The sequence below is a fragment of the Streptomyces sp. NPDC048507 genome (assembly GCF_043199995.1).
Lineage (GTDB): Bacteria > Actinomycetota > Actinomycetes > Streptomycetales > Streptomycetaceae > Streptomyces.
On the sequence record NZ_JBICWZ010000012.1, the window covers coordinates 114,696 to 230,038 of the forward strand.

Consider the following 115,343-nt stretch of genomic DNA (forward strand, 5'->3'; position numbering starts at 1 on the left):
CGCTGACCGCCGCCCGCCGGGTGGTCGCCGCGCTGCCGGAGCACGCCGGGCCCATCGACATGCTGCGGGTGGCCACCGCCGCCGCGGCCGTCGCCGACCCGCTGCGCTTCGACCTGTCGCCGGAGGCCGTACTGGGCTCCGCGCGCTGCCTGGTCCCGACACTGGTCGGCGCCCTGCCGACCGTGCGGACCGGCCCGCGCGGGAACGGCCCGCTCGCCCGGGATCTGTGGCACCGGCTGACCGCGCGGGAGCCCGACGGGGCCTCCCTGCACACCCTCGATCTGGCGCTTGCCCTGCTGGTGGACCACGACCTGGCCGCCTCGACGCTGGCCGTGCGCGTGGCGGCCTCCGCGCGCGCCCATCCGTACGCGGCCGTCTCCGCCGGGCTCGGCGCGCTGGAAGGCCCCCTGCACGGGGTCGCGGGGCGGCTCGCGCACCGGATGCTCACCGAGGCCCTGGAGCGGGGCGGAGCGGCCCCCGTGGTCGCCGACCACCTGCGCGCGGGACGGCGCGTCCCGGGGCTCGGGCACCGGCTCTACCGGGGCGAGGACCCCCGCGCCACGGCCCTGTTCGCCCGGCTGGAGGCCCTGCCCCACGCGGCGCCCGCGCTGGCGGCGGCCCGCGAGGTGGTGGCCACCGCGGCGGGCCGGCGGCCGGGCCTGCACGCCAACGTGGACCTGGCCCTGGCGGTGCTCACGGTCTCCTGCGGGATGCCGGCGGAGGCCGGGGAGACGGTGTTCGCGGTGGCCCGGACCGCGGGGTGGATCGCGCACGCGCTGGAGGAGTACGGCGAACGGCCCCTGCGCATGCGGCCGAGCGGCCACTACGACGGTCCCCGGCCGCCCCGGCCCCTGCCGTGACGGCCGGGGACCGCCCGCGGGCGGTCCGGCGGCGGGGTCAGGTCCGCAGCCAGACCGCCGTGTCCGGCCCGAGCAGCCCGGCGCCGTCCGGCGGGGCGCTGCTCAGCAGGACGTCCGTGTGCCGCGGCAGCGCGACCGGCGCGCCGGAGAGGTTGACCACGCACAGCAGCCCGTCCGGCCGGGTGAAGGCCAGCACCCCGGGCGGCGCGTTCAGCCACTCCAGCGAACCGCCGCCGAACCCGCCCGCCGCCCGGCGCAGCCCGAGGGCGCTGCGGTAGAGGGTCAGCATCGAGTCCGGCCGCCCCTCCTGGCGGTCGGCCGCGTACGTGGCCCAGTCCGCGGGCTGGGGCAGCCAGGGGTCGTTCCAGGGCTCGGCGGACCACGGCAGCGGCACCCGGCAGCCGTCGCGCCCCGGGTCGGTGCCGCCGGAGCGGAAGTGCATCGGGTCCTGGATGCGGCCGATCGGTATCTCGGCTTCCGGCAGCCCCAGTTCCTCCCCCTGGTAGACGTACACGGAGCCGGGCAGGGCGAGCGTCAGCAGCGCGGCGGCACGCGCCCGCCGGGTGCCGAGCGCCAGGTCGGTCGGGGTGCCGAAGGCCTTGGCGGCGAAGTCGAAGCCGGTCTCGGCGCGCCCGTAGCGGGTCACGGTCCGGGTCACGTCGTGGTTGCTCAGCACCCAGGTGGCGGGGGCCCCGACGGGTGCGTGCTCGGCGAGGGTCTCCTCGATCGAGGCGCGCAGCCGCCCGGCGTCCCAGGGGCAGCTGAGGAAACCGAAGTTGAAGGCGGTGTGCAGCTCGTCGGGGCGCAGGTAGCGGGCGAAGCGCTCGGAGTCCGGCAGCCAGACCTCGCCGACGAACACGGCGCCGTACTCGTCGGCGACGGCCCGCCAGGAGCGGTAGATGCCGTGGAGTTCGTCCCGGTCGATGTACGGGTGCGCCGTGGCGGCGCCCGCGGAGGCGCCCGCCCCCGGGCCGGGCCACGGTCCGGGCGGGCGGCCCGCCAGGTCGGGCAGGGCCGGGTCCTTGACGAGCAGTGCGGCCGAGTCGATCCGTACGCCCGCGACGCCCCGCTCGAACCAGAAGCGCAGGACCTCCTCGTGCTCCCTGCGGACCTCGGGGTGGTCCCAGTTGAGGTCGGGCTGCTGCGGGGTGAAGAGGTGCAGGTACCACTCGCCGTCCGGGGTCCGCGTCCAGGTGTCGGCGCCGTTGAACTGCGAGGGCCAGTCCCCCGGCGGCAGTTCGCCGTGCTCGCCCCGGCCGGGGCGGAAGTGGAAGAGCCTGCGCTCGGGGCTGCCGGGACCGGCGGCGAGGGCGGCCCGGAACCAGGGGTGCCGGTCGGACACGTGGTTCGGGACGATGTCGACGATGGTGCGCATGCCCAGGTCACGGGCTTCGGCGATGACCTTCTCCGCCTCGGCGAGGGTGCCGAAAGCGGGGTCGATGGTGCGGTAGTCGGCGACGTCGTAGCCGCCGTCGGCGAGCGGGGAGAGGTACCAGGGGGTGAACCAGAGGGCGTCCACGCCGAGCGCGGCGAGGTACGGCAGACGGGCCCGGACGCCCGCGAGGTCACCGGTGCCGTCCCCGTCCCCGTCGGCGAAGCTGCGTACGTACACCTGGTAGATGGCGGCCGAGCGCCACCAGTCGGAAGCCGGCACGTCGATCCTTTCAGCCCTTGAGGGAGCCGGCCGTCAGGCCGCCCATGATGTTGCGCTGGAAGATCAGGAAGAGGATGAGCGTGGGTGCGGAGGCGATCACGAGGGCGGCGGTGAGGTGGTTCTCCGGGACGCCCCGGGACAGCGAGTAGATGCCGACGTTGAGGGTCTGCAGCGCCGGGTCCGGGAGGGTGAGCATCGGCCAGAGGAAGTCCTTCCAGACGCCGACGACCGCGAAGATCGACACGACGCCGAGGACGGGCCGGGACATCGGCAGGACCACCGAGCGCAGGGTGCGCAGCGCGCTCGCCCCGTCGATGGCGGCGGCGTCGAGGACCTCCCGCGGGATGGAGTCGAAGAAGCGCTTCAGCAGGAAGATGCTGAAGGCGTTGGTGACGGACGGCAGCCAGATCACCCAGGGCGAGTTCAGGAGGTTGCGCTCGAAGAGCGGCACGTCCAGGACGGTCAGGTACTGCGGTACGACGAGCACGGCGGCCGGGACCATCAGGGTCGCCAGCATCATCCCGAGGACGGCCTTGCCGAGGACCGGCCGCAGCTTCGACAGCGAGTAGGCCGCCGCGACGTCGAGGACGAGCTGGAAGACGAGGGCGCCCAGCGCGTAGTAGAGGGTGTTCGCCAGCAGCCGGGCGAGGTCCATGACCCGCCAGGCCGCCGTGTAGTTGGCGGTGTGCACGGAGTGCGGCACCAGGGTCGGCGGGACGCGCGCGAACTCCTCGGTGCCCTTGAGGCCGCCCGCGGCCATCCAGTAGAGCGGGCCGAGGAAGACGAGGGTGAACCCGGCGACGACCAGGGCGAGGACGCTCCAGTAGAGGATCCGGCCCCGGGGGCGGCTCCACCGGACCGGGGAGATCAGGGTGCGCTCGGCCATGCGTGGGGCTCCTTGTCAGCTCTGGTCGTCGCGGCTGAGGCGGACGTACGCGGCGGAGAAGCCGCCGAGGAGGACGAGCAGGCACAGCCCCAGGGCCGCCGCGGCGCCGTACTGGTTGAAGCTGAAGGCGTACTGGTAGATGAGGACGACCACGGTGGTGGTGGCGCCTTCGGGTCCGGCGCCGCCGGTCAGCAGGAACGGTTCGGCAAACACCTGCATCGTCGCGATCACCTGCATCAGCAGCATCAGCGAGAGGATCAGCCGGGTCTGCGGGATGGTGACGTGCCAGATCTTGCGCAGCAGCCCGGCTCCGTCCAGCTCCGCGGCCTCGTACAGCTCGCCGGGAATGCCCTGGAGCGCCGCCAGGTAGATGAGGGTCGCGCCGCCCATGTTCATCCACGTCGAGGCGAGGACGACCGACAGCATGGCGGTGTCCGTGGACTGCAGCCAGTCCTGGGCGGGCAGGTGCAGGAACTCCAGGATCCGGTTGAACAGGCCGTACCCGGGGTCGTACAGGTACTTGAACAGCAGGACCGACGCCACCGGCGGCATCATCACCGGCAGGTAGACCAGCAGCCGCAGGTAGCCGCGGGCGTGGCGCAGTTCGCCGAGGACGAGGGCCAGCACGAACGGCACCGCGAAGCCGAGGACCAGCGCGAGCCCGGTGAAGAGCAGGGTGTTGCGCCAGGCCTGCCAGAAGCCCGGGTCGTTGAAGACGTAGGTGAAGTTGTCCCAGCCGGCCCAGTGGGTGCTGCCGCCCTCGGTCTTCTGGAAGGCCAGCAGGAACTCCCGGACCATCGGGTACCAGGAGAAGAAGCAGAAGCAGAGCACGGCGCCGATGAGGAAGCCGTGGGCGGTGAGGTTCCGCTTCAGCTCCCGTACGAACGCCGCGCGGCGGGCGGGTCCGGCCGCGGGGCGCGGGGGCGCGGGGGGATCGGTGGGAAGGGGGGTCGGGCGCAGGGGGGTGGTGGCCGGCATCGCCGCTCTCTCCTCACGGGGTTCGTCGGTGGCGCGGGCGTCGGGAGGAGCCGGCGTCGGCGGGCCCGCCGGGCCCCTCCCCCGCCCGGTGGTCGGCGGTTCGCGGTCGGCGGCCTGTTGGTCGGCGGTCGGCGGCCTAGCGGTCGGCCAGCACCTGGTTGACCGCCTTCTCCGCCTCGGCGAGCAGCTGCGCGGCGTCGGCGTCCTTGTTGGTGAGGACCCCCGACATCACCTTGTCGAGCACCTTGTAGACCTCCTGGGCCTTCGGCGGCTCCGCCTTGCCGGGTACCGGGTTGTCCAGGAAGGCCTTGAAGTTGGCGACCGGCATCGTGGCGCTCGCGGCCTTCAGCCCGTCGTCCTCGGTCTTGCTCGCCCCGGTGAAGAAGGCCGGCTGCGGCAGGCCGACGGGCAGGCCGTCCGCCTTGCTGCGGTCGTACCGGAACTGTCCCTTGCCGACGGCCAGGGTCGTGAAGTTCAGCCAGGCCACGGCCGCCTTGATCTTGTCCGGCGAGCTGCCCTTCTTGATCAGGTAGCCGTTGCCGCCGGCCAGGGTGGACGCGCCGCCGGGGATCGGTCCCATGCCGAAGTTCTCGTACTTCGCGCCCAGCTGCTGGACCATGTACGTGATGTCGTCGGGCGCGGCCAGGAACATGCCGAGCTTGTCCGAGGCCATCTGCTTCTGCAGGTCGCCCCACTTCAGCAGTTGGGTCTTGCCCATGCTGTCGTCCTCCCAGCGCATGGCGCGGAGGTTGTCGACGATCTTGCGGCCGGTGGCGTTGTTGAAGGCGGCCTTGCCGTCGGCGCCCACGACGTCCCCGCCGAGGCCGTACAGGGTGGCGGTGTAGTGCCAGCCGCCGGTGTTCTCCACGCTGTACTCGCCGAAGCCCGCGGTGCCGTTGCCCAGTGCGGCGATCTTCTTCGCGGCGGCCCGGACCTCCTCCCAGCTGCGCGGCGGGGCGTCGGGGTCGAGGCCGGCGTCCTTGAACAGCTTCCGGTTGACCAGCAGACCCATCGTGTAGTTGCTGGTGGGGAGGCCGTAGAGCTTGCCGTCCTGCTTGAGGACGCCCAGGACGCCCCGGTCGATGTCGTCGAGGGCGGGGACCGAGCGGGGCGTGACGTACGCCGAGATGTCCTGCGCGCCGTCGTTGTCCAGCACCTGCTTGAGGTCGGTGAAGTAGGCGTAGAAGACGTCCGGCTGGGACTTGGCCTTGAGCATCGCCGTGAACCGCGGCGGCTCCAGGCACTGGCCGGGGGTGGAGCGGCCCTCGATGGTGACGTTGGGGTACGTCTTGTTGAACTCCGCCACGTCCTCCTTCCACTCCTTGAGCTCCGCCGCCTTGGCCGCGGGCGGCATGCAGTCGATGGAGAGGGTGACCTTGGTCTTCGGGTCGAGCGGCACGGCGGCGTCGGCGCCACCGCCGCCCGTCTGCTGCGCCTTCGGGTCGCCGCCGCTGCTGCTGGTCCCGCACGCCGCGAGGGCGGTGACGGCGAGCGCGGAGGCGAGGGCGGCCGCGAGGTTGCGGCGGACGTGGGTTCTCATCGGTGGTCCCCTTCGAGCTTCGGGCAGGAGGCGTGGGGGCGAGCGCGGCACACTCAACCACCACCGACAGATGAACGCAATATCTCGCGCAGATTTCGCAAGCCATCGACAATGATCGGACGCTCTTACGGATGCGGGACGCAAAAAGGCCCCGGACGCATGGGGCGTCCGGGGCCTGGGCCCGGTACGGGCCGGGGAAGCCGGTCTAGGAGGCGCGCGGCGCCTGTGCGGTGGAGCCGCGCACCACCAGCTCCGGCTCGAAGAGGAGCTCGCCGGGCTGCACGGCACCGCCCTGGATCTGCGCCGTGAGCAGCTCGACGGCGGCCCGGCCCATGGCCTCGATGGGCTGACGGACGGTGGTCAGCGGGGGTTCGGTGCAGTTCATGAACGCGGAGTCGTCGTAGCCGACCACGGAGACCTCCGCCGGTACGCCGAGCCCGCGCCGGCGGGCCGCGCGTACCGCCCCCAGTGCCAGCGGATCGCTCGCGCAGATGATGCCGGTGACTCCGCGGTCCAGCAGCCGGGAGGCCGCGGCGTGGCCGCCCTCCAGGGAGAACAGGGTCCGCTCCACGTGCGCGGCGGGCAGTTCGGCCCCGGCCGCGGCGGCGACGGACTGGGCGGCCACCAGCTTGCGCAGCGAGGGGATGTGGTCGGCGGGGCCGAGCACGAGGCCGATCCGCTCGTGCCCCAGCGAGACCAGGTGGCGCCAGGCCTGCTCGACGGCGACGGCGTCGTCGCAGGCCACGCAGGGGAATCCGAGGTCCTCGATGGAGGCGTTGATGAGGACCACCGGGACCTTGCGCTCCGAGAGCAGCCGGTAGTGCTCGTGCGGGGCGTCGGCCTGCGCGAAGAGCCCTCCCGCGAAGACCACCCCGGAGACCTGCTGCTGGAGGAGGAGTTCGACGTAGTCGGCCTCGGAGACGCCGCCGGTGGTCTGCGTGCACAGCACCGGGGTCAGCCCCTGCTGGGCCAGCGCCCCGCCGATGACTTCGGCGAAGGCCGGGAAGATGGGGTTCTGGAGCTCGGGCAGGACCAGGCCGACCAGCCGGGCCCGCTCTCCGCGCAGCTGGGTGGGGCGCTCGTACCCGAGGACGTCGAGCGCGGTGAGCACGGACTGCCGGGTCGCCTCCGAGACGCCCGGCTTGCCGTTGAGCACCCGGCTGACCGTCGCCTCGCTGACTCCCACCTTCTTGGCCACTTGAGCAAGTCGTCGCGTCATGCGCGCAAGACTAGCGCAAACCGTGCAAGTCGCTTGCGGTCCGTCGGAGGCGGGCGCGGGGGCGCCCCGGGACCGGTAGTCCCGGGGCGCCCCGCACCGTCAGGGCTGCTGGTTGATCCTGAAGGTGGACGTCGTGTTGCGCACGTCCACGGCGTTGTCGGACATCCTGAGGTTCTGGATCGTCACCTCCCCGACCGCCGGACCCTGCCCCGCCTCGGGCATCTCGTTCGCCCACAGGCCGAAGCCGGACTTGGCGTCGAAGGCGTCACCGCTCTTCTTCGCCCCCGTGATGGTGATGTCCTTCAGGACCGTGTCCTTGATGGGATTGACGGGCTGGCCGCCGATGTACTGCGTCTGGAACATGATCCCGCTGTACGTCGGATCGACGATGTCGACGTTGTTGATCCTGATGCCCTGGAACACCTTCGAGGCGGAGAAGAGCCAGATCCCCGGGAAGGTCTGCGCGCCCCAGAAATGGCCGCCCGAGCGTACGACGGAGATGTTCTCCAAGGTCGTCGGATCCGTCCCGAAGCCGTTCATCGGATACCCGAAGTCCAGCGAGCTGACGGTGATGCCCGAGTAGACGAGGGTGTCGGCGATGTGGATGTTGCGGAAGGTGTTGTTGTAGCCGCCGTAGACGGCGACACCGGCCGCGCGCCAGGTCAGGATCGTGGTGAGGTTCTCGTAGACGTTGTTCTTCATGTCCGCGCCGCCCGCGTCGATCGCGGAGAACAGCGCGAAGCTGTCATCGCCCGTGGCCCGTGCCTCGTTGTTGGTCACGAGGTTGTCCGTGCTGCCGTTGGTCATGTTGATGCCGTCGGCGAACAGGTCGCGGATGCGGGAGTTCTTGATGGTGATCCGGTCCGTGTTGGCGCCCCAGTAGAGGCAGACCATGTGCTCGTTCCAGACGTTGTCGATGGTGATGTCGGTGACGTTGGCGAAGTCGAAGACCTTGCCGGGGCCGTCGATCCGCGAGGTGTAGTTGCCGAAGTAGGAGAAGCCGGAGAAGGAGGAGCCCTTCGCCGTGCCCTCGGCGCGCCAGCCGATGTCGGTGTTGTCCTGGGAGGCGGGCGCGTGGAAGCGGGTGAACCACGGTCCGGCACCGGTCACCTGCACGGCCTTCCCGTACACCTGGAACTTGCTCGCGGTCTCGTAGGAGCCGGTCGGCAGGTAGACGCCGACGAGCTTGCCCGTGGTGTCCATCCGGACCTTGTCCAGGGCGTTCTGCACGTCCTGGTGGGTGAAGCCGGCCGGCACCGTGTAGGCCGCGGGGTCGGGGTTGGGGATCTCGGTGGCCAGCTCCAGGCTCACGAAGTCGATCGCGTAGGTGCTGGTGTTGGCGGTGTCCTTCTGCAGCCGGATCCTGCTGCCCGCCGGGACGGTCTCGCCGAGCAGCAGGTTCGCCTCGTCGTAGATGTGCCGGGGCGCTCCCGCGCTCGGCGCGTTGCCCGGCGAGGCCTCCGCGCCGTACAGCCAGGCGTACTTGGAGGTCAGCGGCATGGCCTTCTTCAGCGTGCCGTTGACGTAGACGTCGAGGGTCGCGTCGATGCCCCCACCGCCCGGGGCATCCGGGATGGAGAAGCGGGTGACCAGGGTGTTCGTGGCCGCCCTGGTGGTGAACTCCACGTACTCGCCCGTCGCGTCGAGGTTGACGGCCTTGCGGCCGGAGGCCTCGCCCGCGATGTCGCCGATGGTGCGGTTCGGGCCGGCGACCTGCGCTCCGCCGCCGACCGACGCGTCCTCCGCCTCGTACATGTCGAAGGGCATGTTCGCCCCCCGGCCCACGAAGAAGGGGCGGGTGGAGCTGTTGTTGGCGCGTTTGACGGGCAGCTCGTTGGCGTCGTCCGCCAGCACCACCTTGACGGTGTACCGGCCGTTGGCCGCGGGCCAGCTGCCCAGCGGAACCGGGGCGGAGGAGGCTCCGGCCGCCAGGGCGCCCGTGAAGGAGCCGGTCAGCGTACGGACGGTGGCACCGCCCGCGTCCTGGAGGGTCAGGGTGACCGCGTGCGGACCGGAGGCGGCGGCCACCGTGCCCTTGTTCTGCACGGTGACGGTGAAGTTCACGGCCTGGCCCGCCGCCGGGGCGCTCGGTGACCAGCTCACCGCCGAGGCCACCAGGTCGGAGCTGTCGACGGGCCGGACGACCAGGGGCGCGCCGGTGAGGGAGTTGTTGCTGTCGTTCTGCTCGATGACCGCGTTCGCCTCGTCGACGACCGCGGCGAGCGGATAGGTACCGGCGTCCCGCGCACCGATCACGGCGGTGACCGTGGCGCTCGCGCCCGCCGCGAGCGCCGGTACGGCTGCGGTGGCCGCCTTCGTGCCGCCCAGCTGGAAGGTGACCGCCGAGGCCCCGGCCGCGGCGGTGCCGCTGTTCTTGACGGTCGCCGACAGGGTGACGGGATCCGACTCGACCGGGGCCGACGGGGCCGCGCTCAGCGCGGTGACCACCAGGTCCGGGTTGGGCGCCTGGACTCCGATGACCTGGAATTCGGCGATCTGCCCGTTGGAGGAGCCGGTGTTGGCGGTGAAGCGGAGCTGGACGTCCGCGACGCGCGCGGTCAGCGGGACGGTGACGGTGTTGCCGGACGCCGGGTCGAAGGCGTAGTCCCGGGCGGCGACCAGGCTGGTGACGCCCTGGGCCCCCTGCTCCCGGCCGAGGACCTCGATGGTCTGGGTGCGCCGGCCCCAGCCGGCGTCCGGATTCAGCTTGAGGACGAGGCGGCTGACGTCGGCGTTGGCCCCGAGCCGGACCGTCAGCGTGCTCGGATAGGCTCCGGCCGCACCCTCCCAGTAGGTTGCGGTGTCGTTGTCGGTGGCGTTCTCGGCGACGAAGGTGTGGATCACCGAGCTGCCGGTGACGGGCTTGCCGACGGCCAGGTTGGAACCGCTCCCGCCGCTGCCGTTGCGGGTGACCGGGTTGCTGTCGCCCGAGCGGTTGCCCGCCGCGTCCCTGGCCCGGACGACGTAGGTCACGGTCGCGTCGGCGGGCTGGGCGTCGGTGTACGTGGTGGCGCCGCCCCCGACCGTCGTGCGCAGCACGTTGTTCGCGTAGACCTCGTATCCGGTGACCCCCACGTTGTCGGTGGAAGCCTGCCAGGCCAGCCGGATCTGCCCGGCCGCCGGTTCGGTGAGGGCGAGGGAGCCGGGGGCGGTCGGCGCCTGGGTGTCGCCGGAGGCGCCGGCGCGCGTGACGGAGTTGCTGTTCGGCGACTGGTTGCCGGCCGCGTCCTTGGCCCGTACGTAGTAGGTCACCGTCGCGTCGGCGGGCTGGGTGTCGGTATAGCCCGTGGCGTCGGCGCCGACGCTGGTGCGCAGCACGTCGTTGGCGTACACGTCGTAGCCGGTGACCGCCGTGTCGTCGGTGGCGGGCCGCCAGCTGAGCGCGATCTTCCCGGTGGCGGGCTCGGTGTAGGCGAGGCCGGCGGGGGCGGTGGGGGGCTGGGTGTCGCCGCTGCGCGGTCCGTAGATCTCCAGCTCGGAGAGCTGGCCGGCGCCCTGCACGGTGTTGGCGGAGATCAGGACGCGGACGTAGCGGGTCGTGGCCGCGTCGAAGGCGATCGTCACGGCGTTCGCGCCCGCGGCGTTGAACTCGTAGCCCTTGGCGGCCGTGAGGTCGGTGAAGTCGCTGCCGTTGGCGCTGCCCTGGATCTTCAGGGTCTGGGTGCGCGGGCCCCAGCCGTCGGGCAGCCGCAGCACGACGCGGTCGATGCGGACGGCGGCGCCGAGGTCGGCCCGGATCCACTGGGGCAGCGCGCCGCCCGCGCTCTCCCAGTAGCTGGCGGTGTTGCCGTCGTTGGCGTTGGCCGGGGCATAGACCTGCGTCTGGCTGCTCGCGGTCAGGGTCTTGCCGAGGGCCAGGTTGACGGAGGAGTCACCGGCCGTGCGGACCTCCAGCTCGGAGAGCTGCGCCGCCCGCCAGCCGGTGTTCGCGGTGATCTCGATCCGGACGTACCGGGCCAGGGTGGCCGGGAAGGTGATGGTCACGGTGTTGGCGCCGCCCTGCGCGAAGGTCCGCGCGGCGGAGGCGGCCAGGGTGCTGAAGCCGGTCCCGTCGGCGCTGCCCTGGACGGACAGGGTCTGCGTGCGGCTCTCCCAGGCGGCGGGGAGCTTCAGCACCACCTGGTCGACGCGGGTGGCGGCGCCGAGATCGGTCTGCACCCACTGGGGGAAGGCGGTGCCCGCGCTCTCCCAGTAGGTGGACGGGTCGCCGTCGGTGGCGTTGGCGGCGGTGTACGCGCCGTTGCTGCTGCTGGCCGCCGCGGGTCGGCCCGCGGCGGCGCTCGGTCCGCCCGCGGCGGCGCTCAGGGCCGGCCAGCCCAGCAGGAGCAGGGCGGTACTGACGACGGCGGCCAGGGTCCGCCACCTCCAGGTGTGCCTTCTCATATGTCCTCGTCCCTCGACATGAGTTTTCCGAACCAGATGAGACAGGAATTTGCGTGGTGCGGTGCGAGAATTGCAGAGCCCTGCTCAGTCGTCCACACTTCCGACGGCACCAATCCACCCTCATCACTTGCGCAAGCTGGACGCAAATCACGCAAGCGGTTTGCGTGGGCAGGAACGATTCCGCTTAGGCCGCCGCCGACCTACGGTGCTAGTCATGCGGTTCCTCCCCACGCGCGCCCGGCGCCTCGGGCTGCCCCGACGGGCCGTCTCGCAGATCCTGCTCACCCAGCTGGCCATCGCCGCCGGGGTCCTCGTGCTGGCCACCGGGCTCTTCCTGGCACCCCTCGGCGCCCAGCTGGACGACCAGGCCATGCGGCGCGCCCTGGCCATCGCCCAGAGCGCGGCGGCGGACCCGTCCCTGGCCGCCGCCCTCCTGCGGACGGGCCCGGCGGCGGACACCCCCGTACAGGCTGCCGCCGAGCGGATCCGCAGCGCGACCGGCGCCGAGTACGTGGTCGTCATCGACCTGCGCGGCATCCGCCGCTCCCACCCCAGCCCCGCCCTGATCGGACGGCCGGTCTCCACCGACCCCGCCGACGCCCTGGCCGGCCGTGACGTCATGGAGATCGACGAGGGCACCCTGGGCCGCTCCGCCCGCGGAAAGGTCCCCCTGCGCGCCGCCGACGGGGAGATCGTCGGCGCCGTCTCGGTCGGCATCGCCTACGACAGCGTCCGCGAACGGCTGCTCGGCGCCATCCCCGGACTGCTCGCCTACGCGGGCGGCGCCCTCGCGGCGGGCGCGCTCGCCGCCTACCTGCTGTCGCGCCGGATCCGACGGCAGACCCGGGACCTGGCCTTCTCCGACATCGCCGGACTCCTCGCCGAACGCGAGGCGATGCTGCACTCCGTCCGCGAGGGAGTGATCGCCCTGGACGCGGACGACCACGTCCGGCTCGTCAACGACGAGGCGGCCCGCCTCCTCGGCCTGACCCCCGACGCCGCCCGCACCCTCGCCGGGCACCCGCTGGACGAAGTGCTCGGCCCCGGCCGCACCAGCGACATCCTGGCCGGCCGGGTCACGGGCCGCGACCTGCTCACCGTCCAGGGCCCCCGCGTCCTGGTCGCCAACCGGATGCCCACGGCGGACGGCGGAGCCGTGGCCACCCTGCGCGACCGCACCGAAGTGGAGCATCTGAGCCGCGAGCTGGACTCCACCAAGGGCCTGATCGATGCCTTGCGCGCGCAGGACCACGAGCACGCCAACCGCCTGCACACCCTCCTCGGCCTGCTCGAACTCGGACTGCACGACGAGGCCGTCGAGTTCGTGAACGAGGTCGTGGGGGTGCACCGCACCACCGCCGAGCAGGTCACCGAGAAGGTCCGGGACCCCTTGCTCGCCGCCCTGCTGGTGGGCAAGACCACCGTCGCCGCGGAGCGCGGCATCGCGCTGCGTCTGGCTCCGGCCGCCTTCCTTCCCGACCGCCTGGTCGACCCGGGCGGCCTGGTCACCATCCTCGGCAACCTGGTCGACAACGCCCTGGACGCGGCGGCCGGCTCGGCCGCGCCCCTCGTCGAGGTCGACCTCCGCGCCGAGGGCCGCTCCGCCGTCCTGCGGGTGCGCGACAGCGGCCCGGGCGTCCCCGCCGCCCGCCGCGAGGACGTCTTCACCGAGGGCTGGTCGACCAAGCGCCCCGAGGCCCACCGCGAGCGCGGGCTCGGCCTCGCCCTCGTACGCCGCCTCGCGGAGCGGCAGGGCGGCAGCGCCCGGGCCGGAGGAGCAGCGGACGGAGGGGCGGAATTCTCCGTCGTACTCCCGGAGGCCCTGCGATGAACGAGACCCCGATCCACGTATTGGTCGTCGACGACGACATGCGTGTTGCCAGGATCAACGCGGCGTACGTGGCCAAGGTTCCCGGCTTCCGGGTGTCCGGCCAGGCCCATTCGGCCGCCGAGGCCCTGGAGTTCGTCACCGCCCACCCCGTGGACCTGGTCCTCCTCGACCACTACCTGCCCGACGAGAACGGCCTCGACCTGGTGCGCCGCCTGCGCGAGCGGGGCCACCACGCCGACGTGATCATGGTCACCGCCGCCCGCGACCTGGCCACCGTGCAGGCCGCCATGCGCCTCGGCGCGCTCCAGTACCTGGTCAAACCGTTCGCCTTCACCGGACTGCGCGCCAGACTGGAGGCCTACGCCGCTCTCCGCCGCTCCCTCGCCGGCGGCGGCGAGGCCGAACAGGCCGAGGTCGACCGGATCTTCGGTGCCCTCGCCGCGGCCGGCGGCGCGAACGAGCTGCCCAAGGGGCACTCCCCCACCACCGCGGAACTGGTCCGCCAGGTCCTGCGCGGCGCCGAAGGCCCGCTCTCCACCCAGCAGATCGCCGACCGCGCGGGGATCAGCCGCCAGACCGCCCAGCGCTACCTCAAGCTCCTGGACCGCGCCGGCCGCGTCACCCTCGCCCTGCGCTACGGAGAGACCGGCCGCCCGGAACACCGCTACGCCTGGGTCCCCTCGGCGGGACCCTGAGCCCCGGCCCCCCTCCGGCCCCGCTCAGACCGCTCCGGCCCCCGTCAGGGAACGCACCTCCGTCTCGGCGTGCTTGCGCTCGTCGGGCTCCTCCGCAGAGGTGACCGTCCCCAGCCAGCCCGCCAGGAAGCCGAGCGGGATCGACACGATCCCCGGGTTCTGGAGCGGGAAGTACTGGAAGTCCACCCCGGGGAACATCGACTCGGGACTGCCCGAGACCACCGGGGACAGCACGACCAGCAGCACGGCCGGGACCAGTCCCCCGTACACCGACCAGACGGCCCCCCGGGTGGTGAACCCCCGCCAGAACAGCGAGTACAGCAGCACCGGCAGGTTCGCCGAGGCGGCCACCGCGAAGGCCAGCCCCACCAGGAAGGCGACGTTCAGGCTCTGGGCGAGCAGCCCGAGGGCGATCGCCACCGCCCCGATCCCGACGGCGGCAGCCCGCGCCACGGCCACCTCGCTGCGCTGACGGGCGTGCCGGCGCTTGAGCGAGGCGTAGAGGTCGTGTGCGACGGAGGCCGAGGAGGCGAGGGTGATCCCGGCGACCACCGCGAGGATGGTCGCGAAGGCGATGGCGGCCACGAAGGCGAACAGCACCGCGCCCCCGGTGGAATCCGCGCCTCCGCCGAGGAAGGCCGCCAGCAGCGGAACGGCCGTGTTGCCCGAGGCGTTGGAGGCACGCACCTCCTGCGGCCCCAGCAGCGCGGCGGCTCCGAAGCCGAGCACGATGGTCATCAGGTAGAAACCGCCGATCAGCGCGATCGCCCACACCACCGACCGGCGGGCCGCCCGCGCCGTGGGCACCGTGTAGAAGCGGGACAGGATGTGCGGCAGCCCCGCCGTCCCCAGGACCAGGGCCAGACCGAGGCTCATGAAGTCGAACCGGGCCGTCCAGTCACCCCCGTACTTGAGCCCGGGCGCGAGGAAGCGGGTCCCGTGCCCGCTGCGTTCGGCGGCCGTGCTGAGCAGCTGGTCGAAGTTCCCGTGGAAGCGCAGCAGGACCAGCACCGTCAGGGTGACGGCCCCGCCCATCAGCAGCACGGCCTTGACGATCTGGATCCAGGTGGTGGCCCGCATGCCTCCGAAGGACACGTAGACCACCATCAGGGCGCCCACGCCGATCACGGTGAGGGTCCGGGCCGCGGCGCCCGAACTCCCCAGCAGCAGGCCCACCAGGCTGCCCGCGCCGACCATCTGCGCGACGAGGTAGAGCACCGAGACCACGACGGAGGAGGTCCCGGCCGCGATCCGTACGGGCCGCTCGCTCATCCGGGCGGCGACCACGTCGGCGAGGGTGAAACGGCCGCAGTTGCGGACCAGTTCGGCCACCAGGAACAGCACCACGAGCCAGGCGACAAGGAAGCCGACCGAATAGAGCAAGCCGTCGTAGCCGAACAGGGCGATCAGCCCAGAGATCCCGAGGAAGGAGGCGGCGGACATGTAGTCGCCCGCGATGGCGAATCCGTTCTCCATCGGTGAGAAGAGCCGGCCGCCCGCGTAGAACTCCTCGGCCGAGCCGTGCCGGTTGCGGCTGACCCATGTGGTGATGCCGAGGGTGACGGCGATGAAGAGGCTGAAGAGGATCAGCGCGAGGGTCTGGTGCTCCGTGGTCACCGGTCCTCCCCCCGTGCCCGCTCGCGCTCCTGGTCGCGCTCCTGCTCGAAGACGGTCCAGCGCAGGTCGAGCGCGGCCCGGTCCCGGCGCAGCCGGGCGTGCCGGGCGTACGCCCAGGTCAGGAGGAAGGTGCTGAGGAACTGCCCCAGCCCCGCGAGCAGGGCCACGTTGACCGAGCCGACGACCGGCCGGGCCATCAGCCCGGGCGCCGCGGTGGCCGCGAGCACGTAGGCGACGTACCAGAGGAAGAAGCCGGCGGTCGCGGGTACGACGAACCTCCGGTAGCGGCCGCGCACTTCCTGGAAGGCGGCGCTGCGCTGCACCTCCAGGTAGATGTCGGACGCCGCGGGGGCGGCCCGGCCCGCCGTCACCGGGCGTGGCGGGACCGTTTCCGCACCCTCGCCCCAGCCCACGGCCAGCGCGTCGTACCAGGGGTCGTCGAGCCGGATCGTTCCGGCATCACGGCCTTCGTCCTTGTCCACCGAACTCTCCTTGTCCGCTGCCGCAATGGCCGCGTGTCCACAAGGATGTGGTCGAAGGTCGTTTTCTGGACTGTTGTCCCGGCGCTCTTCACTCCTTCAGGTGATGGAGGCGAGCGCTCCGGTGTGCCGGGGCCGTGCCCGCGCCCCGCCGTGCCCTGTCGGCACGGCGGGACGGGACGGGGTCAGGCGTCGATGCGCGAGCGGTCGAGGGTCGCGGCCGAGCTGGTGATGAACTCCTTGCGCGGGGCGACCTCGTTGCCCATGAGGAGGTCGAAGACCTGCTCGGCGGAGTCCAGGTCACCGATGTTGATCCGCCGCAGGGTGCGGAAGCGGGGATCCATGGTGGTCTCCGCGAGCTGGTCCGCGTCCATCTCGCCGAGACCCTTGTAGCGCTGGATGCCCTCCTTGAAGCGGATGTTCTTGCGCTGGTACTCCAGGAGGGTCTGGCGCAGCTCGTTGTCCGAGTACGTGTACACGTACTTGTCCTGGCCCTTCTTGGGCTGGACCAGCTCGATCCGGTGCAGCGGCGGGACGGCGGCGAAGACCCGGCCGGCCTCGACCATCGGCCGCATGTACCGCTGGAAGAGCGTCAGCAGCAGGCAGCGGATGTGCGCGCCGTCGACATCGGCGTCGACGAGCAGGACGATCTTCCCGTAGCGCGCTGCGTCGAGGTCGAAGGTACGGCCGGATCCGGCTCCTATGACCTGGATGATCGCCCCGCACTCGGTGTTCTTGAGCATGTCCGAGACCGAGGACTTCTGCACGTTGAGGATCTTGCCCCGGATCGGCAGCAGCGCCTGGAATTCGGAGTTCCGCGCGAGCTTGGCCGTACCCAGGGCGGAGTCGCCCTCGACGATGAAGAGTTCGCTGCGGTCCACGTCGTCGCTGCGGCAGTCGGCCAGCTTGGCCGGCAGCGAGGAGGACTCCAGCGCGGTCTTGCGGCGCTGCGCCTCCTTGTGCTGGCGGGCCGCGATCCGGGTCCGGGCCGCCGCGACGATCTTCTCCATGACGGCGCGCGCCTGCTGCTTGTCGTCGCGCTTGGTGGAGGTCAGGAAGGCCTTGAGCTCCTTGGCCACGACGGCCGCGACGATGCGCGTCGCGGCGGAGGTGCCGAGCACCTCCTTGGTCTGGCCCTCGAACTGCGGCTCGGCGAGGCGGACGGTGACGACGGCCGTCATGCCCTCCATCGCGTCGTCCTTGACCACGTCGTCCTCGGCGACGCGCAGCAGCTTCGCCGACCGCAGGACCTCGTTCACGGTCTTGGCGACCGAGCGCTCGAAGCCGGAGACGTGGGTGCCGCCCTTGGGGGTGGCGATGATGTTCACGAAGGACTTGACGTTGGTCTCGTACCCCGTGCCCCAGCGCAGGGCGATGTCCACGCCCAGCTCGCGGGTGACCTCGGTGGGGGTCATGTGGCCGCGGTCGTCCAGGACCGGGACGGTCTCCTTGAAGGTGCCCGTGCCGGTCAGGCGCAGCACGTCACAGACGCCCTTGTCCTGGGTGAGGTACTCGCAGAACTCGCTGATGCCCCCGTCGAAGCGGAAGGTCTCCTCGGTCTTGCCGGCGCCGTCGAGGCCCCGCTCGTCGCGGACCACCAGGGTCAGGCCGGGCACGAGGAAGGCGGTCTGGCGGGCGCGCTGGTAGAGCGTCTCCAGATTGAGCCGGGCGTCCTTGAGGAAGATCTGGCGGTCGGCCCAGTAGCGGATGCGGGTGCCGGTCTTGCCCTTGGCGATGCGCTTGACCTTGCGCAGTCCGTTCGCGGGGTCGAAGGGGCTGTCGGCCCCGGGCTCGGTGAACATCCCGGGGACGCCGCGGCGGAAGCTGATGCCGTGCGTGGAGCTGCCGCGGTCGACCTCGACGTCGAGACGGGCCGACAGGGCGTTGACCACGGAGGCGCCGACGCCGTGCAGACCGCCCGAGGCGGCGTAGGAGCCGCCGCCGAACTTTCCGCCGGCGTGCAGCTTGGTCATGACGACCTCGACGCCGGACAGGCCCGTCTTGGGCTCGACGTCGACGGGGATGCCGCGGCCGTTGTCACGGACCTCGACGGAGGCGTCCTCGTGGAGGATGACCTCGATGTGGTCGCAGTAGCCGCCCAGGGCCTCGTCGACGGAATTGTCGATGATCTCCCAGAGGCAGTGCATCAGGCCTCGGCTGTCGGTGGAGCCGATATACATCCCGGGGCGCTTGCGCACGGCCTCGAGGCCTTCGAGGACGAGCAGGTGCCGCGCGGTGTAGTTGGAACCGTCCCGGTCTGCTCCGGACAGCAGCGCGCTGGAAGGCACGGACGTGTCGGCGGTCACGCAGTTCGCTCCTCGCTGAATTTCTTTTCTGGCCCGGTCGGGCTCAGGGGTGGCTCGGGTGCCGGTCAGAGGGTACCGAGGCCTGGTAGAGCCGATGCAACGCCACCCTCGTCGCCTCCGCAGCCTAGTCCAGATGCGTACGGGTGTTCGATCCCCCGTCAGGGTGAAGCAAACATCACGTTCCCTTCGACGCATGAACCATTTAGTGTTCGGGCACGTCCTCATGCACACCGGCACTCACGCCGGGGAGGACGCGAACTGCTACAAGCGAACGACTGACAACGCGAAACCGTAAAGCACTGCAATACGGCTCCTTCGCCGCCAACCGGCAGCAGCCGGCCAGCTTCGGAAGGAAGTTTCGAGGAAAAGCCGCGAGCGGGAACGTTTTCGGCCTGGTTGGATGTTGACCCTGGTACGACAGCTCGTCGAGCTAGAGAAGAGGCGACGTGACTACTGTTCTGACACCCGCGACCCCGCTGACGGCCGCTGACCGATGCGACCGTTGCGGCGCCCAGGCATATCTGCGCGTCGTCCTCCTGAGCGGTGGTGAACTGCTCTTCTGCGCCCACCACGGGCGTAAGTTCGAGCCGGAACTCAAGAAGATCGCCGCGGAAATACAGGATGAGACCGAGCGGCTCACGTCCGCTCCGGCCGCGCAGGCTGCCGACACCGAGGACCGCTGACACAAGGCCTACACCTCGCATCCGACGAGCCAGGACCGGCCAGGCCGGTCGACGGGCGGCTTCCCTGAGACCCAGGGAAGCCGCCCGTCCTCATGTCCGGGACTCTTCACCGCTTCCGTGGACGCGTCACCGCGGCGGCGCCTCCACCCCCGACACCCCCGTGCCGGGCCGTACGGGGCGCCTGGAGCCCCTCCGGGCACCCCGCGCGGCCCCGCTACCGCCCGACCGGCTGCGCGGCCCTCTCGACGCCGCTCACGAAGTCGATCAGCGGGGCGATCCGGGTGTACACCCCCGGGCTGTCGGCGCGCCCGCAGCCGCGCCCCCAGGAGACCAGCCCGATCAGCCGCCCCCGCGCCACCAGCGGCCCGCCGCTGTCCCCCTGGCAGGCGTCCTTGCCACCGTCCCGGTCGCCCGCGCACACCATGGAGTCGGCCCGGTACTGGCCGTCGGAGTCGCCCGGGTAGGCCCGCCGGCAGACGTCGTCCGCCAGTACGGTGACCCGCGCGGCCCGCAGCCCGTACGCGTAGTCGCCGAACCCGCTCGTGTCGCCCCAGCCGTAGACGGCCGCCTCCGTGCCCGCCCCGTACGCCGGGTCCCCGGCGGCGGCCATCGGCAGCACGTACCGCGCCTCCACCGGCTCGGCCAGCTCCAGTACGGCCAGGTCCCCGGCGTTGCTCCCGGGGTCGTAGGCCGGATTCACCCGGGCCGCGCGCACCGCGATCTCCCGGCCGTCCTCGGCGCGGAGCTCGGTGCGCCCGGTGATCACCCGGAAGTCGGCGACGGATTCGACCGTGCCGCCCAGCACCTGGCGGCCCAGGCAGTGGGCCGCCGTCACCACCTTGGTGGGGGCGACGACCACTCCGCCGCAGAACTGCCCGTCCCGGGTACCCCCGAACCGGTCACGGCTGGCCAGGGCCACGACCCACGGGCTGTCGGCGACGGACACCGGGCTCCCGCCTATGACGATGCTGTCCGCTGCCACCCCGGGGGCCTGGGCCAGCGGCAGTGCCGCCGCTCCCGCCACCAGGGTCAGCGCGCCCGCCAGAGCACGGGCGAAGGAACGACGCATGAGGCCTCCTGACTCTGAGTGTGCATGGCTCCACCCAGAGTGGGTCGCGAGGAGGCCGTGCGCACCCGCGCGGCCGCCGTCGCGCGCCCCCGCGCTCCCCGCCGGTCGAGGTTCGGCGGGGATCCGCTCGCGGTCCCGTCCAGCCGCGCTCCGCTCAGTCCAGGTAGTCGCGCAGGACCTGGGACCGGGACGGGTGGCGCAGCTTCGACATCGTCTTCGACTCGATCTGGCGGATGCGCTCACGGGTGACCCCGTAGACCTTGCCGATCTCGTCGAGGGTCTTCGGCTGGCCGTCGGTGAGACCGAAGCGCATCGAGACCACGCCCGCCTCGCGCTCGGAGAGGGTGTCGAGGACCGAGTGCAGCTGTTCCTGCAGCAGTGTGAAGCTCACGGCGTCCGCCGGGACGACCGCCTCGGAGTCCTCGATGAGGTCGCCGAACTCGCTGTCGCCGTCCTCACCCAGCGGGGTGTGCAGGGAGATCGGCTCGCGGCCGTACTTCTGGACCTCGATGACCTTCTCGGGGGTCATGTCGAGTTCCTTCGCCAGCTCCTCCGGAGTGGGCTCGCGGCCCAGGTCCTGGAGCATCTGGCGCTGCACGCGGGCGAGCTTGTTGATCACTTCGACCATGTGCACCGGGATGCGGATGGTGCGGGCCTGGTCGGCCATGGCGCGCGTGATCGCCTGCCGGATCCACCACGTCGCGTACGTGGAGAACTTGTAGCCCTTGGTGTAGTCGAACTTCTCCACCGCGCGGATCAGACCCAGGTTGCCCTCCTGGATCAGGTCCAGGAAGAGCATGCCGCGGCCGGTGTAGCGCTTGGCCAGGGAGACCACGAGGCGGAGGTTGGCCTCCAGGAGGTGGTTCTTGGCGCGCCGGCCGTCCTCGGCGATGATCTCCAGCTCGCGCTTGAGCTTGGGCGCCAGCTTGTCGGAGTTCGCCAGTTTGTCCTCGGCGAACAGGCCCGCCTCGATGCGCTTGGCGAGCTCGACCTCCTGCTCGGCGTTGAGCAGCGGGACCTTGCCGATCTGCTTGAGGTAGTCCTTGACGGGGTCGGCGGTGGCGCCGGCCACGACGACCTGCTGGGCGGGGGCGTCGTCCTCGTCGTCCGAGATGACGAAGCCCTTGTTCTCCCCGCCCTCCTCTTCCTCGTCGGCCTCGGCCTTCGCGGCGTCGGGGCCCTCGTCCGCCGTTTCCTCGTCGCCGTCGTCCTTCTTGGCGGCGGTCTTCTTCGCGGCCGTCTTCTTCGCGGCGGTCTTCTTGGCCGGCGCGGCCTTCTTCGCCGCCGTCTTGCGCGCGGCCGTCTTCTTCGCGGCGGGCTCGGCGGCCTGCTCCTCGCCCGGGGCGTCCACGACGTCCGGATCCGTCGCCGCGGCGTCGGTGACGGTGTCGGCCACGGACGGGGCCACGGCCGTGCTCGCCGCGACGGTCTTGGTCGCCGTCCGCTTGGCGGGGCTCTTCGCGGCGACGCTCTTGCGGGGGGTGCGCTTGGGCGACTCCGCGGCACTGACCATCAGCGTCACACCCTCTTCCTCGAGGATCTGGTTGAGGCTGCGCAGAACATTCTTCCACTGGGTCGCAGGAATCTGGTCAGCCTCGAAGGCCCGACGCACGTCATCGCCGGCGATCTGCCCCTCGGCCTTGCCCCGCTCGATGAGCGCCATCACAGACTCGGAATCGGCGATCTCCGGCGGGAGCGTACGGGATGTGCTGGCCGACACAAACAACCTCTCGGAACGATGGGAACGGCTTCCGACCCCGGCCTGGTGCTGGACCGGAGCCGACGACCACCGACGGGGGATGGGCCGGGGGGCGCGGGCAGGGGCCGGGGAGCTGCACAGCATCCCCAAGGGCTGCTGTCTTCCCTCCGTCGGCCATCACCTCCTACGTCATCGCGTGACGTCGCGGAGCGTTACGCCCAATCTTCGTGGCCCGAATCACACCCGGGCCCCGGCCGGGCCCGTTCCGTGGTCGTACGTACGCGTACGGGAGCCACGGAAGGCCCCCGCACGCCGGAGTCGCCGAGCCCGAAAACGGGCCCGGCGACCGGTCGTGCACCCCCGCGCCCCCGCGCGTCCGGGCGTCAGTGCTCGCGCGGGGCGGGGACCACGCGCTCGACCTCCGGATGCACCGTCAGCAGCTGGCGCATGGCGTTCTCCGCACCCGTGGCGTCACCGGCTGCGAGCGCCTCGACCATTCGGGCGTGGTGCGCGACCCCGGCCTCGCTGGGGCGGTCGCAGGCGGTGACGGGGCTGCCGGACACCTGGAGGGCGGAGGAGACGATGCCCGACAGGTGCTCCAGCATGCGGTTGCCCGCGACCTGGATGAGCAGCGAGTGGAACTCGTTGTCGGCGCGCGCGAAGGTCAGCGCGTCACCCTGCCCGAGGGCGTGGCCCATGATCTCGACCATGTCGGCGAGGCGCTGCTGGACGTCCGGGCGGCCGTGGCCGGCGGCGAGGCGGGCGGCCAGCGGCTCGATGGTCCAGCGGAGCTCGTTGAGTTCGCGGCGCTGGTCGTCGCGCTGGGGCCCGAAGGCGCGCCATTCGATGATGTCGGGGTCGAGCAGGTTCCAGTCGGCGACCGGCCGGACCCGGGTGCCCACGTTGGGGCGGGCGCTGACGAGGCCCTTGGCCTCCAGGACCCTCAGGGATTCGCGGACGACCGTGCGGGAGACCTCGAAGCGCTGGCCGATCTCCTCGGGGACCAGGGGCCGGTCCGCTCCGAGGTCGCCGGAGACGATCATCTGGCCGAGCTGCTGGACGAGTTGGCCGTGCAGGCCGCGCCCGCGGCTGCCCGCCGCCCGGCGGCCGACGCGGCTCAACTCGACGTCGCCGCCGTCCCAGTGGGGCGGTCCGACGCGATCGGACCCGGAGGCCTCCGGGTAGGGGTAGCGGTCGAGTTCGCCCGGGCCGGCGAGGCCGGAGTCGGCATGGCGGGCGGCGGTCATCATGGTGTGCGCAAGGGTACTCACGAATCCTTTGTCGGCCGTGCCTCCTTCACCCTTGAGGTCTTTGGTGAAAAGCACACGAAAGGGTGATCGGTGCCACCTACGCAATTGACGACTTATCGTAAAGAACCGGGCCTTTTGTAGGGAGTTGCGGTCCGCTTCGGGTGATGCAGCGCGATGTGGACTTCTACGGTCCCGCCGAAGTCGCCTCCGGCATCGGAACGATCACCAACGGACTCGGCCGCGCAGTCCTGTGAACGCATAGGCGCACAACAGGACCATCAGCGACAACACCAGTGCCGTCCCCACGGGTTGGGCCATCACCCGAAGGGCCCCCAGTACGATCCGGTCCGCCTCGGGCGGCCACGGCGACCGGCTCAGTCCGCGCAGCCGCGAGGCGATGCCGGCGACGGGGTACGCGGACGGCCCCTCCAGCGCCTTGCGCACCAGCGGTACGACCACCACCGGTACGGCGAGCACCGCGGCCACCCCCGCGGAGGCGGCCCGGAAGACGCCGGAGGCCAGGACCCCGGCCCAGGCGCAGCCGACGAGCAGCCCGGCCCAACTCGCGGCGGGGGAGATCCACTCCGTCGGCGCGCTCAGCGGCCCGGCGCCGAAGACGAGCCGCAGGACGGCGACGTCGGCGGCGACCGCGAGGGCGCCGAGCACCAGGGCGAGGGCGGCGCAGACCCCGAGCTTGGCGGCGAGCAGCCCCATCCTGCGCGGCACCGTGCCCCGGTCGGCGGCGAGCGCGGGGTAGCGGTACTCCTCGCCGAAAGCCAGGGATCCGAGCAGTCCCGCGCCGAGTGCGGCGGGCGGCAGCGGGAACAGCTCGGGCCAGGCGGCGAGCAGCCGGTTCTGGGGGGTGTGGCCGGCCCGCGCGAGCACCAGGGAGATGAGAGCGGAGGCGGCGGCGACGACGGCGCAGGTCAGCAGCGCAGTGGCGGTGCCGAACATGCGGCGCGCCTCGTAGCGCAGCGGCCACAGCGGACCGCCGACGCGGCGCACTCCCGACCCCGGTCGCCCGGTGCGGTCGTGTGCGTGGGCGTCGGCGCGGTCGTGTGCGTGGGCGTGGGCGGCGGCGCGAGCCGGGCCCGCAGCGGGTTCCGCCGGGAAGTCGCCCGCGGGTGCGGCGGGCGTGGCAGAACCGGCGGGGTCGCTGGGCGCCCCGGCGGGGGACGTCGTGCGGAGGTCGGGGCGCGGCTCCCCGTGCGCCGGGGCCTCCGCCCCGGCCGGGAGACCCGCGCCATGGACCACCACGGACCCCGTCGCGGGGCGGGCCTGGACCGAAGCCTCCACGCGCGCTTCCGGCAGGGCCGTGGCGCCGCCCCGGGTCCGGGCCTGCGGTACGGGCGGTACGAGCGCGGCCGGGGCGGGTGCGGCCGGCGCTCCCGCGTCACCGGTCTCGTCGGCGAGCTGGTGGACCAGCACGCCGTGCCGGAACGCCGCCTCGCCGATCTCGGCGCAGTTGCTGCCGTACACCGACAGCCTGCTGCCGCTCTCCTCGACGATCTCCACCACGCGCTGCGCGGACCGCGCCTCGCGGCCCAGTACGTCGGCGAGCCGGGCGGCGTGCGGGGTGCGCACGGCGACCCGCGGCCGCAGCCGGGTCCGGGCGAAGTCCGCGGCGTCCTGATCGGCGGCGAGCCGGCCGGCGGCGACGGAGACGACCCGGTCGGCGTGGCGGGCGGCCTCCTTGGCGTCGTCGGTGGTGAACAGGACGGCCCCGCCGAGGGAGGCGTGTCCGCGCAGCAGGCCGTGGAGCCAGGTCCGCTCGCGGGTGGGCAGGCCTGCGCCGGGCTCGTCGAGGAGCAGCGTGCAGGGGTCGGCGAGCAGGGCCGCGGCGAGGGCGACGCGGCGCTCCATGCCGGCCGAGAGCGAACCGAGCCGCTGGTCGCGCAGTCCGCCGATGCCGACGACTTCCATCAGCAGGTCCGCCCGGGAGGCCGGTACGCCCACGGCCGCGGTGAGCATGCGCAGCTGGCTCCGGACCGTCCTCGCCGGATGTCCGGGGACGTCGCCGAGGAGGACTCCGACCTCGCGCCCGGGATGCGGGATCCGGTGCAGCGGGCGGCCGCGGAAGTAGGTGACGCCCCGGCCCGGTTCGAGTTCGAGCATGAGGCGCAGGGTGGTGGTCTTGCCCGCGCCCGGCTCGCCGAGCAGGGCGGTCACGCACCCCGGCCGGACCTCGAAGGTGAGGTCGTCGACGAGGGGCGGGAGGTTTCGACGGGGGGAGCTGGTGAGTCCGATCGCCTGGAGCATCGCTTCTCTCGCGGGGGGTGAGACCGCTGTGCGGCAGCGTGAATACCACCAGCAAGATAACGCGATATGTCCGATTTAGTACGCAACCGGTCCGTGCCGGTGACGGCATTCCCCCCGGGCCGGCCCCGACTCCCGACGCCCGGTCAGACTTCCGGACGCAGCATCGGCGGGTTGAGCAGGGTCGCTCCGCCGGCCCGGAACAGCTGGGCGGGCCTGCCGCCCTGACGGGTCGTCGTCCCTCCGGCCGGCACCAGGAATCCGGGGGTGCCGGTGACCTTGCGGTGGAAGTTGCGCGGGTCCAGGGCCACGCCCCACACCGCCTCGTAGACCCGGCGCAGCTCTCCGACCGTGAACTCCGGCGGGCAGAAGGCCGTGGCCAGGGAGGAGTACTCGATCTTCGAGCGCGCCCGCTCCACCCCGTCCGCGAGGATCCGCGCGTGGTCGAAGGCCAGCCCGGCGGAGGGCTGGTCGGGGCCTTCCAGGAGCTCGTCGACGGGGGCCCAGCGGGCGCTGTTGGCGTCTCCGCCGGCCCGGGGTGCGGGCAGGTCGGGGGCGAGGACCAGGTGCGCCACGCTGACGACCCGCATCCGGGGATCGCGCTGCGGGTCCCCGTAGGTGGCGAGTTGCTCGAGGTGCGCCCCGTTGTCCACGCCGGGCACGGCGGCGTCCTGAGCGCACAGCCCGGTCTCCTCGGCGAGTTCCCGGGCCGCGGCCGCCCCCAGGTCCTCGTCTGCGCGGACGAAGCCGCCGGGCAGTGCCCAGCGCCCTTGGAACGGCTGTTCTCCCCGTCGTACGGCCAGCGCGCACAGCGCGTGGCGCCGCACGGTGAGCACGACCAGGTCGACGGTGACGGCGAAGGGCGGGAAGGCCGACGGGTCGTAGGGCGACATGCCGCGATCATAGTCGTCTGCCTGACGATAAACAGGGCTTTGGTGAGCCCCGGGACCGTGATCTGGAACGCGTACCGGATCCTCCCGGGCGGCACCGGACGCCGCGGGTCCGCCCGGCAAGGCCGGAAGGAGTGGGCTCAGGCCCGAAGCTGGAGCGCATCGGCGGCCTCCTCCACCATGCCGACGCCGAGGCGGCTGATCCGGACGGCGAACGGCTCCCCCGCCACCCTCAGCCCGGAGAGCCGCAGGGCGCCGAGGGGGGCGCCCGCCCTCGGGTTCACGGCGACCGTACCGGCCGGGGCGTCCGGACGGATTCCGGCGAGTGCGGTGAGGGCGTGGATCCCTGCGGCGGCCGCGACGGCGGCGGGCCTGCACGCCGCCGGGTGCGGGAGCGGCGCGCTGCCGGCGGTGCGCTGCTCGGCGGCGTACATCTCCGGCAGCCGGTATCCGAAGGTCTCCGCCGCGTCGAGCAGGCCCCGCAGCAGCCCGGAGGCCTCCTTCTCGAAGCCCGCCTGGGCCAGGCCCGACACGGCGAGGGCGCTCTCGTGCGCCCGGACCGCGCCCGACCGGTGGCCGAAGGGGTTGTGGCCCGGTTCGCGGGCCGCCATGCTCCGCAGCCCCCAGCCGGAATCCATGGCCGGGGCTCCGAGGAGCCGGGCGAGGTGTTCGGTGCGGACCGGGTCCAGCAGCCCGGGGGCGAGCCGGCCCCCGCCCAGCAGGCCGGTGTCGAGCAGGTGGGCCGCGGCCCCCGTCAGCCGGGGCAGCGGTCTGCCGTCGGGATGCAGAGCGGCGGCCGGCCGGCCCCCGTCCGGACCGTCGATCCAGAACCGGGCCCGGAACCTCTCCCGCAGCGCCTCGGCCCAGTCGCGCCACTCGGCGGCTCCGGGCCGCCCGCAGTCGGCGAGCAGGTCGGCACCGAGCAGCGCGGCCCGGTGTGCGTGGGCCTGGGTCTCGCAGCGGCGCGGCCCGGGATCGGGGTCGGCCACGAAGCCGTCCTCCCCCAGGGCCCCGCGCAGCCAGTCCAGGCAGCGCTCCGCGACAGGCAGCAGCCGGGCCACCTCCTCCTCGGGCAGCCCCCATCTGCGGGCCTCGGCGAGCACCGCCGGAAAGCCGAGGGTGGCCTCCGTCCCGGTGCACCCCGGTGGCAGCTGCGGCCCGGCGGCGCGCAACGGTCCCGGGATCTTGCCGGCCCCGGGGCCGCGTCCCCCGGCCTGGCCGCGGGCCAGGGTCCGCAGCGTGGCGGCGGCCAGCCCGGTGCCGAGCGGGAGCGCCATCCGGGCGGCCCACAGCGATTCGGCCGGGGCCAGTCCGAGCCGCCACGGCACTCCCGCCGCCGCGAAGGCGTCCGCGGGTGCCTCGGGGTCCCGCAGGAGCAGCGCGCGCAGATCATCGAGGCTGGTCCGGAACCAGGCGTCGGCCCTCGGGTCGTCCCCCTCGGCGCGGGCGGCCGCGAAGGGGTTCGCGACCTGCCCGGCGGGGGCCCGTGCGGAGCGGTCCCGCGTGGTCCGCAGTTCGATGCTGCGGGTCTCCCCCGGGCCGAGTTCGAGTTGCCAGCGCAGCAGTCCCGCCGATGCGAGGGCGTCGTCGGGGGCCGGTTCGGCGGTGGTGACGGCGAAGGCGTCCCCGGCGGTCCACCGCAGCCCGGCCGCGTGGACCCCGGCGGGGAGCTCGGGTCCGGCCCGGCCCGCCGCCACGGCCCCGAGTTCCGCCAGGTCGGTGCCGAGGGAGATCTCCACGGGGAGGCGCAACGGCCGGGCGGCGAAGCTGCGCAGGGTGATCCGCTCGGTGCCGTCGGCGTGCCGGACGCGCTCGACGCCGATGTCGGGGTCGGGGCCGGCCTCGATGCCGGTGCGGACCGTGGCGCTGAAGGAGGCCCGGTCGGCTCCGAGGCTGCGGGTCCGGACGGCGACCGGATCCCGGCCGGCCACGCGCAGCACGCAGCGGGAGAGCAGGCGCCGCCCGGCCCGGTAGATCCCGTCGATGCCCCGCCCGGTGAGCTGGCCGTGCTCGGGCGAGATGACCAGGCAGGGGGCAGCGACGCAGATGACGGCTCCGTGCACGGGAGGCAGCTCGGCCTTCGGCGCGGGTCCCGCCCCGGTCGCCGCTCCGGGCACCGCGCCCGGGGGCCGGCCGGGCACCTGGGCGCCACCGGTACGGCCTTGCGCGCGGCCCGGAGCGGCGCCCGCGGGCTGGCCCGGCACCGCTCCGATGGGCCGGGCGACCGGGCCTGCCGCCCGGGGGCCGGGGGCCGGTCCGCGCGGGGGCCCGGCCGGGCGGTCCGCCGAACCGCCGGGCACCCACTCCGCGTCACCCGCGGCCGGCCGGGCGTGGCTCGCGCCTGCGGGACCGCCGGCGGGGTCCACGGCCGAGGGGGGCGGCACGGCGGCCGTGGCGGCGGGGCCCGAACTGTCCAGGTGCTCTGGGCAGGTGGGCGGGAGGGCCCCGGAGGGGTCGGTTTCGGGTGCGGGGGGAGCCATGTGCCGCCTTGTCTGCGCTCCGGCCGGTTCTGCTGGGCGGCAGCGCGGCCGGGCGCGCACCACCCCCCAGCTGAACGCCACCACCCCCGCCCGGGTCACGGGCTCCGGTGGCGGCTGCCCGCACCGGAGGCCGGCCCTGCGGCGCACGGCCGCTCCCACCGCGCTCCGGAGCCGCCGCGCGACACCGTGCCCGGGGAGCCGGGGCGGGCCGCCGGGGAGGGCGCGTACCGGGCGGGGGCCGCCGGGTGCCCGGCGCGTCATCACTGCCCGCTCCCTTCCGCGCGGCGGCCCGTGCGGCGGCTGCGCGGTGCGGGGCGCCCGGGCGGCCGGGTCACGCCGGCGGGCCGCTTGCGCCGGGGTTCGCGGCGCGCACGCTCCTCCCGCAGGCACTGCCGCAGCCCCTCCGGGTCGATGCCCTCGTTGCAGGCGTGGTGCAGGAGCTGGGCGAAGCGGTATTCGGCGTCGGCCCGCAGGGCGAGCCCGAAGGCGATCCGGGCCGTCGGTTCGTCCCCGCTGGACCAGGAGACCCAGCCCGCGAGGGTGAGCGGGGCCGCCGCGTGCTCCCCGTAGGCGCCGACGCAGCGCCGGGCCAGGGCCCGCCACAGGCGCAGGGCGGGCGCCGCCTCGTCCTGCTCCATCCACTCGGCGGCGACGTCGCGGATCTCCCGGTCCTGGAGCCCGAGGATCACGGCGGCCGCCTCGTCGTGTGCGAGCAGGGCGTCGTCCCGGTCGTCGGCGCGGCGACCGCCCTCGGCGGGCGGCGCGAGGGTCAGCCGGCGCATGAGGGTCCGGGCGAGCGCGATGGTCTGCTCGCCGACCTCCTCCCGGGTGGCGCCGTCGAGGATCTTCGGGACCAGTGCGGCGGCGGCCCGTCCGAGGGCGTCCTCCTGTTCGACCGCCCAGGCGCCGCCCCGCGGCGGCGTCAGGCGTCCCTCGATCTCCTTGAGCGAACCCCTGACCTGGAGCCCCGCGAAGGTGGCCGCCGCGGCCATCACCGAGGTGCCCGGTGCGGCGAGCGGATTGCCTTCGGCCGGGCAGCAGCCGGACCCTGCGCAGGTGTAGGACCAGTAGCGGCCGCCGGAGAGGCACAGGGCTTCCAGGACGGGCACGTCCAGTGCTCCGCAGGCGGTCCGCAGCCGCTGGGCGAGCGGCCGCAGCCGGGTCATGACCCGCTGGCCGCTCTCCGCGCCCCGCGGGTCCTGGCACAGGAACACCACGATGCCGTCGGGCTTGTCGCCGCGCCGCTCGCTGCCCCGTACCAGGCATTCGGCGACCTGCCGCGCCGTGTCCTCCCACTCGGTGGGCGCGGTGGGGATCCCGACGCGGAGCCGGCCGCCGAAGCGTCCGGCTTCGCCGTGCACGGCGACCATGACCAGGGAGTCGGTGGGATGGAAGCCGAGCATGTAGGGCAGCGCGTCCGCCAGTTCGGCGGGGCTGCGCAGGGTGATCCGGGACGGGTCGGGGGCTCCGGAGGGGCCGGTGGACGGCAGTCCGGACGGACTGCGGGATTCGTTGTTCGTCGTCATGCCCCGACGGTCCCGTGCTCGGTCCGATCCGGAAACCCCTGTGGATAACTCGTTGAACCTTCAATATCCACAGGCGGGGAGCCGCATTGGCGCGATGTCCGAGCCATCGGGTTGCATGGGGGCATGAACGCAGACCTGAGGTCCTCGGCCGATTCCGTACTCGCCCGCCTCGTGGGCGACCCCACGGGCACCGCACGGCTGCGCGAGGACCAGTGGCGGGCGATCGAGGCCCTGGTCGCCCACAAGCGGCGCGCCCTGGTCGTCCAGCGCACGGGGTGGGGCAAGTCCGCGGTCTATTTCGTGGCCACCTCACTGCTGCGGGCGAGCGGCGCCGGCCCGACCGTCATCGTCTCCCCGCTGCTCGCCCTGATGCGCAACCAGGTCGAGGCCGCCGCCCGGGCGGGCATCCGCGCCCGCACCATCAACTCCGCCAACCCCGAGGAGTGGGAGGGCATCCAGGCCGAGGTCGCGGCGGGCGAGGTCGACGTCCTGCTGGTCAGTCCCGAGCGGCTCAACAACCCCGACTTCCGCGACCAGGTGCTCCCCAAGCTCTCGGCCGCGACCGGCCTGCTCGTGGTCGACGAGGCGCACTGCATCTCCGACTGGGGGCACGATTTCCGCCCCGACTACCGCCGGCTGCGCACCATGCTGGCCGACCTCCCCCCGGGCGTCCCCGTCCTGGCGACGACCGCCACGGCCAACGCCCGCGTGACGGGCGACGTCGCCGAACAGCTCGGCACCGGAGCGGGCACCGACGCCCTGGTGCTGCGCGGCCCGCTGGACCGCGAGAGCCTGAGCCTGGCCGTGCTGACGCTGCCCGACGCGGCGCACCGGCTGGCCTGGCTCGCCGACCACCTCACCGACCTGCCGGGCTCCGGCATCATCTACACCCTGACGGTGGCCGCCGCCGAGGAGGTCACCGCCTACCTGCGCCACCGCGGGCACACGGTGTCCTCCTACACCGGCAAGACCGAGAACGCCGACCGCGAGCAGGCGGAGAACGACCTCCAGGCGAACCGGGTCAAGGCCCTGGTGGCCACCTCCGCCCTCGGCATGGGCTTCGACAAGCCCGACCTGGGCTTCGTGGTGCACCTGGGCTCGCCCTCCTCCCCCATCGCCTACTACCAGCAGGTCGGCCGCGCGGGCCGCGGTGTCGAACACGCCGAGGTCCTCCTGCTCCCCGGCCGCGAGGACGAGGCGATCTGGCAGTACTTCGCCTCGGTGGCCTTCCCCCCGGAGGCGCAGGTGCGCCGCACCCTGGACGTGCTGGCCCAGGCGGGGCGGCCCCTTTCGCTGCCCGCCCTGGAACCGCTGGTCGACCTGCGCCGCACCCGGCTGGAGACGATGCTGAAGGTGCTCGACGTGGACGGAGCCGTCCACCGCGTCAAGGGCGGCTGGACCTCCACGGGCGAACCCTGGGTGTACGACGCCGAGCGGTACGCGTGGGTCGCCCGGCAGCGTTCCGCCGAACAGCAGGCGATGCGGGACTACGCGGCGTCCACCGCCTGCCGGATGGAGTTCCTGCGCCGCCAGCTCGACGACGAGGAGGCCGCGCCCTGCGGCCGCTGCGACAACTGCGCGGGGGCCCGCTTCACCGCGGACGTCTCCAGCACCGCCCTGGACACCGCCCGGGGCGAACTGGGCCGCCCCGGCGTGGAGCTGGAGCCCCGCAAGATGTGGCCGACCGGGCTCGCGGCGGTCGGCGTGGACCTCAAGGGCCGCATCCCGGCGGGGGAACAGGCCTTCACCGGCCGGGGTCTGGGCAGGCTGTCCGACATCGGCTGGGGCAACCGGCTGCGCCCCATGCTGGCACCGCAGACCGCCGACCAGCCCGTCCCGGACGATGTCGCCCAGGCGGTGGTGGCCGTCCTCGCCGACTGGGCGCGGGGCCCGGGCGGCTGGGCATCGGGAGCCGACGGCGCCCCCGCCCGGCCCGTGGGCGTGGTCGCGCTGCCCTCCCGATCCCGACCCCAGCTGGTCGCGTCCCTCGCCGCGCGGATCGCGGAGGTGGGGCGCATCCCGCTGCTCGGCACCCTGGAGTACACCGACCAGGCACCGGAGTTCGGGCTCCCGTCCTCGAACAGCGCCCAGCGGGTGCGGGGGCTCCACCAGGCGTTGACCGTCCCGCCAGCCCTCGCGGCCAGCCTGTCCGAGGCGCCGGGTCCGGTGTTCCTCGTCGACGACCGCGCGGAGAGCGGCTGGACCCTCGCGGTGGCCGCCCGGCTGCTGCGCCGGGCGGGCGCGAAGGGGGTGTTCCCGCTGGTGCTCGCCCTCCAGCCGTAGGCGATTGAGTCATCTCCGGCGTGAGGGGGCTCCAAGGGGGCAAGGATATGAACGGCATACCGGCGAATTCCGGTCCGCGGCTTCAAATGCTCATTGCCCCACCCTCGCGCGCCACGCGAGAATCGGAGTGCTCCCGCTCGGCGCACCGGCACTCCAGGGCCGTGTCGCAGCGCGCCCACATCCCAGCCGTGCCCGCTCGCGGGCGCGTACCCGAAGGGAGGACCGTGACCTTCGGATTCACCCCGCCCTCGACCACGTCCCTGACCACGGCCACCGGCGGCGCCAGCCGTCACGGCCGGCTGCTCGAACCCGCCGAGTGGACCGCGGCCGGCATCCCCCTGCTGCGCGATCCGCGCGAGGTGGTCAGCGGCCTGCACGCGCGGCACAGACCCACCCCTTCCACCGCCGTGATCGCCGTGCTCGGCCCCGAGGAACAGCTGGTGGCGAGCGCGTCCTTCGTCCACGGGCCGAGTGCGGCGGACGGCTGGGAGTACCGCAACGCCCTGCTCTCCCGGCTGCGCAGGGTGATTCCGCACGACCTGCGGCGGCGGACCCCGGTGCGCACCGCGGTGCTGCTGTACTGCCGCGAGGGGGACGAACGGTGGACGGAGGAGGACGGGGCCTGGATGTGGGGGCTGCGTGACGCCTGCACCCTGCACGGGCTGCGCTGCGGCGCGTACATCACGCTGACCCGGGGGGGCTGGCAGGTTCTGGGTGAGGGCCGCGGCGGCCGCAGCCCCGGCTCGGAGTCCCGGCCCGGGCGCCTCGGCTCCGTGCAGCCCGAGTTCGCTCCGCTGACCATGAGCACCGCGGGGGGCGCCGCCGAGCCGCTGCGCCGTACCGCCGCCCGCTGAGCGGCGAAGCGCCCCGACGCGGCAGCCGGCCCGGCCCTACCCGGCAACCGGCGCACGGACGGCACGCGCCACGCAACCGTCACGCGCGGCACGACCCGCGCGACGAACGCGCAACCGGCGCCGAGACGATGCGAAGCCGCCACGACCGGTCTGATCCCGCGGCCTTGTGACGCCGCGTCACCCAGCCCGGCGTACGGGACGGGTTCCCGCGGCCCGGAGGGGTGCGCGCGTACGTACGCGATCGGGCGTACGGACACGGCACCACCCGGTGCCACGGGGCGGGCCCGCGGCGCGCACCCGGACCCGGCGGGGCCGCGACGCCACGGGAGCGGCTCTCACGGCCGCACTCCCCGGGAGGGGGCACGGCTGGTCGAGCCCCGGACGTGGGCTGGGGGCGACCGCCGGGGGGCGGCGCCCCCGCCCCACGTCCGCGACGGACACGGGGCGTCAGACGCCCGCACCCAGCACGGAGTTGATCCGGGCCGTGTCTCCGCACACGATCAGCAGGGCACCGGCGCGCGCGAGCGCGACGGGCAGGGCGGTGGCGGTGATGTCGGCCGGTCCGCCGTTGTCCGCGAAGACCACGACGGGCCGGCCGGCGGCGCGCTGCACCTGCGCCGCGTCCGCATAGAAGACATCGTCCCCGGCATCGTGCTGCGCCCAGTAGGGCGCCTCGCCGAAGGACAGCTCGTGCGCGGCCCACGGGTGCGGGTCGCCCGTGGTGAGCACCAGGATGTCGCCGGGCGCGCGCCCGGTGTCGAGCAGCAGGTCCACGGCCTCCTCGGCCGCGTCCAGCGCGCCCTCGGCGGACGCCGGGATCAGCTGGACCTGGGGCACGGCGACCGAGACAGACGGCGTGGTGGGGGCTGCGGGAACGGGTCCGGGGGCGGCCTGCGCCGTGCGCTGGGCGGGCGGGGCGGGCCTGACGGGACCGGGGCGTCCGGGCCGGGGTACGGCGGCGGGACGCGGACCAGGTACGGGGCGGGGGGTCTGCGCGGTGCGGCTCGCGGCCGGCGTGACGCGGGGACCCTGGGCACTCTCGTGAATCTGAGGCTCCTCGATGGCGGGGGTGAGAGGCATGAATTGATGTCTATCAAACACCGGTACGAAACGTACCGGTGGGTGGCACGTGGGTGCGATCAGAAATCGAAGCCGAGTTGGCCTCCGTTTTCCAGTTCCACCGATTCCTCGCTGCGGCGCACCTTCTTCAAGTGGCGCCACCGGGGCAGCCCGTCGAGGTACGACCACGAAAGCCGGTGGTACGCGGTGGGCCCGCGCTCTTCGAGTGCCGCCTTGTGCACGGGCGAGGGATAACCGGCGTTGGCCGCGAAAGCGAAATCCGTGATTCCGTCATCGCCCGCGCCCAGCTCGGCCATCATCCGGTCGCGCCGGACCTTGGCGATCACCGACGCCGCGGCGACGGCGACGCAGGACTGGTCCCCCTTGATCACCGTACGGACGCGCCACGGCGAGCCGAGGTAGTCGTGCTTGCCGTCGAGGATCACCGCGTCGGGGCGCACCGGAAGGGCGTCCAGCGCGCGGACCGCCGCGAGCCGCAGGGCCGCGGTCATTCCGAGCGCGTCGATCTCTTCCGGGGACGCGTGCCCCAGGGCGTGCGCCGTGACCCAGTCCTCCAGCACGTCGAGCAGCGCGTCGCGCCGCTTGGGGGTGAGCAGCTTGGAGTCGGTGAGTCCCGCCGGCGGGCGGCGCAGACCGGTGATCGCCGCGCACACGGTGACGGGACCGGCCCAGGCTCCTCGTCCGACCTCGTCGACCCCGGCAACGATCTTGGCGCCGGTGGTGGCGCGGAGCGAGCGCTCGACGGTGTGGGTGGGTGCTTCGTACGGCATGGCGCCAGCAAGGGTACGCCGCCCCGGGCCGCCTGCACACCCCGGCCCATGACCAGCCTTCCCGGAGGGCGCCCGCACCGCCGCGCACGCCCCCGCGACGAGCCCGCGCGCACCCCCCGCGAGCCCCTCAGGCCCGCAGCATGGGAACCATCACCGCGTCGATCATCTCCGCGATTTCCGCGTCGGGCCATTCGCTCGCGCACATCTTGGACCGGTACATGAACAGAGCGGGAATCACATCGGCGACCATCGGTGCTGCGGCATCCCGACGGACTTCCCCCCGCTCGATTCCGCGGTCGACGAGCTCACGGGTCAGTTGGTGCGCCGGCTCGTGCAGCCCCTTGCGGATCACCTCGCGGAACCGGTCCGCATGAGTGTGATCGCATTCGTGAAGGACCGCCCGCAGCGCTTCACCGGCCGGCGAACGCATGACGTCCCGCATCCGCAGGCACAGCAGGTAGAGGTCCTCGCGCACCGAACCACGGTCCGGAAGCGGGCCCAGCTCGGGCAGCCCCTCCCGCAGCGCCTCGGCCACCAGGTCCGCTTTCGAGGACCACCGCCGGTAGAGCGCCGCCTTGCCCGTACGCGCCCCGGCCGCGACGCCCTCCATGGTGACGCCGCCCCAGCCGACCGTGCCCAGCTGCTCCAGGGCGGCGTCCAGAATCGCCCGTTCGAGCTCCGGCCCGCGTCTGCGCGCCGGAGCCGACCCCGCCGGCCAGCCCGAACCCGTCATGCTCCCTACCTCCGGCCGCCCCGCGCACGCCTCGCACGGATTTTCAGGCCTAGTGAACGCTTGCGTTCCCAACTGAGGGCCTCCTACCTTGGACCCGCAGTGAACGATTGCGTTCACTATTTCACTTCGGGGGACCCACAGTGACAAGCACACGTCTCGACACTCCTCGGATACCGGGGGCCGCCCGACGGCCCGGGCGCCCGGGAGTGGCGCTCGCCGTCATCGCGGCCTGCCAGCTCATGGTCGTGCTCGACGCGACGATCGTGAACATCGCGCTCCCGCACATCCAGACCGCGCTCTCCTTCTCCACCACCGACCTCTCCTGGGTGATCAGCGCGTACACCCTGGCCTTCGGCGGCCTGCTGCTGCTCGGTGGCCGCGCGGGAGACATCCTGGGCCGGCGCCGCGTGTTCATGACCGGCATCCTGCTCTTCACCCTCGCCTCCCTGCTCGGCGGATTCGCCCAGGAGCCCTGGCAGCTGCTCGCCGCCCGGACGCTCCAGGGCGTCGGCGGCGCCATCGCCTCGCCGACGGCGCTGGCCCTGATCACCACCACCTTCGCCGAGGGCCCCGCGCGCAACCGCGCCTTCGGGGTGTTCGCCGCCGTCTCCGCGGGCGGCGGCGCGATCGGCCTGCTGGCCGGCGGGATGCTCACGGAATGGCTCGACTGGCGCTGGGTGCTCTTCGTCAACGTGCCGATCGGCGTGCTCATCGCGGTCCTCGCGCCGCTGTTCATCAACGAGTCCGAACGTCACCCCGGCCGCTTCGACGCCGCCGGAGCCCTCACCTCCACCGGTGGCATGACCGCCCTCGTCTACGGGTTCATCCGCGCGTCCGAGGACGGCTGGCGGGACTCCTTGACCATCGGCTCGTTCGCCGCCGCCGTCGTCCTGCTCGGCGCCTTCGTCCTCGTCGAGTCACGGGCCGCCGATCCGATCATCCCGCTGCGGATGTTCGCGGACCGCAACCGGGCCGGCACCTACGTGATCATGCTCGGGCTGGCCGCCGCCATGTTCGGCATGTTCTTCTTCATCGTCCAGTTCGTACAGAACGTGCTGGGCTTCACCCCGATCCAGTCCGGGCTCGGCTTCCTGCCGGTGACCGCCGCGATCGGCACCGCCGCGGGGCTCTCCCAGCGCCTCCTGCCCCGCTTCGGGCCCAAGCCGTTCATGATCACCGGATCCGCGCTGACCGGGACCGGGCTGGCCTGGCTCAGCTTCATCGACACCGACAGCTCGTACGTCTCCGGTGTGCTCGGGCCGATGCTGCTCTTCGGCTTCGGCATGGGCCTCAACTTCGTGACCCTGACCCTCACCGCGGTCTCCGGGGTGTCGCCCAGGGAGGCGGGAGCGGCTTCCGGGCTGCTCAACGCCAGTCAGCAGGTCGGCGGTTCGCTCGGCCTGTCGATCCTGGTCACCGTCTTCGGCACGGCCAGCCGCGAGGAGGCCGAGAAGCAGGTCCCGGCCTTCATGGCGCAGGCCGATCCGGCGCAGCTCGCCGCGTTCAAGCAGACCGGCAGGCTGCCGGATCCCTGGGGGGACCTCGTCCTCGCCCAGGGCATCTCCAGCGCCTTCACCGCCGCCGTCGCCATGGCGGGCCTCGCCCTGATCACCGCGCTGTTCGTGATCCGGGTGCGCAAGAGCGACCTGGAGGCCCTCAACGGGGCCGCCGCCAAGGCCGGTCCGGCCGCCTGACCACGAGGTCCCGTACGGGGCCGTACGGGGGGCCGGCCTCGGAATCACCTCCGAGGCCGGGCTCCCGTACGGCCGTACGCCCCCCCCGGGCCGTCCGCGGCGTCGGCGCCGCCTGCGCCGGTCGGGCCGCCCGCGGCGTCCTCCGGGGCGGCCGCGGATCGCTCAGGAAGCCGCTTCCGGCAGCCACGCCGGGAGGGCCTCGATCCGCGCCAGCCAGGCTCCGGGCAGCACCGCGTCCCCGCGCGCGCCCAGCACCCCGCCGACGATCGCGCAGGTGGTGTCCACGTCGCCGCCCACCTGTGCGGTGGTCCAGAACGCCCGCTCGTAGTCGTCCAGCGACCGGGCCGCCGACCACAGCGCGAACGGCACCGTGTCGTGGGCGCTGGTGCGCCGCCCGCAGCCCAGTACGGCCGCGACGGTATTCGCGTCGCCGTAGTCCAGCATGTCGCGCGCCCGGCGCACGCCCGCGCCCACGGCGCTGCGCGGCACCAGCGCGATGACCCCGTCCAGCAGGTCCGCGGCCGACGGCGGGCCGTCCGGGGACGCCGCGAGCGCGGCCGCGGCGGCCACGGCCATCGCCCCGCACACCGCCTCGCGGTGCTGGTGGGTGGTGTAGGCGGAGATCTCCGCCTGGTGGGTGGCCTGCTCGGGATCGTCCGCGTACCAGGCGCCCAGGGGGGCGATCCGCATGGCGGCGCCGTTGCCCCAGGAGCCCTGGCCGTTGAACAGCTCGGCGGCGAGCGTGCGCCAGTCCGCGCCCTCCCGGACGAGGCGCAGCATCCGGTTGACCGCGGGACCGTAGCCGCGGTCGAAGTCGTGGTGCTCGGCGAAGGAGGAGGCCAGCGCGTCCTGGTCGATGCGCCCGTGCGTGGCGAGCACGGCCACCACCGAGCAGGCCATTTCGGTGTCGTCGGTCCACTGCCACGGCTCGCCGGCGGCCGGCAGCTCGCGCCGCTTGAGCAGCGGGTAGTTCACGGGAACGAAGTACTGGGAGCCCAGGGCGTCCCCCATGGCCAGCCCCATGAGGCTGGACGTGGCGCGTGCGTAGCGCCCTTCGGGAGTGGAGTCAGCTGTCATCGCGCGTCACTTTAGCCGTCCAGGTCATAAGGCTCGGGTGTGGTCCACCGCTCAAACGGGCGGTCCATCCGGTAGCGGCCGTCCGGTCCTAGCAGCAGGACCCGGAATTCACCGTTCCCCGGATTGGAGAGGGCTTCGAACTCGGCCACCGACCAGTGGAACCAGCGCATGCAGAAGAGCCGCATCGTCAGGCCGTGCGTGACCAGCAGCACGTTCTCGGGGTGGTCGGCGGCCTCGAAGCTGCGGTAGAGGCTTTCGAGGAAGGACCCGACCCGGTCGTAGACGTCCGCGCCCGACTCGCCCTGGGCGAAGCGGTAGAAGAAGTGCCCGTAGGCGTCGCGATAGGCCTTCTGGAGGCGCACGTCCTCCCGCTCCTGCCAGTTGCCCCAGTCCTGCTCGCGCAGCCGCGGCTCCTCCCGCATCCGTACCCGGGCGGGGTCGAGCCGCAGCTCGCGGAAGGTCTGCAGGGTGCGGCGGTAGGGGGAGACGTACGCGCTGATGTGCTCCTCGCCGAAGAGCGCGCGCAGCCGGTGCCCGACCTCGGCGGCCTGCTCACGGCCCGTACGGGTCAGCCGCAGGGCGTGGTCGGGCTCCCGCTCGTAGACGGTGTCGTCGACGTTGCCTTCCGATTCCCCGTGCCGGACAAGGACGATGCGCCGTGGTCGTACCATTCCACGACCCTATTCGGCCATGGGGGCGCGCACCTCACGGGGCACGCCGGTCGGGCCGCCGGTCGTCGTACGGTCATACCGTCCAGGCGGGTTCGAGGTCGACGACGTCGCCGGTGAGCGCCTCGACATCGGCCTCCGTCTGGGCGCGCAGCGAGAGGCGCTCGACGCGTTCTTGCCGGTACTTGCCGTGTTCGCCCGCGGCGAGCCACATCGACAGTACGAGGAACTCGCGGCCGGGCGCCTCGCCGAAGAGGCCCCGGATCATTCCGGGGGACCCTGCCATGGCCGGATTCCACACCTTCTCCTGCATGAGGGCGAAGTGTTCGTCACGCCCCTCCCGCACCCGGGTGTGCGCGACGCGGACCACGTCGGCGTCGCTGAAGCGCGGCTCGAAGCCGGTCTTCACATCGAAGCGGTGGTCGAAGAGGGTGACCCGGGCATCGGTGAAGGTGCCGTTCTGCGAGGCCGCGAGCCGGTCGTGGGACCGGGCCATGAAGGAGTCGTAGAAGGAACGGCTCTCCCAGAACGCGAAGACGTGCGCGACCCCCTGCCGGCCCCGGCTCCAGCCGCCGCCCTGCCCCCGGAATCCCGGTTCGCCGGGCAGCCCCGCCCATTTTCGCTGCCCGCGCTCGAACCCGCGTCGGTCCGTCACCGTGCAGCGAATCCACTTGACCAGCACCGCGCCATCGTACGGGCCCGGCGCGGCCCGGGTCAGTCCCCGGAGCGGTGGATCCGTACCAGTTCCGCCCCATCCCGCCCGGACAGCCGAATGCCGAACTCCCGGTCGAGGAGCGCGAGCAGCTCGTCGGGGTGGACCTCCTCGCGCTCGGTCCGCCCGTCCGGGTACAGACGGGTGAGTTCCCGTCCCACCAGGCGCACGCGGACGTCCTCGCCCGGGTGCTGCACGATCATCTGCCCCACGAAGGAGGAGAGGGGGTGCGAGGAGCTGTAGTGGTTGAGCAGGACGTAGTCGACGGGGTGGTAGCGCTGCGGGGAGAAGGCGTACAGGTCACGCCAGACGCCCCCGTTGCGGGTACGGAGCGCGAGGACGCCGTCCTCCTCCTCGCGGACGGCGTACGTCCACGCCCCCTGCCGCACCTCGGCGCCCGGGCGCGCCAGCGGGATGGGCTCGCGCGGGCCGACGTAGCCGAATCCGGCGTCGCAGAGCCACGGTTGCCCGTCGACGGTGACGACGAGGACCGCGTGCGTCACCGGCAGCAGGGTGTCCCCCCGGGTGCGGTTGCGGGCACCGCGTCCGGAGACCTCGAAGCCGATCCGCTCCAGGGCGGCGGCCAGCAGCGAGTTCTGCTCGTAGCAGTAGCCGCCCCGGCGGGCGTGGACGAGCTTGTCCTCGACGGCCTTGACGTCCAGCGCGACGGGGCGGCCGAGCAGGACGTCCAGGCTCTCGAAGGGGATGGCGGCGGTGTGGGCCCGGTGCACTTCGTACAACGTGTCCAGGTCCGGGCGGAGTTCCCCGGCGCCTCCCCCGGCGCCTCCCCCCGCTGCCGTGCCGCCGCGCAGCCCGATCCTCGTCAGGTACGCGTCCAGGTCCAGCTCGTCACCGTGCCACATGGTTCGCCGACTCCCCGTTCTCGCGGGCCCACGCCCGCACCCGCACAATGATCGGCATGACGGCCCTCCACACCAACCCCCTCTTCGACCGCCTCGCCGCTGCCGAACGCGTCCTCGTCGCCGGCGCGGGCGGCGGGTTCGACGTCCCCCGACCCTCGCCGTCGTCACACCCGACTCGGCGCCCCACCAGACCTACTTCCCGGAGCGGACGCTCGCCCGGTGGCTGCGGCTGCACCGGTACCCGGCGCGCGTGTACGCCTTCCCGCAGGTCGGCGTGCAGCCGCTGCGCGCCGCGTACCGGGCCCTGATCGACCTGCACCGGATCGACGCGGTGGTCCTGGTCGACGGCGGCACGGACATCCTGATGCGGGGCGACGAGGCGGGTCTGGGCACTCCGGAGGAGGACCTGACCAGCGTCGCCGCACTGGCGGCGCTGGACGACGTCGCGGAGCGCCTCGTCGTGTCGGTGGGCTTCGGCGTGGACGCGTACCACGGGGTCAGTCACGCCCTGGTGCTGGAGAACATCGCTGCGCTGGAGCGGGCCGGGGCCTATCTCGGGGCCTTCTCCCTGTCCCGCGCGACCCGCGAGGGCGCCCTCTACCTCGACGCGGTGGCCCACGCCCAGGCGCACACCCCGGACCATCCGAGCATCGTGCACGGCTCGATCGCGGCGGCGGTCCGGGGCTCCTTCGGGGACGTCCGGTTCACCAGCCGCACCCGGGGCGGCGAGCTCTTCGTGAACCCGCTGATGTCCCTGTGCTTCGCCTTCGACCTGCCCGGCCTGGCCGCGCGCTGCCTCTACCTCGACCGCATCGAGGACACCCACCTGATGCGGCAGGTCCACTCCCGGATCGCGGAGTTCCGCGAGGACCTCGTCACCCGCCCGGCCCGCGCCATCCCGCACTGACGGCACCGACGGCACCGACGGCACGGAGCGCGAACGCCGGAGCGGGGACCGGCATGGTGCCGGTCCCCGCTCCGTCAGTCACTCGGTGTCGCGTCAGCTGCAGCCGCTGGTGGAGCCGCAGCCCTCGCAGATGTAGCAGGAGCCCGCGCGCTGCATCTTCGTACCGCAGGAGAAGCAGAGCGGAGCGTCGGCGGAGACGCCGAGCTGCATCTCGACCAGTTCAGCGTTGGAGTGCGCCGTCTTCGGGGCCGGGACCGGGACGATCTCGACCGGCTTCGGGGCGGAAGCGGCCGGGACCGACGCGAGCGGCGCCGACTGGGCGAGGGTCTCGGTGTCGAGCTCCTCACCCTCCAGCGGCTCGTAGGAGCCGGTGTCGAGGTGGCGCTGACGCTCCTCGGCGGAGTGGATGCCGAGCGCCGAACGCGTCTCGAAGGGCAGGAAGTCCAGCGCCACGCGGCGGAAGATGTAGTCGACGATCGACTGCGCCATCCGCACGTCCGGGTCGTCCGTCATACCGGCCGGCTCGAAGCGCATGTTCGTGAACTTCGCGACGTACGTCTCCAGCGGGACGCCGTACTGCAGACCGACCGAGACGGCGATGGAGAAGGCGTCCATCATGCCCGCGAGGGTCGAACCCTGCTTGGACATCTTCAGGAAGACCTCGCCCAGACCGTCGTCCGGGTAGGAGTTGGCGGTCATGTAGCCCTCGGCGCCACCGACCGTGAAGGAGGTGGTGATCCCCGGGCGGCCCTTGGGAAGGCGCTTGCGGACCGGACGGTACTCGATGACCTTCTCGACCGCCGTGCGGATGGTTTCCTCGGCCTTCTCGGTGAGCTCGGCCTTCTCCTCCTCCTTCTTCTTGGCGGAGAGGGGCTGGCCGACCTTGCAGTTGTCGCGGTAGATCGCGAGCGCCTTGACGCCCAGCTTCCACGCCTCGAAGTAGATCTCCTCGATCTCTTCGACGGTCGCCGTCTCCGGCATGTTGACCGTCTTCGAGATCGCGCCGGAGATCCAGGGCTGGATCGCGGCCATCATGCGGACGTGGCCCATGGCGGAGATGGAACGCTCGCCCATGGCGCAGTCGAAGACCGAGTAGTGGTCGGTCTTCAGGCCCGGGGCGTCGACGACCACACCGTGCTCGGCGATGTGCGTGACGATCGCCTCGATCTGCTCCTCCTGGTAGCCCAGGCGGCGCAGGGCCTGCGGAACGGTGCCGTTGACGATCTGCATCGAGCCGCCGCCGACGAGCTTCTTGAACTTGACCAGAGCCAGGTCCGGCTCGACACCGGTGGTGTCGCAGGACATCGCGAGCCCGATGGTGCCGGTCGGCGCGAGGACCGAGGCCTGCGCGTTGCGGAAGCCGTTCGCGTCGCCCAGCCGGATCACGTCCTGCCAGGCCTCGGTGGCCGCGGCCCAGATCGTCTTGTCCAGGTCCTCGGTGCGCGGCGCGACGGCGTTGGCGTCGGCGTGCTGCTTCATGACGCGCTTGTGCGAGTCGGCGTTGCGGGCATAGCCGTCGTACGCACCGACGATGGCGGCCAGCTCGGCGGAGCGCTTGTACGCGGTGCCGGTCATCAGCGAGGTGATCGAGGCGGCCAGGGTCCGGCCGCCGTCCGAGTCGTACGCGTGGCCGGTCGCCATCAGCAGGGCGCCGAGGTTGGCGTAGCCGATGCCGAGCTGGCGGAAGGCGCGGGTGTTCTCGCCGATCTTCTGCGTCGGGAAGTCCGCGAAGCAGATCGAGATGTCCATCGCGGTGATGACCAGCTCGACGACCTTGGCGAAGCGCTCGGCGTCGAAGGACTGGTTGCCCTTGCCGTCGTCGTCGAGGAACTTCATCAGGTTGAGCGAGGCGAGGTTGCAGGACGTGTTGTCCAGGTGCATGTACTCGCTGCACGGGTTGGACGCGGTGATGCGGCCGGACTCGGGGCAGGTGTGCCAGTTGTTGATCACACCGTCGTACTGGATGCCCGGGTCGGCGCAGGCCCACGCGGCCTCGGCCAGCTTGCGGAAGAGCGCCTTGGCGTCGACCTTCTCGATGACCTCGCCGGTCATGCGGGCGCGCAGGCCGAACTCGGTGCCGTTCTCGACGGCCGTCATGAACTCGTCGTTCACGCGGACGGAGTTGTTGGCGTTCTGGTACTGGACGGACGTGATGTCGTCGCCGCCCAGGTCCATGTCGAAGCCCGCGTCGCGCAGGGCGCGGATCTTCTCCTCTTCCTTCACCTTGGTGGCGATGAAGTCCTCGACGTCCGGGTGGTCCACGTCCAGGACGACCATCTTGGCCGCGCGGCGGGTGGCGCCGCCCGACTTGATCGTTCCTGCGGACGCGTCGGCGCCGCGCATGAAGGAGACCGGGCCGGAAGCGTTGCCGCCGGAGGAGAGCAGCTCCTTGGAGGAGCGGATGCGGGAGAGGTTCAGGCCGGCGCCGGAGCCGCCCTTGAAGATCATGCCCTCTTCCTTGTACCAGTCGAGGATCGACTCCATGGAGTCGTCGACGGCCAGGATGAAGCAGGCGGAGACCTGCTGCGGCTGGGGCGTGCCGACGTTGAACCAGACCGGCGAGTTGAAGCTGAAGATCTGGTGCAGCAGCGCGTAGGTGAGCTCGTGCTCGAAGATCTCGGAGTCGGCCGGGGAGGCGAAGTAACCGAAGTCGTCGCCGGCCTTCGTGTACGTCTTCACGATCCGGTCGATGAGCTGCTTCAGGCCGGTCTCGCGCTGCGGCGTGCCGACCGCGCCGCGGAAGTACTTGCTGGTGACGATGTTGACCGCGTTCACCGACCAGAAGTCGGGGAACTCGACGCCACGCTGCTCGAAGTTGACCGAGCCGTCGCGCCAGTTGGTCATGACGACGTCACGGAGCTCCCAGCTCACCTCGTCGTACGGGTGCACGCCCGGGGTGGTGTGGATGCGCTCGATCCGCAGGCCGCCCTTGGCAGCCTTGGTTCCCTTGGTGCGGGAACCTCGCGCCGAGCCGCTCGCCGTCTCTGTCATGCCGCCTCCCATACCTGGGCAAAAACGCCCTAAAGTGCCAGCGATATTCCGCGCGGCACGGTGCTGTGTGTCTTGTATCTACGAATCTCGCCCTGCCGGGGCCGGCCGGGCCGCGCCGGGGCGCGGCCTGTCCGGTCAGCCGGTGGCGGAGGCGGGCACGGGGACGACCGAAGGGGTCCCTCCGGGCTCGCGCTCATGGGGGTGAGGCTGCGAATCGCGCAGTTCCGCGATGGCGGCCTCGAAGTCTTCAAGGGTGTCGAACGCTCGGTAAACGGATGCGAACCGCAGGTACGCGACGAGGTCGAGCTCCTGCAACGGGCCGAGTATGGCCAGACCCACGTCGTGGGTGGTCAGCTCGGCGCTCCCGGTGGCGCGCACCGCCTCCTCGACCCGCTGGCCGAGCTTGGCGAGGGCGTCCTCGGTGACCGGCCGCCCCTGGCACGCCTTGCGGACGCCAGAGATGACCTTGGTGCGGCTGAAGGGTTCGGTCACCCCGCTGCGCTTGATCACCATCAGCGAGGCCGTCTCCACCGTCGTGAAGCGACGGGAGCAGTCGGGGCACTGACGGCGCCGACGGATCGACGTGCCGTCGTCCGTGGTGCGGCTGTCGACGACGCGGCTGTCGGGGTGCCTGCAGAAGGGGCAGTGCATGGTTCCCTCACCCTTCTTTCGGCACGACTGAATCACCTCACGGAGCCCCTGAACGACAGGGCCGGGGCTCTGTCGGGGGCTCGTGAAGCAGCCACAAGCATATGCGATGTCGGGGGCCCCGGCAGACCGAGGACCACAACTTCTGGGTGGCCGCGCCCATCCAACCACTAGATCTTGGGTTGGCACGGATTTGGACCGCCCCGCGTGTCGAAGCGCCCGATGGCCGGATACGGGGCCTTCCGCTGCCACACTGGGTGCCGGCCCGGGAGGTGGCGGTCCGAGCGGGAAGGGTACCGTAAGCACCGGACCCGGAGCCGAACCCGCGTTCGGGAAAACGGGGCGCGCGGGGCCGGCGGACGGACACCCGACGGCGGCTCCGGACCGGCAGTGGCGGCCTCGTCGCCACCCGTCACGACGCGCCGGTCACCGGCGGGCCGCACCACCCCGGACAGCCCGGCAAGCCACCCGCGATGCCGTCCATACACCCGCCGATATAGCCCAGGTGGGCGATCCGCGATTTTTCACTCGAACGTGTGTTTGGCGCAACCTTTCGAAAGCTACTACCGTTGTCCAGCTAGGGAGAACATTTCGAGAGGGGCCGACGTGACCACCACCGCAGACAGTGCCACCATCACTGCCCAAAACCGCTCCCAGAGCCGACTCGAGCCGGTGCATGCCATGAACGACGCACATGTGAACCCGGAGGCGGAGCCCGTACGCCCCGCACGCTCGCTGCCAGGGCGACCTCCAGGCATCCGCGCCGACAGCTCCGGACTCACGGACCGACAGCGGAGGGTCATCGAGGTCATCCGTGACTCGGTGCAGCGCCGGGGGTACCCGCCGTCGATGCGGGAGATCGGCCAGGCGGTCGGCCTCTCCAGCACCTCGTCCGTCGCGCACCAGCTGATGGCCCTGGAGCGCAAGGGCTTCCTGCGCCGCGACCCCCACCGGCCCCGCGCCTACGAGGTGCGCGGCTCGGACCAGCCGAGCTCGCAGCCCACCGACACCACCGGCAAGCCCGCCGCCTCCTACGTCCCGCTCGTCGGCCGGATCGCGGCCGGCGGCCCGATCCTGGCGGAGGAGTCGGTCGAGGACGTCTTCCCGCTCCCCCGGCAGCTGGTCGGTGACGGCGAGCTGTTCGTGCTCAAGGTCGTCGGCGACTCGATGATCGAGGCTGCGATCTGTGACGGGGACTGGGTCACCGTGCGCCGCCAGCCGGTCGCGGAGAACGGCGACATCGTCGCCGCGATGCTGGACGGCGAGGCCACCGTCAAGCGCTTCCGTCGGGAGGACGGTCACGTCTGGCTGCTCCCGCACAACGCCGCGTACCAGCCGATCCCCGGCGACGAGGCGACCATCCTGGGCAAGGTCGTCGCGGTCCTGCGCCGGATCTGAAGCGCCGCCCCTCAGCCAGCTCCGGGACCCACTGCGCCGGTCCCGGAGCTGTTCCATGCCCGGCGCCGACTCGGAGCCGGCCCGCAGCTGGGCGGGGCTACTTGCCGTCGGCCTGAGCGCTCGCGTCGATCGCGGCCAGCGAGCGGCGGACCTGGTTGCGGTCCGTGGTGTACCAGAAGTCCGGCAGCGTGGCCCGCAGGAAGCTCCCGTAGCGGGCGGTGGCCAGGCGCGGGTCCAGGACGGCGACGACGCCCTTGTCGCCGGAGGCCCTGACGAGCCGGCCCGCGCCCTGCGCCATGAGCAGCGCGGCGTGGGTGGCCGCGACCGCCATGAAGCCGTTGCCGCCGTTCTCCTCGACGGACTTCTGGCGCGCGCTCATGAGCGGGTCGTCGGGCCGCGGGAAGGGGATGCGGTCCATGATCACGAGCTGGCAGCTGGGGCCGGGAACGTCCACACCCTGCCAGAGCGACAGCGTCCCGAACAGACAGGTCTTCGGATCGGCCGCAAAGGTCTTGATCAGCTCGCCCAGCGTCTCCTCCCCCTGGAGGAGGATGGGGTTCGCCAGTCGGCCGCGCAGCTCCTCGGCGGCCGCCTTGGCGCCGCGCATGGAGGAGAAGAGGCCGAGCGTACGGCCACCGGCCGCCTCGATCAGCTCCGCCAGCTCGTCCATCATGTCGCCGCGGGTGCCCTCGCGCCCCGGGGTGGCGAGGTGCTTCGCGACGTAGAGGATGCCCTGCTTGGGGTAGTCGAACGGGGAGCCGACATCCAGCCCCCGCCACACCGGCACTCCCTCGCCCTCGACGCCCTCCGGGGAGAGACCCATCGAGGCCGCGACGCCGTTGAAGTCGCCGCCCAGCTTCAGGGTGGCGGAGGTGAGGACGACCGAGCGGTCCTCGAAGAGCTTCTCGCGCAGCAGACCGGACACCGAGAGCGGTGCGACGCGCAGGGTGGCGCCGAAGCGGTCGTGGCGCTCGTACCAGACGACGTCGTACTCGGAGCCGTTCACGATCCGCTCCGCCACGCCGTGGACGCTCTCGACCGCGGCCAGGGCCTGCTTGCGCACGGCGTCCTCGTCCTGGACGGACTTGTCGCGGGTGGCGCCGATCGCGGAGATCACGTTCCGGGCCGCGTCCCGCAGCGCCATCAGCGCGTAGCCGAGGTCCTCGGGAACCTGCTCCAGGCGGCCGGGCAGCGCCAGCTCCATCACCCGCTCGAAGGTCTCGGAGGCGGTCTGCAGGGAGTCGGCCGTCTTCTCGTCGACCAGCTTGGCAGCGCGCTTGACGGCCCGGTTGACCTGGCCGGGAGTGAGTTCCCCGGTGGCCACTCCGGTGACGCGGGAGACCAGCTCGTGGGCTTCGTCCACGATCAGCACCTCGTGCTGCGGCAGGACCGGGGCTCCCTCGATGGCGTCGATGGCGAGCAGCGCGTGGTTGGTGACGACCACGTCGGCCAGCTTCGCCCGCTCCCGGGCCGCCTCCGCGAAGCACTCGGCGCCGTACGCGCACTTCGTCGCGCCCAGGCACTCACGGGAGGAGACGGAGATCTGGGCCCAGGCCTTGTCGGAGACGCCGGGGGTGAGGTCGTCGCGGTCGCCCGTCTCGGTCTCGTCCGCCCAGTCCCGCAGGCGCAGCAGGTCCTTGCCGAGTTTGCTGGTGGGGGCGGCCGCCTCGAACTGGTCGAAGAGGCCCTCCTCCTCGTCCTGCGGTGCCCCCTCGTGGAGCCGGTGCAGGCACAGGTAGTTGGAGCGGCCCTTGAGCATGGCGAACTGCGGCCGGCGGCGCAGCTGCGGGTGCAGTGCCTCGACCGTGCGCGGCAGGTCGCGCTCGACGAGCTGGCGCTGGAGCGCCAGCGTCGCCGTGGCCACGACCACGCGCTCGCCGTGCGCGAGGGCCGGCACCAGGTAGCCGAGGGACTTGCCGGTGCCGGTGCCGGCCTGGATCAGCCGGTGCGAGTTGTCGTCGATCGCTTCGGCGACGGCTTCGGCCATGGCCACCTGGCCGGGCCGCTCCGTGCCGCCGACGGCGGAGACGGCGGCATGCAGCAGGTCGGGGAGGGAGGGCTTCGTCATAGCAGTGCCAACCCTACGGGGCGCCGCTGACAGTGGCCGCATCCGTACGGACTCACGGCTCGTACAGCGGGTTGTGCACGGAGCCGAGGACGACGGCCCTCGGACGGTCCGGGCGGTCGCGGTATCCGTCCTGGTGGAGCCGGTTGCGGTTCAGACAGAGCCGGTCGATGCGCTCGGTGAGCAGGTCGAAGAGCTGGTACCGCTCCTTGAGCTCGGGGAAGCGCGTCTGGTACCGGATGATCTCCGCCCGTACGAGGGACCAGAACTCGCCCTCCGGAACGCCGAGCCTGTCCTCGCAGAGCGCGGACAGGTAGCGGAAGACGCCGACGAAGAGCCCGGAATGGATGAACTGGGTGAGGAAGGCGGGCGGCTCGGTGGGCAGGGCCGCGCGGACGTCGCCGGGGAGGGAGTCGTGTTCGGGAAGCCCGTCCCGGCTGAGGTGGACCTCGCTCACCAGGTCCTTGATCGCGACTCCGACGGGGACGTCGCTTTCGTCGAAGATCACGATCACGTTCTCTCCGTGCGGGGAGAAGACGGTGCCGTAGCGGTAGAGGAAGTGGAGCAGCGGCGGCAGCAGTGCCGTGAAGAGCCGCTGGAGCCAGGCGGAGGGAGTCAGGCCGGAGCGGGCGACCAGTTCGGCGGTGAAGGAGCGGCCGCGCGGATCGGTGTGGAGGAGCGAGGCGAGGGTGCGCGCGCGTTCCCCGGGGGCCAGCCGCCCGGCCAGGGGCTCCCGCCAGATCGCGCCGAGGAGCTCCCTGTACTGGTAGGGGGCTTCGGGCAGCTGTTCGTAGACGGGGTGGCGGACGGTGACGGAGGCGACCTCGCCGAGCAGGACGACCCGGCATTCGTCGCGCAGGAAGGGGTCGGTGTCGCGCAGGGAGTGGATCCAGGCGGTGACGGCGGGGGCGGCCAGGGTGCGGTCGCCGGCCAGGCCGCGCCAGACGGAGGTGTTGAAGACGAAGAGCGGCAGTTTGACGGTGTGCCGGGTGGGGTGGGTGAGGTTGAGGAAGGTGCGGATCGACTGTTGGGGCAGGCGGACGTCGGGATCCGCGGGCAGCGGGACCAGGGCGCCGGAGGCGAGGGCCGGGGCGAAGAGCGGCAGCACCACCTCGTCCCACTGCCACGGGTGGACGGGGAGGTAGAGGTAGCCCCGGGGGTCGAGCCCGCGGTCGCGCAGTGCCCGGTCGAAGACGGCGCGGGTGACGGAGTCCAGCTCGGCGGAGTAGAGGCGGCCCGGATCTTCCAGACCGGCGGTGCCGCGGTACTCGGCGATCGAGGTGTGGGCGGCGAGCCAGGGCAGCCGCTGGCGGAGCCGGCCCTCGGGGGCCCAGGCGGCGGTGTCGGCGGCGGAGAACCCGATGCGGCCCTTGTTGAGCACGAGCCAGGGGTGGCCGGTCTGGTGTCCTTCGAGCTCGGCGTAGTCCAGATCGGCCAGCACGTCGGCGGTGAGCGCGTGGTGGTCGATGCGCGCGTCGGCACAGAGGGTGGTGCTGAGCTCGTGGACGAGGTGGCCGAGGGTCGACCCGTCGAGGCCGAGCAGGGTTCTGGCGGCGACGAGGAAGGCGAAGGGGTCCGCGAAGGCGGTCGGCGGCGCGGTCGAGGGAGGCGGCGGGGTGAGGGTGACGGTGTCGGGGGCGACCTGCCAGCTGCCGTACGAGCGGCGGCGGGCGCGGAAGCCGAGACTGCTGCCGTCGTCGAGGGTCAGGGTCCAGGCGTCACCGGTGGCGGCCGGGGCGGGGACGGGGCTGACGATCTCCTCGTACGCGAATTCGCCGATCATCTTGGCCAGGAGCCGTCGGGCCGCGAAGTCCCAGGTCGGGAGGTTGAGCTCGGGCGGGGTGCACGGGTGCTGGGGCGAGGGAGGCACAGCGGGCTCGGCGGAGTCGGGGGTGGCGGGGAAATTCGGCACGGGACTCCTCGAGGATCGGGAACTTTGCTGCGTGACGCAGAGTTTTCGAAGGGAGAGGCGTTGGCGGCCGGCGACGACCGGGGCGCGGTGCGGCGATCAGAGGAGATTGCGCAGTGACCGCTCCCGGATCATCAGGGCCGCACGCTTCTCGGGGAGGTCGATTTCCGCCGAGTAGCGGAAACCGGCGGTCAAAAGGGCTGATACGGAGGGGGTGTTGCGGATGTCCGGTTCCGCGATGACGCGTGTGCAGCGGGGGCGGTGGTCGAAGACGAGGTCGGCGACGGCGCGCAGCAGTGTGGCGCCCAGTCCTCGGCCGCGGTCGGTGCGGTCGCCGATGAGCAGATGGATACCGGTGTCGTGGGGGCGCGCCGGGTAGTGCCGGGCGAGCGGGTCGAGATCGGCCCGGTAGATCTCCCAGTAGCTCATCGGGGTGCCGTCGAGGAGACCGAGGCAGGGGATGCTCTGGCCGTCGGTGTCGAGCTGGGCGCGCAGGTGGGTTCCGGTGACGGCCGTGGGCCCGGCGAGTTCCCAATAGGCATCCACCTCCGGGTCGTTCATCCAGCCGGCGAGGAGCTCCAGGTCCCGGCCCGGCCGTACGGGTTCGAGGCGGAAGGCTCCGGCCGGGGTGGTGGCGGCGTCCCAGTCGGCGGGTGAGTCGAGGAGGTCCGCCTCGGCCAGCAGGGGTAGCAGGGCTGCGGTGAGGCGGAGTTCGGTGGGCCGGTAGAGGCCGGGGCCGGTGGTGGAGGCGGTGAGGCGGACGGGGTCGACGGTCGTCTCGGTGGAGGGCATCGGGGCTCTTCTCCGTGTCGGTGGGGTGTCGTCGTGGGGGTGTCGTCGTGGGGGGCGTCAGTCGTGGAGGGGGTTGGTGATGGTGACGTAGACGGATTGGGTGTCGACGGGTCCCACGAGCTCGTCCAGGCCGCCGAGGCGGGTGAGGAGGTTGGCCTTGCAGCGGAGGGTGGGTGAGTCGAGCAGCTGCGCCGGGACGGGGCCGAGGCCCGTTGCCTTGCCGAGGAAGCGGCGGAAGGCGGCGAGGAGGACGCGTTCGTCGACGAGGTGCTGGGAGCCGAAGGCTCCGATGAGACCGAGCACGTTGTTGATGCCGAGGTAGTAGGCGAAGCGTTCGTCGGTGACGGCGTCGGAGACGAAGGTGTCGCTGGCACCGCCGATTCCGGGGAGGCGGTGTTCGAGTTCCGTGCGCCGGGATTCGCGGAAGTAGTAGCCCTGGTTGTCGCGGAAGCGACCGCCGACGGGCCAGCCCGCCTGGTCGAGGAGGACCAGGGTGTTCTGCTGGTGCGCTTCGAGGGCGATGCCGGCGAGGGAGTCGAAGGCGAGGACCGGCAGGACGACGTGGTCGAGGTAGCGCATGAACCACTCCGCGGCCACGGCGGGGGTGGGGCGTCCGGTGGTGCCCGCGAGCTGGGCGACGGTCTCGGCGAGGCGGGAGCTCATCGTGGTCCGGCCGGGCCGGGGGCGCAGTGCGGTGAGTGCGGCGACGCAGAGGGCGTCGTCTTCGGAACGGAAGGGGTTGTGGCGCAGGAGGGCGTCGAGTCCGGGGACGGGAGCGCCGTCCTGGGCGTCGACGGCGACCCAGGCCGGGTCGCGCACGATGTCGAAGCCGGGGTGGGCCGCCTGCCACTGCTCGGCGAGTCCGGTGCGCAGCAGTCGGTGCACTTCCACGCCGCGGTGCAGTTCCTTGCGGAGGTTCTCGCGGCGGGAGTTGGTGATGCGCACGCCGAGGGAGAGCTTGAGCATCGCCGGGGCGCCGGGCCGGTGGACGGTGCGGACGGAGGAGGTGGGGTACCAGGGGTCTCCGTGGGGGCCCAGGTCGGTCAGGAGGCCGGCGTCGCGCAGGGCGATGACGGCGGGGCGCTGGAGGAGGTCGCGGGCCTGCCAGGGGTGAAGGGGGAGGGCAGTGGTGCCGACGGGCCGTGGGAGGTCGGGGTCGAGGCGGGAGAGGAGCTGGGCGGCGCTCACGGGGCGGCCGCGCTCGGTCCAGGCGGAGTCGGTGGCGAGGGCGGCGGGCGCCACGGCGATCCAGTGGAGGGGGAAGGAGCCGTGGAGTTCGGGTGAGTAGTGGCGCACTTCGGCTTCGGAGAGCCCTTCGCGGCTCTTCGGGTCCGGCTGGAGGGGGTGACCGAGGAGGAGGGACTGTTCGGCGGTGAGGAAGCGGTCCCCGGAGACGGGGGCGGGGGCGTGCGGGCGTTGGCGCCGGTCGGCGATGAACTCGGTGGTGCGGCGCACCGAGTCGGCGACCCGGCCGACGAGGTCGGCGCCGCCGCGGCCGGTGCCCTCGCGGGCGATGAGGCCGGCGAGGGTGACGGCGTCCAGGGCGGGGGCGTGGACGGGGGCGCCTTCGAGGCGGGCGGGGGCGAAGCGGTGCCAGCCCGCCGGGGACCAGTGGCGTACGGGGACGAGCAGGGCGGCGCCGGATGCGGGGAGGGGGATGCGGAGCTGGGTTCCGTCGGGCCCGTCGGGGCGGCCGATGCCGGCCTCGCGGACCCAGCACCGCAACAGGTTCTCGACGGTCGCGGCTTCGGCGGCGATGGCCGGGTCGGAGTGGTCCAGCAGGTCGGGCACGGCCGCCGGGCCGACGCCGAGCGGTCCTGTTCCGCCGGCGCGGGAGCGGAGGGCCCCGTCCTTCTGCCGGGGCACGGCGCGGGGCGGTGTCTGGCCCGGCGCGGCACTTGTGGCCGGGTACGGGGCCGGTGCGGCGGCGGTGCCTCCCGCCGGGTCCTGCGGGGCGGTGCGGTCCGGATCCGGGCTGCCTCCTGCCGGTTCCCGGGACGGCCGGGTCGGTGCGGGGGTGGTGTCCGGGCACGCGGCGGGGCTGGACGGTGCCCCGACGGCGGTGGGCCCGGAGGCCGGACCACCAGCCTGCGGGGGTGCGGGGAGGGGCGGCCCCTGGCTGTCCCCCTCGGGCCTTGCGCCCCCGGCCGTGGGGGCGGCGCAGTCCCGAGGACTCCCCCAGCCGGACGCGGCGCCCTCCCCCGGCTCCGGCTCCGGCGCCGGAGACCGGGTCGGGAGGTGGGCCGCGCCGGGTGTCGGGGCTCCCGCCACCGGGACCGGGGAACTGCCCGCCGTCGGCAGCCCGGCAACCGGATCCGCCGGGGTGGCCGACACGGGCGGCGGCGTGTGCAGCGGTGGCACGGCCGGCTGTCCGAAGGCCGGCTCGGGCGGGGTGACGGCGCCGAGCGGGGCCTCGGCCGCCCGGTCCGGTACGGGGTACGGGGGCGAGACCCACCGTCGGCCGACTGGGGCCGGGGCGTCCGGGTTGGGAGCCGGCCGGTCGGCAGGCATCGGGCCCGGCCCGTGCGGAGGGAGTGCCGCGTGCTGTCCCGGGGTCGGCTCGGGCAGGGCCGTGGCGCCGAGCGGGGGTGCGGCCGTCGGGGCCGGGGCGGGGTGCGGTGGCGCGGGCCACCGCTGGAGGGGCGGCTCCGGCGGAGTCGGGGAGGAGGCGCGCAGGAGGGGGGCACCGAGACGGACAGGGGGGACCGGCGACGGGCTCTGGTCGGGGGTGGGGCCCGAGCGAGCATCGGGGCTCGAGCCCAGGCTGGCGCCCGAGCGGAGGCCGGGGACGGGGCGGGGCCCGGGGCCCGGCTCGGGGCTCGGGTCGGGGCTGGGGCCCCAGCGGAGGCCGGGGGTGAAGCCGGGGCCGGAGCCCGGGGTGGGGCTCGGGCCGAGGGTGGCGCCCGAGCGGAGGTCGGGGCCCGGGCTCGGGGTGGGGCTCGGGCCGAGGGAAGGGCCCGAGCGGAGATCGGGGCCCGGGGCGGGGGCGGGGCCCGGGGCGGGGGCGGGGGTGGGGGTGGGGGTGGGGTGGTGGGGCATCGGAGTCCTTCGCGCGGTCAGAGGGGGCGGCGGACCGCGGCGGGGAGGGCGTCGGCCAGGCGGTCCAGGACGGCGGCGGCCTGCTCGTCGGTCAGGGTCAGGGGTGGCAGCAGGCGGACGACGCTGGAGTGGCGGCCGCCGAGTTCGACGATCAGCCCGCGGTCCAGGCACTCCTGCCGCACCGCGGCCGCGAGGGCGGGGGCCGCTGCCCCCGTGTCGGGGTCGACGAGTTCGAGGCCGATCATCAGGCCGCGGCCGCGGACGTCCCCGATGCAGGGCAGGCCGGCGGCCAGGTCGCGCAGGGCCGCGAGCATCCGCGCGCCGAGGACGGCGGCGCGTTCGGCGAGGCCGTTGAGGCGGACGTAGGCGAGGGTGGCGGTGCCCGCGGCCATGGCGAGCTGGTTGCCGCGGAACGTTCCGGCATGCGCTCCGGGAGCCCAGACGTCCAGTTCGGCCCGGTAGACGATGACGGCGAGCGGCAGACTGCCCCCGATCGCCTTGGACATGACCATCACGTCCGGCACCACGCCCGCGTGGTCGACCCCCCAGAAGGCGCCGGTGCGCCCGACACCGGTCTGCACCTCGTCGGCGATCAGCGGGATGCCCCGGGCGGCGGTGATCTCCCGCATCCGGCGCAGCCAGTCGTCGGGGGCGGGGTGGACGCCGCCTTCGCCCTGGACGGGTTCGACGATCATGCCGGCGGGGGCGGGGACCCCGCCCTTGGGGTCGTCGAGCAGGCTCTCGGTCCAGTGGGCGGCGAGCCGCGCGCCTTCGGGGCCGCCGACGCCGAACGGACAGCGGTAGTCCTGCGGGTAGGGCAGCCGGGTCACGCGCACGTCGGTGGCGCCGCCGGAAGCGTCCAGGGCTCCGGCGGTCATGCCGTGGTAGGCCCCGGTGAAGGCCAGCAGGCCGGAGCGGCCGGTGGCGGCGCGGACCAGTTTCAGCGCCGCCTCGACGGCGTCCGTCCCGGCGGGGCCGCAGAACTGCACGCGGGCGTCGGCGGCCAGCCCGGGGGGCAGGTTCGCGAACAGCTCGGTGGTGAAGGCGTCCTTGACGGGCGTCGCCAGGTCGAGGACGTGCAGCGGAGCCCCGGAGTCGAGGACCCCGCGGATGGCTTCGAGGACGACCGGGTGGTTGTGCCCGAGGGCGAGGGTGCCCGCGCCGGAGAGGCAGTCGAGGTAGCGCCTGCCGTCGGCGCCCTCGATCGTCAGCCCCCGGGCGCGCACGGGGACGACGGGCAGGGAGCGGGCGTAGGTCCGCGCGGCGGACTCGCGCAGTGCCTGCCTGCGCAGGATGCCCTCGGCCGCGACGGGTCCCCGTCCGCCCTGCGGTGGGATCTGTGCCGCTGCTGCGGCCGGCTCGCTCAGGGCCACGACTGTCGGTCCTCCCGCACGGATGCATCTTCCGGATTGCGTCTCGAACATGAACGCTGCTGTCCCGTCCCCCGTACGTACCAACGACGGTGGCGGCGGCGGATCACGGGTCGGCGGAAGATCCTTGGCCGTCGGCCCCCGTTAGCCCCCGGCCGGCGGCCGCGCGGGCGGGCGGCGGCCGGAACCACCGACCCGGGGAAGGCCGTCCTCCAACACGGCGGCATAGTGGGGTGCTGCGCTCCACCCGGACGACACCGCCACAACACCTCGAAACACCAGGGGGACTTACGACATGCGACCGAACCGACCGGTCACCGCGATCCTGTGCGTGGCCGCGCTCGCGCTGACCGCCACGGCGTGCGGGCCCGGCGACGGTGAGGCCGGCGGCGACGCCAAGCCGACCGTGGCCGCGCCCGTGCCCTCCGGCGCCGTCGACGGGATCAAGATCCCGCAGGAGCTGAAGGACAAGCTCAAGGAGCACGGGTTCGACATGGAGAAGTGGAAGGGGGGCGCCTGGAAGAACTGGAAGAAGGAGGACTGGCTCCGGGAGGCCGGTGACTACGTCAACCCCATCATCGACGGTCTGTGGGACCCGGACCGGATGCGTGACGCGGAGCAGCCGCAGCGCCCGGCGGTCGACCCGGACGCGGGCAAGGAGCAGGGCGTCACGGACCCGACCCCGGTCGCGGTGCCGGCCAAGCCGGCGACCGCGCCGTACCACTCCAGCGTGCCGGCGTCGGGCAAGGTCTTCTTCGACGGTCCCGAGGGCTCGATGGTCTGCTCGGCGACGGTGGTGAAGGACCCGGCGCACCCGGGCAAGTCCAACCTGGTCTGGACGGCGGGCCATTGCGTGCACGCGGGCAAGGCCGGCGGCTGGTACCGCAACATCGCGTTCGTCCCCTCGTACAACAACGCGGGCAGGCCGTCCGCGGAGCTCAAGGGCGCGCCGCGCGAGCAGGTGGCTCCCTACGGCGTGTGGTGGAGCGACTGGGCGCAGACCTCGGACCAGTGGATCGCGAGCGGCGGTCCTACGGGTGGTGCGGGCGCCCCGTACGACTTCGCGGTGCTGCACGTGACCCCCGAGAAGGGCAGCGGCAAGTCGCTGGAGGAGACGGTCGGTTCGGCGCTCCCGGTGGAGTTCAACGCTCCGGCGGTCTCGAAGCTCGCGAGCATGACGGCGACGGGCTACCCGGCGGCGGCGCCGTTCGACGGGCAGAAGGCGTACCAGTGCGCGGACAAGCCGGGCCGGCTGGCGCTGACGCAGGCGGACCCGGTGATGTACCGCATCGGCTGCACGATGACCGGCGGTTCCTCCGGCGGCGGCTGGGTCGCGGCGGGCTCCGACGGCAAGCCGGCGCTGGTGTCGAACACGTCGATCGGTCCCGCCAAGGCGGGCTGGCTGGCCGGACCCAAGCTGGGCCCGGAGGCGAAGGGCATCTACAGCGCGGTGAGCGGCAAGTTCAAGTAGCCGGTGCGCGGCGCGCGGGCCGACCCGTCTCCCGCGCCCCGCGTCCACCTCATGGCCGAGGGCCCCTCGCGGTGGCGAGGGGCCCTCGGTCGTGTCGTACGGCGTCCGGCGCCCGCCCGTCCTACCGCTTGGCGGGTACGTACGGAGCCAGGTCGGCGGCCAGTTCCGCGTGGACCCGGGCCTTGAGGACGGTGCCTTCCGGGGTGTGCTCCTCGGAGAGGACCTCGCCCTCGGCGTGCGCCCGGGCGATCAGCGAGCCGAGGGTGTACGGCACCAGGGCCTCCACCTCGACCTCGGGCCGCGGCAGCTCGGCGTCGATGAGCGCGAGGAGTTCCTCGATGCCCAGGCCGGTGCGCGCCGAGACGGCGATGGAGCGCCGTTCGATCCGCAGCAGGCGCTGGAGCACCAGCGGGTCGGCCGCGTCGGCCTTGTTGATCACCACGATCTCGGGCACCTTGACGGCGCCGACCTCGCGGATGACCTCCCGTACGGCCGCCAGCTGCTCCTCCGGCGCCGGGTGGGAGCCGTCCACGATGTGCAGGATGAGGTCGGAGTCGCCGACCTCCTCCATCGTGGAGCGGAACGCCTCGACGAGGTGGTGGGGCAGGTGCCGGACGAATCCCACCGTGTCGGCCAGGGTGTAGACCCGGCCGGAGGGGGTTTCGGCGCGGCGCACGGTCGGGTCGAGGGTGGCGAACAGTGCGTTCTCCACCAGGACGCCCGCGCCGGTGAGGCGGTTGAGCAGGGAGGACTTGCCGGCGTTGGTGTAGCCGGCGATGGCGACCGAGGGCACCTTGTTGCGGCGCCGTTCCTGCCGCTTGATGTCACGGCCGGTCTTCATGTCCGCGATCTCCCGGCGCATCTTCGCCATCTTCTCGCGGATGCGGCGCCGGTCGGTCTCGATCTTGGTCTCACCGGGACCGCGCGTGGCCATGCCGCCACCGCCGCCGCCACCCATCTGCCGGGACAGCGAGGCGCCCCAGCCGCGCAGGCGCGGCAGCATGTACTGCATCTGTGCGAGGGCGACCTGCGCCTTGCCCTCTCGGGACTTGGCGTGCTGGGCGAAGATGTCGAGGATCAGGGCGGTCCGGTCGACGACCTTGACCTTGACGACGTCTTCGAGGGCGATGAGCTGGCCGGGGCTGAGCTCTCCGTCGCAGACGACGGTGTCGGCGCCGCTCTCCAGCACGATGTCCCGCAGTTCGCGGGCCTTGCCGGAGCCGATGAAGGTGGCCGGGTCGGGCTTGTCGCGACGCTGCATGACACCGTCGAGGACGAGGGCGCCCGCCGTCTCCGCGAGGGCGGCGAGCTCCGCGAGGGAGTTCTCGGCGTCCTGCACGGTCCCGGAGGTCCACACGCCGACGAGTACGACGCGCTCCAGGCGGAGCTGTCGGTACTCGACCTCGGTGACGTCCTCGAGTTCGGTCGAGAGGCCGGCCACGCGGCGCAGGGCCGCGCGCTCGGAGCGGTCGAGCTGGTCGCCGTCCCGGTCTCCGTCGATCTCGTGGCTCCAGGCGACGTCCTCTTCCATCAGGGCATCGGCCCGAAGGCTCTCGGTGAAGCTCTGCGGGTCACGCGTGTCCTGCGTGTCCTGCGGTTCCTGGGAAGGGGAAGAAGAGGAGGTCATTGGATCCTTACGTCGATTCGATAGCGTCCGCGCCGGCCATGGCCAAAGGTACCGCTGCGCGTGACATCACACTGTCACGTCCAACGCGTCACCCCGTCCGGTGATTCCCGGGGCGGCCGGCCCTGTCGATGGTGACATGCCCGTTCCCGGCCCGTCATACCGTTTTCCCGGCCGGTCCCTTCCCGGCGGGGGCCTTCGGTGCCGGGGCGGGAACCTTCGGGGCGGGGGCCTTGGGGGCGGGAACCTTCGGGGCGGGGGCCTTCGGGGCCGCCTGGGCGTTCCACTCCGGGTGGCCCGGCATCGGCGGGGTCGTCTTCCCGTACAGCCACGGCTCCAGGAAGGCGCCGAGGTCTCGGCCGGCCTCCCGGGAGGCCAGGCGTACGAAGTCCCGGGTGCCGGCGACGCCGTCCCGGTGCTCCGCGACCCAGCTCCGCTCGATGCGGTCGAAGGCCTCCGCGCCGACCTCCTGGCGCAGGGCGTAGAGGATCAGCGCGGAGCCGTCGTAGACGACCGGGCGGAAGAGGCCGATCTTCTCGCCGGGGGCCGCCGCCTTGGGGGCCGCGGGGGGGCCGCCGGCGGCCCGCCACTGGTCGGAGCGCTGGTACGCCTCGCGCATGCGCCGCTCCAGGGAGTAGGTGCCGAGGCCGTCCGCGTAGAGGGCCTCGTACCAGGTCGCGTGGCCTTCGTTGAGCCACAGGTCGGACCAGGTGCGCGGGGCGACGCTGTCGCCGAACCACTGGTGGGCGAGCTCGTGGACCATGACGGACTCCACGTACCACTCGGGGTAGCCCTCCCCCGCGAACAGGCCGTGCTCGAAGAGGGAGAGGGTCTGCGTCTCCAGCTCGAAGCCGGTCTTCGCCCGGGCGATGAGCACGCCGTAGTTCTCGAAGGGGTAGCGGCCGACCCGCTGCTCCATCCACTCGATCTGCCCGGCGGTCTTGGCGAGCCAGGGCTCCAGCCGCTCCCGGTCCGCGGCGGGCACGACGTCGCGCAGCGGGAGGCCGTGCGGGCCGGTGCGGTGCAGCACGGCGGAGCGGCCGACCGAGACCTGGGCCAGCTCGGTGGCCATCGGGTGCAGGGTCCTGTACGTCCACTCCGTCGCGCCGCCCGCGCGGGCGGCGGGCAGCGCGCCGGGCACGCCGTTGGCCACGGCCGTCATCCCGGCGGGGGCGGTGATGCGGAAGGTGAAGTACGCCTTGTCGGCGGGGTGGTCGTTGCAGGGGAAGACCCGGTGGGCGGCGTCGGCCTGGTTGGCCATGGCCAGGCCGTCCTCGGTGGGCACCCAGCCGCCGTCGGCGCGGCCGCGCGGGTCGCTGGTGTGCTTGATGGTGATGAGCAGCGTCGTGCCGGCGGCCACGGCGTGCGCGGGGGTCAGCACGAGGTCCTCCCCGGCGCTCTCGAAGCGCGCGGGCTCCCCGTTGACCTCGGCGGCAGCCACCGTTCCGTGGGTGAAGTCCAGGTTGATCCGCTCCATCGGCTCCAGGGTGCGGGCTTCGATCCTGGTGACCGCGTCGAGGGGGCTGCTGTTGTCCTTGTACGTGAGGGACAGGTCGTACGCGAGGACGTCGTACCCCGGGTTGCCGAGCTCGGGGAACAGCCGGTCGCCGATGCCCAGGGGCTTCGGCGGGGGCAGCACGGCGGCGACGAGGGTGAGGGAGGCGGCCGCGAGCAGGGCGGCGCGCAGGCGCGGGGAGGAGAGCTGCATCCACCACCGCTTACCAGCGCTCGCCGGGCGCCCGCGAGCGACGCGCGACGGGGCCACCCGAACGTGTCGCCCCGGCCCCGTGGCGGCCTACGCACGCCCCCGACGCACGCCCCCGCGCGCCGTCGGGGCACCGCATCCCCCGCGTGCCGTCCCGGAGGGGCTACACCCTGCTCACGTCGTACACGCCGGGTACGTCCCGCATCGCGCGCATCAGGGCGGGCAGTCCCGTCGCGTCGGGCAGTTGCAGCGTGTAGGAGTGCCGGACCCGCTGTTCGACCGGCGGCTCCACCGTCGCGGACACCACCTCGACCCCTTCGCGGGCGATGGCCTCCGTCAGATCGGCCAGCAGGTGCGGGCGGCCGAACGATTCGGCGAGCAGGGTGACGCGGCAGTCCGCGGTGGCCCGCCAGTGCACGGCGACGGAGGTCCGCCCGACGGAACGCATCTGCGCGACCCCCGGACAGTGGACGCGGTGCACGGTGACGGCCCCGCCCCGTACGACGAACCCCTCGACCGCGTCCGGCGGTACGGGGGTGCAGCAGCCGGCCAGGCGTACGTGGGCGTCGGGCAGGTCCACGACGGCATTGCCCCCGCCGCCGCGCAGCCCGGGCACGGACAGGGCGGCCCGGGGAGCCGCGTCGGCGGGTCCGGCGCCGTCGGGATGGGTGGCGAGCCAGCTGCTGATGGCGATCCGCGCGGCGGGGGTCCTGGCGTGCTCCAGCCAGTCGGCGCCGGGCCCGGAGGAGGCGTCGTGGGCGAGGAGCAGCTGGACGGTGTCCCCGTCGGAGAGCGGGGCGGACAGGGAGGTGAGGCGCCCGTTGACGCGGGCGCCGATACAGCCGTGGGCCGCCTCGCCGTACTGCGCGTAGGCGGCGTCGATACAGCTGGCGCCGGCGGGCAGGCTGATCGTGCCGCTGCTGCCCGCGTCCTCGCGGAACACGGTGATCTCGCGGTCCTGGGCCAGCTCCGCGCGCAGCACGCTCCAGAAGGTGTCGGGGTCCGGCGCGGACTGCTGCCAGTCGAGGAGCCGGGAGAGCCAGCCGGGGCGGGTGGGGTCGACGCGCTCCTCGTCGCTGTCGGCGCTCTCGCCCGTGGTGTACGGGTTGCCGAGGGCGACGACGCCCGCCTCCGCGACCCGGTGCATCTGGCGGGTGCGCACGATGACCTCGGCGACGTAGCCCTCCGGGACGGCGACGGCGGTGTGCAGGGACTGGTAGAGGTTGAACTTCGGGGCGGCGACGAAGTCCTTGAACTCGGAGACGACCGGGGTGAAACAGGTGTGGAGCTCGCCGAGGACCCCGTAGCAGTCGGCGTTCTCGGTGACGAGGACGAGGATGCGGCCGAGGTCGGAGCCGCGCAGTTCGCCGCGCGTGCGGGAGATCCGGTGGACGGAGACGAAGTGCCGCGGCCGTACGAGCACCTCGGCGGCGATGCCGGCGTCGCGCAGGACGGCGCGCACGGAGTCCGCGATGGCGGGGAGCGGGTCGTGTTCCCCGGCGTGGGCGGCGATGAGCGCCCGGGTGTGCTCGTACTCCTCGGGGTGGAGGATCGCGAAGACGAGGTCTTCCAGCTCGGTCTTGAGGGCCTGGACGCCGAGGCGCTCGGCGAGCGGGATCAGGACGTCGCGGGTGACCTTGGCGATGCGGGCCTGTTTCTCGGGACGCATCACGCCGAGGGTGCGCATGTTGTGCAGCCGGTCGGCGAGTTTGATGGACATCACGCGGACGTCGTTGCCGGTGGCGACGAGCATCTTGCGGAAGGTCTCGGGTTCGGCGGCGGCGCCGTAGTCGATCTTCTCGACCTTGGTGACGCCGTCGACGATGAAGCAGACCTCTTCGCCGAACTCCTCGCGGACCTGATCGAGGGTCACGTCGGTGTCCTCGACGGTGTCGTGCAGCAGGGAGGCCGTCAGGGTCGTCGTCTCGGCGCCTAGTTCGGCGAGGATGAGCGTGACGGCGAGCGGATGTGTGATGTACGGCTCACCGCTTTTGCGCATCTGACCGCGGTGGGAGGTCTCCGCGAGGAGGTAGGCCCGGCGCAGGATCGACAGATCGGCGTCCGGATGGTGGGCGCGGTGCGCTTCTGCTACGTGTCCGATCGCGTCCGGCAGCCGGTCCCGGGACGCGGGCCCGAGCAGCGCAGCCCGCCCCAAGCGGCGCAGATCGAGCCGCGTTCGGCCCCGTCTGCGCAGCTCAGGGCGCACTTCGGCATGTGCTTCGGGGTTCGTGGCCTCTGCACTCATGGGCACCTCCGACGGCTTCGACCGGCGGTGGCGGGCATGGGGTGAGCCCTCAGGGCCGGTGCCTGATGTTACCGACCCCACCACGTGGCGCAGTCCACCTCTCGCTCAGCGTGAAACGGATCACCCATGAGAGGGAATCTTCAGGCGAAAGCCGTTTCGGTCAGCCAGGCCGCCTCGAACTCCCCGGAGGCGACGATCACGGCCGGTCCGGTCATGTCGATCCGCCCGTCGGGGTGCTCGGTGATGACGAGGGTGCCGCCGGGCAGGTCCACCGTGTACGTGGCCGGTTCGCCGGTGACGGCGGGGTCGGCGCCGTCGCGGCGGATGGCGGCCACGGCGACGGCGCAGGCGCCGGTGCCGCAGGACCGGGTCTCGCCGGAGCCGCGTTCGTGGACGCGCATGGCGACGTGCCGGGGGCCGCGGTCGACGACGAACTCGACATTGACCCCGGTGGGGTAGGCGGCGGCCGGGCTGAACGGCGGCGGGCTGTACAGGTTGCCGGCGTGGTCGAGGCTTTCGACGAACGCGACCGCGTGCGGGTTCCCCATGTTCACGTTGCGCGCGGGCCAGGTGCGTTCGCCGACGGAGACGGTGACCTCACCTTCGGGGAGCTCGGCGCGGCCCATGGAGACGGTGACGTCGCCGGTCTTGTCGAGGTGGACCCGCTTGACGCCGCCCCGGGTGGCCACCTCGAGGTCGCCGGGCTCGACGTGGCCGGCGTGGTGGAGGTAGCGGGCGAAGACGCGGACGCCGTTGCCGCACATCTCGGCGACGGAACCGTCGCTGTTGCGGTAGTCCATGAACCACTCGGCCCGGTCCGCCAGGTGCGCGGCGTCGGGGTGGGCGGCGGATCGCACCACGTGCAGCACACCGTCGGCCCCGATGCCGGCGCGGCGGTCACACAGGGCGGCGACGGCGCTCGCGGGCAGCTCGATGGCGTTGTCGGGGTCGGGGACGATCACGAAGTCGTTCTCGGTCCCGTGGCCCTTGAGGAAGGAGAGGGTGGTGTGCGTCACCCGCCCATGGTACCGAGCGGTCGCGCGCCCGGTCGGAGCAGGTCAGCGCCGTGTCAGCGGCCCCGGCCCGGACGGCGCGGCGGGCGGGTGGGGGCGGGGGACCGCAGCAGGACGCAACGGGGCGGACGGCCCGGACGGGATCCGGCCGACGGCCCTAGCGGAGCCGGGCCACCCGGTAGACGGCGAGCGCCACGACGGCCAGCGCGACCAGCGCGTACAGCCCGGCCATCCGCCAGTCGGGGCGGCGGCCGCTGCCGCGCGGCGGCAGCCCGGGCCAGGTGTAGCCGACGCGGCGCGCGGCCATCATGCCCCAGCCGCCCGCGCAGGAGCTGATGAGGAAGCCGAGCATGGCGACCACGGCGCCGCCGTCCCCGAACTCGAAGGCGAGGGGGAAGGCGAACATCAGCGATCCGGCTGCGGCCAGCATCACGATGGGGGCGATCTGCCAGAGCCTCAGGCGGCGCTGCGGGCGCAGCTCGACCTCGACGGCGGGGCCGGAGGCTTCCGCGCCGGGCTCGGGGGCGTCGGGCCCGTCGGTGGTCAGGCGCGCGGGGTCGGCGGGCAGGCCCAGTCCGTCGGCCCCGTCCGGGGTGCCCGGCGCGCCGGTCCCGGGGGACCTGGCGGATCCGCCCGGCCCGACGGGGTCTGCGGGGCCGCTGAGAAGCATCGGGTCCGCTTCCTGCCGGGTGTCGTCCCGCCCGGTGTCACGAGGGCCGGCCTCCATAGCCACGCGCCCTCCCCACTCGGACTTCGTACGCCGCTGTTCAGAAGTTTGATGATGGCACGGTCCCGGGCCCCGGACGGGCGCGCGGGGCGTCCCGATGCCATCACGTGATCAGGCTGTAACCGCTCGTTCGACCAACGACTGCGCGAGTCCGGGGAGTTCCCCGCGGTCCGCCGCGGCCCCGCTGAGCCAGTGGACGCGGGGGTCGCGGCGGAACCACGAGTCCTGGCGGCGGGCGAAGCGCTTGGTGGCCCGTACTGTCTCGGCCCTGGCCTCCTCCTCGGTGCGCTCCCCCGCGAGGGCGGTCAGGACCTGCTGGTAGCCGAGGGCGCGGGAGGCGGTGACGCCGTCGCGCAGGCCCCGGGCCTCCAGGGCGCGGACCTCGTCCACGAGTCCCGCCTCCCACATGCGGTCCACGCGCGTCGCGATGCGCTCGTCGAGCTCGGGGCGAGCCACGTCGACGCCGATCTGGACCGTGTCGTAGACGGACTCGTGGCCGGGCAGGTTGGCGGTGAACGGACGTCCGGTGATCTCGATGACCTCCAGGGCCCGCACGATGCGGCGGCCGTTGCTGGGCAGGATCGCGGCGGCGGCGGCCGGATCGGCGACGGCGAGGCGGGCGTGCAGGGCGCCGGGGCCGCGCAGCGTCGCCTCCTCCTCCAGCCGGGCCCGGACCTCGGGGTCGGTCCCGGGGAACTCCATGGCGTCGAGGGCGCCGCGGACGTAGAGGCCGGATCCGCCGACGAGGACCGGGGTGCGGCCCGCGGCGAGCAGTTTGTCGATCTCGGCGCGGGCGAGGCGCTGGTACTCGGCGACGCTGGCGGTCTCGGTCACGTCCCAGACGTCGAGGAGGTGGTGCGGGACGCCGCCGCGCTCCTCGGTCGTCAGCTTGGCGGTGCCGATGTCCATCCCCCGGTAGAGCTGCATGGAGTCGGCGTTGACGACCTCGCCGTCGAAGTGGCGGGCCAGGGCTACGCCCAGGTCGGACTTTCCGGCCGCGGTGGGACCGACGACGGCGATGACCCGCGGGGCGGGGGCTGCGTTGCTCACCGGACCAGTCTCGCAAACCGAACGGCATGTACCCGATCGGGTTACGTGACGGGGTACGGCGGGGGTCGTTGCCCTGAAGAGGTTCGGGCCGGGCGCACGCCCGGCGGAGGCCGGGCCGGACCAGGCGGAACTTCACCCGCACGAGTAGCGTTATGGGAGTAGACATGGGTGTTTTCAGTCGGTTTCGTCGTCGCAAGGACGAGGCTGCGGCCGAAGAGGCGGCTGCCGCGACCCTGACGGTGGAGTCGGAGTCCACGGCCGAAGGGGCCGCGGCCGACGCCGGGTCCGAGCCGTCCGCGGCGAGGACCGGGGCGGCGGCCGGGGCGGCGGAGGCCGTGGAGATTCCGAAGCAGCAGTCTGCGGAAGCGGCCGCGGACAGCGAGACCGGTGAGGGCGCCCTCAAGTAGCCACCGCCACGGAAGGTGACCCATGGGCCTGCTGGACAATCTGAAGGCCAAGCTCGCTCCGGCCAAGGACAAGGTCGGCGACCTCGCGCAACAGCACGAGGGCAAGATCGGCGAGAACCTGGACAAGGTCGCCAGGGCGGTGGACTCCAAGACCCACGGCAAGTACAGCGACCGGATCACCAGCGGAACCGACAAGGCGAAGGACGCCCTGGGCAAGATCGCGCACAAGGACACCCCCGGCGGGCCGACGCCGCCGGCCGCTCCCTGACGCGGCGTAGGGAAAGGGGCGCGGCACCGGTGGACCGGTGCCGCGCCCCTTCGCCGTGTCCGGGGCCGGCCCGTACCGCTCAGGACCAGGCGGCCACGAAGTAGCCGACGCCGTACGGGGCGTCCTCGTACAGCAGCCGGCCGTCGAGGTCCGCGCCCTCGGCGGCGCCCGCGAGGACCTGCCAGGGGGCCCGTCCGGCGGCCTGGAGCTCGGCGGCGAGCCGGGGGTCCAGCGCGGCCAGCGCCTCGGTGTCGGCGGCCCCCAGGGCGCGCGCGGCGGCGGCGTCGAAGGCGGCGGCGCGTTCGTCGAGGTACCCGGGCGCCTTCAGGGTGCGGCAGGCACTGCCGTCGCCCATGACGAGCAGCGCGACCCGGGCCTCGCGCGCGGCGAGCTCCCGGCCGGTGCGCAGGCACTCCCCGGCTGTGGCGTCCTCGGCCACGCCCAGCCCCTCGACGGGGGCGGCGCCCCAGCCGGCGCGGTCCAGCAGCCAGGCGCCCACCGCCAGCGGGGCCGGGAGCAGGCGCGGGCCCTCCTCGCCTTCGCCGAGCCGGACGCGGGCCTCGACGCCGAAGCCGTGGAAGGTCCCCCGCGAGCCCTGGGGGTAGGGCCCGAGGTGACCGTCGGCGGCGGGTCCGGCCACGACCAGCAGGTCGGGCCGGGAGGCGGCGAGCACCGCGAGGGCGTCGGAGCAGGCGGTACGGGCGCCGTCCAGTTCGGCGGCGGCGCCCGCGGCGACCTCCGGTACGAGGAGCGGCGGTGCGGGGCAGACGGCGGCGGCTACGAGCATGATCCGCAGCCTAGTCCCCGCCGGCCGGACCCGGGGGGCGGATGCCCCGCTCCCCGCCCGGGGCGGGCGGATCCGCCCGCCCCGCGGGCGGTCAGGCCGAGGGCGCGGCGCAGCCCGACGCGGCGACCGGGAGCGGGGCCGGCACGCCCAGGGTCGGGATGCCCAGCATGACCCCCGCGGGCTGCGCCGGGGCGGCGTTGCGCTTCTCCCAGGCGTCCCCGGCACGGGTGCGGCGCACGGCCCCGGCGGGCCCCTCGGCGAGCAGGTGGTGCGGGGCGGCGTAGGTGATCTCGACGGTCACCACGTCGCCGGGGCGCACGTCCTCGTCCGGCTTCGTGAAGTGCACCAGGCGGTTGTCGGGGGCGCGCCCGGACAGCCGGTGGGTGGCGCCGTCCTTGCGGCCCTCGCCCTCGGCGACCATGACCTCCAGGGTGCGGCCGACCTGCTTCTTGTTCTCCTCCCAGGAGATCTCCTCCTGGAGGGCGACCAGGCGCATGTAGCGGTCCTGGACGACCTCCTTGGGGATCTGCCCCTCCATCTCGGCGGCCGGGGTGCCGGGGCGCTTGGAGTACTGGAAGGTGAACGCGTTCGCGAAGCGGGCCTCGCGCACGGCGTGCATGGTCTGCTGGAAGTCCTCCTCCGTCTCGCCGGGGAAGCCGACGATGATGTCGGTGGAGATCGCGGCGTGCGGGATGGAGGCGCGGACCTTCTCGATGATCCCGAGGAACCGCTCCTGCCGGTAGGACCGGCGCATCGCCTTGAGGATCGGGTCGGAGCCGGACTGCATCGGCATGTGCAGCTGCGGCATCACGTTCGGGGTCTCGGCCATGGCGGCGATCACGTCGTCGGTGAAGTCGCGCGGGTGCGGGGAGGTGAAGCGGACCCGCTCCAGGCCCTCGATCTGCCCGCAGGCGCGAAGCAGCTTGGAGAAGGCCTCGCGGTCGCCGAGGTCGGAGCCGTAGGCGTTCACGTTCTGGCCGAGCAGGGTGATCTCGCTGACGCCCTCGGCGACGAGGGCCTCGACCTCGGCGAGGATGTCGCCGGGCCGGCGGTCCTCCTCCTTGCCGCGCAGGGCCGGGACGATGCAGAAGGTGCAGGTGTTGTTGCAGCCGACGGAGATCGAGACCCAGGCCGCGTACGCGGACTCGCGACGGGTGGGCAGCGTGGAGGGGAAGGCCTCCAGCGACTCGGCGATCTCGACCTGGGCCTCCTCCTGGACGCGGGCGCGCTCCAGCAGGACGGGCAGCTTGCCGATGTTGTGCGTGCCGAAGACGACATCGACCCAGGGGGCCCGCTTGACGATCGTGTCGCGGTCCTTCTGTGCCAGGCAGCCGCCGACGGCGATCTGCATGCCGGGACGCTTGGTCTTCATCGGGGCGAGGCGGCCGAGGTTGCCGTAGAGCTTGTTGTCGGCGTTCTCGCGGACCGCGCAGGTGTTGAAGACCACGACGTCGGCGTCGCCGTCGCAGCCCTCGGGCGCGCGGACGTAGCCCGCGTCCTCCAGCAGACCGGACAGTCGCTCGGAGTCGTGCACGTTCATCTGGCACCCGTAGGTGCGCACCTCGTAGGTTCCCTTGAGGTCCATTGCCGGGCTCCGGTCGCTGCTGCTGGTCATGCAACAAGGGTAGGCGGTACCCGGGAGCCCTCGATCCCCTGTGCGGACCGCCCGGCGGAAGCCCTCGGTCCGGGGCGGTCGGGGGCGCCGTGACAGGACGCCGGTCGGGTGGCAGGATCGCCGGCATGCCCCTCGTTCCCGCCCGTACCTCCCGACGCCGCGCCCTCATGGGCGCGGGCGCGGTGCTGGTGCTGCTCGCGGGGCTGCTGGTGTGGCTGAGGCCCTTCGGGGAACCGGAGGTGACCGGCGACCTGACCTTCAGCACAGGGGTCCGTACGGGCGTCTACCACCGGTACGGGCAGCTGCTGGAGCAGGAGCTCGCGCAGGACCTGCCCGGGGTCAAGGTCCGGCTGGAGACCAGCGAGGGATCGCAGCAGAACCTCCAGCGGGTGGCCGCCGGTGAGGCGGACTTCACGGTCGCGACGGCGGACGCGGTGTCCAAGTACCGGCTGGACGGCAAGCCGGGGGCGACCCGGCTGCGCGGGGTCGCCCGGCTCTACGACGACTACGTACAGCTCGTGGTGCCCGCCGGATCACCGGTGCAGTCGGCTCGCGACCTGCGGGGCAAGCGGGTCGCGGTGGGCCAGGACGGTTCGGGGGTCCGGCTGATCGCGGACCGGCTGCTCTCGGCGGCGAAGCTGAACCCGACGCGGGACATCACCGCGGTCCCGATCGGGATCGACACCATGCCGGCGGAGCTGGAGGCGGGCCGGATCGACGCCTTCTTCTGGTCGGGCGGGCTGCCGACGAGCGCGGTGCGCGAGCTCTCGGAGCGGTTCGAGATCCGGCTGGTGCAGCTGGGCGACCTGGTGGAGGCGCTCCAGGGCAGCGGGAGCCCGGCCCGGTACTACCGCGCGGCGGTGATGCCCCAGGACGCGTACGCGCGGGCCCGCAACACCTCCTCGGTGTCCACGCTGGCGGTGCCTAACCTGCTGGTGACCCGGGAGGACACCGGCGAGCGGCTGACGGAGCAGTTCACCCGGACCGTGATCCTCAGCCGCGACCGGATCGGGCACGAGGTGCACGCGGCGCAGCTGGTGGACCTGCGGACGGCGATCTACACGGACCCGCTGGACCTGCACGAGGGTGCCCGGCGCTACTACCGCTCGGTCAAGCCGTAGCCGCCCGTGCCGCCGGGCGACGGCGTCCGGCGCTCAGGCCGTGGCGGCGCCGCCCGGGAGCAGCATCATCGCGGCGGCGGCCGCGCCGATCAGGCCGGCGTGGGTGCCGAGGGCGGCCGGGACGACCCGCAGGTCCCGGACGAAGGACAGGGCCGCGTACGAGGCGAGGTGGCGCCGGATCGGCTCGAAGAGGGTGTCCCCGCTGGCGGCGACCCCGCCCCCGATGACGGCGATGTCGGTCTCGACCAGGGTCGCGGTGGCGGCGATGGCGGCGGCCAGGGCGCGGCCGGCCCGGTCGAAGGCGGCCACGGCGACCGGATCCCCGGCTCCGGCGGCGGCGGCGACCCCGGCGGCGGTCGGGTCGGGGCCGGTCCAGCCCCGGTCGAGGGCCCAGCGGGCGATGGCGGTGCCCGAGGCGAGGGACTCCACGCAGCCCCGGCCCCCGCAGGCACAGGGGTCGCCGTCGAAGGCGACGCTGATGTGGCCGATGTGACCGGCGTTGCCGGTAGGGCCGGGGTGGAGCTGGTTGTTCAGGATCAGGCCGCCGCCGACGCCGGTGGAGACCACCATGCACAGGGCGTTCGCGTGGCCCCGGGCCGCGCCCAGCCAGTGCTCGGCCGCCGTCATGGCCACCCCGTCGCCCGCCAGGACGGCCGGGATCCGGGCGCCGTGCGCCGCCAGCTCGGCGGTGACGCGGGCCTGTACGGGGAAGCCCCGCCAGGCCCCGATGTTGACCGGGCTCACCGTGCCCCGCGTGGTGTCGACCGGGCCGGCGCTGCCGATGCCGCAGCGGACGGCCTGGTCCCACAGCGGGGCCCCGGACAGTTCCGCGATCACCTCGCCGACCGCCGCCATGACCGCTTCGGCGTCGGCGCCGCGCGGGGTGGGGCGCCGGGTGGTGGCGGTCATGGTGCCGTCGGGGTGGACCAGCGCCCCGGCGATCTTCGTGCCGCCGATGTCGATCGCCACGGTCGGACCGGTGACCGCGGCGGCGGTGCGCGGCGCGGGGAAGGCTGAGGTGGGGGTGATCACGGTGAGCGCTCCAGGGAGGGGTCGGATTTCAGTATGCGGCCGACGGCGGGGCCGTACTCCCGCGGGGTTCGAGCCGGGGCAGCCCGCCCTCCCGGACCCGGGCGGGGCTGCCCGCGAGGACGGCGAGGAGTTCCTGCGCCGCGAGCCGGCCGAATCCGTCGGTGTCGCGGACCAGGGCGGTCAGCCGGGGGTGGGTGACCCGTCGGCGACGGCGGCGGCTCCGGCCGGCGGGCCTCCCGGGTCCCCCTCGCGGCGCCGGCCGGGGAGGCCGCGTACGCCCTGGCCGTACGGATCACCGGACGCGGGACGGCGGCGGAGTCCCGGCGCCTCGGCGCCCTGACGGTACGCGACACCGCCGCGCGGCGGCCGAGCTCCGCCCCCGCTGGGACCGGGCAGCCGGGCCCGTCCGGCACTACGAGCTCCACCGCCTCCTCCCGGACGGCACCCGCCGCTTCCTCTGCGGCACCAGCGGGACCCGCGCGGGCGGCGAAGCGGCGGCCGTCTTCGAGCTGCGGTCCGTAGACGAGCTGTACGCCGCCTCGGCGCCGGCCCGCACCGCCCTGCCCCGGCGGCCCGGCCCGGTCAGCCGCTGACGGGGTCGGTGCGCGGGACGGACACCGTGACCCGCAGCCCGTGCGGCGGGTTCGCCGCGTAGGTGAGCGTCCCGCCGCCGGCGGCGAGCAGAGCCCGGGAGATGGACAGGCCGAGCCCGGAGCCCTTGACGTTCTGGTGGCGGCCGCTGCGCCAGAAGCGGTCGCCGACGCGCAGCAGCTCCTCCTCGGTCAGCCCGGGCCCCCGGTCGGCGACGACGACGAGCGCGCTGCGCCCCTCTGCGCCGACCGAGACCTGCACCTCCTCGCCCTCGGGCGTGAACTTCAGGGCGTTGTCGATGACGGCGTCGAGGGCGCTGGACAGGGCGATCGGGTCGGCCCAGCCGGTGACGGCGGTCCGGCCCGTGCCGGTGAGCCGTACGCCCTTCTCCTCGGCGTACGGCCGCCAGGCCGCGACCCGCTCGGCGGCCAGCGCCCCGATGTCGGTGAGGCTGATCTCGGCGGAGGCGTGCTCGGCCAGCGCCAGGTCCAGGAGGTCGTCGAGGACCTGGGCCAGGCGTTTGCCCTCGGTGCGCACGGAGGCGATCTCCTCGTTGCCCTCGGGGAGTTCGAGGGCGAGGAGTTCGATCCGCAGGAGCAGCGCGGCGAGCGGGTTGCGCAGCTGGTGGGAGGCGTCGGCGACGAACGCCCGCTGCTGCTCCAGTACCTCTTCGACGTTGTCGGCCATCTCGTTGAACGAGCGGGCCAGGCGGCGGAGTTCCGGCGGCCCGCCCGAGGCCGCGACGCGGGAGTTCATGCGGCCGGTGGCGATGCCGTGGGCGGCGGCGTCCAGGGTGCCGACGGGCTTGAGGACCCAGCTCGTGAGGCGCAGGGCGGCGCCGAAGGCGGCGAGCATGGCGGCGGCGAGCCCGCCGGCGATGATCAGCCAGCCCCGCAGGATCTTGCCGCGCATCTGTTCGGTGGGCGATTCGGTGGCGACGACGGCGACGACGTCCCCGTCGAGGACGACCGGCGAGACCACGAGGAGCTTCCCGTGCGTCTGCCAGGGCCACACCTGGCCGGGGTCGTGGCTGCGGCGTCCGGCGAGCGCCTCGTCGAAGGCGGTGCGGCCCTCCCCCGACTCGGGGAGCTGCCACCAGCCGGGGGCGCGGACCATCGCGTTGTCGTCGCGGTAGAAGATGCCGACGCGGATGCCGTACAGCTCCTGGTAGCGGGCGAGTTCGAGCTGGAGCGTCTCGCGGCGCTCGTCGGCGCCGGTGGACCCGGAGCCCTCGGCGTCGATGACGAACTGGGCGAGGGCCGCGAAGCGGGCGCTGTCGTCGATGCGGTCGACGACCACCTTCTGCTGCTGGGCCGCGGCCAGGCTGACGGCGAGCGGGAAACCGAGCGCGAGCAGCACCCCCGCCATGAGCACGACGAGGAGCGGAAGGAGCCGGGCGCGCACGACGGGCCGCCGCTAGGGCGCGGCCGGGGTGACGAGCCGGTAGCCCACCCCGCGGACGGTCTCGATGAGCGCGGGCATGCCCAGCTTGGAGCGCAGCGAGGCGACGTGCACCTCCAGGGTCCGGCCGGTGCCCTCCCAGCTGGTCCGCCACACCTCGCTGATGATCTGCTCCCGGCGGAAGACGACACCGGGGCGCTGCGCGAGCAGGGCCAGCAGGTCGAACTCCTTGCGGGTGAGCGGTACGTCGGTGCCGTTCACGCTGACCCGGCGGGTGGGCAGTTCGACGTCGACGGGACCGAGCCGCACCAGGCCCGGAGCGCCGCCGCCGGGGGTGGCGGCCTCCTCGGAGGCGCCGGTGCGGCGGGCGACCGCGTGGATGCGGGCGAGGAGCTCGCCGGTGTCGTACGGCTTGACCACGTAGTCGTCGGCGCCCATGTTCAGGCCGTGGATGCGCGAGCGCACGTCGGCGCGCGCGGTCACCATGATGACGGGCGTCGAGGTCCGCTTGCGGATCTTGCCGCAGACCTCGTAGCCGTCCTGGTCGGGCAGGCCGAGGTCGAGCAGGACCACGCCGAAGGGCGGGGCCCCGGCCGGCAGCAGCGCCTGGAGGGCCTCCTCGCCGTTGCGGGCGTGGGTGACCTGGAAGCCGTGGCGGGCGAGGATCGCCGACAGCGCTGCGGCGACGTGGTCGTCGTCCTCGACGAGCAGCAGCCTCATGGCGTCCTCCTTCCTGGCTTTCCCGGACTCCTGGATGTGTTCACGGGCACCCTGCATCCACGCTCATCGAGAGTTCCACGTCAAGGGGGTTCCGGTCCGGCGCGTCTTCTGTTATCCACCCGGTACGAGTACGGCGGTCCGGGTCGGGCGGTGCGCACGGAGCGTATCGGCACGAGGCCGGATCGTTATCCTCAATTCTCCCTCAGATGTGGTGACGCTGTGCGCGCCCGCTCACTACTGTCCTCCCAACCGACGGAGGACGGAGCAAGAAGCCGATGAGCGGAGTATCAGTGACCAAGGACGTGCAGGACGCGGCCGGTGCCGCGGACGGCCTGGTCGTACTGAGCAACGTCAACAAGCACTTCGGCGCGCTGCACGTGCTTCAGGACATCGATCTGAGCATTGCCCGCGGTGAGGTCGTCGTGGTGATCGGTCCCTCGGGATCGGGCAAGTCCACGCTGTGCAGGACCATCAACCGGCTGGAGACGATCGATTCGGGGACCATCACGCTCGACGGGAAGCCGCTCCCGGCCGAGGGCAAGGAACTGGCCCGGCTGCGCGCCGACGTGGGCATGGTCTTCCAGTCGTTCAACCTGTTCGCCCACAAGACGGTGCTGCAGAACGTGATGCTGGGTCAGCTCAAGGTCCGCAAGACGGACCAGGCGGCCGCGCTGGAGAAGGCGAAGGCGCTGCTGGACCGGGTGGGCGTGGGCTCGCAGGCCGACAAGTACCCGGCGCAGCTGTCCGGCGGCCAGCAGCAGCGCGTGGCCATCGCCCGGGCGCTGGCGATGGACCCGAAGGTGATGCTCTTCGACGAGCCCACCTCGGCGCTGGACCCGGAGATGATCAACGAGGTGCTGGAGGTCATGCAGCAGCTCGCGGCGGAGGGCATGACGATGGTCGTCGTCACGCACGAGATGGGCTTCGCCCGCTCCGCGGCGAACCGGGTCGTCTTCATGGCCGACGGGAAGATCGTCGAACAGGCCGCGCCCGAACAGTTCTTCAGCAACCCGCGCAGCGACCGCGCCAAGGACTTCCTGTCGAAGATCCTGCATCACTGACGCCCGCGTCTGGTGGTGATCCGGTCGGCGGCGCGTGCCGTCGCCCCACGACGTGAGTCCGCTCGTCGCCCAACAACGTCTCATCCGAGGGAAGTTCACATGAAGGTTCTCAAGACCGGTGCGGCCGTCGCCACGGCCGTCGTTCTCGCCCTGACCGCGACCGCGTGCGGCGGCAAGGAGGGGTCCGCCGGTGACGCCCAGGCGGCGAAGCCCGGCCAGTCCGGCGCGCCCGCCCTCCCGACCTACAGCGTCGCGGGCAACGTCACTCTGGACTCGCCGGTCTTCTCCGAGGCCAAGAAGCGCGGCAAGCTCATCATCGGCTCCAAGGCCGACCAGCCCTACCTGGGCTTCGAGGACCAGGCCACGAAGAAGCGCTCGGGCTTCGACGTCGAGATCGCGAAGATGATCGCCGCCGACCTCGGCTTCGGCGAGGACAAGATCGAGTGGAAGACCGTGGACTCCGGCGTCCGCGAGACGGCCATCTCGACGGGGCAGGTCGACCTGTACGTGGGCACGTACACGATCAACGACAAGCGCAAGCAGCTCGTCGGTTTCGCCGGCCCCTACTACAAGGCCGGCGCCGACCTCCTGGTGCGCAAGGACGAGACCGCGATCACCGGGCCCGACACCCTCCAGGGGAAGAACGTCTGCTCGATCGTCGGGTCCACCCCGCTGCAGGAGATCAAGAACCCGAAGTACGGCGCCAAGACCACCGAGCTCGCCAAGTACTCCGACTGCGTCCAGCAGCTGCTGACGAACCAGGTCGACGCGGTGACGACGGACGACTCGATCCTCAAGGGCTACGCCGCTGCGAACTCCGGAAAGCTGAAGGTGATCGGCAAGCCGTTCACCCAGGAGCCCTACGGCGTGGGCGTGAACAAGGACGACAAGGCCCTCCGCGACTTCGTGAACGACTCCCTCGAGAAGCACGTCAAGGACGGCACCTACAAGAAGATCTACGACGGGACCCTCGGCCTGTCCGGTTCCGCGTACGTCGAGCCGCCGGCCGTCGTCCGCTACTGAGGTGAGACATCGTGGGCGCCCCGCTGACCTCGCGGGGCGCCCACCGGCCGTACTCCTCCCCCTGCACAAAGACCCTGCCGCCGCGGAGACTTCATGAATGTTCTGCTCGATAACTTCCCAGCCTTTCGCGACGGCTTCCTCGGGACGTTGTCCATCACCGCAGTCAGCAGTGTCATAGCCCTGCTGCTCGGCATATTGATCGCCGGCTTCCGGGTGTCGCCCGTGCCTCCTTTGCGGTTCTTCGGAACGGCCTGGGTGACATTGCTCCGCAACACTCCGCTCACGCTGCTGTTCCTGGTCTCGTTCTTCGTCGTCCCGGAGATCCTCGTGCCGGGCATGAGCCCGTTCATCCTCGGATCGCTGGCCCTCGGCTTCTACACGTCCAGCTTCATCTGCGAGGCGGTGCGCTCCGGGATCAACACGGTTCCGCTGGGGCAGGCGGAGGCCGCGCGGTCGCTCGGGCTGACCTTCGGCCAGACCCTTCGCCTCATCGTCCTGCCCCAGGCCACCCGGACGGTGATCCCGCCGCTCAGCTCGATCTTCATCGCGCTCACCAAGAACTCGGCCATCGCCGGTGCCTTCAGCGTGGCCGAGTTGTTCGGATGGCAGAAACTGATGAGTGATCAGGGCTACGACATCGTGCCCATCTTCGTCTGGGTCGCCGTCGGGTACCTGTTGATCACATTCTCCATCAGCGGCATCTTCCAGGTCGTGGAGCGACGCATGAAGGTGGCCCGATGAGCGCCAACGTCCTGTACGACGCACCGGGCCCGAAGGCGAAGGCGCGCAACCGCGTCTACGCCGTCGTCGGCAGCTTGATTCTCGTCGGCCTGATCGGCGTGAGCGTGATGCGACTCGCCGACAAGGGCCACCTCGCTCCCGAGATGTGGGACATCTTCAACTACGCGGGAATCCGGCAGAACATCGCCGACGGACTGCTCGCCACCCTGAAGGCCTTCGGGATCGCCGCCGTCGGATCGCTCGTCCTCGGCGTTCTGCTGGCGCTCGGAAAGCTCTCCGACCACCGCGCGGTGAAGTGGGCCGCCACGGCCTTCGTCGAGGTGTTCCGGTCCATTCCGCTGCTGATCACCATCTACGCCGTGTGGGTCGGCTTCCTGACCGACTACTCGATGTGGGCGCTCGCACTCGGCCTGTCCGTCTACAACGGCTGCGTACAGGCTGAGATCCTCCGCGCCGGCGTGGAGTCCATCCCCCGCGGGCAGGGCGAGGCGGCGTACTCCCTCGGGATGAGGAAGCACCAGGTCATGATGACCGTGCTGCTCCCCCAGGCAGTCCGCGCGATGCTTCCGACCATCATCAGCCAGCTGGTAGTCACCCTCAAGGACACCTCGCTCGGCTTCATCATCCTCTACCCGGAACTCCTCCAGACCGCACGGCTCATCGCCGGCAACACGCAGGTCAACGGGCAGTACCCGTACGTCTCCACCACCGTCGTGATCGGCGCCATCTACATCCTGCTCTGCCTCGCGCTGTCGGGCCTGGCGACCTGGATCGAGAAGCGCGGCCGGCGTACGGCCAGGAAGACCAAGCCGGCCGCAGCACCGACGGCGTCGACGGCCGGCTGATCCGCCGGCCGGAAGGGGCCGCCGATGTCGAACATCGGCGGCCCCCGGCCGTGGCGGCCCGCCGGCCACGCCAGGGGCGCCGCGCCCACGCTTCCGCCCGGGTGTCACAGCGGCGCTCGAAGTCCCGTCCCGCGCGGACGGGTGTCACTTGACGCAGGCACCTCCAGTGGGTTGCATACGTTCTGTGATCACATACCGGACATCGGGAGCCCTGCCATGGACCCGGTGATCGTCGTCGGCGCGGGACCGGTCGGGCTGTCCCTGGCCCTCGCCCTGGCCGGCCACGGCGTGCCCAGCGTCCTGCTCGACGAAGGGCCCGGCAAGGACGAGCCCCGGCCCGCCCGTTCGGTCGTCCTGCACTCCGACACCGCCGCCATGGCCCACCGGCTCGGCTGCACGACCCTGCGCGACGAGGGCGTCCCCTACGCCGCCTGGCGGACCATGAGGCGCCGTCAGGAGACGGGGCGGGTCACCTTCGAGGACCGCCCCGCCCCCCTGCACCTGCCGCAGCACGCCCTCGCGCGCGGGCTGCGCGACGCCGCCGCCGCGCACCCCCTGGTCCAGCTGGTCACCGACTGCAAGCTGGACTCCCTGGAGCAGGACGGCCACGGCGTCACCGCGCACACCCGGGGCGCCGAGACCACCTGGTGGCGCGGCAGCCACCTCGTCGGCTGCGACGGGGCCCGCTCCACGGTGCGCAAGCTGCTCGGCATCCGCTTCCCCGGCCGGACCGCCGTGGAACGGTACGCCGTGGCCGCCCTGCGCGCCGAACTGCCCTGGCCCGGCGAGGCGTTGCTGCACCGCAGCCCGCCCGCCGGCCCCGAGGAGGTCACCGCCCGGCCGCTGCCGGACGGGGTGTGGCGGCTGGACTGGCTGCTGCCCGCGCGCGGGGACCTGGTGACCCCCGACGCGCTCGTCACGCTCATCCGGGACACCCTGGCGGGCTGGTGCGGGGGCACGACGCCCCCGTACGACCTGATCGACACCGGGGTGCACACCCTGCACCACCGGCTCGCCCGGCGCTGGCGCGACGGCCGGGCCTTCCTCGCCGGGGACGCGGCGCACCTGCTGGGCGCGCTCGGCACCCAGGGGGTGGAGGAGGGGCTGCGCGACGCGGAGAACCTCGCCTGGAAGCTGGCCCTGGCCTGGCACCAGGGCGCCTCCGAGGCCCTGCTCGACCGGTACGAGGACGAACGCCGCACCGCCGTCGCCGCCCGGCTGCGCGCCGCCGACCAGGCCATGCCCGCGCTGCGGGGCGGCGGCGGGCTGCGCACCCTGGTGCCCGGGGCCTCCCGGTCCGCCGAAGCCCTGCTCACCGACGGGCACCTGGGACGGGGCCCGCTCGGCGCGGAGCCGGTGTACGCCCCGCCCGTGGCCGTACGGGAGGTCCCGACGGCGACCGAGCCGGGCGGGCCGGTGGCGAACGTACCGGTGACGGCACCCGACGGGGCGACCGTTCCGCTGCGCGACCTGCTGGGCCGGGGCCGGCTGCTGGTGCTCCTCGTCGCGCCGGGCACCGGGGTGTGGGACCGGCGGCACTGGGCGGGCGCCGGGCTGATGCCCCGGCTCGCGGCGGCGGTCACCGCCCTGCCGGTCCGGGCCGAACTGCTGGTCGCCGACGCCTACCCCGGGGCTCCGGCGCACACCGTGCTGCTGGTACGGCCCGACGGACACCTGGCGGCCACCTTCGAGGGGGTCCGCGCGGCGGAGCTGTACGAGGCGGCGGACGCGGTCCGCGCGGGCGCCCCCGCGGACGATCCGGCGCAGGCTCCGGCGGACCGCTCCTCCACCACGCCCACAGCGGTGATCGATTGACGCTCCCGGGCACTCGTGGTTCACTCACCGACATGACCGGCAACGACGTACGCCTGTGGCGGAGGGTTCACATGGACCTGCTCCGCTACGCGGGCTGCGTGTGTCGCCCTTCCTGCTGATTCGCCCTCCCTCCGCGCGCCCCGTGCCCCCGTCGGCCCGCGCGCACCTTCGCGAACTCCCAGGACGGTCACCCCATGTCTGCCCCCGCGCCCACGCACGCCCCTGCCCGCACCGCCGCACCGACGGCGGCGCAACTCCTCGCCTTCGCCCTGCGCACCGCCGCCGATCCGGCGGTCGTGGACTCCCTGCCACTGGACCCGCAGGGCCGCACCTGGATCCGGCTCGACGGTCCGGGCGGCAGTGAGGCCTGGCTGATCGGCTGGCCGCCGGGCACCGGCACCGGCTGGCACGACCACGCCGAGTCCCGGGGCGCCTTCGCCACCGCCCGGGGCCGGCTCACCGAGCACTCGCTGAGCGTCCGGCTGCCGTCGGAGGGCTGGCGGTCCCTGCAACTGGCTCCCGAGGTGGACCGCACCCGCAGCCTCGGCGCCGGCGCCGGACGGGCCTTCGGCGAGCACCACGTGCACGAGGTCCTCAACGACTCGGCCTCCGAGCACGCGATCTCCGTCCACGCGTACTACCCCCCGCTGCCGCTGATCCGCCGGTACGGCCGCAGCGGTCCGGTCCTCACCCTGGAGCAGGTCGAGCGTCCGGCGGACTGGCAGTGAGCGCCCCGGTCGGCATCGACGAGCTGCTGGAGCGGGTCCGCGCGGGATACACCCGCATCGAGCCGCGGGCCGCCCACGAAGCCTCGCTGGCGGGGGCCCTCCTGGTGGACATCCGCTACCAGGCGCTGCGCGAGCGGGACGGGCTGATCCCGGGCGCGGTGGTCGTGGAGCGCAACGAACTGGAGTGGCGCCTCGATCCGCAGGGCTCCCACCGGCTCCCGCAGGCCACGGGGCACGACCTCCGAATCGTGGTGATCTGCAACGAGGGGTACGCCTCCACCCTGGCCGCGGCCTCCCTGCACGCCCTGGGGCTGCACCGGGCGACGGACCTGACGGGCGGCTTCCAGGCCTGGAAGGCGGCGGGGCTCCCCGTCACCGCTCCCTGACGCGGCGGTCTTCCCCGCTCGGAGCCCCCGGCTTCGGGCCGCTGCGCCGGATCCGCTCCGGACCGGCGGCCCGGGGCCACCGGCTCCGCCGCGCGCACACCGGCACGGCCGGATCCACGGCTCCGGCCCCCTGCCGGCCCGGCAGTCCGGCCGCTGACGGTCCGGCCGTCTCAGCCCGCCGAGTACCCCGGGTACCCGAGGTCGTCGGTGTCCTCGCCCTCCGCCTCCAGGGCGCGCCGGACCACCCGCAGGGCCATGCCCTCCGGGTATCCCTTGCGGGCGAGCATCCCGGCGAGCCGCCGGATCCGCTTCTCCCGCTCCAGGCCCCGGGTGGAGCGGAGCTTGCGGTCCACGAGCTCCCGGGCCGTCTCCTCCTCCTGCTCGGAGTCCAGCTGTTCGAGCGCCTCCTGCACGAGGGTGGTGTGCACCCCCTTGGTCCGCAGCTCCTGCGCGAGCGCCCGGCGGGCCAGGCCCCGGCCGCGGTGGCGCGACTCGACCCAGGCGCCGGCGAAGGCGGCGTCGTCGATCAGGCCCACCTCCTCGTACCGGGAGAGGACCTCCTGCGCCACCTCCTCGGGGATGCCCCGCTTCGCCAGGGCGTCCGCGAGCTGGCGCCTGGTCCGCGGCATCCCGGTGAGCAGGCGCAGGCAGATCGCCCGTGCCTGCTCCTCGGGACTCTGGGGCGGCAGCTCCTGGCGGCCCTCACGGCCGCCGTTCCCGCCGCCCCTCTCCTGCTCCCGCACGGGTCAGCTCTTGGCGACGGCGGCCTTGGCCGTCGTCTTGGCCTTCGACGCCGGGGCGGGCACGGCAGCGGCGTCGGCCGGCGCGGCGGCCGGCTCGTCACCAGCGGCGGCCGCGTCCTTGCGGACACCCACGCCCAGCTTCTCCTTGATCTTCCGCTCGATCTCGTTGGCGAGGTCGGGGTTGTCCTTCAGGAAGTTGCGGGCGTTCTCCTTGCCCTGGCCGAGCTGGTCGCCCTCGTACGTGTACCAGGCACCTGCCTTGCGCACGAAGCCGTGCTCCACGCCCATGTCGATCAGGCCGCCCTCGCGGCTGATGCCCTGGCCATAGAGGATGTCGAACTCGGCCTGCTTGAACGGCGGCGCGACCTTGTTCTTGACGACCTTGACGCGGGTGCGGTTGCCGACCGCGTCCGTGCCGTCCTTCAGGGTCTCGATGCGGCGGATGTCGAGACGTACGGAGGCGTAGAACTTCAGCGCGCGGCCACCGGTGGTGGTCTCGGGCGAGCCGAACATCACACCGATCTTCTCGCGGAGCTGGTTGATGAAGATCGCGGTGGTCTTGGACTGGTTGAGCGCACCCGTGATCTTGCGCAGCGCCTGGCTCATCAGACGGGCCTGGAGACCCACGTGCGAGTCGCCCATCTCGCCCTCGATCTCCGCGCGCGGCACGAGCGCCGCGACGGAGTCGATGACGATCAGGTCGAGCGCGCCGGAGCGGACCAGCATGTCCACGATCTCCAGCGCCTGCTCGCCGGTGTCCGGCTGGGACAGGATGAGGTTGTCGGTGTCGACGCCCAGGGCCTTGGCGTACTCGGGGTCGAGCGCGTGCTCGGCGTCCACGAAGGCGACGGTGCCGCCGGCCTTCTGCGCGTTGGCGACGGCGTGCAGCGTGAGGGTGGTCTTACCGGAGGACTCCGGTCCGTAGACCTCGATCACACGGCCGCGGGGCAGCCCGCCGACGCCGAGGGCGATGTCCAGCGCGGTCGACCCGGTGGGGATGACCTCGATGGGGTCGTTCGGCTTGTCGCCGAGGCGCATGACCGCACCCTTGCCGAATTGCCGTTCAATCTGTGCGAGCGCGGCGTCGAGGGCCTTCTCGCGGTCGGTGCCTGCCATGGGTTCCACCCGGTTTGCTTGAGTCGATCGCTTCACGCCATTGACGCTAACGCCTGCCACTGACAATGCGCTCCCACGCCCGGTTCGGCTGTGGATAACTCATCAGAATGGATGTTCGATTTCCCTGTCAAGCGCACCACGCCGGGGCCGCGGCCGGGGCCGGTCCCGGCGCGGATGACCCGTCTCTCCGAAGGCTTCAGCGCGCGGTGACCCAATAGGCCGCGAGCGGGTGGTTGCCGTGCGGTGCGGCGACGGCCCGCAGGACGTCGGTCTGGCCGAGCACGAGTTGCCGTACCGGTTCGGACAGCGCGGCCAGCCGTTCTCCGCCGGTGACCAGGTCGAGACAGGCGGTGATCTCCCAGTCCGCGTCCTGGAGCGCGCCGGTGTCGACCGGCCCGTCGCCGTCCGCCGTCCAGCCCGCCTCGGGCAGGAGCCGCAGCAGCGCCTCGCGGGAGAAGGGCGTACGGATGTTGCCCTCGCCGTGTGAGCCCGCGGCCTCGATCTGGCTCTGGATCAGCACGGCGAGCAGGTGGGCCAGCTGGTCGCCGGAGGAGGGCGTCAGGTCCCATTCGGCGAACCACAGCCGCCGCGCCCAGGGACGCACCCGGGCCAGCGTGTCGCGCAGCTGCCCGAGCGAGGCGAAGTACCAGGAACAGTGGGTGAGCACCACGTGGTCGAACTCGCCGGAGGGGAAGTCGACCGACAGGTCGCGGACATCCGTGTTCAGGCGAAGGTCGATGCGCGGCCCGAGCGGGCTCGCCGCGAGCCGGGCCGCCGATTCCCCGAGCGTGACCGGCGCCCCGTAGGACGGATCGGCGACGTCGACGGCCACCACGCGTCCCCGGGGCCCGACGGCCTCCGCGAGGACGGCGGTCATGTCGCCCTGTCCGCAACCCAGTTCGAGGACCGTGGAACCGGGCTCGATGTCCCAGCTCCCCACGAGTGACACGCGGTGGCGCGTCTGTACCAGCTGGGCGTCCGGGCTGTGGTCGGCGGCGGCCATGACCTCCACGAGCGACGGGATCCTGGCGTGGAGATCGAAGCGCTTCACAGGCTCCTCAGGGGATGTGCGGCGGGCGGTGAGGACGAGGGTACGAGACGCCCCTCGGCGGCACCTGTGATTTCTCGCCCGGGTCCCGCACGACGGGGGCGCGCGAGCGCCCGGCGCGGCCGCCGCGGTGGCGGCGGCCGGGCCGGGCGCGGAGGCGGCGCGGGAGGCTACGGCTTGGGCAGGGTGCAGCCGGGGCGGTTCAGGTCGATCTGGTTGCCGGGGCCGATGCAGGGGACGAGGATGTAGGTCTCCTGCGCGTAGTTGATGCCCTTGCGGACCGTCACGTTGCCGTTCTGGTCGACCTCGCACGGGTTGTTGTCCGTGCAGCGCTGGCCGTCCTCGTTGCCCGTGTTGTTGACGGCGACGACCTTGCCGGTGGCCGTGTCGATGACGGGCGAGCCGGAGGTGCCGCCGATGGTGTTGCAGGACGAGGTGTAGCGGACCGAGTCCTTCCAGGTCCAGGCCCCCTCCTTGAGGCGGTACGCGAACCCGTCGACGCTGCAGCTGTAGGTGCGCTTCCAGTAGCCGGAGACCACCTTGATCGACGAACCCTGGGCGGGGCGGACGTCGTTGAGGGTGAGCGCGCTGATGCCGTACTGGCTCTGGATCTGCGCGTACGTCTTGGTCAGCTGGTACAGCGAGACGTCCGTGTCCGTCATCGTCCCGTACGCGATCTTGCTGGCGCGCAGCGTCGCGACCGTCGAGCCCGAGGCGCCCAGCAGCGAGAACGAGCGGCTGGAGGAGCGGTTGACGAGGACCTCGCCGGCCGCCGGGAAACCGGTCTCCAGGCAGTGTCCGTTGGAGAGGACGAGGGCGGGGTCGCCGGGCTGCGAGCCGGGCGCGCGGACGACCGAGCCGGAACAGTTGCTGAGCGCGACGGTGCCCGCGTAGGTGACGGCGGCCGGTGCGGACGCGGCCGTCGGCGCGCCGGTGTCCCGGGGCGCCGAGGCAACGGCCGGTGCCGCCGCGGCTCCTGTGAGGAGCAGGGACAGCGCGAGGCCGGCGAGAGGCTTGTTCATGTGGGGGTTCCCCTCTGGATGACGAATGCGACCGAAGATCCTTCGGTTGTCATGCGCATTCTCAATTGAGAGGAGTCAACTCACAAGAGCGCCTTGCCCGTTGTGGATCGGATACCCACCGCCACCTCCGGGGCTTCTCCCCGCAATCCCCCCAACTCCCCCGAGCCGGGCAGGCGACCGCATACCGGGACGCATGGGCTTCCGCCCCCACCTGGCGAAAAACCGCCTTTTCATGGCCGGTACCCTGCGGTGCCCCCGACGACGGGGGCCGCGAGATTCCGCTCAGGAGGACCCATGGCCATCAAGAAGGCCACGATCCAGCAGCAGGTGGCAGACGCCCTCACCCAGGCGAACCCCACCGACCGGCCCATCGTCACCATCCAGGCCGTCGCCGGCCCCAGCGTGTGGCTGATGAGCATGCTCGGCCTCATCGGCCAGGCTTTCCTCACCTATTACTTCGTCACCGTGACCGAGCAGGCCGTGGTCCTCCACAAGGCGAGCCGGATGAGCAACCGTCCGCAGGAGATCGTCTTCGCGATACCGCCGAACCAGGCCGTCGGCGCCGTCACCGACGTCCGGCGCAACGCCGTCTGGAGCTCGTTCCGCCTCCAGCTCCCCGGCCACACCTCGCCGACCCGGATGAACGTGCACCGCATCTGGCGGGGCGAGATGGACCAGCTGCTCGGCCTGCTGACCGGGCAGAGCCAGCCCGCCGCCTGACGGTGACCCGGGACCGGCGGGCGGAGGGGGACGCGTCCCCGCCCCTCCGCCCGCCGGCGCACCACGTACCGTCCGCCCGCCTCACCACCAGTACACGGGGTAGCGCACGGCCTTCGGCCGCAGCCGCGAGGAGACCATCCCCGCCAGCACCAGCACCGCCGCGGCCCCGGCCAGCAGCGGCACGAACCACACCGGGTCCGGCGCCTGGAGCACCACCACCACGGTGCTCGCCGCCGCCGGGGAGTGCGGGGTCCGGGCCAGGGTCATGACCCCCACCGCCACCCCCGCGCCGAGCGCCGCCACCCATGGGTCCCGCCCGAACAGGGCCAGCGCCAGATAGCCGACCGCCGCGCACAGCAGGTGCCCCCCGATGACGCTGCGCGGCTGGGCCAGCGGCAGCGCGGGCACCCCGTAGACGATGGCCGCGCTCGCCGCGATCGGCGGGATCAGTACGGGTTCGCGCAGCAGCGCACCGGCGCCGACGAGCACGAGCAGCGCGGCCGCCGCCACCCCGCCGCTGTGCAGGGCGGTGAACCGGGCGGGCGCGAGGGGGGCGGGGGCCCGCCCCGCGAACGGCCTCAGGACGGCCAGCCGGCCGGGTCCGGCCGCCGGCGGGGCGGTCTGCTTGGTAGTCATGTCCACGCTCATGACCGTCAGGTGTACCGGCGGTCCACATTCCCGCCCTATACGCGCCGATCGCGCCACCGGCGCGCGACGCGACGGGACGAGACGGGACGGGACGAGACGGGACGGACGCAACTGACAACCAACGGTTGACACCCTCGGAGATGTCAACCTAGGGTTGCACTCATGACGAACCCCTCAGTGGAACCCGTTGAGCCCGTGGAACCCGTCCGCATGACCAACCCGGTGCGCCTCGACGATCTGATCGAGGCCATCAAGAAGGTCCACCCCGACACGCTGGAGCAGCTCAGCGGCGCCGTCGTCGCCGCCGAGGCTCTCGGTGACGTGGCCGACCACCTGATCGGACACTTCGTCGACCAGGCCCGCCGCTCCGGCGCCTCCTGGACCGACATCGGCCGCAGCATGGGCGTCACCCGGCAGGCCGCGCAGAAGCGCTTCGTGCCCAAGGCCGACAAGGAGGGCGACCCCGGACTCGACCCGAGCCAGGGCTTCGGGCGCTTCACCCCCCGCGCCCGCAACGTCGTGGTGAGCGCCCAGAACGAGGCCCGCGCCGGCGGCCAGGCCGAGATCCGGCGCGAGCACCTGATCCTGGGCCTGCTCGCCGAGCCCGAGGGACTCTGGGCCACGGTCCTCGCCCCCCGCGAGCTCACGGCCGACGCCGTGCGCGCCGCCGCCACCGCCGCCCTGCCGGAGCCCTCGGCCGCCCCGCTGCCTGCCCTGATCCCCTTCGACGCCGGCGCCAAGAAGGCCCTGGAGCTCACCTTCCGCGAGGCCCTGCGCATGGGCCACGCCTACGTCGGCACCGAGCACGTCCTGCTCGCCCTGCTCGAACTGGAGGACGGCGACGGCGTGCTGAGCGGCCTCGGGCTCGACAAGGCCGGGGCCGAGGCCCGTATCACCGCGCTCCTGGCCACCGTACTCGGCGGGTCCGCGCAGGAGTCCTGACCGGCTCCGGTTCGGAGACCTCGTAGCGCTTGACGTAGGCGCCGAGGAAGGACTGGAGGGTCGCCACGGCCGGGATCGCGATGAGGGCGCCGACCGCGCCCAGCAGGGCGGTGCCCGCGATCACCGATCCGAAGGCCACCGCCGGGTGGATGTCCACCGTCCGCGCGGTCAGCTTGGGCTGGAGCACGTAGTTCTCGAACTGCTGGTACACCACCACGAACCCGAGCACGTACACGGCGTACCAGGGGTCGACCGTGAAGGCGATCAGCATCGGCAGCGCGCCCGCCAGGTAGGTGCCGATGGTGGGGATGAACTGGGACACCAGCCCCACCCACACCGCGAGGGCGGGCGCGTACGGCACGTCGAGGAACACGAAGACGACGTAGTGCGCGATGCCGGAGATCAGCGCCATCAGCCCGCGGGAGTACAGGTAGCCGCCCGTCTTGGCGACGGCGATCTCCCAGGCCCGCAGCACCTCCGCCTGCTTCGCGGGCGGCAGCACGGAGCACAGCGCGCGCCGCAGCCGGGGCCCGTCGGCGGCGAAGTAGAAGGCGAACAGGCCGATCGTCAGCAGCTTGAAGAGGCCGCCGAGCACGGTGGTCGACACGTCGAGGACGCCGGACGCACTGTTCTGCACGTACTTCTGGAGCCAGTCCGAATGCAGCAGGCTGTCCTGGATGTCCAGCCGGGACAGGTCCGTGTGGAAGGTGGTGTTGATCCAGTTGATGACCGAGTCGAGGGTGCCGGGGAAGCCCTCCACGATGTCGACGATCTGACCGGCGAGCATCGAGCCGAGCAGCGCGAGGAAACCCGCGGCCGCGGCGAACACGGCGAAGGACACGAGGAAGGTGGCGAGCCCGCGGCGCATCCCGCGGGCCGCCATCCTGGCCACGGCGGGTTCGATCGCGAGCGCGAGGAAGAACGCGATCAGGATGTTGACGAGCAGCCCGATCAGCTGGTGGAAGGCCCAGCTGCCCAGCTGGAAACAGGCGACCAGGGCCAGTACGAGGACCACCGCGCGCGGCAGCCAGCGCGGCATCCGGGCGTCCGCCGCCACGGGCGGCGGAGCCTCCCCGGGGTCCGCGGTCGGGTCGGTCGTCGTCTCATCACTGGCTGCCACGACGCCCAGTCTGCCCGGCCCGCCGCGCGAACCGCGAAGCGGTGCCCGCGTCAGCGCAGCGAGGCCGGCACGTCCATCGCCGAACACACCGCGCGCCAGACGTCCTTGGCCTCCCAGCCCGCCTCCAGCGCCTGGTGGACCGTGCGTCCGCCGAGCTCCGTCATCACGTGGTCCCGGGCGAAGGAGTCCGCGTAGCCCGCACCGAAGTGCTCCGCCATCCGCTCCCAGAAAATCGTCAACCGCATGCCCCCAGTATCCCGCCCGGGAGAGTGCACCCGCCCCGTTGGTCCCCGCCGCCCCGACCGGGCGCCCTACGGTGGCACGCATGCCTGGAGACGCATCTCCCCCGCCGGCCCCGCAGGCCCCGCTGGCGCGCGCCGAACCGTTCATCTGGCTCACGGCCCGGGTGCTGGAGCAGCGGCGCTTCTCCTTCCACTTCCTCGGCGGGGAAGCCGACGCGGTGGACGCCGCGCTCGGCGCCTACCTGGGGGGCGACGGCGGCTACGGCCACGCGCTGGACCCGGACCTGCGGGGTCCGCTGAGCCAGCCCCTGCACACCGCGCACGCGCTGCGGGTGCTCGACGGCCTCGGCCGCTGCTCCGGGCAGCGCATCGAGCGGCTCTGCCGCCACCTGACCCGGGTCTCCACCCCCGAGGGCGCCCTCCCGCTGGTGCTGCCGGGCCCGCGCGCCTACCCCGGCGCCCCGTACCACCCCGTGCACGACGACCCGCCGGGCGAGCTGCTGACCACCGGTCCCGTGGTCGGTCTCCTGCACCGCAACCGGATCTGGCACGCCTGGCTGTTCCGGGCCACGGACTTCTGCTGGGAACGGATCGAGACGCTGCGCCACTGGCACCCGTACGAGGTCCAGGGCGCGGTCGCCTTCCTCGACGGCGCCCCCGACCGCCCCCGCGCCGCGGCGGCCGCCGACCGGCTGGGCCGGCTGGTGCGCGAGCGGCGCCTGGCGGTGCTCGACCCGGACCTGCGCGCGGAGCACCCGCCCGCCCCCGGCCGCGCGGCGGACGAGCGGCTCTTCCCGTACGACTACGCGGGCCGGCCCGAATCCCTGGCCCGCGGCTGGTTCACCGACGAGGAGATGCGCCGCTCGCTGGACTTCCTCGCGGCCCAGCAGCAGCCCGACGGCGGCTGGCCGGTGCACCGCAGGGCCTGGGCCCCGGGCAGCTCGCTGGAGCGGCGGCCGATCGCCACCCTGGAGGCGCTGCTGACGCTGCGCGCGTACGGCAGGCCGGTGGGCCCGGTCAGCCCCCCAGCGCCCGCACGCCCGCGGTGACGAGCACCGCGGCCGCGACCACGACGAGGAAGGGGGCGCGCAGCAGCAGCGCGAGCCCGGCGGCGGCGAGACCGGCGGCCCGGGCGTCGAGGACCAGCTCGTGGCCGGTGCTGAAGGTCTGCTGCGCGGTGAGCGCGGCGAGCAGCGCGACCGGCAGCAGGGCGGACAGCCGGCGCACGGCGGGCTTCTCCAGGGCGCCGGCCGGTACGAGGAGTCCGGCGAGCTTGACGGCGTAGCAGCCGACGACGGTGATCCCGATGGCGATCCAGACGTTCACGGTCGGCGTCCCTTCAGCCACAGCACGGCGGGTGCGGCCAGCGCGGCGATCAGTACGGGCACCCCGGACGGCAGCACGGGCAGGAAGCCCAGACCGAGGACGAGGGCGAGGGCCGCGACGGCCCGCTCGGTGCCGCTCTTGAGCATCGGCGCGAGCAGCGCGAGGAACACGGCGGGCCCGGCCGCGTCCAGCCCCCAGGCGGAGGTGTCCCCGATGGCCTCCGCGCCGAGCGCCCCGAGCAGGGTGGTCAGGTTCCACAGCAGGTAGAGGCTGAGCCCGGTGACGGTGAACCCGAGCCGGGCGGACCTGCGGTCGGGCTGGGCCAGCGCCACGGCGGTGGTCTCGTCGATCACCCAGTGGGCCGCGAGGGGGCGCACCGCGCGGGGCAGCGCGAGCAGCCGCGACAGCCGCAGCCCGTAGAAGGCGTTGCGGGTGCCGAGGAAGAAGGCCCCGGCAGCCGCCGTGAAGGGGTTGCCGCCCGCCGCGAGCGCGCCGACCAGCGCGAACTGCGAGGCTCCGGTGAAGACGAGCAGGCTCAGCGCGCAGGCCTGGAGCACGCTGATCCCGGCGCCGGCGGCGGTCACCCCGAAGGCGAACCCCGACAGCCCGACGGCCACTCCCACCCCGAGCGCGTCGCGCACGACGGCGGCCCGCGGCCGCCCGGGGCCGGGCCCCGCGTCGTCGGCGCGGGCCTCTGGTATCACCACTCGATGTTCTCCCACCCGGCGAACGTACGCGGGCCGGTGCGGCCGGGTCTTGTACGTTCTTGCACGTCGGGCGGGGTCCCGCGGCGCCCGGCCGGGCCGGCCGGGCGCGCCGGGCCGCTCTAGCCCGCCGCCCGCTCGCGCCGGTACGCGCCGGGCGGGACGCCCACGATCCGGGTGAAGTGCCGGTTCAGGTGCGGCTGGTCCGTGAAGCCGACGGTGACGGCCGCCTCGGCGGGGGCGGTACCGGCCTCCAGCAGCAGGCGCGCCCGGCGGACCCGGGCATCGGTGAGCCAGGTGTGGGGCGGCATCCCGTACCGGTCCCGGAAGGCCCGCAGCAGGGCGAAGGGGCTGGTGCCCACTTCCGCCGCGAGCTGCTCCAGCGAGGGCGGCCGCGCCATCCGCTCCTCCAGCACGCTCCGGGCCCGTTCCGCGTCGGCGGCGCCCGCGCGCCGTACCGTACGGGCGGGCAGCGGGCCCGCGTGCCGGGCGAGCATCCGCGCGACGACGCCGCGCAGCAGGGTGTCGGCGGCGAGCGCGTTGCCCGCCTCGGCGGCCCGGTGCACCTCGGTGATCATCCGCGAGGCGTCCGCGTCGGCGACCATGTCGGCGGTGAAGCCGGGGGTGCCGCGCAGCCCCGCCACCTCCGCGGCGACCTCGGCGATCAGGTCCCGGGAGGGGTAGAGGGTGGCGTACGCCCAGCCCTCGGGCACCCCGGCGCGGGCGGTGTGCGCCACCTCCGGGTTGATCAGCACCACACTGCCCGGCCCGGCCCGCAGGGTGCCGGCGGGCAGGCCGATCTCCTCGATGCCGCCGGTGACGGCCGCGATGACGTAGCCCTCGTGCGTGTGGCGGGGGAAGGTGTGGCGCACGTAGTGGGCGCGCAGCAGATCCAGCCCGGGCAGCTGCGCGGGCTGCCAGTGCCGTGCCCACTCCCCGCGCCCGGCGCGCCGGGCGCCGCTCCCGTCCGTTCCCATGACCCCATTCTGCGCGCCGCCCGCGGGCGCGTCCGCGCAGGTCCGGCCCGTTGTCAGTGGCCGGGTGCACGATGGGGGCATGCCAGGCGCTGCGCTCGATTCGTTCTCCCCCGCGACCCGCTCGTGGTTCTCGGGGGCCTTCCGTACGCCCACGTCCGCCCAGGAGGGGGCGTGGCGGGCGATCGGGGAGGGCTCCGACGTGCTGGTCGTGGCGCCCACCGGGTCCGGCAAGACGCTGGCCGCCTTCCTCGCCGCCCTGGACCGGCTCGCCTCCGCTCCGCCGCCCGCCGAGCCGAAGAAGCGCTGCCGCGTGCTGTACGTGTCCCCGCTCAAGGCCCTCGCGGTGGACGTGGAGCGCAACCTGCGCAGCCCGCTGACCGGGATCCGCCAGGAGTCGGCGCGCCTGGGCCTGCCGGAGCCGGACATCCGGGTGGGGATCCGCTCCGGCGACACCCCGCCCGCCGAGCGGCGCGCGCTGGCCACCCGGCCGCCGGACATCCTGATCACCACGCCGGAGTCGCTGTTCCTGATGCTGACCTCGGCGTCCCGGGAGGCGCTGACCGGCATCGAGACGGTCATCCTCGACGAGGTGCACGCCGTGGCGGGGACCAAGCGCGGGGCGCACCTGGCCCTGTCCCTGGAGCGGCTCGACGAGCTGCTGCCGCGCCCGGCGCGCCGGATCGGCCTGTCGGCGACGGTCCGGCCGGTGGAGGAGGTGGCCCGCTACCTGGCCCCGCGCGGCCGGGTCGAGATCGTGCAGCCGCCCTCGGACAAGGAGTTCGACCTGTCGGTGGTCGTCCCGGTCGACGACATGGGCGAGCTGGGCGGCTCCCCCTCCACCGACGGCAAGGAGGGCGGCGACAAGCCGTCGATCTGGCCCCATGTCGAGGAGCGGATCGTGGACCTGGTGCAGGCGCACCGCTCCACGATCGTGTTCGCCAACTCCCGCCGCCTCGCGGAGCGGCTGTGCAACCGGCTCAACGAGATCGCCTACGAGCGGGCGGTGGGCGAGCCGATGCCGGAGGGCTCGCCGCCCGCCGAGGTCATGGCCCAGTCGGGCGCCGCGCTCGGGGCCCCGCCGCTGCTGGCCCGCGCGCACCACGGGTCGGTCTCCAAGGAGCAGCGGGCCCTGGTCGAGGAGGACCTCAAGGCGGGCCGGCTGCCGGCCGTGGTGGCCACCTCCAGCCTCGAACTCGGCATCGACATGGGCGCCGTCGACCTGGTGGTGCAGGTGGAATCGCCGCCCTCGGTGGCCTCCGGACTCCAGCGCGTCGGCCGCGCCGGACACCAGGTGGGCGCGGTCTCCACCGGGGTGGTCTTCCCCAAGTACCGGGGGGACCTGGTGCAGGCGGCGGTGGTCACCGAGCGGATGCGCACCGGATCGATCGAGTCCCTGCGCGTCCCCGCCAACCCGCTGGACGTACTTGCCCAGCAGCTCGTCGCGATGACGGCGATGGACACCTGGCAGCTGGACGACCTCCTCGCGCTCGTCCGGCGGGCCGCGCCGTTCGCGGCGCTGCCGGAGTCGGCGTTCACCGCCGTGCTGGACATGCTGGCGGGCCGCTACCCCTCGGACGCCTTCGCGGAGCTGCGGCCCCGGGTGGTGTGGGACCGGGTCGCGGGGACCGTCACGGGCCGGCCCGGCGCGCAGCGCCTGGCCGTCACCTCCGGCGGCACGATCCCGGACCGCGGTCTGTTCGGCGTCTTCCTGGCGGGCTCGGACCCCAAGAAGGGCGGCGGCCGGGTCGGCGAGCTCGACGAGGAGATGGTCTACGAGTCCCGCGTGGGGGACGTGTTCACCCTGGGCACCACGTCCTGGCGGATCGAGGACATCACCCGCGACCGGGTCCTGGTCACCCCCGCCCCCGGGGTACCGGGCCGGCTCCCGTTCTGGAAGGGCGACCAGCTCGGCCGGCCCCTCGAACTGGGTCGCGCGGTCGGCGCGTTCCTGCGCGAGCTGGGCGGCCTCACCGAGGAGGACGCCCGGCTGCGGCTGCTGGCGGCCGGTCTGGACGCGCGGGCCGCCCAGAACGTCATCGCGTACCTCGCCGAACAGCGCGAGGCCTGCGGACACGTGCCCGACGACCGGACCATCGTCGTCGAGCGGTTCCGCGACGAACTCGGCGACTGGCGGGTCGTGGTCCACTCCCCCTTCGGTGCGCAGGTGCACGCCCCCTGGGCGCTGGCCCTCGGTGCCCGCCTCGCCGAGAAGTACGGCATGGACGCCCAGGTGATGCACGCCGACGACGGGATCGTGCTGCGCCTGCCGGATGCCGACCTGCTCTCCATGGACCTCCTCGACCACGATCCGGCGGCGCCCGCCGCCGGCTTCGGCTCCGACGACGAACAGGCCCCGCTCGGCGCGGCCGACGTGGCGTTCGAGCAGGGCGAGGTCAGCGGGATCGTCACCGACCAGGTCGGCGGGTCGGCCCTGTTCGCCTCCCGGTTCCGCGAGTGCGCGGCCCGCGCGCTGCTGCTGCCGCGCCGCAGTCCGGGCAAGCGCACCCCGCTGTGGCAGCAGCGCCAGCGGGCCTCGCAGCTGCTCCAGGTCGCATCGGAGTTCGGTTCGTTCCCGATCGTGCTGGAGGCCGTACGGGAATGCCTCCAGGACGTGTTCGACGTACCGGGGCTGACGGAGCTGATGGGGGACATCGAGGCGCGGCGCGTGCGCATGGTCGAGGTCACCACCCCCGAGCCCTCCCCCTTCGCCCGCTCCCTGCTCTTCGGTTACGTCGCCCAGTTCCTCTACGAGGGGGACTCCCCCCTCGCCGAACGGCGGGCGGCGGCCCTCTCGCTGGACTCCCGGCTGCTGGCCGAACTGCTCGGCCAGGCGGAGCTGCGCGAACTCCTCGACGCCGAGGTGCTGGAGGAACTGGAGCGCGAGCTGCGGTGGCTGACCCCGGACCGGCGGGCCAAGGACGCCGAGTCGGTGGCCGACCTGCTGCGCCTGCTGGGCCCGCTGACCGACAAGGAACTGGCGGCGCGCGGCGCGGAGCCCGGCTGGGCCCCGGAGCTGGCGGCGGCCCGCCGCGCGATCCGGGTCCGGATCGGCGGCGCGGACCACTGGGCGGCGGTGGAGGACGCGGGCCGGCTGCGCGACGCCCTGGGCACGGCGCTGCCCGTCGGCGTCCCGGAGGCGTTCACCGAGCCCGTCAAGGACCCCCTCGGGGACCTCCTCGCCCGGCACGCGCGCACCCACGGGCCGTTCACCACCGCCACCGCCGCCGCCCGCTTCGGTCTGGGCGCGGCGGTGACGGAGGGCGCCCTGCACCGGCTCGCGGCGGCGGGCCGGGTCGTCCAGGGCGAGTTCCATCCCGCGGGCATCGGACAGGAGTGGTGCGACGCGGCGGTGCTGCGCCGGCTGCGGCGGCGTTCGCTGGCGGCGCTGCGGCAGGAGCTGGAACCGGTCCCCCCTACGGCCCTGGCCACCTTCCTGCCGCAGTGGCAGCACCTGGGCGGCGGGCTGCGCGGCATCGACGGCCTGGCCCGCGCCGTCGAACAGCTCCAGGGGGCCCCGGTGCCCGCCTCCGCCCTGGAGCGGCTGATCCTGCCCTCCCGGGTGGCGGGCTACTCCCCGGCCCTGCTCGACGAACTGACCACGACCGGCGAAGTGGTGTGGGCGGGCGCGGGCGCCCTGCCCGGCAAGGACGGCTGGATCTCCCTCTACCTGGCGGACGCGGCGCCCCTGCTGCTGCCGCCCGCCCACCCGCTGGAGCTCGGCCCCCTGCACCAGCAGGTGCTGGAGGCCCTCTCCTCGGGGCACGCCCTGTTCTTCCGGCAGCTCGCGGAGTCCGTCCGCGCGGTGTCCGCGCAGGCCTCCGAGCTGGAGCTGTCCGCCGCCCTGTGGGACCTGGCCTGGTCGGGCCGGGTGACCAACGACACGCTGGCCCCGCTGCGCTCCCTGCTGGGCTCGGGCCGCACGGCCGGGGCCACCGCGCACCGGGCACGCCGTACGGTGCCGCGCGGCCGGTACGGATCCCTCACCGCCACCACGTCCCGTACGGGCCCGCCCACGGTCTCGGGGCGCTGGTCGCTGCTCCCGGCCCCCGCGCCCGATCCGACGCACCGCGCCCACGCGCTCGCCCGGACCCTGCTGGACCGGCACGGGGTGGTCACGCGCGGGGCCGTGGCCGCCGAGGGGATCGAGGGCGGGTTCAGCGCGGTGTACCGGGTCCTGTCCGCCTTCGAGGACAGCGGTCAGGCCCGCCGGGGTTACGTGGTGGAGGGGCTGGGCGCGGCCCAGTTCGCGATGGACGGCGCGGTGGACCGGCTGCGGGCCGCCGAACGGACGCCGCCCCCGCTCGCGGCGGTGGTGCTGGCCGCCGCCGACCCCGCGAACGCGTACGGGGCGGCCCTGCCCTGGCCGGAGCCCCCGGGCGGCGCCAGCCACAAGCCGGGCCGCAAGGCGGGCTCCCTGGTGGTCCTGGTCGACGGTGACCTCGCCCTGTACCTGGAGCGCGGCGGCAAGACCCTGCTGTCCTGGCCCGACGCCGAGGATCCGCGCCTGGCCGCGGCGACGGCGGCACTGGCGGCGGGCTCGCGGGCGGGCACCCTGCCGGACCTCACGGTGGAGCGGATCAACGCCGCCGCGGCCCTGACCTCCCCGCTGGGCCGCGCCCTGGAGGAGGCCGGCTTCCACGCCACCCCGAGGGGGCTGCGGCTGCGCCGCTGAGCGCCCGGGGCCGTCTCAGGCCCGCCACGTATGTCTTGGGCATGTCACGAAATGGCCGCCGGACGGCCCTCGGGGCCCGCACACGCTTATCCATGCTTTATCAAGGTGATCACGCACGTCACCGGCGTGCACGTCACCTCCATGGGGGATCAGAAAATGAGCACCTTCGGCATGCGCAGAACCACCCTGGCCGCGGCCGGCCTCGCGGTCGCCTCCACCCTCGTCCTCACGGGCTGCAAGGACGGCAACGAGGACGTGGCCCCGGCGGGCCCGTCCGCCTCCGCCACCGCCCCCCAGCCGGGCGGCCCCGCCTCGCCGAGCGCGAGCGCCTCCGGCGGCGCCCCGTCCTCGCCCGCCGCCCCGTCCTCGGGCGGCGCCGCCGGCGCGGCCAAGCCCGGCCAGCAGTACAAGATCGGCGAGGCGGCCGAGTTCCCGTTCGCCTCCGGCAGCACCAAGGGGCAGATCGCCCTCTCCGTCACCAAGATCGAGCAGGGCCAGGCCGCGGACCTGGACGTGCTCAAGCTCGGCGACAAGGTCAAGGGCAAGGTGCCCTACTACATCCACTACACGGTGAAGAACACGGGCACCACAGACCTCTCCTTCACCTCGGTCAGCCACGTCAAGGGCCTGCTCGGTGACGGCACCGAGGCCCAGGACCTCTACATCATCGGCAAGTTCGACAAGTGCAAGGACGACTCGCTGCCGAAGGGCTTCACCAACGGCCAGACGCAGACCTCCTGCGCGGTCGCGCTGGCCCCCTCGGCCGACACCAAGGTCGCCGGCGCCAAGTACTGGGGTGACCCGTTCACCCTCAAGGAGGGCCTGACCTGGAAGTGACGGCCGGCGCGCCACACCGCGCCCGCCCCGCGACGGGCCCCCGCACCGCCACCCCGGCGCGGGGGCTCGCCCCGTCCCGCGCCGCCCGCCCGCGCCCCTCGCACCCCTCGCAACCAGGCCTCCCCGGCTTCCCCGGCTTCCCCGGGCGACAATGGGGCCATGCCCGAAGGAGACAGCGTCCACCGCGCGGCGGCCCGCCTCCACACCGCCCTCGCCGGCAAACCCCTGACCAGCGCCGACCTGCGCGTCCCCCGCTTCGCCACCGCCGACCTCACCGGCCGCACCACCCTGGACGTCACCCCGCGCGGAAAGCACCTCCTGACCCGCCTCGAAGGCGGCCTCACCCTCCACAGCCACCTGCGCATGGACGGCGCCTGGTACGTCTTCGGCCCGGGCCAGAAGTGGCACGGCGGCCCCTCCTACGAGATCCGGGCCGTCCTGGGCACCGCCGACGCCACCGCCGTCGGCTACCGCCTCCCCGTCCTCGAACTGCTCCGCACCGCCGACGAGGACCACGTGGTGGGTCATCTCGGCCCCGACCTCCTCGGCCCCGACTGGGACCCGGACGCGGCGGCCGCCAACCTGCTCGCCACCCCCGGCCGCCCGCTCGGCGAGGCCCTCCTCGACCAGCGCAACCTGGCGGGCATCGGCAACATCTACAAATCCGAGCTCTGCTTCCTGGCCCAGGCCACCCCCTGGACCCCCGTCGGCGCCCTCCCCGACCCGCAGACCACCCTCCCCCGGCTGGCCGCCGCCGCCCAGCGCCTGCTGGCCGCGAACATCGGCGACGGCGGCCGGTTCCGGCACCGCAACACCACCGGCCGCCACCGCCCCGGCCAGGAACTCTTCGTCTACGGCCGCGCCCACCGCCCGTGCCTGCGCTGCGGCACCCCCGTCCGCGAGGCCCCGCAGGACGGCCGGCCGACGTACTGGTGCCCGCGCTGCCAGTCCGGTCCGGCCCCGGCAGCATAGTTGACGCCCCGTCAGATCCACTCGTACGGTCCCTGCATGCCCACACCCACCGCGTACGACCTCACCGGCCGCACCGCGTTCGTCACCGGCGCCGCCAGCGGCATAGGCCGCGCCACCGCCCTGCTGCTCGCCGGGGCGGGCGCGGCCGTGCACTGCGCCGACCGCGACGAGCCCGGCCTGGCCGAGACCGCGGCCCTGATCACCAAGGCCGGCGGCGCCGCCACCGCCCACCCGCTCGACGTCACGGACCGCGCGGCCCTGCGCGCCGCGGTCGCCGCGGCCGGGCCCCTCGACATCACCGCCGCCATCGCCGGGGTGATGCACACCAGCAGCGTCCTGGACACCACCGACGAGGACCTCGACCGGATCCTGGACATCAACTTCAAGGGCGTCCTGCGCACCTGCCAGGAGGCCGTCCGCTCCATGATCGCCGCCGGCCGCCCCGGCTCCGTCGTGACCATGGCCTCCGGCGCCGTGGACGCCGCCCAGCCCGGCCTGCTCTGCTACAGCGCCGCCAAGGCGGCCGTGGTCCAGCTGACGAAGACCCTCGCCACCGAGGCCGGGCCGCACGGCATCCGTGTCAACGCGGTCGCACCGGGCTGGATCCGTACCCCGATGACGGGCCGGCACGGCGCCGGGGTCCAGGAGCAGACCGAGGCGGCCATGGTCCGGATGTCCCCGCTGCGCCGGGTCGGGCAGCCCGAGGACATCGCCCAGGCGGTGCTCTACCTGGCCTGCGACGCCTCGTCCTTCATGACGGGCCAGATCCTGCGCCCGAACGGCGGAGTGTCCATGCCCTGGTAGCCCCGGCGGGCGGACCCCCGAGGCCTCCCGCGCCCTCCCCGTCCCCCTCACCCGCCCCATCGCGCGTCCGCGTCCTGCGTACGGGTCCGCGCGCCGTGCAGTGGACCGGCAGCAGCCCGAGCCCCCAGCCGCCCACCGCCACGGCCCCCTCCACCGCCCCGGCGCTCTCCGGCACCAGGGCCAGCCGCAGCACCGCCCACCACCAGAGCACGCCCACCGTCAGCGCGAGGGGTATGAGCAACCTCCGCACGGCCACCTCCACGGGGGACCTCCCGCCGGACGGAGTCGGGGGAGGGCCGGATCCCGAACGGCCCCATCCTCCCGCAGGACCCCGCCCCCCGCACCCAGAACACCCGCCGCGCCGCGCCGCGGGTCCGGGGACGGCAAAGAGCCCCGGCCGGTGCTTCGCGCACCATCCGGGGCTCCCGCCACGCTCACATGCTTGTCGTCACGCTCAAGCGGCTACGACATTCACCGCTTCCACGGGTGCCTTGATGGTCACCCGCTCCGGGCCGCCCGTGACCGAAGCCACGGAGACCGAATTGAGCATCGGGCGCACCGGTGCCGGCACCGGTTCGCTTGCGGCGGCCGACTGCGCAAGCTCCGCCAGCGACAGCTCGTCGCTGACTTCGCGCATCAGCTCGGACATCCGTACGTCCAGCGCGTCGCAGATCGCGGAGAGCAGCTCGGAGGATGCCTCCTTCTGCCCCCGCTCCACCTCGGAGAGATAGCCGAGCGAAACTCGGGCGGACGAGGAGACTTCGCGCAGAGTACGGCCCTGGCGCTGGCGCTGCCGACGCAGCACGTCACCCAGCAGGCGACGGAGCAGAATCATCGGTGGCTCCCTCCTCTGACCGTGTAGCCGTAACCTTCACGCCCCACCGTACCGCCTCGCGCCGCGGCCGTGCGGGGAGCGATGTCGTGTTCACTCAGGGCTGCAAACATCAAATCCCCCCGTTCTGTTCCGTATCCTGCCCCCGCAGATTCTCGCGGAGTTCGCTCGAGAGAAGTTCGAGCACTGTCCGTACACTCTCCCTACGAATTTCCGTACGGGAGCCGTTCAACCTCAACGGGGCCGTTTTCCTGCCCCCGGGACCGGCCACGGCGATGAAGACCGTGCCCACCGGCCGGCCGTCCTGCGGCTCCGGACCGGCCACTCCCGTGGTCGCGATTCCCCACGTGGCACCGGTCACGCGCCGCACTCCGGCCGCCATCTCCGCCGCCACCTGCGCGTTCACCGCGCCTTCCGCCGCGAGCAGCTCCGCGTCCACCCCGAGGACGCGGTGCTTGAGTTCAGTGGCGTACGCCGTGACCGAGCCGAGGAAGGAGCGGGAGGCCCCGGGCACCGCGGTGATCTCCGCCGCGACCAGCCCGCCGGTCAGCGATTCCGCGACCGCGAGCGTCTGGTCACGCTCCGCGAGCATCCGCAGGACGTCCCCGGCCAGATCCGCGGCCGGCGCACCCGCCGGGGCCGCAGCGCGGTCCTGCGGCCGTTCCCCCGTCCCGTATGTCACGTCGCGGCCCGCTCCGCGGCGAGACCGGCCCGGCGCAGCACCACGGCCTGGCGGATGTAGTCCAGACCGGTGACCACCGTCAGCACGACGGCGACCGCCATCACCCAGAAGCGCAGGGTCGCGAGCGGCCCGGTCAGCGCGAGGACGTACATGCCGACGGCGGTGCCCTGGGCGAGGGTCTTCAGCTTGCCGCCCCGGCTGGCCGGAATGACGCCGTAGCGGATCACCCAGAAGCGCATGAGCGTGATCCCGAGCTCGCGGCCGAGGATGACTCCCGTCACCCACCAGGGCAGGTCGCCGAGCCAGGACAGGCACACGAGAGCCGACCCCATGATCGCCTTGTCGGCGATGGGGTCGGCGATCTTCCCGAAGTCCGTGACCAGGTTGTACGTCCGGGCCAGGTGTCCGTCGAAGATGTCCGTGATCATGGCGACGGCGAAGGCCGCCCACGCCCACGCCCGCCAGACGGGGTCGTATCCCCCGTCGGCGAGCAGCAGCAGGACGAATCCCGGCACGAGGACGAGCCGGATCATCGTCAGGATGTTGGCGATGTTCCACAGGCTGGCCTGATTGACGGCCGCGGTCCCGAGCTTCGCGCCGGGCGCGGGCCGACGGCCGGTCCCGCCCGCCGCTGGTGCCGGGACACCGGTCATCCGGCCGCCTCCTCAAGATCCGCGTCAAGGGCCTCGGCCACCAGGTCCACACCCAGCGTCCCGACCACCTTCGCGGTGACGATACGCCCCGGGACCAGTCCCGCGCCGTCCGTGAAGACGACCTGGCCGTCCGTTTCGGGAGCCTGGTGGGCGGCGCGCCCGTAGGCACCCTCGCCCTCCTCCGCCTCGTCGAACGGGACGACCGTCTCGACGAGCACCTCCAGGGTCTCCCCGATCCGCTCCTCCGCGCGCTGCGAGGTGAGCTCCTCGGCGAGGCGCTGCATGTGTGCGAGGCGCTCCGCGATGGTGTCCGCGTCCAGCTTGCCGTCGTAGGTGACGGCTTCGGTGCCGTCCTCGTCGGAGTAGCCGAAGACGCCGATGGCGTCGAGGCGGGCGTGCGTGAGGAAACGCTCCAGCTCGGCGAAGTCCGACTCCTTCTCGCCGGGGAAGCCGACGATGAAGTTGGACCGGACGCCGGCCTGCGGGGCCTTGGAGCGGATGGTGTCCAGCAGCTCCAGGAAGCGGTCGGTGTCGCCGAAGCGGCGCATGGCGCGCAGCACGTCGGGGGCCGAGTGCTGGAAGGAGAGGTCGAAGTACGGGACGACCCCCGGGGTCGAGGTGAGGACGTCGATCAGCCCGGGCCGCATCTCGGCGGGCTGGAGGTAGCTGACGCGGACGCGCTCGATGCCGTCCACCCCGGCCAGCTCCGGCAGCAGGGTCTCCAGCAGCCGGATGTCGCCGAGGTCCTTGCCGTACGAGGTGTTGTTCTCGGAGACCAGCATGATCTCCTTGACGCCCTGCTCGGCGAGCCAGCGCGTCTCGCCCAGCACGTCGCTGGGGCGGCGGGAGACGAAGGAGCCGCGGAAGGACGGGATGGCGCAGAAGGAGCAGCGCCGGTCGCAGCCGGAGGCCAGCTTGACCGAGGCCACCGGGCTCTTGTCCAGGCGGCGGCGCAGCGGGGCGCGCGGCCCGGAGGCGGGGGCGACCCCGTCCGGCAGGTCGGCGGGGGCTTCGGCGACCGGCTCCTGGGCGTGGCCGGGCAGGGCCACCGCCGCGTCCTGGCGGTCCGCCGGGCTGATCGGCAGCAGCTTGCGCCGGTCGCGCGGGGTGTGGGAGGCGTGGATGCCGCCGTTGAGGATCGTCTGGAGGCGGTCGGAGATGTCGGCGTAGTCGTCGAAGCCGAGGACCCCGTCGGCTTCGGGGAGCGCTTCGGCGAGCTCCTTGCCGTAGCGCTCGGCCATGCAGCCGACGGCGACGACGGCCTGGGTCTTGCCGTGATCCTTCAGATCATTGGCTTCCAGCAGGGCGTCTACGGAGTCCTTCTTGGCGGCTTCGACGAAGCCACAGGTGTTGACGACGGCTACGTCCGCGTCGGCGGCGTCCTCGACGAGCTCCCAGCCATCCGCCGCCAAGCGGCCTGCGAGCTCCTCCGAGTCCACCTCGTTACGGGCGCAGCCAAGAGTGACAAGGGCGACGGTACGGCGTTCGGGCATGGACTCAAGACTACTTCGTCCGGACGGCGCCCCCCGCCCCAAGTCCCCCCACGGCAAGATCCCCGGGGCCGGCGGCTGGTGCCGCACGGGGTCCCGGGGATCTGGAATTTCTTGTTCCGCGCTGGTCAGCCCGCCTGGGCCTGACCCTCACGGGGATCGTCCCTGGTGTAGGTGAGGCGTTCCACCTGACCCTGCTGGAAGCGTTCCTTGATCTCCTTGCCGTTCACGAACAGCTTGACGGCGCCGGCGTCGCCGAGCACGAGGTCGACGGACTCCTTGTCCGTGAAGGTCTTCGACTCGCCGTGCGCGAGGGTGCCGTCGAACAGCAGCCGGCCGCTGTGGTCCTTCGCGGAGATCCAGCTCTCCCCGGTGTCGGCCGTCAGGACGACCGTGACGAGGTCCTTGGGAGCCGCGGCGATGGCGCTGTCCGAGGGCTCCGGCTTGGGGGCCTTCGGGGTCTGCTGGGGCTGGGCGGCGGGCTTGCCCGCGGGCTTCTTGGGCGCGGGCTGCGGGGCGGCGGAACCTTCCGCCACGGGCCGCTTGCCCTCGTCGTCCCCGCCGCCGAAGGCGGTGAAGCCGACGAAGCCGATCACGGCGACGATGGCGGCGACCATGGCGGCGGTCCAGTTGGGCCGCTGCCGTTCGGGGCGGATCCGCTCGGCTTCGAACATCGGCGCGGCGGGGGTGGGTGCCGGCCGGCCGCCGTGGGCCGCGTCGAAGCTGTCGATCAGGGGTGCCGGATCGAGGTGCACGGCGCGGGCGAGCGTACGGATGTGACCGCGGGCGTAGACGTCGCCGCCGCACCGCGTGAAGTCGTCCTCTTCGATCGCGTGCACGATCGGGATGCGCACGCGGGTGGTGGAACTGACCTCGTCGACTGTCAGCCCGGCGGCGATCCGGGCCTTCTTGAGGGCCGTCCCGATGGACGGACCTTCGACGGAACGTTCGACGAGACGGTCCTCGGACCGGTCGTCGGTCGAAGGCCGCTCTTCTTCGGGGGAGTTGGAGTTGCCGATGGACACGAGGGCGCCTTTCGAGCGTGTAGCCACCTGCTGGCTTCCCAGTCTAGGGGGGTGACGAAAGGGTGGGGCAACCGGAGGGTGCCCTCCCTACGCCATCCGAATGGCTTCGGGAAACACCCACCGCTGTCTCCCTCAACTTGACGCACGCCCGGGGGAAACGGTTGCCCTGCGATCCCATGCGGTCGAGTGAGCCGGACGGCCGCCCGTCAGGGGGCGTCCTCCCCCCGGATCACGGCGAGGACCCCGTCCAGTTCGTCCGGTTTGATCAGGACATCGCGCGCCTTCGACCCCTCGCTCGGGCCGACCACGCCCCGGGACTCCATCAGGTCCATGAGCCGGCCCGCCTTGGCGAAACCCACCCGCAGCTTGCGCTGGAGCATCGACGTCGAACCGAACTGGGTGGAGACCACCAGCTCCGCCGCCTGGCACAGCAGGTCCAGGTCGTCGCCGATCTCCTCGTCGATCTCCTTCTTCTGCTTCTGCCCGACCGTCACGTCGTCCCGGAAGACGGGCGCCATCTGGTCCTTGCAGTGCTGCACGATCCCGGCGATCTCGTCCTCGGTGACGAAGGCGCCCTGGAGGCGGACCGGCTTGTTCGCCCCCATCGGCAGGAACAGCCCGTCACCCTTCCCGATCAGCTTCTCGGCGCCCGGCTGGTCCAGGATGACCCGGCTGTCGGCGAGCGAGGAGGTGGCGAACGCGAGCCGCGAGGGGACGTTCGCCTTGATCAGACCGGTGACCACGTCCACCGAGGGCCGCTGCGTGGCGAGCACCAGGTGGATGCCGGCCGCGCGGGCCAGCTGGGTGATGCGCACGATCGAGTCCTCGACGTCGCGCGGGGCCACCATCATCAGGTCCGCGAGCTCGTCGACGATCACCAGCAGGTACGGATACGGGCTCAGCTCCCGCTCGCTGCCCGGCGGCAGCTTGATCTTGCCGTCCCGGATCGCCTGGTTGAAGTCGTCGATGTGGCGGTAGCCGAAGGCGGCCAGGTCGTCGTAGCGCAGGTCCATCTCGCGCACCACCCACTGCAGGGCCTCGGCGGCCCGCTTGGGGTTGGTGATGATCGGCGTGATCAGGTGCGGGATGCCCTCGTAGGCGGTCAGTTCCACCCGCTTCGGGTCGACGAGGACCATCCGGACGTCCTCCGGCGTGGCCCGCACCATCACCGAGGTGATCAGGCAGTTGATGCAGGAGGACTTGCCGGAGCCGGTGGCGCCCGCGACCAGCACGTGCGGCATCTTCGCGAGGTTGGCCATGACGTAGCCGCCCTCCACGTCCTTGCCGAGCGCCACCAGCATCGGGTGGTCGTCCTCGGCGGCGTCCGCCAGGCGCAGCACGTCACCGAGGTTGACCATCTCGCGGTCGGTGTTGGGGATCTCGATGCCGACCGCGGACTTCCCCGGGATCGGGCTGATGATCCGCACGTCCGGGGAGGCCACGGCGTAGGCGATGTTCTTCGCCAGCGCCGTGATCCGCTCGACCTTCACCGCGGCGCCGAGCGTCACCTCGTAGCGGGTGACCGTCGGGCCCCGGGTGAAGCCGGTGACCTGGGCGTCGACCTTGAACTCGGTGAAGACGTTCGTCAGCGAGGCGACGACCGCGTCGTTGGCGGCGCTGCGGGTCTTGCCGGGGCCGCCCTTCTCCAGCAGGTCCAGCGAGGGCAGGGCGTACGTGATGTCGCCGCGCAGCTGGAGCTGCTCGGCGCGCGGCGGCAGCGGCTGGGCCTCGCGCGGGGCCTTCGTCAGGTCCGGCACCGACAGCGTCCCGGAGACCGCGGCGGTCCGCTCGTGCGGCGCGTCGTCCCGCGCCGCGGCGTCCGGGTCCGCGGCGGGGACGGGGGCCGTCGGCGCGGCCGGGGCGACGGGGGCGGCGGGGGCAGCGGGGGAGCCGGGCCGGCCCGCCCGGGCGGGCGGCACCGGAGCGGTGACCTCCACCGCGTCGCGGTCCCCGGAGATCCCCTGGGTCAGGTCGGCGACCAGCGGCGACGGGGGCAGCCCCCCGTACACCACGCCGTCCAGCGCGGCGGCGGCCGCGGCCGCCACGTCGACGGCGTCCATCCCCTGCTCCCCGCCCCGCACGGCGCCGCGGCGCGGCCGGCGCCGGCGGGCCAGCGCGGCCTCCTCGGCCTCGTCGGCGGGATCCCCCGCGGCGGCGGAGCGGGCCCGCCACTGCTCGGCGTCGTGGCGGTCCTGCCGGGCGGCGCCCTCCTGCTCGGCGTACCGCTCGTCGTACTCGTTCGGCGCGATGATCCCGAGCCGGATCCCGAGCCGGCGCAGCCGCTGCGGGATCGCGTTGACGGGGGTCGCGGTGACCACCAGCAGCCCGAACACCGTCAGCAGCACCAGCATGGGCACGGCCAGCGGCGCGCCCATCGTGAAGATCAGCGGCTTGGAGGCGCCCCAGCCGACGAGCCCGCCCGCGTTCTGCATCGCGGTGGTGCCCTCGTCACGGCCGGGCGCCCCGCAGGCGATGTGGACCAGCCCGAGGACACCGATGACCAGCGCGGAGAGGCCGATCCCGATCCGCCCGTTGGCATCGGTCTGCTCGGGGTGGCGGATGAACCGCACGGCCATGACGCCGAGCAGGACCGGCACGAGCAGGTCCAGGCGCCCGAACGCGCCGGTGACCAGCATCGTCACCAGGTCGCCGACCGGCCCGCTCAGGTTCGACCAGGTTCCCGCGGCGACGATCAGCGCCAGGGCCAGCAGCAACAGCGCCAGCCCGTCCTTGCGGTGCGCGGGGTCGAGGTTCTTCGCGCCCCGGCCGAGCCCGCGCAGGACAGCGCCGATGGCGTGCGCGAGACCGAGCCAGCAGGCGCGCACCAGCCGCAGCACGCCCCCGCTGGGCGACGGCGCCGGTTTGGCGGCAGCCTTCTTGACGGGCGCGCGGCGGGCCGCCGCGGCCTTCTTCGCGGGCGGCTTGCGCGCGGGCGCCGCCTTCTTGGCCGGCGCCGTCGTACGGCCGGTGCGGCCCTTCGCGGTGCCCGCGGTGCTCTGGGAACCCTTGCCGGACGTACTTGAGGCCATGGGGCCGAGGTTACCGGTGCGCACGCCGGTGGACACGCGTGCCCACCCCTTCACCCGTTCGTGTCGCCCCGTCCGTACGCGCTTTGACGCCCCGGCAGACCTGACGCCCGCCCAGCCGGAGCCGGAGGCGGGCGTCTTCGCCGTACGGGAGGGCTCAGCCCTGGGCGGGCAGCATCGCCGCGCCCCCGCCGGTTCCCGGCTCCAGGGCGTCCAGGGCCCGCCGCAGCCCGGTCAGCTTGCGCTCCAGGTGCGCGGCGGTGGCCACCACAGCGGCGTCGGCGGAGTCCTCGCCGAGCTGCTTGGTCAGGGCCTCGGCCTGCTCCTCGACCGCGGCGAGCCGCGCCGAGAGCTCCGCCAGCAGACCGGCGGTCTCCTTGCTGCCGTCGCCGTTGGAACCGCCGCCCTCCAGCTGGAGCCGCAGCAGCGCCGCCTGTTCGCGCAGTTGGCAGTTCTTCGTGTAGAGCTCGACGAACACCGAGACCTTGGCGCGCAGCACCCAAGGGTCGAACGGCTTCGAGATGTAGTCCACCGCGCCCGCCGCGTACCCGCGGAACGTGTGGTGCGGACCGTGATTGATCGCGGTGAGGAAGATGATCGGAATGTCCCGGGTCCGTTCGCGCCGCTTGATGTGCGCGGCCGTTTCGAATCCGTCCATGCCCGGCATCTGCACATCCAGCAGGATGACCGCGAAATCGTCCGTGAGCAGCGCCTTGAGCGCTTCCTCCCCCGACGACGCCCGGACCAGTGTCTGATCGAGCGCGGAGAGGATGGCCTCCAGCGCCAGCAGATTCTCCGGCCGGTCGTCGACCAGGAGGATCTTGGCCTTCTGCACCATGCCCTGTCCTCCTCGCCCCGGCATGGGGCCTCCCCGGCTCCTGGCTCCGGCAGGTGCGCCGGGCCCCGCCCCAGAGGACGGCATCCTTGCGCCGTCCGTCCTTGTGCCGGTCATCGTAGCCCCAGTCCCGAGATCGCCACACCCTGTCACCAAGATGTCACTGTGCACGAAGCGGAAACGTGAGGGGAGGGCAGAAGGTTCCCCTCCTGCCCTCCGCCCACCGCACCGCATCCGATCAGTCACCGCGCATGTGCTGCTCCATGACCGACAGGAGGTAGTCGGGCTCGACCGGCTTGGTGACGTAATCGGAAGCCCCGGAGTCGATGGCCTTCTCCCGGTCCCCCTTCATCGCCTTCGCCGTCAGCGCGATGATCGGCAGCCCCGCGAACTGCGGCATCCGCCGGATCGCCGAGGTCGTCGCGTACCCGTCCATCTCCGGCATCATGATGTCCATCAGCACCACCGCCACGTCGTCGTGCTGCTCCAGCACCTCGATGCCCTCCCGCCCGTTCTCGGCGTAGAGCACCGCCAGCCCGTGCTGCTCCAGCACGCTCGTCAGCGCGAACACGTTGCGCACGTCGTCGTCCACGATCAGCACCCGCTCCCCGTGGAAGTCGTACGTCCGCGCCGCCGCCGCGACCGGCTCGTCCAGCTCCCAGGCCTCCCCGTAGGGCTGCCCCGGCACCTCGGCGCGCGGCGCCGCGTCGCTCAGCTGCTTGCGCCGGCGGCGGAACAGCGCCGAGCCGCCCCCGGCGGCCGGCTCGGCCGTCGGCAGCGCCTGGCGCACCGGCGCCGGCGCCAACGGCGCGGGGGCCGCCGGCTGCGCCTGCGGCGCCGCCTCCTCGGCCGGCCTGCGGTACTCCCCGCGCGCCCCGCCGGGCGTGGGCGGCGCGTACCCCTGCGGCGGCAGCTCGCTGGGGTGCAGCGGCAGGTACAGCGTGAAGGTCGAACCCCGCCCGGGCTCACTGGCCGCGTGGATCTCCCCGCCCAGCAGGCGGGCGATCTCCCGGCTGATGGACAGGCCGAGGCCGGTGCCCCCGTACTTGCGGCTGGTCGTGCCGTCGGCCTGCTTGAACGCCTCGAAGATCACCAGCATCTTGCTCGCCGCGATCCCGATACCCGTGTCCGTCACCGAGAAGGCGATCAGGTCGGCGTCCGCCTCGCGCAGCGAACCGGCCTCCAGCAGCTGCTCCCGGATCGCCGTCGGCACGTCACCGCCGGCGGGCCGGATCACGAGCTCCACCGCCCCGTTGTCGGTGAACTTCACCGCGTTCGACAGCAGGTTGCGCAGCACCTGCAACAGCCGCTGCTCGTCGGTGTGCAGGGTGGCGGGAAGCTCCGGGGAGACCCGTACCGAGAAGTCCAGGCCCTTCTCCGCGGTCAGCGGCCGGAAGGTGGCCTCGACGTAGTCCACGAGCTGGACCAGCGCGATCCGGGTCGGCGAGACGTCCATCTTGCCCGCCTCGACCTTCGACAGGTCGAGGATGTCGTTGATCAGCTGGAGCAGGTCCGAACCCGCACCGTGGATGGTCTCGGCGAACTCCACCTGCTTGGGCGAGAGGTTCTCGTCCGCGTTGTCGGCGAGCAGCTTCGCCAGGATCAGCAGCGAGTTCAGCGGGGTGCGCAGCTCGTGCGACATGTTCGCGAGGAACTCGCTCTTGTACCGCATCGATACGGCGAGCTGCTCGGCCCGCTCCTCCAGGACCTGCCGGGCCTCCTCGATCTCGGTGTTCTTCACCTCGATGTCCCGGTTCTGCTGGGCCAGCAGCTCGGCCTTCTCCTCCAGCTCCGCGTTCGCGGCCTGCAGGGCCTTCTGCCGGTTCTCCAGCTCGTCGGAGCGCTCCCGCAGCTGCTCCGTCATCTCCTGCGACTGCTTGAGGAGCACCTCCGTCTTGGAGTTGACGGAGATCGTGTTGACGCTCGTACCGATCATCTCGGCGATCTGGCTCAGGAAGTCCTTCTGGATCTGCGTGAACGGCTGGAAGGCCGCCAGCTCGATCACCCCGAGGACCTTCCCCTCGAACAGCACCGGCAGCACGATCACGTGCGCGGGCGGCGCCTCCCCCAGTCCCGAGGAGATCTTCAGGTAGCCGGGCGGGGTGTTCTCCACCAGGATCGTCCGCTTCTCCTCGGCGACCGTCCCGATCAGCCCCTCCCCCGGCCGGAACGCGATGGGCATCTGACCGCCCGCGTACGCGTAACTCCCGCGCATCCGCAGCTCGTACGAGCCCTCCCCGGACCCGTCCGTCCCGATGTCGGTCCCGCCCCCGGTGGGCAGCACCAGGAAGAAGGCCCCGTGCTGCGCGGAGACCACCGGAGTCAGCTCGCTCATGATCAGCGAGGCCACGTCGTCCAGCTCCCGGCGGCCCTGCATCAGGGCCGAGATCCGGGCCAGGTTGCCCTTGAGCCAGTCCTGTTCCTTGTTGGCCAGGGTGGTGTCGCGCAGGTTCACGATCATCGTGTTGATGTTGTCCTGGAGGACCTGGATCTCCCCCGCCGCGTCCACGTCGACCTTCAGGCTCAGGTCGCCGCGGGTCACCGCGGTGGCCACGGCCGCGATCGCGCGCACCTGCCGGGTGAGGTTGCCGGCCATCTCGTTCACGGACTCCGTCAGGTCACGCCAGGTGCCGTCCACGTCCCGCACCCGGGCCTGACCGCCGAGGATGCCCTCGGTACCCACCTCGCGGGCCACCCGGGTCACCTGGTCCGCGAAGGAGGACAGCTGGTCGACCATCGTGTTGATGGTGGTCTTCAGCTCCAGGATCTCGCCCCGCGCGTCGATGTCGATCTTCTTGGTCATGTCGCCCTTGGCGATGGCGGTCGTGACCATGGCGATCTGCCGCACCTGACCGGTGAGGTTGGAGGCCATGAAGTTCACCGAGTCGGTGAGGTCCTTCCACGTACCGGAGACCCCGGGGACGTGCGCCTGGCCGCCCAGGCGGCCCTCCGTACCCACCTCGCGGGCCACGCGCGTGACCTCGTCCGCGAACGAGGACAGGGTCTTGACCATCGTGTTCACGGTGTCCGCGAGCTGCGCGACCTCTCCGCGCGCCTCGACGGTGACCTTCTTCGTCAGGTCGCCGTTGGCCACCGCCGCCGAGACCTGCGCGATCCCGCGCACCTGGGCCGTCAGGTTCCCGGCCATGGTGTTGACGTTGTCGCTGAGGTCCTTCCAGATGCCGGTCACCCCGCGCACCCGGGCCTGACCGCCCAGGATGCCCTCCGTACCCACCTCGCGCGCGACCCGCGTCACCTGCTCGGCGAACGAAGACAGCTGGTCGACCATCGTGTTCACGGTGGTGACGAGTTCGAGGATCTCCCCCTTCGCGTCGACCGTGATCTTCTTCGACAGGTCGCCCATGGCGACCGCCGTGGTCACCTCGGCGATGTTGCGCACCTGCGAGGTCAGGTTGTTCGCCATGAAGTTGACGGACTGGGTGAGGTCCTTCCAGGTGCCGGAGACGCCCTTCACCTCCGCCTGGCCGCCCAGGATGCCCTCGGTGCCCACCTCGCGGGCCACCCGGGTCACCTGCTCGGCGAAGTTCGAGAGCTGGTCCACCATCGTGTTGAGGGTGTTCTTCAGCTCCAGGATCTCGCCCCGCGCGTCCACGTCGATCTTCTGCGACAGGTCACCGCGCGCCACCGCCGTGGCGACCTGCGCGATGTTGCGCACCTGCGAGGTCAGGTTCCCGGCCATGCCGTTCACCGAATCCGTCAGGTCGCGCCACACGCCGGCCACGCCCGGCACCTGCGCCTGACCGCCGAGCCGGCCCTCCGTACCCACGTCCCGGGCCACCCGGGTCACCTGCTCGGCGAAGGCCGACAGCTGGTCCACCATCGTGTTGATGGTGTTCTTCAGCTCCAGGATCTCGCCCCGCGCGTCCACGTCGATCTTCTGCGACAGGTCGCCCCGCGCCACCGCCGTGGTCACCTGGGCGATCTGGCGCACCTGCGAGGTCAGGTTCCCGGCCATGAAGTTGACCGAGTCGGTCAGCTCCTTCCAGGTGCCGGACACCCCCTCCACGCGCGCCTGACCGCCGAGCCGCCCCTCCGTACCCACGTCCCGGGCCATCCGCGTGACCTGGTCGGCGAAGGAGGACAGCTGGTCCACCATCGTGTTCACGGTGTTCTTCAGCTGGAGCATCTCGCCGGAGACGTCCACGGTGACCTTCTGCGACAGATCGCCGTTCGCCACCGCCGTCGTCACCTGGGCGATGTTGCGGACCTGTCCGGTGAGGTTGCGGAAGGCGGTGTTCACCGAATCGGTGAGGTCCTTCCACGTCCCGGCCGCCCCCGGCACCTGCGCCTGACCGCCGAGCTCACCCTCCACGCCGACCTCACGGGCCACACGCGTCACTTCGGCACCGAAGGACTGGAGCTGGTCCACCATCGTGTTGACGGTGTTCTTCAGCTCCAGCATCTCGCCGGCCACGTCCACCGTGACCTTCTGCGACAGGTCCCCGTTGGCCACCGCCGTCGTCACGGTCGCGATGTCCCGCACCTGCGTGGTGAGGTTGCGGAAGACCGTGTTCACCGAATCGGTGAGGTCCTTCCACGTCCCGGCCGCGCCCGGCACCTGCGCCTGACCGCCCAGCGTCCCCTTGGCCCCGACCTCGCTCGCCACGCGCGTGACCTCGTCCGCGAACGTCCGCAGCGTCTCGGTCATCTGGTTGATCGTTTCGGCCAGCTGCGCGACCTCGCCGCGCGCGCTGACCCGCACCTTCTGCGACAGATCGCCGTTCGCGACCGCCGTCGTCACCTGCGCGATGCCGCGCACCTGGGCGGTGAGGTTCCCCGCCATCGTGTTGACGGAGTCGGTCAGGTCCTTCCACACGCCCGCGACCCCGGGCACCTTCGCCTGGCCGCCCAGCTCGCCCTCCGTACCCACCTCACGGGCGACCCGGGTCACCTCGGAGGAGAAGGAGGACAGCTGGTCCACCATCGTGTTCACGGTGTTCTTCAGCTGGAGCATCTCGCCGGCCACGTGCACCGTGACCTTGCGCGACAGATCGCCCTTGGCCACCGCGGTCGTGACGAGAGCGATGTCACGCACCTGGGCGGTGAGCCGGTACGCCATCGTGTTGACGGAGTCGGTCAGGTCCTTCCAGGAACCCGACATCCCGCGCACCTGGGCCTGACCGCCGAGCTTGCCCTCGGTACCCACCTCCAGCGCCACCCGCGTCACCTCGTCGGTGAACGCCGACAGCTGGTCGACCAGGTTGTTGACCGTCCGGCCGACCTTCAGGAACTCCCCGCGCAGCGGATGCCCGACCCCCTCCGGGGACTGCGTCCGCAGGTCCATCCGCTGGTCGAGATCACCCTCGGCCACCGCCGACAGCACCCGGCCCACCTCGGACACCGGCCGGGCGAGATCGTCGACCAGCTGGTTCGAGGCGTCGATCGCCGCCGCCCAGGAACCCTCACAGGCACCCGTTTCCAGCCGTTCGCTCAGCTTGCCCTCGCGCCCCACCGTCCGCCGGACCCGCGACAGCTCCCCGGTCAAGTGCAGGTTCCGGTCGGCGACCTCGTTGTAGACGGCGGCGATCTCCGCCATCACGCCCTCGCCGGACACCGTCAGCCGCTTGCGGAAGTTACCGTCCCGCATCGACACCAGGGCCGTGAGCAGCCGGTTCAGCGCGGCGGTATCGACTTCCGTCGTGCCGCCCCGCCGGGACCGTCCGCCCTTCGGGCGCGCTCCCGTACGCCGCACCGCTGCGCCAGACTCCACCGTGTCCCTCCCGAAAGGGTCGACCGCTGTTCCACCGGACATCCGACTATCCAAGACCGGCTCTCCAAGACTGCCCAGTGTTTCACCCCGGCCCAACCAGGCCATAACACTCCGGCACCATCGCACACCGGCCGCACCCCGCGGGTGGAATCCCGGGCGACGGCCACCTCGCGACCGCGAAGGTAAGTAACCTGGCTACCGATGTCCCACCGCGTCGAAGGAGACTTGTGATCACGGCACGGGCGGCTGCCAGTTTCGACCCTCAAGGGCGCTCGGTCGCCGCCGCCCGCGCGTTCGTCCGCGACACCCTGCAGGGCTGGGGCTTCGCGGACATCGTCGACGACGCGGTGGTGCTCACCAGCGAGCTCGTCACCAACGCCGTGGTCCATGCCGGAACCCGGGCCGAAGTCCTGTGCCTGCGCACCGAGGACGGCGTACGCGTCGAAGTCGGCGACCGGTACCCCGAACGCGAACTCCCGCTCCAGCACCCCGGTGAGCGCCCCTACGCCGACCCCGACCGCGAGAGCGGCCGCGGCCTCATGCTGTGCGCCGCCCTCGCCACCCGCTGGGGCGTCGAGTACACCGCCACCCACAAGCACGTCTGGTTCCGCCTCGACCTGCCGGACCGGCCGGTCGGTACCCGCTCCGCGGGCCCCGTCGTCCCCGACCAGCTGCTGCCGCTCGCCGACAGCCGGGTCCGGGTGGCCGTCCTCCAGGTCGACTCCGCCGATTCCGTCTCCGCCTGGAACGACGACGCCGAGCACATCTTCGGCTACCCCGCCGAGAAGGCCCTCGGCCGACCGCTCGCCGAACTCGCCGCCTGGCCGCAGACCCCCGGAACGGGCACCGGCGTCGTCGAAGCCCTGCGCCTGTCGCGCTGGGAGGGCAGCTACGGCATCCGCGGAGCCGACGGCCGGGTCATCCCCGTCTACGCCTCCCACCTGCGCGTCCGCGATGCCCACGGCGAGCCCTCCATCGTCTGCCTCCTCGTCCACGACGACGAGCGCGCCCTGCTCCAGACCCCCACCCGGGCCCCCTCCTCCGACGGCGGCCAGCTCACCGAGCCGCGCGCCGCCGACCCCTTCGAGCTGTTCATCGGCTCCCCCGCCCCCGACGACCTGGAGGGCCTGCTCCAGCGCACCGTCGAACGGGCCCGCGACATGCTCGACGCGGACGCCGCCTTCCTCCTGCTGGCCACCGACGACGAGACCGAGCTGGAGGTCCGCGCGACCACCGGCCTGCCCTCCACCCGCCAGCGCTTCGCCCGCGTGCCCGTCGAGGCCGGCACGAGCCGCTACGGGTCCGCCCGCATGCCCGCCGTCCACGACGACCTCGCCGCCGTCCCCGGAGCCGTCCCGCTCCTGGAGGCCACCGGCATGCGCTCCGTGGTCACGGTCCCCCTCAAGGTCGAAGGCCGCCTCACCGGCTCCCTCGGCGTCGCCACCGAGGCACCCGACCGCTACTCCAACGAAGAGGCCCTGCGCCTCCAGTTCGCCGCCGACCGCATCGCCCTCGCCGTCGAATCCGCCCGCCTCGGCGAGCTGGAACGGCTGCGCCGCGGCTCCCTCTCCTTCCTCGTCGAAGCCTCCGACCTGCTCGCCGGCACCCTCGACCGGGACCAGACCCTGGCCCTCATGGCCCAGATGACCGTCCCCACCCTGGCCACCTGGTGCGCCGTCTACACCATCGCCGACCAGGCCTCCGACCCCTTCCTCGCCTACGTCCTGCACGAGGACGAGGAACGCATCGACGGCCTCAAGGCCCTGCTCTCCCGGGTGAGCGCGCCCGAACCGGTCCGCGAGGCGGGCGCCCGCCCCTGGGCCGAGGCCACCGTCGCGGTCGGCGGCGAGACCGTCGTACTGCCTCTCCTCGCCCGCAACCGGGTCATCGGCATGCTCACCCTCGGCAAACCCCGCGAGGAGCACTTCCGCCAGGAGATCCTCGAACTCGCCGACGACCTCTCGCGCCGGGCCGCCCTGGCCCTCGACAACGCCCGCCTCTACTCCGAGCGCACCGCGATCAGCCGCTCCCTCCAGCGCAGCCTGCTGCCGCCCGGCTCCCCCGCCGTCCCCGGCATGGAGGTCGAGGTCATCTACCGCGCGGCCGGCGAGGGCAACGAGGTGGGCGGCGACTTCTACGACGTCTTCCCGATCCGCGAGGGCGTGTACGGCTTCGCCATCGGCGACGTCTGCGGTACGGGCCCCGAGGCGGCCGCCGTCACCGGCCTGGCCCGCCACGCCCTGCGCCTGCTCGCCCGCGAGGGCCTCAGCGCCCCCGCGGTGCTGGAACGCCTGAACGCGGCCATCCTCGACGAGGGCGCCCGCAGCCGCTTCCTCACCCTTCTGTACGGAGAGCTGCACCCCAGGCCGGACGGCGGCGCCCTGATGAAGGTCGTCTGCGCCGGCCACCCGCTGCCCCTGCGCCTGCGCCCCGACGGCCACGTCAGCCCGGCCGCGGAACCGCAGCCCCTGCTCGGCGTGATCGAGGACCTCGACCTCTACGAGCAGACCCTGACCCTGGAACCGGGCGACGTCCTCCTCTGCGTCACGGACGGCGTCACGGAACGCCGCGAGGGTGCGCGCATGCTCGGCGACGACGGCCTCGCCGAGGTCCTCACCACCTGCACCGGCCTTACGGCCGGCGCGG

General features: G+C 73.0%; 88 protein-coding genes and 1 pseudogene (2 of these 89 cut by a window edge). 29 read left to right on the forward strand and 60 right to left on the reverse strand.

The annotated features are described in order from the left end of the window. On the forward strand, positions 1-860 hold the 3' portion of the coding sequence (locus ACGFXC_RS28205) for a citrate synthase (protein WP_393717368.1). It extends 382 nt beyond the left edge of the window; only the last 860 of its 1,242 coding nucleotides appear in the window; its start codon lies off the left edge, out of view; its stop codon occupies positions 858-860. A gap of 37 nt (positions 861-897) precedes the next feature. Here ACGFXC_RS28205 and ACGFXC_RS28210 read toward each other — a convergent pair whose 3' ends face one another. The 6 genes from ACGFXC_RS28210 to ACGFXC_RS28235 form a co-directional block, all read right to left on the reverse strand. Next, complete coding sequence (locus tag ACGFXC_RS28210) at positions 898-2,514, reverse strand: alpha-amylase family glycosyl hydrolase (RefSeq protein ID WP_393717370.1); 1,617 nt, start codon at positions 2,512-2,514, stop codon at positions 898-900. Positions 2,515-2,524: 10 nt separating this feature from the next. Further along, a complete protein-coding gene (locus ACGFXC_RS28215) occupies positions 2,525-3,400 on the reverse strand; it encodes a carbohydrate ABC transporter permease (protein WP_393717372.1) in 876 nt (291 codons plus the stop codon). Positions 3,401-3,415: 15 nt separating this feature from the next. Next, entirely contained in the window at positions 3,416-4,378 is a 963-nt protein-coding gene (locus ACGFXC_RS28220) for a carbohydrate ABC transporter permease (RefSeq protein ID WP_393717374.1), read from the reverse strand. A gap of 136 nt (positions 4,379-4,514) precedes the next feature. Continuing rightward, positions 4,515-5,918, reverse strand: coding sequence for an ABC transporter substrate-binding protein (locus tag ACGFXC_RS28225; RefSeq protein ID WP_393717376.1), 1,404 nt, complete (start codon positions 5,916-5,918; stop codon positions 4,515-4,517). A gap of 205 nt (positions 5,919-6,123) precedes the next feature. Next, a complete protein-coding gene (locus ACGFXC_RS28230; protein WP_393717378.1) occupies positions 6,124-7,137 on the reverse strand; it encodes a LacI family DNA-binding transcriptional regulator in 1,014 nt (337 codons plus the stop codon). A 99-nt stretch (positions 7,138-7,236) separates the two neighbouring features. Next, on the reverse strand, positions 7,237-11,520 hold the full coding sequence (locus ACGFXC_RS28235) for a discoidin domain-containing protein (RefSeq protein ID WP_393717380.1): 4,284 nt from the start codon (positions 11,518-11,520) through the stop codon (positions 7,237-7,239). 214 nt (positions 11,521-11,734) lie between these two features. Here ACGFXC_RS28235 and ACGFXC_RS28240 point away from each other — a divergent pair, with 214 nt between their 5' ends. Both ACGFXC_RS28240 and ACGFXC_RS28245 read left to right on the forward strand, forming a co-directional pair. Further along, a complete protein-coding gene (locus ACGFXC_RS28240) occupies positions 11,735-13,351 on the forward strand; it encodes an ATP-binding protein (RefSeq protein ID WP_393717382.1) in 1,617 nt (538 codons plus the stop codon). Further along, on the forward strand, positions 13,348-14,046 hold the full coding sequence (locus ACGFXC_RS28245) for a response regulator (protein ID WP_393717384.1): 699 nt from the start codon (positions 13,348-13,350) through the stop codon (positions 14,044-14,046). Before ACGFXC_RS28240 ends, ACGFXC_RS28245 begins: the two co-directional genes overlap by 4 nt. Positions 14,047-14,070: 24 nt before the next feature. Here ACGFXC_RS28245 and ACGFXC_RS28250 read toward each other — a convergent pair whose 3' ends face one another. From ACGFXC_RS28250 to ACGFXC_RS28260, 3 genes are all read right to left on the reverse strand, one after another. Further along, positions 14,071-15,663: a cation acetate symporter gene (locus tag ACGFXC_RS28250; protein WP_393717386.1), complete on the reverse strand. Its 1,593-nt coding sequence runs from the start codon at positions 15,661-15,663 to the stop codon at positions 14,071-14,073. Continuing rightward, the gene (locus tag ACGFXC_RS28255) at positions 15,660-16,145 is read right to left on the reverse strand and encodes a DUF485 domain-containing protein (protein WP_393717388.1); all 486 of its coding nucleotides are present in this window, start codon (positions 16,143-16,145) and stop codon (positions 15,660-15,662) included. The genes ACGFXC_RS28250 and ACGFXC_RS28255 overlap by 4 nt, the downstream gene beginning before the upstream one ends. Positions 16,146-16,327: 182 nt before the next feature. Beyond that, a complete protein-coding gene (locus ACGFXC_RS28260; RefSeq protein WP_393717390.1) occupies positions 16,328-18,448 on the reverse strand; it encodes a type IIA DNA topoisomerase subunit B in 2,121 nt (706 codons plus the stop codon). 446 nt (positions 18,449-18,894) lie between these two features. Here ACGFXC_RS28260 and ACGFXC_RS28265 point away from each other — a divergent pair, with 446 nt between their 5' ends. Then, positions 18,895-19,131 (forward strand): hypothetical protein, encoded by a 237-nt coding sequence (locus ACGFXC_RS28265; protein ID WP_393717392.1) that lies wholly within the window; start codon positions 18,895-18,897, stop codon positions 19,129-19,131. A 214-nt stretch (positions 19,132-19,345) separates the two neighbouring features. Here ACGFXC_RS28265 and ACGFXC_RS28270 read toward each other — a convergent pair whose 3' ends face one another. The 7 genes from ACGFXC_RS28270 to ACGFXC_RS28300 all read right to left on the reverse strand — a co-directional run bounded on the left by ACGFXC_RS28270 (position 19,346) and on the right by ACGFXC_RS28300 (position 30,301). Beyond that, on the reverse strand, positions 19,346-20,200 hold the full coding sequence (locus ACGFXC_RS28270) for a serine protease (RefSeq protein WP_393717394.1): 855 nt from the start codon (positions 20,198-20,200) through the stop codon (positions 19,346-19,348). Positions 20,201-20,354: 154 nt separating this feature from the next. Continuing rightward, a complete protein-coding gene (locus ACGFXC_RS28275) occupies positions 20,355-21,920 on the reverse strand; it encodes an RNA polymerase sigma factor (RefSeq protein WP_393717396.1) in 1,566 nt (521 codons plus the stop codon). A gap of 362 nt (positions 21,921-22,282) precedes the next feature. Beyond that, positions 22,283-23,224 carry a FadR/GntR family transcriptional regulator gene (locus tag ACGFXC_RS28280; protein WP_393717398.1) on the reverse strand — a complete coding sequence of 314 codons (942 nt, stop codon included), beginning with the start codon at positions 23,222-23,224 and terminating at the stop codon, positions 22,283-22,285. 147 nt (positions 23,225-23,371) lie between these two features. Beyond that, positions 23,372-25,408: an ATP-binding cassette domain-containing protein gene (locus tag ACGFXC_RS28285; protein WP_393717400.1), complete on the reverse strand. Its 2,037-nt coding sequence runs from the start codon at positions 25,406-25,408 to the stop codon at positions 23,372-23,374. A gap of 143 nt (positions 25,409-25,551) precedes the next feature. Then, positions 25,552-26,298 (reverse strand): NUDIX domain-containing protein, encoded by a 747-nt coding sequence (locus tag ACGFXC_RS28290; RefSeq protein ID WP_393717402.1) that lies wholly within the window; start codon positions 26,296-26,298, stop codon positions 25,552-25,554. Between the two features lie 137 nt (positions 26,299-26,435). After that, the gene (locus ACGFXC_RS28295) at positions 26,436-28,775 is read right to left on the reverse strand and encodes a glycogen debranching N-terminal domain-containing protein (protein WP_393717404.1); all 2,340 of its coding nucleotides are present in this window, start codon (positions 28,773-28,775) and stop codon (positions 26,436-26,438) included. 260 nt (positions 28,776-29,035) lie between these two features. Further along, positions 29,036-30,301: a DUF4192 domain-containing protein gene (locus ACGFXC_RS28300; protein ID WP_393717405.1), complete on the reverse strand. Its 1,266-nt coding sequence runs from the start codon at positions 30,299-30,301 to the stop codon at positions 29,036-29,038. Positions 30,302-30,424: 123 nt separating this feature from the next. On the opposite strand from ACGFXC_RS28300, the gene ACGFXC_RS28305 reads away from it, so the two are divergent. Together ACGFXC_RS28305 and ACGFXC_RS28310 are read left to right on the forward strand one after the other, a co-directional pair. Beyond that, positions 30,425-32,584 (forward strand): RecQ family ATP-dependent DNA helicase, encoded by a 2,160-nt coding sequence (locus tag ACGFXC_RS28305; protein ID WP_393717406.1) that lies wholly within the window; start codon positions 30,425-30,427, stop codon positions 32,582-32,584. Between the two features lie 224 nt (positions 32,585-32,808). Beyond that, positions 32,809-33,438 carry a hypothetical protein gene (locus tag ACGFXC_RS28310; protein ID WP_393717407.1) on the forward strand — a complete coding sequence of 210 codons (630 nt, stop codon included), beginning with the start codon at positions 32,809-32,811 and terminating at the stop codon, positions 33,436-33,438. A 447-nt stretch (positions 33,439-33,885) separates the two neighbouring features. Here the strand turns inward: ACGFXC_RS28310 and ACGFXC_RS28315 are convergent, their stop codons facing one another. The 3 genes from ACGFXC_RS28315 to ACGFXC_RS28325 form a co-directional block, all read right to left on the reverse strand. Beyond that, positions 33,886-34,518: a hypothetical protein gene (locus ACGFXC_RS28315; protein WP_393717409.1), complete on the reverse strand. Its 633-nt coding sequence runs from the start codon at positions 34,516-34,518 to the stop codon at positions 33,886-33,888. 59 nt (positions 34,519-34,577) lie between these two features. Beyond that, a complete protein-coding gene (locus ACGFXC_RS28320) occupies positions 34,578-35,288 on the reverse strand; it encodes a ribonuclease HII (RefSeq protein WP_393717411.1) in 711 nt (236 codons plus the stop codon). 127 nt (positions 35,289-35,415) lie between these two features. Next, positions 35,416-36,021, reverse strand: a complete 606-nt coding sequence (locus ACGFXC_RS28325) for a TetR/AcrR family transcriptional regulator (protein WP_393717412.1) — start codon at positions 36,019-36,021, stop codon at positions 35,416-35,418. 140 nt (positions 36,022-36,161) lie between these two features. Between ACGFXC_RS28325 and ACGFXC_RS28330 the strand changes: the two genes are divergently transcribed. Then, complete coding sequence (locus ACGFXC_RS28330; protein WP_393717414.1) at positions 36,162-37,715, forward strand: MFS transporter; 1,554 nt, start codon at positions 36,162-36,164, stop codon at positions 37,713-37,715. 162 nt (positions 37,716-37,877) lie between these two features. Here ACGFXC_RS28330 and ACGFXC_RS28335 read toward each other — a convergent pair whose 3' ends face one another. The 4 genes from ACGFXC_RS28335 to ACGFXC_RS28350 all read right to left on the reverse strand — a co-directional run bounded on the left by ACGFXC_RS28335 (position 37,878) and on the right by ACGFXC_RS28350 (position 41,035). Beyond that, on the reverse strand, positions 37,878-38,792 hold the full coding sequence (locus tag ACGFXC_RS28335) for an ADP-ribosylglycohydrolase family protein (RefSeq protein WP_393717416.1): 915 nt from the start codon (positions 38,790-38,792) through the stop codon (positions 37,878-37,880). Between the two features lie 11 nt (positions 38,793-38,803). Next, positions 38,804-39,463: a histidine phosphatase family protein gene (locus tag ACGFXC_RS28340; protein WP_393717418.1), complete on the reverse strand. Its 660-nt coding sequence runs from the start codon at positions 39,461-39,463 to the stop codon at positions 38,804-38,806. A gap of 73 nt (positions 39,464-39,536) precedes the next feature. Next, the gene (locus ACGFXC_RS28345) at positions 39,537-40,142 is read right to left on the reverse strand and encodes a YdbC family protein (RefSeq protein ID WP_351824387.1); all 606 of its coding nucleotides are present in this window, start codon (positions 40,140-40,142) and stop codon (positions 39,537-39,539) included. A gap of 32 nt (positions 40,143-40,174) precedes the next feature. After that, complete coding sequence (locus ACGFXC_RS28350; protein ID WP_393717420.1) at positions 40,175-41,035, reverse strand: arylamine N-acetyltransferase; 861 nt, start codon at positions 41,033-41,035, stop codon at positions 40,175-40,177. A 56-nt stretch (positions 41,036-41,091) separates the two neighbouring features. On the opposite strand from ACGFXC_RS28350, the pseudogene ACGFXC_RS28355 reads away from it, so the two are divergent. Next, positions 41,092-41,942: pseudogene (locus tag ACGFXC_RS28355) on the forward strand (DUF1152 domain-containing protein). Positions 41,943-42,035: 93 nt separating this feature from the next. Here the strand turns inward: ACGFXC_RS28355 and ACGFXC_RS28360 are convergent. Further along, complete coding sequence (locus ACGFXC_RS28360) at positions 42,036-44,933, reverse strand: vitamin B12-dependent ribonucleotide reductase (protein ID WP_393717422.1); 2,898 nt, start codon at positions 44,931-44,933, stop codon at positions 42,036-42,038. A 135-nt stretch (positions 44,934-45,068) separates the two neighbouring features. Beyond that, entirely contained in the window at positions 45,069-45,584 is a 516-nt protein-coding gene (nrdR, locus tag ACGFXC_RS28365; protein ID WP_393717424.1) for a transcriptional regulator NrdR, read from the reverse strand. Positions 45,585-46,187: 603 nt separating this feature from the next. Between nrdR and lexA the strand changes: the two genes are divergently transcribed. After that, complete coding sequence (gene lexA / locus ACGFXC_RS28370) at positions 46,188-46,979, forward strand: transcriptional repressor LexA (RefSeq protein ID WP_393717426.1); 792 nt, start codon at positions 46,188-46,190, stop codon at positions 46,977-46,979. A gap of 97 nt (positions 46,980-47,076) precedes the next feature. Here the strand turns inward: lexA and ACGFXC_RS28375 are convergent, their stop codons facing one another. From ACGFXC_RS28375 to ACGFXC_RS28395, 5 genes are all read right to left on the reverse strand, one after another. Continuing rightward, the gene (locus tag ACGFXC_RS28375) at positions 47,077-49,047 is read right to left on the reverse strand and encodes an ATP-dependent DNA helicase (protein WP_393717428.1); all 1,971 of its coding nucleotides are present in this window, start codon (positions 49,045-49,047) and stop codon (positions 47,077-47,079) included. A 52-nt stretch (positions 49,048-49,099) separates the two neighbouring features. Continuing rightward, positions 49,100-50,956, reverse strand: a complete 1,857-nt coding sequence (locus ACGFXC_RS28380) for an IucA/IucC family protein (RefSeq protein ID WP_393717429.1) — start codon at positions 50,954-50,956, stop codon at positions 49,100-49,102. Positions 50,957-51,052: 96 nt separating this feature from the next. Then, a complete protein-coding gene (locus tag ACGFXC_RS28385) occupies positions 51,053-51,745 on the reverse strand; it encodes a GNAT family N-acetyltransferase (protein ID WP_393717431.1) in 693 nt (230 codons plus the stop codon). A gap of 57 nt (positions 51,746-51,802) precedes the next feature. Then, positions 51,803-53,611 (reverse strand): IucA/IucC family protein, encoded by a 1,809-nt coding sequence (locus ACGFXC_RS28390; protein ID WP_393717433.1) that lies wholly within the window; start codon positions 53,609-53,611, stop codon positions 51,803-51,805. A 1,190-nt stretch (positions 53,612-54,801) separates the two neighbouring features. Next, positions 54,802-56,157: a diaminobutyrate--2-oxoglutarate transaminase family protein gene (locus ACGFXC_RS28395; RefSeq protein ID WP_393717435.1), complete on the reverse strand. Its 1,356-nt coding sequence runs from the start codon at positions 56,155-56,157 to the stop codon at positions 54,802-54,804. 292 nt (positions 56,158-56,449) lie between these two features. Between ACGFXC_RS28395 and ACGFXC_RS28400 the strand changes: the two genes are divergently transcribed. Continuing rightward, positions 56,450-57,625 carry a trypsin-like serine peptidase gene (locus tag ACGFXC_RS28400; RefSeq protein ID WP_393717437.1) on the forward strand — a complete coding sequence of 392 codons (1,176 nt, stop codon included), beginning with the start codon at positions 56,450-56,452 and terminating at the stop codon, positions 57,623-57,625. A 121-nt stretch (positions 57,626-57,746) separates the two neighbouring features. On the opposite strand, the gene hflX is transcribed toward ACGFXC_RS28400, so the two are convergent. The 6 genes from hflX to miaA form a co-directional block, all read right to left on the reverse strand. Further along, positions 57,747-59,252, reverse strand: coding sequence for a GTPase HflX (hflX, locus tag ACGFXC_RS28405; RefSeq protein WP_393717438.1), 1,506 nt, complete (start codon positions 59,250-59,252; stop codon positions 57,747-57,749). A gap of 154 nt (positions 59,253-59,406) precedes the next feature. Then, the gene (locus ACGFXC_RS28410) at positions 59,407-60,957 is read right to left on the reverse strand and encodes a M1 family metallopeptidase (RefSeq protein WP_393717440.1); all 1,551 of its coding nucleotides are present in this window, start codon (positions 60,955-60,957) and stop codon (positions 59,407-59,409) included. A 160-nt stretch (positions 60,958-61,117) separates the two neighbouring features. Continuing rightward, positions 61,118-63,199 carry a RelA/SpoT family protein gene (locus tag ACGFXC_RS28415; protein WP_393717442.1) on the reverse strand — a complete coding sequence of 694 codons (2,082 nt, stop codon included), beginning with the start codon at positions 63,197-63,199 and terminating at the stop codon, positions 61,118-61,120. A 140-nt stretch (positions 63,200-63,339) separates the two neighbouring features. After that, the gene (gene dapF, locus ACGFXC_RS28420) at positions 63,340-64,215 is read right to left on the reverse strand and encodes a diaminopimelate epimerase (protein ID WP_393717444.1); all 876 of its coding nucleotides are present in this window, start codon (positions 64,213-64,215) and stop codon (positions 63,340-63,342) included. 154 nt (positions 64,216-64,369) lie between these two features. Then, positions 64,370-64,939 carry a hypothetical protein gene (locus ACGFXC_RS28425; RefSeq protein ID WP_393717513.1) on the reverse strand — a complete coding sequence of 190 codons (570 nt, stop codon included), beginning with the start codon at positions 64,937-64,939 and terminating at the stop codon, positions 64,370-64,372. Between the two features lie 111 nt (positions 64,940-65,050). Next, on the reverse strand, positions 65,051-65,989 hold the full coding sequence (gene miaA / locus ACGFXC_RS28430; protein ID WP_393717446.1) for a tRNA (adenosine(37)-N6)-dimethylallyltransferase MiaA: 939 nt from the start codon (positions 65,987-65,989) through the stop codon (positions 65,051-65,053). Between the two features lie 164 nt (positions 65,990-66,153). Between miaA and ACGFXC_RS28435 the strand changes: the two genes are divergently transcribed. Together ACGFXC_RS28435 and ACGFXC_RS28440 are read left to right on the forward strand one after the other, a co-directional pair. Further along, a complete protein-coding gene (locus ACGFXC_RS28435; RefSeq protein WP_393717447.1) occupies positions 66,154-66,396 on the forward strand; it encodes a gliding motility protein in 243 nt (80 codons plus the stop codon). 22 nt (positions 66,397-66,418) lie between these two features. Then, positions 66,419-66,664, forward strand: coding sequence for an antitoxin (locus ACGFXC_RS28440; protein ID WP_393717449.1), 246 nt, complete (start codon positions 66,419-66,421; stop codon positions 66,662-66,664). A gap of 79 nt (positions 66,665-66,743) precedes the next feature. Here ACGFXC_RS28440 and ACGFXC_RS28445 read toward each other — a convergent pair whose 3' ends face one another. Together ACGFXC_RS28445 and miaB are read right to left on the reverse strand one after the other, a co-directional pair. Beyond that, positions 66,744-67,451: a class III extradiol dioxygenase subunit B-like domain-containing protein gene (locus ACGFXC_RS28445; RefSeq protein WP_393717451.1), complete on the reverse strand. Its 708-nt coding sequence runs from the start codon at positions 67,449-67,451 to the stop codon at positions 66,744-66,746. Between the two features lie 91 nt (positions 67,452-67,542). Then, positions 67,543-69,066, reverse strand: coding sequence for a tRNA (N6-isopentenyl adenosine(37)-C2)-methylthiotransferase MiaB (gene miaB / locus ACGFXC_RS28450; protein ID WP_393717452.1), 1,524 nt, complete (start codon positions 69,064-69,066; stop codon positions 67,543-67,545). A 125-nt stretch (positions 69,067-69,191) separates the two neighbouring features. On the opposite strand from miaB, the gene ACGFXC_RS28455 reads away from it, so the two are divergent. Continuing rightward, entirely contained in the window at positions 69,192-70,187 is a 996-nt protein-coding gene (locus tag ACGFXC_RS28455; RefSeq protein ID WP_393717454.1) for a TAXI family TRAP transporter solute-binding subunit, read from the forward strand. 33 nt (positions 70,188-70,220) lie between these two features. Here the strand turns inward: ACGFXC_RS28455 and ACGFXC_RS28460 are convergent, their stop codons facing one another. The 3 genes from ACGFXC_RS28460 to ACGFXC_RS28470 all read right to left on the reverse strand — a co-directional run bounded on the left by ACGFXC_RS28460 (position 70,221) and on the right by ACGFXC_RS28470 (position 73,931). Continuing rightward, entirely contained in the window at positions 70,221-71,219 is a 999-nt protein-coding gene (locus tag ACGFXC_RS28460; RefSeq protein WP_393717456.1) for an ROK family protein, read from the reverse strand. A gap of 582 nt (positions 71,220-71,801) precedes the next feature. Continuing rightward, positions 71,802-73,214, reverse strand: coding sequence for an ATP-binding protein (locus tag ACGFXC_RS28465; RefSeq protein ID WP_393717458.1), 1,413 nt, complete (start codon positions 73,212-73,214; stop codon positions 71,802-71,804). Between the two features lie 12 nt (positions 73,215-73,226). Further along, positions 73,227-73,931, reverse strand: a complete 705-nt coding sequence (locus ACGFXC_RS28470; RefSeq protein ID WP_393717459.1) for a response regulator transcription factor — start codon at positions 73,929-73,931, stop codon at positions 73,227-73,229. A 275-nt stretch (positions 73,932-74,206) separates the two neighbouring features. Between ACGFXC_RS28470 and ACGFXC_RS28475 the strand changes: the two genes are divergently transcribed. From ACGFXC_RS28475 to ACGFXC_RS28510, 8 genes are all read left to right on the forward strand, one after another. Then, the gene (locus ACGFXC_RS28475; RefSeq protein ID WP_393717461.1) at positions 74,207-74,992 is read left to right on the forward strand and encodes an amino acid ABC transporter ATP-binding protein; all 786 of its coding nucleotides are present in this window, start codon (positions 74,207-74,209) and stop codon (positions 74,990-74,992) included. A gap of 99 nt (positions 74,993-75,091) precedes the next feature. After that, the gene (locus ACGFXC_RS28480; RefSeq protein ID WP_393717463.1) at positions 75,092-76,015 is read left to right on the forward strand and encodes a glutamate ABC transporter substrate-binding protein; all 924 of its coding nucleotides are present in this window, start codon (positions 75,092-75,094) and stop codon (positions 76,013-76,015) included. 93 nt (positions 76,016-76,108) lie between these two features. Then, the gene (locus ACGFXC_RS28485) at positions 76,109-76,756 is read left to right on the forward strand and encodes an amino acid ABC transporter permease (protein WP_393717465.1); all 648 of its coding nucleotides are present in this window, start codon (positions 76,109-76,111) and stop codon (positions 76,754-76,756) included. Continuing rightward, on the forward strand, positions 76,753-77,601 hold the full coding sequence (locus ACGFXC_RS28490) for an amino acid ABC transporter permease (protein WP_393717467.1): 849 nt from the start codon (positions 76,753-76,755) through the stop codon (positions 77,599-77,601). The genes ACGFXC_RS28485 and ACGFXC_RS28490 overlap by 4 nt, the downstream gene beginning before the upstream one ends. Positions 77,602-77,817: 216 nt before the next feature. Continuing rightward, on the forward strand, positions 77,818-79,416 hold the full coding sequence (locus ACGFXC_RS28495) for an FAD-dependent monooxygenase (protein WP_393717469.1): 1,599 nt from the start codon (positions 77,818-77,820) through the stop codon (positions 79,414-79,416). Between the two features lie 71 nt (positions 79,417-79,487). Then, on the forward strand, positions 79,488-79,535 hold the full coding sequence (locus ACGFXC_RS28500; RefSeq protein ID WP_311314449.1) for a hypothetical protein: 48 nt from the start codon (positions 79,488-79,490) through the stop codon (positions 79,533-79,535). A gap of 75 nt (positions 79,536-79,610) precedes the next feature. Beyond that, the gene (locus ACGFXC_RS28505; protein WP_393717471.1) at positions 79,611-80,144 is read left to right on the forward strand and encodes a cysteine dioxygenase; all 534 of its coding nucleotides are present in this window, start codon (positions 79,611-79,613) and stop codon (positions 80,142-80,144) included. Further along, complete coding sequence (locus ACGFXC_RS28510; protein WP_393717472.1) at positions 80,141-80,530, forward strand: rhodanese-like domain-containing protein; 390 nt, start codon at positions 80,141-80,143, stop codon at positions 80,528-80,530. The genes ACGFXC_RS28505 and ACGFXC_RS28510 overlap by 4 nt, the downstream gene beginning before the upstream one ends. Positions 80,531-80,700: 170 nt before the next feature. On the opposite strand, the gene recX is transcribed toward ACGFXC_RS28510, so the two are convergent. The 4 genes from recX to ACGFXC_RS28530 all read right to left on the reverse strand — a co-directional run bounded on the left by recX (position 80,701) and on the right by ACGFXC_RS28530 (position 84,459). Next, on the reverse strand, positions 80,701-81,273 hold the full coding sequence (gene recX, locus ACGFXC_RS28515; protein ID WP_393717474.1) for a recombination regulator RecX: 573 nt from the start codon (positions 81,271-81,273) through the stop codon (positions 80,701-80,703). 3 nt (positions 81,274-81,276) lie between these two features. Beyond that, positions 81,277-82,389 carry a recombinase RecA gene (gene recA, locus ACGFXC_RS28520; protein ID WP_393717476.1) on the reverse strand — a complete coding sequence of 371 codons (1,113 nt, stop codon included), beginning with the start codon at positions 82,387-82,389 and terminating at the stop codon, positions 81,277-81,279. A 196-nt stretch (positions 82,390-82,585) separates the two neighbouring features. After that, positions 82,586-83,440 (reverse strand): methyltransferase domain-containing protein, encoded by an 855-nt coding sequence (locus ACGFXC_RS28525; protein WP_393717478.1) that lies wholly within the window; start codon positions 83,438-83,440, stop codon positions 82,586-82,588. A gap of 167 nt (positions 83,441-83,607) precedes the next feature. Beyond that, on the reverse strand, positions 83,608-84,459 hold the full coding sequence (locus ACGFXC_RS28530) for a serine protease (RefSeq protein WP_393717480.1): 852 nt from the start codon (positions 84,457-84,459) through the stop codon (positions 83,608-83,610). 294 nt (positions 84,460-84,753) lie between these two features. On the opposite strand from ACGFXC_RS28530, the gene ACGFXC_RS28535 reads away from it, so the two are divergent. After that, positions 84,754-85,179, forward strand: coding sequence for a hypothetical protein (locus ACGFXC_RS28535; protein ID WP_393717482.1), 426 nt, complete (start codon positions 84,754-84,756; stop codon positions 85,177-85,179). Positions 85,180-85,260: 81 nt separating this feature from the next. Here ACGFXC_RS28535 and ACGFXC_RS28540 read toward each other — a convergent pair whose 3' ends face one another. Beyond that, entirely contained in the window at positions 85,261-85,815 is a 555-nt protein-coding gene (locus ACGFXC_RS28540; protein ID WP_393717484.1) for an HPP family protein, read from the reverse strand. Positions 85,816-85,989: 174 nt separating this feature from the next. On the opposite strand from ACGFXC_RS28540, the gene ACGFXC_RS28545 reads away from it, so the two are divergent. After that, positions 85,990-86,769 (forward strand): Clp protease N-terminal domain-containing protein, encoded by a 780-nt coding sequence (locus ACGFXC_RS28545; protein ID WP_393717486.1) that lies wholly within the window; start codon positions 85,990-85,992, stop codon positions 86,767-86,769. Here the strand turns inward: ACGFXC_RS28545 and ACGFXC_RS28550 are convergent. Beyond that, a complete protein-coding gene (locus tag ACGFXC_RS28550) occupies positions 86,720-87,808 on the reverse strand; it encodes an AI-2E family transporter (RefSeq protein WP_393717515.1) in 1,089 nt (362 codons plus the stop codon). The genes ACGFXC_RS28545 and ACGFXC_RS28550 overlap by 50 nt on opposite strands. 131 nt (positions 87,809-87,939) lie before the next feature. After that, complete coding sequence (locus ACGFXC_RS28555) at positions 87,940-88,134, reverse strand: DUF3046 domain-containing protein (RefSeq protein WP_030650223.1); 195 nt, start codon at positions 88,132-88,134, stop codon at positions 87,940-87,942. A gap of 80 nt (positions 88,135-88,214) precedes the next feature. On the opposite strand from ACGFXC_RS28555, the gene ACGFXC_RS28560 reads away from it, so the two are divergent. Continuing rightward, positions 88,215-89,180 (forward strand): hypothetical protein, encoded by a 966-nt coding sequence (locus tag ACGFXC_RS28560; RefSeq protein WP_393717488.1) that lies wholly within the window; start codon positions 88,215-88,217, stop codon positions 89,178-89,180. Here ACGFXC_RS28560 and ACGFXC_RS28565 read toward each other — a convergent pair. The 3 genes from ACGFXC_RS28565 to ACGFXC_RS28575 form a co-directional block, all read right to left on the reverse strand. Then, positions 89,149-89,457: an AzlD domain-containing protein gene (locus tag ACGFXC_RS28565; RefSeq protein ID WP_393717490.1), complete on the reverse strand. Its 309-nt coding sequence runs from the start codon at positions 89,455-89,457 to the stop codon at positions 89,149-89,151. The two genes, ACGFXC_RS28560 and ACGFXC_RS28565, sit on opposite strands and share 32 nt — an antisense overlap. Further along, entirely contained in the window at positions 89,454-90,161 is a 708-nt protein-coding gene (locus ACGFXC_RS28570) for an AzlC family ABC transporter permease (RefSeq protein WP_393717517.1), read from the reverse strand. The genes ACGFXC_RS28565 and ACGFXC_RS28570 overlap by 4 nt, the downstream gene beginning before the upstream one ends. A 122-nt stretch (positions 90,162-90,283) precedes the next feature. Then, positions 90,284-91,138, reverse strand: coding sequence for an AraC family transcriptional regulator (locus ACGFXC_RS28575; RefSeq protein ID WP_393717491.1), 855 nt, complete (start codon positions 91,136-91,138; stop codon positions 90,284-90,286). A 79-nt stretch (positions 91,139-91,217) separates the two neighbouring features. On the opposite strand from ACGFXC_RS28575, the gene ACGFXC_RS28580 reads away from it, so the two are divergent. From ACGFXC_RS28580 to ACGFXC_RS28595, 4 genes are all read left to right on the forward strand, one after another. Continuing rightward, positions 91,218-95,810: an ATP-dependent helicase gene (locus tag ACGFXC_RS28580; RefSeq protein ID WP_393717493.1), complete on the forward strand. Its 4,593-nt coding sequence runs from the start codon at positions 91,218-91,220 to the stop codon at positions 95,808-95,810. 156 nt (positions 95,811-95,966) lie between these two features. Next, positions 95,967-96,647 carry a hypothetical protein gene (locus ACGFXC_RS28585; protein ID WP_393717495.1) on the forward strand — a complete coding sequence of 227 codons (681 nt, stop codon included), beginning with the start codon at positions 95,967-95,969 and terminating at the stop codon, positions 96,645-96,647. 159 nt (positions 96,648-96,806) lie between these two features. Beyond that, on the forward strand, positions 96,807-97,619 hold the full coding sequence (locus ACGFXC_RS28590) for an Fpg/Nei family DNA glycosylase (RefSeq protein ID WP_393717497.1): 813 nt from the start codon (positions 96,807-96,809) through the stop codon (positions 97,617-97,619). 36 nt (positions 97,620-97,655) lie between these two features. Continuing rightward, entirely contained in the window at positions 97,656-98,423 is a 768-nt protein-coding gene (locus tag ACGFXC_RS28595; RefSeq protein WP_393717498.1) for an SDR family NAD(P)-dependent oxidoreductase, read from the forward strand. Here ACGFXC_RS28595 and ACGFXC_RS28600 read toward each other — a convergent pair. The 9 genes from ACGFXC_RS28600 to ACGFXC_RS28640 all read right to left on the reverse strand — a co-directional run bounded on the left by ACGFXC_RS28600 (position 98,371) and on the right by ACGFXC_RS28640 (position 112,697). Then, positions 98,371-98,679 carry a hypothetical protein gene (locus tag ACGFXC_RS28600; RefSeq protein ID WP_393717519.1) on the reverse strand — a complete coding sequence of 103 codons (309 nt, stop codon included), beginning with the start codon at positions 98,677-98,679 and terminating at the stop codon, positions 98,371-98,373. The two genes, ACGFXC_RS28595 and ACGFXC_RS28600, sit on opposite strands and share 53 nt — an antisense overlap. A 198-nt stretch (positions 98,680-98,877) precedes the next feature. After that, complete coding sequence (locus tag ACGFXC_RS28605) at positions 98,878-99,258, reverse strand: helix-turn-helix domain-containing protein (protein ID WP_007266936.1); 381 nt, start codon at positions 99,256-99,258, stop codon at positions 98,878-98,880. 109 nt (positions 99,259-99,367) lie between these two features. Continuing rightward, entirely contained in the window at positions 99,368-99,847 is a 480-nt protein-coding gene (locus ACGFXC_RS28610; RefSeq protein ID WP_393717501.1) for a CinA family protein, read from the reverse strand. 86 nt (positions 99,848-99,933) lie between these two features. After that, on the reverse strand, positions 99,934-100,590 hold the full coding sequence (gene pgsA, locus ACGFXC_RS28615; protein ID WP_393717503.1) for a CDP-diacylglycerol--glycerol-3-phosphate 3-phosphatidyltransferase: 657 nt from the start codon (positions 100,588-100,590) through the stop codon (positions 99,934-99,936). Further along, positions 100,587-102,083, reverse strand: a complete 1,497-nt coding sequence (rimO, locus tag ACGFXC_RS28620; protein WP_393717505.1) for a 30S ribosomal protein S12 methylthiotransferase RimO — start codon at positions 102,081-102,083, stop codon at positions 100,587-100,589. Before rimO ends, pgsA begins: the two co-directional genes overlap by 4 nt. A 125-nt stretch (positions 102,084-102,208) precedes the next feature. Beyond that, entirely contained in the window at positions 102,209-103,105 is an 897-nt protein-coding gene (locus ACGFXC_RS28625) for a RodZ domain-containing protein (protein ID WP_393717507.1), read from the reverse strand. A gap of 206 nt (positions 103,106-103,311) precedes the next feature. Then, positions 103,312-106,134 (reverse strand): DNA translocase FtsK, encoded by a 2,823-nt coding sequence (locus tag ACGFXC_RS28630; protein ID WP_393717508.1) that lies wholly within the window; start codon positions 106,132-106,134, stop codon positions 103,312-103,314. Positions 106,135-106,288: 154 nt separating this feature from the next. After that, positions 106,289-106,969, reverse strand: coding sequence for a response regulator (locus ACGFXC_RS28635; RefSeq protein WP_351827714.1), 681 nt, complete (start codon positions 106,967-106,969; stop codon positions 106,289-106,291). A 235-nt stretch (positions 106,970-107,204) separates the two neighbouring features. Continuing rightward, positions 107,205-112,697, reverse strand: coding sequence for a HAMP domain-containing protein (locus tag ACGFXC_RS28640; RefSeq protein ID WP_393717509.1), 5,493 nt, complete (start codon positions 112,695-112,697; stop codon positions 107,205-107,207). Between the two features lie 191 nt (positions 112,698-112,888). Here ACGFXC_RS28640 and ACGFXC_RS28645 point away from each other — a divergent pair, with 191 nt between their 5' ends. Beyond that, positions 112,889-115,343, forward strand: partial view of a SpoIIE family protein phosphatase gene (locus ACGFXC_RS28645; protein ID WP_393717520.1) — the 5' portion only. 107 nt of this gene lie beyond the right edge of the window; only the first 2,455 of its 2,562 coding nucleotides appear in the window; the start codon lies at positions 112,889-112,891; the stop codon falls past the right edge of the window.

Coding starts and splice junctions, on each gene's coding strand:
- ACGFXC_RS28535 (WP_393717482.1), top strand. CDS start 84,754: ATGGCCATCAAGAAGGCCACGATCCAGCAGCAGGTGGCAGACGCCCTC.
- ACGFXC_RS28435 (WP_393717447.1), top strand. CDS start 66,154: ATGGGTGTTTTCAGTCGGTTTCGTCGTCGCAAGGACGAGGCTGCGGCC.
- ACGFXC_RS28635 (WP_351827714.1), bottom strand. CDS start 106,969: ATGGTGCAGAAGGCCAAGATCCTCCTGGTCGACGACCGGCCGGAGAAT.
- ACGFXC_RS28285 (WP_393717400.1), bottom strand. CDS start 25,408: ATGCTCCAGGCGATCGGACTCACCAGCTCCCCCCGTCGAAACCTCCCG.
- ACGFXC_RS28585 (WP_393717495.1), top strand. CDS start 95,967: ATGAGCACCTTCGGCATGCGCAGAACCACCCTGGCCGCGGCCGGCCTC.
- ACGFXC_RS28245 (WP_393717384.1), top strand. CDS start 13,348: ATGAACGAGACCCCGATCCACGTATTGGTCGTCGACGACGACATGCGT.
- ACGFXC_RS28315 (WP_393717409.1), bottom strand. CDS start 34,518: ATGCCTCTCACCCCCGCCATCGAGGAGCCTCAGATTCACGAGAGTGCC.
- ACGFXC_RS28360 (WP_393717422.1), bottom strand. CDS start 44,933: ATGACAGAGACGGCGAGCGGCTCGGCGCGAGGTTCCCGCACCAAGGGA.
- ACGFXC_RS28610 (WP_393717501.1), bottom strand. CDS start 99,847: ATGCTCGCGGAGCGTGACCAGACGCTCGCGGTCGCGGAATCGCTGACC.
- ACGFXC_RS28415 (WP_393717442.1), bottom strand. CDS start 63,199: ATGAGTGCAGAGGCCACGAACCCCGAAGCACATGCCGAAGTGCGCCCT.
- ACGFXC_RS28300 (WP_393717405.1), bottom strand. CDS start 30,301: ATGACGACGAACAACGAATCCCGCAGTCCGTCCGGACTGCCGTCCACC.
- ACGFXC_RS28235 (WP_393717380.1), bottom strand. CDS start 11,520: ATGAGAAGGCACACCTGGAGGTGGCGGACCCTGGCCGCCGTCGTCAGT.
- ACGFXC_RS28605 (WP_007266936.1), bottom strand. CDS start 99,258: ATGATTCTGCTCCGTCGCCTGCTGGGTGACGTGCTGCGTCGGCAGCGC.
- ACGFXC_RS28480 (WP_393717463.1), top strand. CDS start 75,092: ATGAAGGTTCTCAAGACCGGTGCGGCCGTCGCCACGGCCGTCGTTCTC.
- ACGFXC_RS28375 (WP_393717428.1), bottom strand. CDS start 49,047: ATGACGAAGCCCTCCCTCCCCGACCTGCTGCATGCCGCCGTCTCCGCC.
- ACGFXC_RS28410 (WP_393717440.1), bottom strand. CDS start 60,957: ATGCAGCTCTCCTCCCCGCGCCTGCGCGCCGCCCTGCTCGCGGCCGCC.
- ACGFXC_RS28540 (WP_393717484.1), bottom strand. CDS start 85,815: ATGACTACCAAGCAGACCGCCCCGCCGGCGGCCGGACCCGGCCGGCTG.
- ACGFXC_RS28320 (WP_393717411.1), bottom strand. CDS start 35,288: ATGCCGTACGAAGCACCCACCCACACCGTCGAGCGCTCGCTCCGCGCC.
- ACGFXC_RS28445 (WP_393717451.1), bottom strand. CDS start 67,451: ATGCTCGTAGCCGCCGCCGTCTGCCCCGCACCGCCGCTCCTCGTACCG.
- ACGFXC_RS28400 (WP_393717437.1), top strand. CDS start 56,450: ATGCGACCGAACCGACCGGTCACCGCGATCCTGTGCGTGGCCGCGCTC.
- ACGFXC_RS28340 (WP_393717418.1), bottom strand. CDS start 39,463: ATGGTACGACCACGGCGCATCGTCCTTGTCCGGCACGGGGAATCGGAA.
- miaB (WP_393717452.1), bottom strand. CDS start 69,066: ATGACCAGCAGCAGCGACCGGAGCCCGGCAATGGACCTCAAGGGAACC.
- ACGFXC_RS28240 (WP_393717382.1), top strand. CDS start 11,735: ATGCGGTTCCTCCCCACGCGCGCCCGGCGCCTCGGGCTGCCCCGACGG.
- recA (WP_393717476.1), bottom strand. CDS start 82,389: ATGGCAGGCACCGACCGCGAGAAGGCCCTCGACGCCGCGCTCGCACAG.
- ACGFXC_RS28470 (WP_393717459.1), bottom strand. CDS start 73,931: ATGAGGCTGCTGCTCGTCGAGGACGACGACCACGTCGCCGCAGCGCTG.
- ACGFXC_RS28335 (WP_393717416.1), bottom strand. CDS start 38,792: ATGACAGCTGACTCCACTCCCGAAGGGCGCTACGCACGCGCCACGTCC.
- ACGFXC_RS28590 (WP_393717497.1), top strand. CDS start 96,807: ATGCCCGAAGGAGACAGCGTCCACCGCGCGGCGGCCCGCCTCCACACC.
- ACGFXC_RS28305 (WP_393717406.1), top strand. CDS start 30,425: ATGAACGCAGACCTGAGGTCCTCGGCCGATTCCGTACTCGCCCGCCTC.
- ACGFXC_RS28555 (WP_030650223.1), bottom strand. CDS start 88,134: ATGCGGTTGACGATTTTCTGGGAGCGGATGGCGGAGCACTTCGGTGCG.
- ACGFXC_RS28550 (WP_393717515.1), bottom strand. CDS start 87,808: ATGCCGCGCTGGCTGCCGCGCGCGGTGGTCCTCGTACTGGCCCTGGTC.
- ACGFXC_RS28215 (WP_393717372.1), bottom strand. CDS start 3,400: ATGGCCGAGCGCACCCTGATCTCCCCGGTCCGGTGGAGCCGCCCCCGG.
- ACGFXC_RS28575 (WP_393717491.1), bottom strand. CDS start 91,138: ATGGGAACGGACGGGAGCGGCGCCCGGCGCGCCGGGCGCGGGGAGTGG.
- ACGFXC_RS28440 (WP_393717449.1), top strand. CDS start 66,419: ATGGGCCTGCTGGACAATCTGAAGGCCAAGCTCGCTCCGGCCAAGGAC.
- ACGFXC_RS28270 (WP_393717394.1), bottom strand. CDS start 20,200: ATGCGTCGTTCCTTCGCCCGTGCTCTGGCGGGCGCGCTGACCCTGGTG.
- ACGFXC_RS28530 (WP_393717480.1), bottom strand. CDS start 84,459: ATGAACAAGCCTCTCGCCGGCCTCGCGCTGTCCCTGCTCCTCACAGGA.
- ACGFXC_RS28230 (WP_393717378.1), bottom strand. CDS start 7,137: ATGACGCGACGACTTGCTCAAGTGGCCAAGAAGGTGGGAGTCAGCGAG.
- ACGFXC_RS28490 (WP_393717467.1), top strand. CDS start 76,753: ATGAGCGCCAACGTCCTGTACGACGCACCGGGCCCGAAGGCGAAGGCG.
- ACGFXC_RS28485 (WP_393717465.1), top strand. CDS start 76,109: ATGAATGTTCTGCTCGATAACTTCCCAGCCTTTCGCGACGGCTTCCTC.
- ACGFXC_RS28385 (WP_393717431.1), bottom strand. CDS start 51,745: ATGCCCTCCACCGAGACGACCGTCGACCCCGTCCGCCTCACCGCCTCC.
- ACGFXC_RS28475 (WP_393717461.1), top strand. CDS start 74,207: ATGAGCGGAGTATCAGTGACCAAGGACGTGCAGGACGCGGCCGGTGCC.
- hflX (WP_393717438.1), bottom strand. CDS start 59,252: ATGACCTCCTCTTCTTCCCCTTCCCAGGAACCGCAGGACACGCAGGAC.
- ACGFXC_RS28495 (WP_393717469.1), top strand. CDS start 77,818: ATGGACCCGGTGATCGTCGTCGGCGCGGGACCGGTCGGGCTGTCCCTG.
- ACGFXC_RS28290 (WP_393717402.1), bottom strand. CDS start 26,298: ATGTCGCCCTACGACCCGTCGGCCTTCCCGCCCTTCGCCGTCACCGTC.
- ACGFXC_RS28225 (WP_393717376.1), bottom strand. CDS start 5,918: ATGAGAACCCACGTCCGCCGCAACCTCGCGGCCGCCCTCGCCTCCGCG.
- ACGFXC_RS28425 (WP_393717513.1), bottom strand. CDS start 64,939: ATGGAGGCCGGCCCTCGTGACACCGGGCGGGACGACACCCGGCAGGAA.
- ACGFXC_RS28295 (WP_393717404.1), bottom strand. CDS start 28,775: ATGGCTCCCCCCGCACCCGAAACCGACCCCTCCGGGGCCCTCCCGCCC.
- ACGFXC_RS28220 (WP_393717374.1), bottom strand. CDS start 4,378: ATGCCGGCCACCACCCCCCTGCGCCCGACCCCCCTTCCCACCGATCCC.
- ACGFXC_RS28580 (WP_393717493.1), top strand. CDS start 91,218: ATGCCAGGCGCTGCGCTCGATTCGTTCTCCCCCGCGACCCGCTCGTGG.
- ACGFXC_RS28560 (WP_393717488.1), top strand. CDS start 88,215: ATGCCTGGAGACGCATCTCCCCCGCCGGCCCCGCAGGCCCCGCTGGCG.
- ACGFXC_RS28455 (WP_393717454.1), top strand. CDS start 69,192: ATGCCCCTCGTTCCCGCCCGTACCTCCCGACGCCGCGCCCTCATGGGC.
- ACGFXC_RS28505 (WP_393717471.1), top strand. CDS start 79,611: ATGTCTGCCCCCGCGCCCACGCACGCCCCTGCCCGCACCGCCGCACCG.
- ACGFXC_RS28325 (WP_393717412.1), bottom strand. CDS start 36,021: ATGACGGGTTCGGGCTGGCCGGCGGGGTCGGCTCCGGCGCGCAGACGC.
- nrdR (WP_393717424.1), bottom strand. CDS start 45,584: ATGCACTGCCCCTTCTGCAGGCACCCCGACAGCCGCGTCGTCGACAGC.
- rimO (WP_393717505.1), bottom strand. CDS start 102,083: ATGCCCGAACGCCGTACCGTCGCCCTTGTCACTCTTGGCTGCGCCCGT.
- ACGFXC_RS28350 (WP_393717420.1), bottom strand. CDS start 41,035: ATGTGGCACGGTGACGAGCTGGACCTGGACGCGTACCTGACGAGGATC.
- pgsA (WP_393717503.1), bottom strand. CDS start 100,590: ATGACCGGTGTCCCGGCACCAGCGGCGGGCGGGACCGGCCGTCGGCCC.
- ACGFXC_RS28595 (WP_393717498.1), top strand. CDS start 97,656: ATGCCCACACCCACCGCGTACGACCTCACCGGCCGCACCGCGTTCGTC.
- ACGFXC_RS28630 (WP_393717508.1), bottom strand. CDS start 106,134: ATGGCCTCAAGTACGTCCGGCAAGGGTTCCCAGAGCACCGCGGGCACC.
- ACGFXC_RS28545 (WP_393717486.1), top strand. CDS start 85,990: ATGACGAACCCCTCAGTGGAACCCGTTGAGCCCGTGGAACCCGTCCGC.